Here is a 115,343-nt window from a genome sequence, read left to right as displayed (position 1 = left end):
ATCCAGAAAGCGGGACTTGATAAAGCCTGACTCGGTAACTGTAGTACGCGGATCAAAGGAAATAAAATCACCCACTTCAATTCCTAAATCCCGCGTTTCTTTCTCACTCGTTACCTTTTCGTCCAAACGGACTTCCATATTGTCCTGAGTACGTTCAACCGTCCCTGCATCCTTATAGACATGGCAGGATGTCTGGTGAACTAAGATTGTGCCGCTGATAGTCTTGCCACTGCTGGCCACATGAACCAGACAGTTTTCTCCTTCAATCATGTTCCAAGGGAAACCGCCAATTCGATCCAGCTTGAGGCGACCGTCTGGCTTGACCGCACGCACAATAGCTCCCAGAGTATCCACATGGGCCGTCACGACGCGATGTTGAGCATCATTTTCTCCCTTAACCACGACATGAACGCCGCCTTTATTGGTCCGAACAGGCTCATAGCCCAAGCCTTCTAGTGTCTTCACCAGATAGTCCGCAACCTCAGCCGTAAAGCCTGTTGGAGAAGGGATAGCCGTTAATTCTTGTAAATATTGAACAGTTTGATTCATCATAACTCCTTTAGATCATTTATACTGTCAATTATAGCATAAATCCGCTGTCAAATATCGTCCTGACTGACTCTTTTCTCCTGATTTTAGATTGCTTTAGCAAAGTCTTCGATGAAATTTGAAAATCTATACAAAAATACTCTTCTCCAAGCATGTATCAATCTTAGAGAAGAGTATTGCTTTATTTTAGTCTAAAATAGGGAGAAGACTGCTACTGCAAGGACAGCACCAATGATTGGACCGACAACTGGAATCCAAGCATAGCTCCAATCACCATTTCCTTTGTTTGGAATCGGAAGGAGGCTGTGCATGATGCGAGGTCCTAAGTCACGCGCAGGATTGAGGGCATAACCAGTCGTTCCACCAAGTGAAAGACCAATCCCGACAATGAGTGTTCCGACTGCAAAAGTGCCAAGGCCTGCTTGCAGCTTATAAAGTCCTAGAGCAAGGATAGTCAGTACAAGGACAAAAGTTCCAAGAATTTCACTAATCAGATTTGAGAAGGTATCTTTGATAGCTGGGCCAGTGCTGAATGTGCCAAGAATATTAGCTGGATTTTCTTCAGCCAGATAGTGAGGCTTGAACTGCAGGAAGACAAGGAACTGTCCAACCATAGCTCCTGCAAACTGAGCAAGGATATACGGAAGAACAGATGCCCAAGGTAAATCACCTTTGAGAGCTACTCCGATGGTTAGAGCAGGATTCAGATGGGCTGGGCCAAGATTGCCAGATACAAAAGCAGCGATGGCAACGGCAATCCCCCACCCCATGGTAATCACAATCCAACCAGAATTGTGGCTCTTAGTTTTGGGAAGAACCACGCCTGCAACGACGCCGTTTCCCAAAAGGAGCAAGAGCAGGGTTCCTAAAAATTCGCCAAATATTTCTTTCATCATCTATATTACTCCATTTAAAAGAGGGGGAGGCTAGACAGGAGAACTGGTCCGCCACCTCTTCTTCTATTTTCTATTTTTTCAATTCTGCTAAATCATTATTTGCAAGGGCAGCTTCTAGGTCATTGCGATAAGCCGCTTTTTCTTCTTCTGTCCAGTCGTAGAATCGACCCATTTCATCCAAAACTGGCTCTACAATCGCATCCAAACTATCACGCATAAAGAGCATGTGGTTTGTCCGGCGAAGAAGGAAGTCTACTGGGCTGAGTGCCAATTCATTGCGCATCGCATAGTGGAGTGACAAGGTATCCGCTAGGCTAAGTCCTGGTGCTTGTTCGATGCTGTGAGCGAGGGCAAAGACTTTAGGAGCATTTGAACCGTAAAGATTTGCAAGATAGAGGGCTTCTTTGCTGTCTAAGCCGCGTGAGACGCCAAGTTGAGCAAAAGCTTCGATTTCAGAATCTACATTTGCTGGATTGAGCTCTCCACCTGAAACAGGATAGGTCTTAGAGTTGATGAGCTTGAAGCTGCGGTCGAATTCGGCTTTGAGGATTTCAACGACACGCTCCATAGCACCTTCAGCCATCTTACGATAGTCCGTAATCTTACCACCAGCAAGGGTCAAGAGGCCGTTGTTATCACGATCCAAACTAGAGCCACGAGATACTGCAGATGGATCCAAATGTTTCTCAGATGTGCTGCTTTCGAGCTTAGTAACAGCCGCTTCCACATCCTCACGAGATTTTTCTTTAGCTAGATAGCTTTCAACAGTCGCAATCAGTGCATTGAAGCTTTCGTCGCTAATGGTACCGTTGTTTCCGCCGTTGTAGTCAGAAGCACTGTTTCCTGCGATGAGAGGACGCAAACCTGCCCAGCTGCTTTCGATATCGTCAATCGTGATATTTGCTTCTGGGAAGCGATTATTGACAATGCCCAAGAGGTAATCCACATCTTCTTGTGTTACTTTTGGATGCTCTAGGTCGCCAGTGTAGTCGGTGTCTGTCGTACCAAAGTAGGTTTTATTTTCACGCGGAAGGACAAAGACCATCCGGCCGTCTCCCAAGCCTGTATCAAAGTAGACTGGCTGAGAAACCTTGATCTTGCTAGAGTCAACAACCAAGTGAACACCCTTGGTTGGACGCATTTGTGAGTATTGCTCCCCATTATTTGAAAGATTGCGCACCTTGTCACTCCAAGGTCCAGTTGTGTTGATGACTAGGCGAGCCCTGATTTCAAAGACTTCATCAGTCAAGAGGTCACGCGCAACAACACCAGTAATCTTTCCAGCTTCATCAAAGAGGAAGCCTTCTGCCTTGACGTGGTTGGCAATGAGGGCACCGTCTTGGTTGGCGCGTTTGATATTTTCAATCACGAGACGCGCGTCGTTGTTGCGGAAGTCAAGATAGACACCGCCGCCGACCAGGCCTTCCTTCTTAAGTTCGGGTTCCCGTTCTAGCACTTCTTCCTTGCTCAAGACCTTGTTAGCAGCTGGTGTGTTGTTGACACCAGCCAAGAGGTCGTAGAGGTCCATAGCCACTTTGAGACGGAAGAGGCTGAAGGTAGCGCCGTCTTCTTCATAGACAGGAAGCAGCATAGGATCTGGTTTTGGAATGTGAGGGGCAATTTGCTGAACCACAGCACGCTCAGAAACTGTATCTGAGACCACCTCTACGTCGAATTGCTTGAGGTAACGAAGGCCTCCGTGGACCAGTTTGGTAGAACGGCTAGAAGTCCCTTCGGCAAAGTCCTGCATTTCAATCAGACCGGTCTCCAGGCCACTTGCAGCCGCTTGCAAGGCTACACCAGCTCCTGTAATCCCTCCACCAATAATCAAGAGATCCAAGGTGCGTTCCTGCATTTTTTTAATTGATAATTCTCGTGTTTTCTTTGAAAATTCCATAATTGTACACTTTCTAACTTAGTCATTTCATGCTTCTACTGACTTGATTATCAAAATATGAATCAGTATTAGTCGTCGATTTCTGCAAAGACTTGAGTTGCCTTAACGGCTTTTTTCCATCCTTTGTAGAGTTGTTCCTTACGGGATTCATTCATAGACGGCTCAAAGAGTTCTCCTGTTTCATTGAGAGTCCGGAGTTCGTCTAAGTCTTTCCAGTAGCCTACTGACAGTCCTGCCAAGAAGGCTGCACCGAGAGCAGTTGTTTCTAAGTTTTTAGCACGGGCAATATCGATTCCCAAAATGTCAGCCTGGAACTGCATGAGGAAGTTGTTCATAGCAGCACCGCCATCGACTTTGAGGACTTGAATAGCAGTCTTGGCATCCACCTGCATGGTGTCAATGATGTCGCGTACTTGGTAAGCGATGGATTGCAAAGTAGCCTTGATAAAGTCTTCCTTGCTGGTTCCGCGGGTCAAGCCAAAGACAGATCCACGTGCATTTTGATCCCAGTATGGAGCGCCCAGACCTGTAAAGGCAGGTACGACATAGACTTCGTCATTGTTGTGAGAATTGAGAGCATATTTTTCAGATTCTGGTGAATTTTCAACCATCCGAAGACCATCGCGTAGCCATTGAATGGCACTTCCGGCAATGAAGATAGAACCTTCTAAGGCATAGTAAACTTTGCCGTTAATTCCATAGCCAATGGTTGTCAAGAGATTGTTTTCAGACAGCTGCATCTCTTCACCAGTGTTCATGATGATGAAGGAACCAGTTCCGTAGGTATTTTTGACCATGCCAGGCTCGAAGGCTAACTGTCCAAAGAGAGCCGCCTGCTGGTCACCAGCCATACCAGAGATTGGAACTTCTCCGCCGTAGAAATGGAATGGAGCAGTTTTACCATAGATTTCTGAGTTAGAACGAACTTCAGGAAGCATGGCCTTTGGAATGTTGAGGATTTCCAAAATCTCTTCATCCCATTTAAGTTCCTTGATGTTATAGAGCATGGTACGGGCTGCATTTGAGTAGTCGGTCACGTGAGAAGCCCCGTCCGTCAATTTCCAAACCAGCCAGGTATCGATAGTACCAAAGAGCAATTCCCCCTTTTCAGCTCTTTCTTGCGCTCCCTCTACATGATCCAAAATCCAGCGAACCTTGGTAGCTGAGAAGTAAGCATCGATGATCAAACCAGTCTTTTCATGGAATTTTTCCACATAACCTTGGCTTTTTAGTTGTTCAGCCAGAGGTGCTGTCTGGCGTGATTGCCAAACGATAGCATTGTAGATAGGAAGACCAGTATTCTTATCCCAGACAACAGTTGTTTCACGCTGGTTGGTAATCCCGATGGCTTCGATTTGACTTGGTTTCACACCACTTTCGATAAAGGCTCCCGCGATTACTGACTGAACAGAGTTCCAAATTTCATTAGCATTGTGCTCAACCCAACCGGCTTGAGGGAAAATCTGAGTGAACTCTTTTTGGCTAGAGCTGACCTTTTCTCCTTTTTTGTTAAAGATGATGGCACGGGAACTAGTAGTTCCTTGGTCAATGGCCATGATGTATTTTTCTTGTGACATGTACTGTCCTCCTGGTAAAAATCTTGAGGAGATTTCCTCTTTACAGTAACTAGTATATAAAATAAAGCGCTTTCTTGTTCATCAACTTTTTTTAAATTTTAAAAAAATCTGAGGAGATTGTGCGAAAATCACAAAGAAACCTGGATTTCTCCAAGTTTCTCAATGAAATATCATGTTCCGAATTTTTGCTAAATCTTCCAAATCCAGGTCATTTTTTAAATAATAGATGGGAGCCTGCTGGGTTTGATGGATAGGATTGTTGGTGATGATGAGGTCATAATTTCTGGTAAGGTCGTAGGATTCAATCGTAATAAAGCGATTGTACTCTAAATACCGTCTTAAAATGGCTGTCATTCTAGAAACAACGATAAAGCTATCCGTCAAGTCCATGCCTATCTTGATGACTTGACCGTCATTTTCAGCAATGTACTCCATCAGCTGGAGCCATTCCCACAACACCTTTTTATCCAGAGATGTTCCCTGCTGAAAAATAGGCAGTTTGCTAAAAATAGTGTCTGCCACTTGTCGGTAATCGTATTCGCTCCATAAATATGGGTGGCGAAGTTCCAGATCATATTTGTATTTATCCTGCAAGAGATAGCCTCGGAAAAGAAAGACGCGAGCGCAGAGCTGACTGAGTTCGTAGGTTACCTGGTCTTCAATATAGTCACCTAGCAAGTCCTGGCCCTTCATCTCTTGAATCAGTTGCGTAGTCAGACTGGCAATTTCACCGCCAAAGCCCAGTATATACTCCATGGTGTGCAGGGGCAGAATCCGATGGGAAAGCAGAAATGAAAAGAAAATCATCATTTCGCCATCTTCGAGACTCAGGGTGATGTGCTGTCCGGCAAAGAAATCATTTGTCCTGCGATGCAAGCGCTGGTAGAAGATATTTTCAAAATAGCCCTGCATTTTCTGCTCAATGTTTTGGAATTGACAGGCATTGACGCGCAGGCGCTGTTGGGTGATATGTGCCCAAAGGGCCAAGTCCAATCGCTGACCTTGAGAGAGCTGGGCTCCACAGAGTTCTTCTAAGACGGCAATTTCCTGCCTTCTTTCTGATTTTTGAAGTTCTTTTTCCCAATCTTGACTAGACCAAACCTTGCGAAAGAGGCAGAAATAAAAATAGCGGATCTGGTGCTCAGGTCCTTTCAAGCGGCCATTTTGGATAGATAGTTCAAACTCTGATAAAATCTGATTTAGACCAGATATATGACGGCCGAGTGTTGCTTCACTGACCATCAGCTCTTGGGCTAATTGATGGGCCAAAAACTGCTGATGGTAGAGCAGGTAGTCTAAAATCTGGTATTTGACAGCATTGTCCAAAAAGAGTCTGCGAATGTCCCGTCCTTTGGTATCTGGACCGACCGACAGACTAAGCGTTTCGTCCTGAAGCTGGATGGATAAGGCTACATGATGGTCACTAGCCTTGTCGTTTACCAGGCTAATGTATTTGGTCAAGGTTGCTTTCGAGAAGCCTGTTTCAGACATAACGTCCTTCAAACTGGATGTAGAATGCTGCTGTAAATAAGACAGGACAATAAACTGACCTGCTTCACTCTTTTCCATTAAGTCTGCTAGATACATTCGAAAACCCTTTCAATTTGCTAATCTTAGCTTAACACAAAAAGAAAAAAAGACGAAGTAATCTGCTTCATCTACTACATCCTTTTAAGTATGAACGAAAAAAAGAAACCTGAACCAGCATAATAACAGCTAAACCATCAATCAACATGTGAGCGAGGATACAAGGAGAGAGGCTCCGTACTACTCCCATCTGGAAAAAAACAAAGGATAACTTGCCCTATTAAAAGATCATCAAGGAGGGCAATCAATGCATACCAGATAGCGACTGATTATTTTGAAATAAATTTTGTCATTTTTCCTCCCTTACATACTTCTTTCTTGCAATGATGATGGCTAAATTGACAATAAGCAATTTACTGATTACAGATAGCCATATATCTTCATTCACTAAAATCTGAGACAAGGAATTGATCCAAGCATGAGTCATGACACAAATCCATAAGTTTTGTGTTTTATGATATAAAGCCGATAAGATAAAACAGTTGGTTAGTAGACCTACTAGAAAAGGGAGTAACTGAATGACACCTAAAGAACCTTCAATGTAGAAGTAAAAAAGATGCCAGCTAGACCATGCTAAAAAGGTAATAAGAGTAGCTGATAGATAGGGGATTTTTTCCTGCAAGGTCGGCTGAAAGAAATAACGCCAACCAATTTCCTCAACCCCACCAAAAAGAAGAGCCTTGAAAAAGAGCGCCACTGGTAAGAGCAACGATTGAGTATTTATCTTACCACCTAAGATAAATGGAAAAAAGTCTAGAACTAAGAAAATTAGGACCAAACAATAATTAGCTAGACTATCTTTGACTTGAAAAAAATCTTTTAAAAGTTTTTTGAAACTAGATTGATGATAGCCAATACTGGCAAGACTGCCCCAAAAAGCAGATGATAAGCCACCTAAAACAATAGCAATTATTCCAATTGTTGACGTAAAATCAACTTTCATTCTTCCTGCCCTTAAAAACCAAACTAGGAGACTCACTAGCAATAGTTGAGCAAAGGTACCTAGCAAATAAATAGACAGTGCTTGCTTTCTATTCATATCATAATTCCTTTAAAGGTTTCATCATCCATAGTGTTCAGAACCTTCAATATTTCGGTATTGGAATTCTAAATCCGAAATCAATTTTTCTCCATACTCCAATAATTGAGCTTTAGTGAGAGCATTTACATTCTTGTCAGAAAAAGCAAGCTTTGCCTGCAAGTCAACTCGACAAGTTCCCACAAGACTCGCTTGGATATAGGCTGCATAGTCATGGCTAGCAGATGCCCAGCCCATTAGTTGAAAGTCCATTTCAAAGCGAATGAACACTTCCCTACCATTCTGCTGCAGGTCTACAATAGTAAGACCTTCGCTATCATGAATTTCAGATGAATCAATCATATCGAGCTTTTCTCTATTAAGATAGTTCAAATTCTCAGATAAGGCTTTGAAGACGGACAATTCCTCTACTTTATGACCAATAAATTCCCATAAAATAATTTCTAAATCTTTTATTCGTAAGTACTGCTCTTTAATCATGATGCCTCTTAGTCCTTGCTAATAAGATGATGACACCTAGTAAAATAAGAATTCCAATTACAAAAACAGCTATTTCTAATTCTTTTAATTCTTCAATGTAGGGTATGATATAGATGCTTGATTCCACAAGTAGAAAACCGATAAGAATAAGGGCAATCAAAAAATATGTCTGTTTTTTATCCATTTTTATGTCCCTCCCTTAACTAGAGTTTACATAAAACTTAACTAGCTCGAAATTCTATTTCCCCTCTACCCACTTATCATTGTCCATGATGAAGGGCTTGGCCAGTCTTTCCCCTGTGTAATCTTTATATTTTGTCTGCAAGTATTTGTAGACATCTTCCTTGGTCGCAAACTTGATAGCCTGGTATGGCTCTTCAAAGGTCAGCTTTTCGACAAACAGATAACCGTCTTTATCTGGAACCAAGACGCCGACATGCCCTACAAAGAGAGAATCGCCGTCAAGATTGTCGTGAACTATAACAGAAAGCATCCGAGCCTTTTCATTAAACTTGAACTGTTTGAAGTATTCCTCCATCTTCTTAGCGTGGACTTTTACATCTTGAGTCGCTTCAGTCTTGACTCTTGAGAATAGAATATTAAATTCTTCCTTATCCTTGGCATCAAAGAGCTTGCCCTTGTCAATCGAATCATTATCGATGAACAAGAGTTCATCATCTTTTTCTATTTGAGGGATGTCGATGCTATTTTTCAGCAAAGTGTAGGTATTGATCCGACAATTTGTCCCGATAAAATCGCCCTTCTTTGCCTGCCAGAGAGGATTGATTTTTTCTACGTCATATTCGGTTTTGGTAAATTTAGTGAAATTCCCCCTTAGTCCAGTCGAGCCGACAAGACTGTTGTAGTCATTGACTAGATTGACAAAGCTATCGACACTGTCTTTGTTCAAGTTAGCAGTCAACAAATTCTTAACTTCTTCGACACTTTTTTGACTATTTAGATTTGAATAAGTCGCCTTCCATGGGTATTTTTCTGAGCTAGTCTGACCAACTGTCTGATTCTCTTGACTGCCGTTTGATTGCTTTTGCGTCTTCCCACATGCAGCTAAGCCAAGAATTGCCAAAGTGCAGGCACTCATCAACATAATCTTTTTTACTTTCTTCATTCTTTCGTCCTTTTTACATCTTTCCTATATTCGTCTTCAAATAATTCCTCTTGTTATTATATCAAGAAATACTAAAAAACAGAAAGAAAAGATCTATCTTGGATAGAAACTCCCTTAAGACATAAAAAATGACTGCAGTTGATAAAACTGCAGTCACTTTGATTTATGAATTGATGAGCAAGGTAGAGTAGCTAACTCCAAATGCCAACTTAAAGAAAGGAATCGCTATAAACTGGTAAGTCTACTTAATCTTGTGCTTGTTCATCTTTTCTTCAAAAATAGCTGTCATGATAGCGCGCAATTCCTCACGCTCCTTTTCAGGAAGTTCCCCTGCTTGCTTAGCCACAGCGTAAAGTTCTGGGTATTGCTTGGCAACTCGCTCAACCGTCTTGGTCGTTGCATGCCCTCTCACAAGGAAAGGAATTCGCTTAAGCCATTCTTGTGGCACAAGGTCCAAAATCTTTTTAGCAGCTTCCTTATCGCTAATGACAGCTGTACTAAGCCCCTCTTTGATTTGCTCCTGCTCTTTTTCGGTAAAATCTTTTAATTCCATTCTGAACTCCTCTTTTCTAATAAGTTACTTGCTCTTCTTGAACAGACTGCTCTTAGATTGGGTTTTTGAAATTTGAGTAACCCTGACAAGTCTTTCAGTCAAATTTCCAAAAATTAATTTTCTTCAGTTTGCAAATCTTCCACAAAGATTACAAAGCCTTTTGGTAAGATAAGAAGTTGCCCCTCCGATACTTGGCAATGACTTGTTAAAGTTGCCGAATCACTGTCTAACAGGTAATTCTCCTTGGATTGGTTAAAAATTGCTCGGATCTTTTGTCCATCGTAATTCCATTCCAGAGACAGCACATCTGGCTGGATTTCTTTCAGGCTATAGGTTCCATGTTGGATAATATCTGAAAAGTCCTTGCGAAGCTGAATCAATTTCTTCATGAAATTAAGCATGTCATTGCTATCGGAAACACGTTCCCAAGGCATAACGCGACGACAATCTGGGTCTGGTCCTCCGTCTAATTCTAACTCGGTTCCATAGTAGAAACACGGTGTCCCCTTTTGTAAAAAGAGGAAAGCAAGGGCAGACTTAACCAGTTGAACATCTCCCTTGGCAGTAGCCAAAATGCGCTCCGTATCATGCGAATCCAGAAGATTAAACATAACCTCTGAAATCTGCTGTCTATAATACATGGACTGACCGTTGATTTCATTGATGAATTGAGACGTCTTTTTAACCCCACGCAAGAAATAATCCTTGATACTATCAGAGAGAGGATAGTTCATGACCGCGTGGAATTCATCGCCATTTAGCCAAGGCTGAGAAGTGTGCCAGACTTCCCCAAGAATATAAAGATCAGGCTTTTTAGCCAAGACAGCCTTACGGAAATCTCGCCAAAATTGATGGTCGACTTCATTAGCTACATCCAGGCGCCATGCATCGATATCAAACTCTTCAATCCAATAGGTCGCAACGCTCAACAGATAGTCTCTCACTTGAGGATTGGCCGTGTTGAGCTTGGGCATATAGCTGGCAAAGGCAAAAGTATGGTAAGGGAGCTTTCTTGGATTTCCAAGCTTATCCTTGGTCACGGGGAATTCTTGAACATGGAACCAGTCTTTGTAAACAGAATCTTCCCCATGTTTGAGAACATCCTGCCACTGTGGAGATTGGTCTCCGATATGGTTGAAAACAGCGTCCAGCATGATTTTCATGTCTCTCTTATGGGCCTGATCTACCAATTTACGGAAAGTTTCCTTGTCTCCAAAATGACGATCAATTTTGAAATAATCCGTCGTATTGTACTTGTGATTGCTTGGGGATTCAAAGATAGGACAGATATAGAGTCCTGTAATCCCTAAGTCCTGCAAATAATCCAGATGATCAATAATCCCTTGTAAATCGCCACCAAAGAAATCTTCACTTTTAGGCGTGATTGACGAGTCCCAAGCTAGAGATCCTTCTGGCGAAAGAGCAGGATTGCCGTTGGCAAAGCGTTCTGGGAAAATCTGATACCAGACCGTCTTTGAAACCCAGTCAGGAACATGGCAAGCATCAATCTCATGGATATAAGGAAGCTTAAAGCCGTTTCCTTCGTAATGAAGGTTTTCTAGCGTATTTTCAACACACCCCTTATCGCCATACAAGATAGTCTGGCCTTGCTTATCCTTAATCTCAAAGAGATACTGGAGTCGCGCATATCCGACTGAAACCTCTACCTGCCAATAATCAAACAAAGCATCGGAGGTGACTTTGACCATTTCCTTGCCGTCCTCATAATGATCCTCCATAAAGATAAAAGGATCTCCATAGTGCAAGGTGATACTTTCGATATCTCCCCTTTTCGTCCGAATGCGAATATGCATTTGCTTATCTTTATAAAGATAAGCATACTCCGACTCTGGTCTGTGGTAAATAGCTGACAATTCCATATTTTCTCTCCTAGATTTCTCTTTATAAATTCATTGCGATTTTATGCAAACGATTTCAAAACGTAGCCCTAGTATATCACTTTAAAAAAATGATTGCAAGGTATTGTTTGGGTACATAGTAAAAAGCCTTGAGGTCAAGGCTTTTACTAATTTTAGATTTTTTAAGAAGCTTACTCTATACTTACATGAACCATATTACGCAAGAAATGTATGCGACAGTTATCATCTCTATCCTAGAGTGAAGTCCATAGTTAAGTAGATATTTTACATATGAAACATTAGAAAAACAATACCTATTGTATTGGCCAGAATATGTGACAAGGTTGTAATCAAACAATTTTTAGTCTTTTTATAAATAATGGAATAGATGATACTATCAACAAAAATCATCAAAACATCATAGCTAACAAGTTCAAAACTTCCACTAGCAATATGAGCTACCGCAAACAATAAAGACGACACAATAGCACAAAGCCAGAATGGAAGAATTGTCATTGACTTGCCAAGAAAGAAACCTCGCCATGCGATTTCTTCTCCTAAAGCCGCAATTATTACTTGAACCATAAGGAGTGGTATTTTATCGAAAGATAACATAGAATCCGTTCTTCCAACAATATGACTGGTGAATGCACCCTTAAATACCAAATCGCCAATAATCAACGTTGCTACAGCGGTTCCTATCGGGAGTAAAACCAAAATAATTACCCCTTGTTTTTTCAGATCATCAAAAAATGATTTAAAGCGCAAACCTGATTCTATATGTGATTTTTTATCAAAATGTTCAAGAACAAAGAAAAAGAGAATACCAATCAGTACGGTGAGACCTGATAAAGAAAGTTCAGGTATTATCTTTGTCAAAGACAATACTGCCATTAGAAACAAACCAATGATTGTAGTATATACAGACTTTTTATCTATTTTAGCAAAATCAGGCATAAATATTTCTCCTTAACGTTAGTAGGGCGACATGGTTATTCTTTTGTTGAATAATATAAATCCAATTCTCGAATCGGAATCAATATTAACAAATCTTACTTTATAACAATTTTTTGTATCTTGAATTATCAAATTAAGTGCACAATTCAAGACTAAAAAAACTTTCTCCAAAAGGTTTCTAGGGTTTCACGAGCAAAGTTGCACACTCAGCAATTCGCTGTTGTCCATGAGAGGAATATCTCTTCTACTTCGCTGATGAATCAGCTCGTACAAGCAGTGATGCTGCCTAAACATGAAACGAGTGAACACTAAGTATGTCAACTGAACCTGTCTGTATGTGGAAACATATCTATAAACCTTTTAACGATAGCAAAAGGTTATCGTTAAAAGGTATTACCTTGACAAATTGGGATTTACTTAAATGAAATCCACTCTGCCTTTGATAGGCAGGTTATGTGTTCTGTGCGAAGAACACCTTCCAATGCACATGTAACGTTCTCTTTTGTATGATGATAAAGGAAACCACATTTTTCCTGAACTCTATTTGACTTTGTATTGCCGTCAAAATAACCGCACCACATTTTCTCCAAATTCAGGTCATCAAATCCATGTCTCATCATCTCACGAACTGCTTCTGGTATAAGACCCTGACCCCAATACGAAACTCCTATCCAGTAACCAATCTCCACCTCAGTATCAGGAATACCTATATTACTTGCAGAGCCAATCATCAATCCTATGCTACCCACTGGCTGCATTGTTTCTTTTAAAACTATAGCGTATGTCTCAGGTGCGGAAAAATAACTTTTTATAATCTCCCTACTGTTTTCAACACTGGTATGTACAGGCCAACCTGCAATCAGACCAACCTCTGGATTACTGGCATATTGGAATAAATCATTGACATCTCTTTCTTCCCATGGGCGAAGAATCAACCTTTCTGTTTCTAAAATCATTTTTTTCTCCTTAAATTCCAAATGTTTAAAAATTTGCTAAAAATGATTGATTTTTACGATTTTACTCCTTGTATCAACGCTACTGCCTCAACATGTGCAGATAGCAAGTTCCTCTACTATAGAACGAAAACATAAGGTGTAACATAATCGTAACCCTCATACGGTATCCTCGTCATTAAGCTACTCCTAGAGCTATAGCCTCATTACGGAGATGTTAGAAATCTGCCACAGTCGGTTACCAACACTCAACCATAATCGTCATAGTTTCTCTGTTTACATCTGAGTCCATAAGTTATTTCCCATTATGACCACAAATCATTATCAAATTTCTTACTTTTTAAATAAACTTGCTCAAAATTAACTCTAAAAAAGGCTAAGGTAATCAATTGTCGTGATAAATACTCTACATCTCCTAAATCATCAGGTGACACATTAACCTTATTGCCGTGAGCTATATCGTTCCTAATTTTAACAAGTTGCTGAATTCTTTTACTATCTATTTTAAGTAAGGTTGATTTTGTAGAACTACCATCATCCAAATTATTTGTAATACTGCTTAGCGCTAGAACTATGCGTCTGTGATTTATTCTCTCAAGGCTATTATTTAATGTTGAGTTTAGCTCTCCAGCCAATTCATTAAGGGTTTCTTGATCGAAAAACGTATTATCAAAATTCGACAAAAACAATTTCTCTAAGAAGTCCTTTGTTAATGCTTTTCTTGACTCACTAGAAGACCCTGTAAAAATTTTAGTATTATCAAGTCGCAATTTTGCTACACGTTCAATAGGCTTAAAGTACATAAAGAACTGTTCTTCACTGTGATTTCTATAGTCATGTAATGCTCCAGTAGAACACATCTTCATCAATGATAAGATTTCATCCCTGCGCTTTCTATTTGCCTTGTGATTCAATTTACGATCTATGGTAGAAAGTCTTTCAAGCCATTCAGATACTGAAGGATTTTCTAATTGTTTTTCATTTAAATTTTCGTCAATTTCCTCGAAACTATAATTAAAAGTTGAAAGAGGTAAAGTAGTAAAAAATGATAATAGAATCAGAGATTCATTAATATTTTGTTTCTGGTCAGAAGTAATCTTTAAATAGTGACTATCATTACTGTTCACATACTTTATCTTACATTTCCAAAACGATATCACTGCTCCATTTGGTAATTGCAACCTAGTACTCCAAACATCATTAAGATCATCATAAAAATCATTGAAATCAATAGTTACAGCATATATCATTATTTTATTCACCTTTTCAGTATTCGTTTTTCACTCAACATCATAACATAAGAATGCAAAAAATGCTACAATCAAAGCTTTTCATTATCCCTTTCGTTACAAAGTTTTTACAATTTCACCATCAATCCTACACACTCGACGGTTCGCTGTTCCCGTAGCGTTTCGTCGTAAACTCCTTACTCTACGACAGCTATCGCATAGACGGAACATCTACTTCTACTTCGCTGATAAATCAGCTCGTACAAGCAGTGCTACCGCCTCAACATGATGCGTCTGCGGAAAGAGGTCAACTGGCTGTACTTTCTTCAGTTCGTAGCCCAGTTCTTGATAGAGTTTGATGTCACGCGCCATGGTGGCAGGATTGCAGGAGATATAGACAATCCGCTGGGGCTCCATGCTGACACTAGAAGTGATAAAGCTCTCTGTCAAGCCCTTGCGCGGCGGATCGACCAGGATGACATCCGCCTTGATTCCCTGATCCAGCCAAGTTTGGATAGCTTGTTCTGCAGGGGCGCAAATATAACTAGCATTGGTGATGCCGTTGAGCTCTGCGTTTCGCTGACTATTTTCCACGGCCTCAGGAATGACCTCGACTCCATAGACCTGCTGGACTCGGTCAGCCAGCGACAGGCCAATAGTGCCAATACCCGAGTAGGCATCCAGCACAATATTCTCTTTTTTAAAATCAGCAAAGTCAAAGGCCGTCTGATAAAGCTTCTCCGCCATCTCAGTATTGACTTGGTAAAAGGCTGGTGCAGCAATCTGGAACTGCTTGCCCAGCATGCTGTCAGTGATAAAGTCTTGGCCATATAGTGTCCGAAATTCCCGACCGAAAATGGCATTGCCCTGCTGGTCGTTGATATTTTGCATGATGGACTTGATAGCTGGGAAAGCCTCTGTCAAACGTTCAACCAGCTGCTCTACTCGGAAGATCTTAGGCCGACTGGTCACCAAAATCACCATAATTTCACCCGAATAATGGCCACGGCGAACTACGAGGTTCCGGATCAGGCCAGTACCTTCCTTTTCATCGTAAGGCTTGAGATCAAAGCGGCGCAGCAAGTCGCGTACAAAAACGATGACTTGGTCGATAACTGGATCCTGAATATAAAAGTCCTCAATCGGCAGGAGGTCATGAGAATTTTTACGGAAAAAGCCCGTTTCTAGCTGGCCATTGACACGACGAACTGGCACCTGTGCTTTATTACGGTAGGCCAGTGGCTGATCCATGCCCAGTGTTTCCAGCACTTCCACGTCCGAAATGCCAGCAATTTTATAGAGACAGTCCTGCACCTGCTTGCCCTTGAAAGCTAACTGAGCTGGGTAGGCCAAGTGCCCTAAATCAGCAATTCCAGTCCGCAAATAGGCCAAATCGACATGCTCATTGCGCTGGTCAGACTTTTTCACAAATTCCTCAACTCGTCCAAAGCCGATTTTTTTATTGACCTTGAGGACGCGCATGCGAATCACTTCACTCGGCAGGGCATTTTCAATGAAAAAGACGCGGCCGTCTACCTTGGCTACACCCGCTCCCTCATGACTCAGATCTACAATTTCTACTTCAATAATATCGTTCTTTTTTAACATTTCTTTACTTTCTAATCAATCTTGCGCTCAACTGCAATGATACTAAAGCAGGGAATCACAGGATTTTCTACTGTTTATTTCTTTCTTCCTATTGGAAAAGATGTTCACATTTCTGCTCTGCTATTTTCCAAAAAGAAAGGGAAGAGACAAAATCTGCCACTTCCCATTATATCATAAGAGCCCTATCTTAAGCCCATTTGTTTCAATCTTTCTTTATAGGCTTCAAAATCAATCAAGAGTCCTTGACCACCATACATATCATAGGTGTCCGTCCAATCGCCTAGTTCTGGTATAGTGAGGCGCTCTATCCCATTACGTGAATCAAGCACCAAGGATAAGCCTTGTGACCAAATAAAACTCTGAGGTACATTGGTTGAGGTTAAGGCAAAAACTTTTCCTAATGCTTCAGAGCCTGTAAAAAGCTTGGTAGGGTCTTTTATCTGCTGCATGATAGCAGTCAAGACTTCTTGCTGGCGGCGTGTCCGTCCAAAGTCACCCTCATCATCCTTACGAAAACGGGCATAGTTTAAGAGCGTTCGACCATCCATGTGCTGACGACCAACTTTGATGGTTTGAGTAGGAACGACTCCATCTTTCATGTTCAAATCATCTGGGACTTCCACTTCTGTGACTTTTTCACCATCAATGGTCGAAAACTTGGCATCCATAAATACACCATTTGGAAAGAGGGTGTCAATTGCAGTCGCAAAGGTGTTAAAGTCCACTAGAGCATAGTATTTAATGTCAATATCGAAGTTATCCTTCAAAGCTTGGCGCACTGCTTCAGCTCCACGATGATTGTCTTGTTCACCAAAAGTATAGGCGGAGTTCAATTTTTGATCATAATAATCATCATCCGTCGGCTCCGTGTAGGAATTGCTGACGCCGTCAATATGAATCAAGGTATCACGCATAAAGCTGACCAACTTCATTTTATGGTCTTTATTGCCAACGTTTAAAACCATAATTGAATCGGTCCGAGTCTCTGTTGAATTTTCTCCAATTCGACCGTCTGTCCCTAAAACAAGAATGTTGATTCCATCTCGAGCATCATGCCCATCAAAGTACTCAACATCAGCTGCTTTAAGATTTCCTGGTCTCGCTGTATTTAAGCCTTTGAAGAACATAAAGAGCATGCCAGAAACAACCAGAAGTACAAAAATCAGGAGCCACATCAGCACGCGCTTAGGACGAATTTTTTTGTAGGTTCTCGGAGTTTTCTGAGTTGATTTTTTCGTTTCTTGCTTTAAAGAATTGCGGGAATTCTTTTGACTTCTGCTAAGAGAACCTTTACCCGAGTATTTGGGTAACAAACCGGATGAGTCCGTCTTCGAATCCTCTGGAGAAGCCTGCACGGTCTGCTTGGTAGACGGCTTTTGCGCAACATCTGACCGTCCTTTCGACTTTTGGCGGAGGTAATTATACTCCTCTTTTTCATGTTCGTTAAGATAGTAATAGTTTGTATGGAGATAATCCAGCCTTAACTGCTCGTGTCGACTCAGATTTTCTGTTTCTCTCATCTCTGCTCCAATCTATAATCCTGAATCAGAAAAACGGGATAACTGCCTAGAATTTTAAAGGTGATACCAAGTGTAGCAAGCTCTTGGTAAGCGAAATCCACTAATTCTTTCCGTCCATTATCAATATCTATAATAAAGAAATATTCCCCTAGGGCTGTTTTAAGAGGGCGGCTTTCAATCTTTGTCAGGTCAATGCCACGCCAGGCAAAGGTTGATAAGGCCTTATACAATGCACCGGGCAGATTATCTGGTAAAGTCAGAGCCAAACTCTGCTTTTCCTCTTGCTTTAGAAGCTTAAGAGCAGGGGTGGTTTGTCCCAAAATCCAGAAACGAGTGAAATTTTCCTCCATTTCCTGAATATCTTGAGCCACCACTTGCAGACCATACTCAACTGCCGCAGTCCGCGGTGCGATAGCGGCAAAAGGTTGGTCAGGATGCTCTGCCACAAAGCGAGCCGCATAGGCTGTACTAGCTGTAATTTCAATCGCTGCTTCTGGATAATGCTGGCGAATATAGCCTTGCCCCTGAGCAAGCGCTTGAGGATGGGAAAAAACTTTCTCAATGGGCTTGTCCAAACTGGTCGCCAATAACTGCTGCTTAATAGGCTGAACAATCTCTGCTACCGCTTGAATCTCCGCCTGATGGAAAAGATAATCCAAGGTCTCATGGACACTTCCTTCAATCGAATTTTCCACGGGAACAACAGAATAATCCACCTCTTTCCCTTCATAGGCCTTCATCACTTCTGTGATGTTTTGATAGGGCACCAAGTCTGCTTGGGGAAAGGCTTCTTGAGCAACATGGTGGGAAAAAGATCCCTTGGGTCCTAAAAAAGCTACTTTCATTGAATTTCCTCAATAATTTCTTGTGGCGTTTTTCCTACCACGTCAATTGTCTGTGTCGCGACCGCCTCATAGAGAGCCTGCCGTTGTTCAAAAATCTCCTGCAAATCTGCCTTGCTCTTGGTCAGATACAAGGGGCGTTGATTTTCCTGATCTTGCTCAATCCGATGAAAGAGGGTCTCAAAGTCAGCTTTCAGATAAATATTTTGGGGATTTTTGGCTAATAAGTCACGGTTTTGGGGACTCAAGACAACACCGCCTCCCGTAGAAAGCACGACGTCCTGCTGGATACACTCAGCCAAAACTTCAGCTTCAATTTTCCGAAAGGCTGACTCTCCGTATTGAGCAAAATACTCTTGGATGGACATGCCGATCTTTTGGACAATCAGCTCGTCCATATCCAGAAAATCTGTTGACAAGGCTCTCGCAATCGTTGATTTTCCCGCTCCCATAAAGCCAAGTAAAATCTTAGCCATTCACCAAGCCCTCCAAGTCTGAAAAGAAGCTAGGATAGCTGGTATTGATAGCCTCTGCCCGCTCCAGCTCCACCTGACCATCCGAAACTAATAGAGCCGCAATCGCTGCCATCATTCCAATACGATGATCACCGAATGTATTGATGATTGCGCCATGAAGAGGCGTTTTTCCATCGATAATCATGCCATCTGCTGTAGGGGTAACGGCTGCTCCCATGCTATTTAAAGCATCTGCTACAACCTGAATCCGATCGGTTTCTTTGACTTTTAACTCCTCGGCATCTCGGATCACCGTTCTGCCCTCAGCTTGGGTGGCTAAAAGGGCAATAATCGGAAGCTCGTCTATCAAGCGCGGAATAATTTCTCCGCCAATCTCCGTTCCTTTCAGCTCAGAAGTCTCAACGGTAATCGTAGCGGATTTAGCCACCTCATCTATATTCGAAAGGGTCATCTTACCGCCCATTGCCTTGATAACATCAAGAATCCCTGTCCGAGTCTCATTGATTCCCACATTTTCAAGGACAATTTTAGAATGGGGCAGAATCAAGCCTGCAACCAGCCAGAAGGCTGCACTGGAAATATCACCAGGCACTCTCACTTCTTGCCCAGTAAAGGTCTGACCACCCTGCACACGGATTTCTTTATCCTTGACCTCAATTTGACCACCAAATTGAACAATCATGTCTTCTGTATGGTTACGGGTAATTTCCTTTTCAATAATGACTGACTCGCCTTGAGCCTGTAAAGCCGCAAAAATCAAGGCTGATTTGACTTGAGCGGAAGCCACTGGTAGCTGGTAATGGATAGGCTTTAAATCTTTTCGGCCATGAATGTGTAGTGGCGGTAAATCTCGTTCTGTCCGACCCCAAATATCCACACCCATTTGACTAAGAGGCAGGGTTAGCCGATCCATCGGACGTTTGGACAAACTATCATCCCCAAACATCTCTGCTGCAAAATCCTGACCTGCCAAGACACCTGAGATCAAGCGGATGGAGGTTCCTGAATTGCCCATGTCTAATTTATTGTGCGGCGCCTTGAGACCATCAAACCCAACACCGTGGATCTTGACAGTCTTTCCATCATCCTCTATCTTGACGCCTAAATCGCGAAAGACCTGCATCGTAGAAAGGACATCCTCACCTCTCAAAATATCGTGAACCACTGTAAGGCCCTTGGCCAAGCTCCCGAACATAATCGAACGGTGACTGATTGATTTGTCGCCTGGCACACGGATGCGACCATTCAGGCCTTTGGCCTCTGTTCTTAACTTCATAGATGCCCCTTTCAATTGCTATTAACTTCTATTTTATCATAAAAATAGCAATTTTCTAAAAAATTCTTGTATTCAATCCGACTTCTTCCTTCTTTCTACTTTTCTACATCATAAAAGAGGCTGCGACAATCGTCTCTCAGCCTCCCTTTATTCCTTGTCAAAACCACGAGAGTGCCAGATTCCTTCTCTAGTCATTCTCTGATTTAGCCATTATTTGTGTCCTAAATGCTTATCAATCTCATCCATAATTCGCCCCATCACATAGCTAATCTGCAGATTGCGACCAATCAAGATAGCCCAGAAAATAGCCATCAGATAGTCTTCAGACATGATTGCTTCATTAAAAAAGTACGTTTCTAAGGCTGTAAAAGCCGCCATTACAATAAATTGTCGTCTATTCATTCTTCCATTATAGCATGAAAAATCATAAAAATCTAAATTCAATCATCTTGAACAGTGATTTTTTCCGCTAGAAAATCAAAGCCCTCTGGTATCAATCTTTCTTCCTGCTTTTCAGCTACTTCTGCTTTATTGCTGCGACTTCTAGCTGAAAATTCTGCCCGAATCTGAGTCCAGTCCTCGAGAGAAATGGCCAGAATATCTGGTGAAAAGCCAGCAGCATTGCTCAGCAGATTTCCAAACATGGTATTGAGATTTTCTCTTTTCATGGTCTGCTCAGCGTTGAAATGAGACTCAAAAGCTAAAATAGCATGGTTTTCATTGGCTGCAACTGGCTGCGAACCAATAAGCAGCGCCTTGTCCGCTCCTGCCAGACTCTCGATGATTTCACCCCAAGCATTTTGCAGCTTGGTTAAATTGCTGCGAGCCAATTCAGGATTCTCCACCGCCTCTTCCAAGATGGCATTAACCTTATTGCGGTCTACGCGATAGGTCTTGGCTTTTTGAGGTCGTGCCTCTGTTTTCTTAGCTGCTGGAGCTGGCTGACTGCCGACATTGGCCAATTGCTGCTTGAGCTCTTGGATTTCCTGCTTGAGATTAGACAGTTCTTCTGCCAAGTTGTCAGGAATCTGGTCCAAACCTGTTTTTTCCTTGGCCAGTCGAATGGTCATCATTTCTGTATAAATCTTAGGTTGCAGGCTGTTCTTGATATCTGATAAACTCTTGGTCGCCATCTCAATCATGGCAAAGAGAGCATCCTGCGATGTCTTGAGATTTTCCAGAAAGAGCTCACTGGCATGAGTATTCTCCCCGCCAGTTTTAACAATGAGCAAATCACGAAGATATTGCAAGAGGTCCGTCACGAAGCGGGCCATATTTTTGCCACTGTCAAAAATCAGATTGAGATTATCCAAGGCTGCAACAGCATCATGAGCAATCAAGGCAGCTACATAGGCATCCAAAGCTCCCAAGCTGATAGAGCCTGTAATTTCTTCGGCAATGTCAGTAGTCAAACGATTTTCTTGAGTTAAGCTAAGAGCCTGATCAAGGATAGACAAGGCATCCCGCATACCGCCCTCGGCTCGACGGGCAATAATCTGCACACCTTCCTGCTCAAAGTCAATCCCTTCCTGTTCCAAAATCCACTCGATATGACCAATAATATCCTGAGTCTTGATAGACTTAAACTCAAAACGCTGGACGCGTGAAAGAATGGTCGCTGGAATCTTATGCAGCTCTGTCGTTGCTAGGATAAAAACCACGTTCTCTGTCGGTTCTTCCAAGGTCTTGAGCAAGGCGTTAAAAGCTCCAGTCGAGAGCATATGCACCTCGTCAATGATATAGACCTTATGCTTAGCTAGACTGGGTGCATAGGTAGACTTGTCCCGAATATCACGAATCTCATCGACACCATTATTAGAAGCCGCGTCAATTTCGATGACGTCTTCAAGACTCCCCTCAGTAATAGCCTGGCAGATATAGCAGTCATTGCAGGGCTCACCGTCCTTTTGATTCGGACAGTTCATTGCCTTAGCAAAAATCTTGGCAACACTGGTTTTTCCTGTTCCACGCGGGCCAGAAAAGAGATAGGCATGGCTGATTTTCCCTTGCTCCACAGCCTGCCGCAAAGTGGTGGCCACTACTTGTTGCCCAACCAGCTGACCAAAGGTCTGACTGCGGTACTTTCGATATAAAGCTTGATACATTAGGCTTTTTCTCCAAACATTTCAAAATTCCAAGTCGTCTTTTCAAGCAAAATCCGGACAAACTTTTCCAGATATTCCTGATCTACCTTATCATAATCACCCGTCAAGGCCGAGTCCAAATCTAGCACTCCCAAAAGGTGGCCATCTTTTACCATGGGCACCACAATCTCGCTCTTAGCACGGCTATCACAAGAGATATAGTTGGCATACTGGGTCACATCATCTACGATAATCGTCTGCTCTTTCTCAGCAGATTCCCCACAGACACCCTTGCCTAGCTCAATATGGACACAGGAAACACTGCCCTGAAAAGGCCCCAGAATCAGCTCACTCCCATCAAAAAGATAGAAACCAGTAAAAACCGAATGAGGCAGGGCTTGATTAAGCAGGGCACTAGCATTAGAAAGATTGGCCAAAGCATTGGTCTCGCCATCCAGCAAAGCTTCTAGCTGAGCCAGTAACAGTTGATAATTTGAAATTTTTTCCCTTTTATTCATACTCTCTATTATATCAAAAAGCCTGTCCTACAGAAGAAAAAATAAAATTTTTTTAGCTTCTTTTCTAGTCTGAGCTTCAAGTTGAAAAACATTTTCTTATTCTGACCGCCACAAAGGATAGTCCTAAGCTTCATCTTTCCTGCTCAAAATATAAGAGGCTGAGATTATCCATCCCAGCCCCTGATGCTATAGAGACGCAAGTCATGCTCAACTCATCTTTTTACAGCCACCCCATAAAGCGGATAAGGTACATATTTAGTCGTACCTGACGCGAATAGTAGTAATTTCCACCATTGATATAAAGCTTGGGTCCGTAAAAAATAGAAAGTATATTATAGTATGAATAGGTTTTTCCAGTCACATTGCCAAGACTCGGAGCAACCACTTCTTTTGAGTATTTTTTTGCAAGCTCGAGCGTATTCTCGCCGCCATTTTGCGCAACATAGTCGATATAAGCCTGGCCAAAATTATAGGCCTGAACCGCCGTCCAAACATCTACCTTTTTCTCACTGGCCAACTCTAGATTGTCCGATAAAGTCTGAATACCTTGCCGAACACTTTCTTTATTGTCTGTAATCGAATTGATTTCGCCTGTTGCACTCTCACTAGACTGCATGAGGTCGTTGTTTCTTCCCTTGGTTTCCGTGTAGATCATGGCTAGGACTAGCTCTTCATTAGCCGCTGTGTCCTGCTCGTCCAGCACTTCTCTAACCAAGCTTTGATAGGTCATAACCTGCTTAACATCACGATGGACTTGATAGCCTTTTATCGCGATGGCAGCCAGAATGATGAGCAAAATCAATCTTCTGATAAATTTAAACATTATTTACTTTGTATATCCTCGATATTTTTGATGAGAATAGAATAAGTCCCGTTGTCGTTCTGGATAAATTCCACGGATTCAGCATCCTGATAGACATTATTGGGAACGATCAGCTCTATTCCATTAGAGAGGGATAATTTTTGATTTTCGAACTTCTTCTTCTGGCGACTGCTGTCAATCTCATCAAACTTGATTGGCTCTGGCACAGTTTCCTTGACCTGATCGATAAAGGTAAGTCGGGCTGTCAGATTGCTGTCAAACAGCTCGTCTGCCAGCTTTTCAGGAGATAATTCATCATTTTCTTCCAGATTTTTGAAAATGCTGGATTTGACCTTAGATTGAAACTGGAAGTCATCTGTATTAAAGCTTTCAGCAATCTTTTGAGCTGTTTTTTCCAGAGTTTTGATAGATTTTTTTGGTGAAATCTTGGGGTTGACCTGCAAGAGATTGTCCGAAAGATAGTTGAGAAAGGCACCATTATACTTGATGCGCTTTTCAATCAGATGGTACTTGCGAGACTGGAGATTGATGACCAAAGCCTCGTCCGCCCCCGTACCAAAGCCAGGCAGATTGTTCTGCGTCAGCTTGATAGGATTGCCTACCTCGCCACCCAAGTGGGTCAAGGTTTCCCGCAGCGCAATACGCAGAAAAGCAAAATGCTCCACGCCTTCCTTGTCAAACTGGACGAAAATCAGATCGTTGGTTTTCTGGTTTTCACTGACCGAAAACTCTTCCTGCCAAAGTTTGGCCACCGTCACGGATGTTTCCAATAAGTCGTCCGAAAGCTGAGCCAAAAAGACATTATCAGGTTCGAAAATGCCTGTTTTAGCCTCGTCTGAATAGACACGCTCGATTTTCTTACGCAAGTATTCCTCAATCTTTGGAGTAATGTTGAGAAACTTATCCGACAGCAGCAGTTCGGTATCAGCTGGACTGAATTGATGAATGATGGCCTTTTTTACGTAAATGTCCATCTTAGTTCAAACCTTCGTAGAGCGGAAAAGCATCCGTCAGTTCACGAACTTCAGCCCGAACTTGATTGAGTACCGCTTCGTTTTCAGCATTTTCCAGAGCCTTGATAATAAGCTCAGCTACCTTGATACTTTCTGTTACACCGAAGCCTCGAGCTGCAATGGCTGCTGTACCGATACGAATGCCGCTGGTTTTAAATGGTGACAAAGTCTCGTAAGGGATGGAGTTTTTATTAAGGGTAATATTGACTTCATCCAAGAGATTTTGAGCAACTTTCCCATTTTCTACAACCTTAGTAACATCGACTAAGAAAAGGTGATTTTCAGTACCATCAGAAATCACGCGGAACTTATCATGCTGACGGAAGACTTGCGCCATGGCTTGGGCATTGTCCAAAATCTGCTGGGCATAAACCTTGAAAGCTGGATCCAGCACTTCTTTAAAGGCCACTGCTTTGGCTGCAATGACGTGTTCCAATGGTCCACCCTGAATACCTGGGAAGATAGCTGAATTGATTTTCTTAGCTAAGTCTTCATCATTTGTCAAGATCAAGCCACCACGAGGTCCGCGCAAGGTCTTGTGGGTCGTCGTGGTTGTGATATCCGCATAAGGCACAGGGCTTGGATGGAGACCTGCAGCAACCAAACCAGCTATGTGAGCCATATCGACCATCAGCTTGGCATCGACCGCATCAGCGATTTCACGGAATTTTGAAAAGTCGATGATATGAGAATAGGCTGAAGCCCCCGCCACAATCAGCTTAGGCTGAACTTCTTTGGCTTGCTTGAGGATAGCATCAAAGTCCAGTAATTCTGTTTCTGGATCAACGCTATAGGATACAAAATTGTAGGTTTGACCAGAGAAGCTGACTGGAGCACCGTGAGTCAAGTGACCGCCCGCAGACAAATCCATGCCCATCACTGTGTCGCCTGGCTCAATCAAAGCCATATAAGCTGCACAATTGGCCTGACTGCCTGAGTGAGGTTGAACATTGGCGAATTTGGCACCAAAAATTTCCTTAGCGCGCTCAATGGCCAAGCTCTCCACGACATCCACTACGTCTGTTCCACCATAATAACGGCGACCTGGGTAGCCCTCAGCGTATTTATTGGTCAAAATAGAACCTTGAGCTGCCATAACAGCTTTAGAAACGACATTTTCTGAAGCAATCAACTCGATATTATGTTGCTGGCGCTCTTCCTCATTGGCAATGGCATCCCAGAGTTCTTTGTCAAATGCTTTGTAGTCTTCTTGGTCAAAAATCATAAAGTGTCTCCTTTTTTTGAGAAAATAGGGCGCTAGGCTCCTAATAGTTAAAATGTTATATCATTTACTTGGGCGAGAATGTCCTCTCGGGTAATGGCTCCTTGGCGTAGAATAAGTGCCTTTTCTCCAGACAAGTCCAGAATAGTTGAATCCTGACCTGTCAGAGCAGTATCATCTTCTACTCCCGAGACTCGCTCTTGGAAATCCAGCATGATCTGCTGGAAATCAGTGCCACTGGCTTTTCCAGAAAGATTGGCGGATGGACCAATCAAGGGTCCATACTTGCGAATCAAGTCTAGCGTAACCGGATGCTTAGGAATCCGAAAGCCCACAGTTTCCATACCTGAGTTTATCCAAGCAGGAACTCGGTCATTAGCTTGGAGGATAATAGTCAGTGGTCCAGGTAGAAAGGCTTGATAGAGTTTTTTTAGATAACTGGGCTGGTTCTTAGAAAAGGCATAAATCTCTTCCAAGCTAGCCACATTGAGATTGAGAGCCTTGTCACGCGGTCTTCTTTTTAATTCGTAGACTCGTTCAACCGCCTCTTGATTTAAAGCCTGGGCAAAGAGGCCATAAACAGTTTCTGTCGGCAAGACAACCGCTCCGCCTGCTGCCAGAGTCTTTTCTATCTTATCCATTGTCAACCACCACCATTCTATCTTTGCCAAATTGATCCTTCAGGACTCGGATTCGTTTTTGCGGGAAAGATTTTTTGAATAACTCCGCAACACCGTCTCCTTGCTTGTAACCAATTTCCAGATAAATTTTTCCTTTTTCTGTCAGATAGTCTCCTGCCTGCTCGGCCATTTTCCGATAGACGGCATAGCCATCCTCCTCAGCAAAGAGGGCCATGTGAGGCTCTGAGGTCAAAACATTAAGTCCAACTTCATCCTTATCCGCTTCTGAAATGTACGGCGGGTTAGAGACGATGATGTCAAAGCTCCCAATGATTGCTTCAAAGCAATCGGATTTGACAAAAGTAGGATTGAGGCCGCAGGACTGAGCGTTTTCCGCCGCCAAGGCAAGAGCATCGTCCGAGAGATCAGAAGCAGTAATCTGCCAGTCTGGGCGACTGCTTGCCAGTGCCAGAGCGATGGCCCCACTACCCGTTCCGATATCCAAGACAGACAGAGAACCTTCGAGATTTTCTGATAAAATCAGCTCCACCAGTTCCTCTGTCTCAGGCCTTGGAATCAGAACTCGCTCGTCCACCTTGAGAGTCAAACCGTGAAAGTCACTGCTCCCAATGATATACTGGGCTGGCTTATGAGCGAGCAGCTGTTCATGAATTGCTTTCAGCTGGTCACGATCTTCCTGACTAACCTCTGCCTGAAGCTTGAGAACAAAATCAGTAAAGGAAAGCTCATTGAGAGCTCGATAAACGAAAGACAGGCTTTCCGCTTCTTCTCCCGCTACTACCAGTTCCTGCTCTAACTCAGCCAAATATTGAGCTAAGGTCATTATTTATTCAGCTCTTCTAGTTTTTGCGTTTGGTCATAGAGAACCAAGGCGTCGACGACTTCATCCAGTTTGCCAGCTAAAATCGTATCAAGCTTTTGCAAAGTCAAACCAATACGGTGGTCTGTGACACGATTTTGTGGGAAGTTATAGGTACGGATCCGCTCTGAACGGTCACCAGTACCAATCGTTGACTTACGTTCAGCGTCTTGCTCATCCTGAGCAATCTGCGCAAAGTGATCAGCCACACGCGCACGGATAATCTTCATGGCCTTTTCACGGTTCTTCTGTTGGGTCCGTTCTTCCTGCATCTCCACCTTGATATTGGTTGGCAAGTGAACAATACGAACGGCTGTCGCAACCTTGTTGACGTTCTGTCCACCAGCACCTGATGCGTGGTAGATGTCGACACGAAGGTCTTTTGGATCAATATCGTATTCTACTTCTTCGATTTCTGGCATAACCAAGACAGTTGCTGTTGAGGTATGAACACGGCCTTGACTTTCTGTTACTGGAACCCGTTGCACACGGTGGGCTCCAGACTCATACTTGAGTTTAGAGTAAACGGATTGCCCTGAAACCATGGCCACTACTTCTTTGAAACCACCGACACCGTTCATAGAAGCTTCCATGACTTCAAAGCGCCAGCCTTGGGCTTCCGCATACTTCTGATACATCGTCAGCAAATCTCCAGCGAAAAGCGCTGCTTCGTCTCCACCAGCGGCTCCACGGATTTCAAGGATAATGTTCTTATCATCGTTTGGATCCTTTGGAAGAAGCAATATTTTCAGCTTTTCTTCGTATGCTTCTTTCTCAGCCTTGGCATCTTTGAGTTCTTGCTTGGCCATTTCTTCCAAGTCAGCATCTCCGCCAGACTCCTTAATCATCTCTTCAGCATCAACGATGTTTTGAAGGACTTGTTTGTACTCACGGTAGGCTGTTACCGTATCACGAGTGGAAGCTTCTTCTTTTGAAAGCTCCATGAAACGCTTGGTGTCTGAGACCACATCTGGGTCACTGAGTAATTCTCCAAGCTCTTCATAGCGGTCTTCCACTGCCTGTAACTGGTCATAAATATTCATCTTTGTAATCTATCTCCTTGATTTTCTAATTCATTCTACTTAATGGGTGGATTGAAATAATGCTTGCGGCAAACAGAAATATAGGTCTCATGTCCGCCGATTTTGATCTGTTCGCCATCATAGACAGGTTTCCCATTATCCGTCCGCAAAACCATGGTTGCTTTTTTAGAGCAATATTGGCAAATTGTTTTGATTTCGTCAATCTTATCAGCCAGGAGCAAGAGATGCTTGGAGCCTTCAAAGAGTTCATTGCGAAAGTCATTTTTTAGACCAAAAGCCATGACTGGAACATCTAGCTCATCCACCACCCTAGCCAAATCATAGACATGATGACGTTTCAAAAACTGAGCCTCATCAATCAAAACACAGTAAGGCTTTTCAGGCAGACTTTGAATATAGCCAAAAATATCTGTCTGGTCCTCGATTGCCATCGCAGCACGCTTCATGCCGATGCGGCTGGAAACAACGCCAAAGCCATCACGTGTATCGACAGCTGATGTCATGATTACTACCCTTTTGCCCTGCTCTTCGTAGTTGTGGGCCACTTTCAAAATTTCAATGGTCTTGCCCGAATTCATTGTGCCATATTTATAATATAACTGAGCCATTTTATTCTTACATTCTCTCTAAGTATTGTCTTTCTAGGACTTTCAGCACTGTCCATAAGCTCTGCTGGAAAGACCGACCGTACTTCCTATTATTTTACCACAATTCACTATTCTTTAAAACCTAATTTGTGATAAAATAAGATTAGCAAAAGAAAAGGAGAAATCATATGCCATTTGTCAGAATTGATTTATTTGAAGGCCGCAGCTTAGAACAAAAGAAAGCTTTGGCTAAGGAAGTCACCGAAGCCGTTGTCAGAAATACAGGCGCACCTCAGTCTGCTGTCCATGTCATCATCAACGACATGCCAGAAGGCACTTACTTCCCTCAAGGTGAAATGCGAACAAAATAAAATCAAAAGGAGAGTGGGACAGAAATCGGTAATTCGTTAGAATTCGATTTCGTCGTCCCACCTCCGCACAGTTGAGTAGGGCTGTAAAAGCTGATGAAATCAGCGTAGTAGAGCCCACTCAACCACTGCGTCTTGCTCGACAATCCAAAGACAATTGAGAGGCTAGGATTTTTGTCCTAGCCTCTTTTGATTTTATGATGAAAATACTCAGCATCGCTTCTTTTGGATATAATTCAATCGCAGTTGGTAGAGGATTGCACTCACAACCAAACTCGCAATCAGTCCAATCCAATACCCATAAGGTCCCAAGTCCGTAGCCTGATCTAAAAACAAGCCCAGAGGCAAGGAAACGCCCCAATAAGCTAGCAAGCCTAAGTAAAATGGTGCTTGAGTGTCCTTATAACCTCGCAAAATTCCCTGCAAAGGAGCGGCAATCGTATCAGCCAATTGGAAAAAGAGGCTAAAGGTCAGAAAGATTGAGGTCAGACGTATGAAATCTGAATCAGAACCATAGAGACTGGCAACCTTGTCTCGGAAAATATAGAGAAAAATCAAAGTAAAGACCGCAAATCCAGATGCTACAATTCTACCCAAAGTACAATATTTTTTCACATCGTCAAGTCTTTCAGCCCCCAGCTCATAAGAGACGATAATGGCCATAGCTGTAGAGATACTCATAGGAAAAGCGTACATTAGGTTTGAAAAATTCATGGCAGCCTGATGGCTAGCAATAATCAAAGAAGAAAATTTTGACATCACTAGTCCGACGATTGAAAAGATGACAACTTCGGCAAAGACTGTCCCTCCTATTGGCAAGCCTAAGCGAAAACCTTCAGCCAAACCAGCTTTGTTCAAGGGACGAATTTTCCAGAGTTGGTATTGGCGGACTTTAGGATGTTTGATGGCCAATAATAGTGATATGATTAATAAAACCCAATAAGCCAAAGAAGTGCCTAGTCCCGCACCAGCTCCGCCCATTTCCGGAAAACCAAAAGCTCCATAAATCAACACATAATTAAAGCTAGCATTCAAAGGTAGGAGCAAGAGCATCAGATACATAGAAAGTCGAGTCAGCCCTAGAGCATCCAAGAGAGAGCGAATAACGCTAAAGAGCAAGAAGGGAATGATACCAATGGACAAGTACCAAAGATAATGCTGGGCCACATCTTTTACCAAAGGGTCTAAGCCTAGACGCTGCAAAACCAAAGGGGCACCCAAAAATACCAGCGCAAATAAAATCAGCGATAAAGCCAAAGAAAGGTAGATGAACTGATAAAAATCTGATGCAATTTTTTCATCTTTCCCCTGTCCCAAATGATGACCGATGATCGGAACCAACGCAGACATAATCCCTGTTAGAAAAGAGAAAAATGAACCCCACAGACTGGTCGCCATAGAGACACCTGCCAGATGCAAGGTATCGTATTGGCCCGTCATGGTCGTGTCAACAAAGGAAGCCGAGAAATTTGCCAGCTGATAAATCAGGATGGGAAGAAAAATTGAGACAAACAAGCTTAGGCGTTGTTTCAAATGATAAGTCTGATACATGTTGAAGTCCTTTTTTTAATCTTCTTTAACTATACTACTACAAGCCAACTGAATAGTCAAAAGAGGCTGGGACAAAAGTCCTAGCCTCTCAATTGTCTTTGGATTGTCGAGCAAGACGCAGTGGTTGAGTGGGCTCTACTACGCTGATTTCATCAGCTTTTACAGCCCTACTCAACTGTGCGGAGGTGGGACGACGAAATCGAATTTTAACGAATTACCGATTTCTGTCCCACTCTCTTTCTCATTTATTTTTGCGATTTAAGATCGCGTTTAGGACAATGGCAATCAGACTGGCCATGACAATTCCGTTTGAGAAGAACATCTGAAGGCTGGTCGGTAAGCTGTTGAAAAGGCTGCTACCATTGAGTCCGACACCTGCTGAAATAGAAATCGCTGCAATGAGGAAATTATGCTCACTGTGCTCAAAGTCAACACGCGCTAAGATTTGCATCCCCTGAACGGACACAAAACCAAACATAACTAGCATGGCACCACCAAGAACTGGACTTGGGATAATCTGTGCCAAGGCTCCGAATTTTGGCAAAAGGCCGAGGAGAATCAGGAAGCCAGCCGCATAGTAAATCGGCAACCGCGTCTTGATACCAGATAATTTGACCAAGCCAACATTCTGAGAAAATCCTGTGTAAGGGAAGGTATTGAAGACACCACCCAGCAGGACCGCAAGCCCTTCTGCTCGATATCCATTTCGCAGGCGGGTGCTATCAATTTTATCTTTCGTAATGTCAGAAAGTGCCAAGTACACCCCTGTTGACTCCACTAGAGAAACCGTTGCGATGATACACATCATTACGATAGAAGAAAATTCAAACTTTGGTGCTCCGAAATAGAAAGGGGTTGGCACATGGACCAGCGGAGCCTGTGCGACCGGCGTCAAATCCACCAAGCCCATGGCTCCAGCAATGCCCGTACCGACAATCAAACCAATCAAAATAGAGATGGATTTGATAAAACCTTTGGTAAAAATGTTAATCAAAAGAATAATCAGCACCGTCACAGCTGCTAGAATCAGACTTTGGGCGGTCGGCTTATCTACATTATTTCCCATATTGCCAATGGCCACTGGAATCAAGGTCAACCCAATGGTCGTAATGACCGAACCAGTCACAACAGATGGAAACAGATTAGCGATTTTTGAGAAAATCCCAGCGATCAGAACCACATAAATCCCTGATGCAATCAAGGCACCAAACATGGCACCACTACCATGGCTCTGCCCAATAATAATCAAGGGAGCAACGGACTGGAAAGCCACACCCAGCACGACTGGCAGACCGATACCAAAATATTTATTTAGCTGGAGTTGCAAGAGAGTGGCAACACCACACATAAATATATCAGTCGAAATCAGATAGGTCAGCTGCTCGGCCGAGTATCCTAAAGCCCCAGCAATCATAATCGGTACCAGAATGGAGCCTGAATACATAGCCAACAAATGCTGCAAACCTAAAATGGCTGCCTGTGAATGTTTTTCTTCATTATAGTTCATCTTATAGATCTGCCTCTCTAAATACAACTTTTCCATTTTCAAATCGGTCAATTCGAGCCAAAGAAAGAACTGTTTGTCCTTGCGCTTCTAGCAAGCTGCGACCATCTTGGAAAGATTTCTCAATCACGATTCCAACAGCTGCTACCTCAGCGCCAGCTTCTTCAATGATTTTAATCAGGCCCTTGGCTGCTTGGCCATTTGCCAAAAAATCATCAACGACCAAAACCTTATCACTTGACTCCAAAAACTTGCCAACGATGGAGACCGTCGAAGTGACCTGCTTGGTAAAGGAATATACTTCTGCCGTTAAAATTCCTTCAGTCATGGTGATGTTCTTAGACTTTTTAGCAAAAATCATTGGAACACCCAAGGCTTCTGCTGTGTAGACAGCTGGTACAATCCCTGAAGCCTCAATCGTCACAACTTTTGTAATGCCTGCATTCCTGAAATGCTCAGCAAATACTTGTCCGATTTCTTTCATAAGCGAAAAATCAACCTGATGAGTCAGGAAAGAGTCAACTTTGAGAATATTTTCTCCCAAAACGTTGCCGTCTTGCAGAATTCTCTCTTCTAATTTTTTCATGTATCTCCTCTTAACATATCTTGGTTCAATGATGAAAGGACCTGCCACGATAAGCAAGTCCTTTCTTTTAATGACAAATAGCCTGACACTAAAAGTACCAGAAAGTCATTAGACTCACTTATTGTTAGATGTTTGGCATCTTGTAGAGACCTTGCCCCAATCATTAGCAAGATAAATAAGTTATTCTATTTAATTAATGAGCATCGCCATTCCAGATGGAGTTTTTGACGATGACATAGTCCACACGAGTCAGGCTATGCAAGTCACGACCACCAGCATAGGAAATGGAACTCTGCAAATCTTGCTCCATTTCAGTTAATGTATCTTGCAAGTGGCCCTTAGCTGGCAGCAAAATCTTCTTGCCTTCGACATTTTTATAAGCACCTTTTTGATACTCGGATGCAGAACCATAGTATTCTTTAAACTTATCACCATCTACCTCGATGGTTTCACCTGGGCTTTCAATGTGGCCGGCAAAGAGCGAACCAATCATGACCATGCTGGCTCCGAAGCGGATCGATTTAGCAATATCACCATGCGTTCGAATCCCTCCGTCCGCAATAATAGGCTTGCGGGCAACCTTTGAACACCAACGAAGAGCAGACAATTGCCAGCCGCCTGTACCAAATCCAGTCTTGACTTTGGTAATGCAAACCTTACCTGGGCCAATGCCGACTTTAGTCGCATCTGCACCAGCATTTTCCAACTCCCGCACAGCTTCTGGAGTTCCGACATTTCCAGCAATGACAAAGGTCTCTGGTAATTCTTTCTTGATGTGCTGAATCATTTGAATTACGCTGTCTGAGTGCCCGTGTGCAATATCAATGGTAATGTATTCAGGTGCATCATCTTTGAGGCTGCTAACGAAGTCATACTCATAGTCTTTCACACCGACAGAGATCGATGCAATCAGGCCTTGCTCATGCATTCGTTTGACGAATGGTTTGCGACCCTCCTCGTCGAAACGGTGCATAATGTAAAAATAGCCTCCTCGAGCAAGCTCTTCAGCGACAGATTCGTCAATAATCGTCTGCATATTGGACGGAACGACTGGCATCCGAAACCTATGTTTACCGAATTTCACGCTGGTATCAGCCTCTGAGCGACTTTTCACAATACATTTCGCTGGAATTAGTTGAATATCTTCATAGTCAAAAACCTGAAAATCATTGAGCATGGAAAACTCCTTATCAATACTTAAAAATGACCTACCTATGCTCTTCAGCATCGCTACATCTATCCAGACGTTTCCAGAAAAAGTATATCACAAGGTACAGGTTTTGTAAAATATTTCAGATATATTATTGATAATGTTCGGAAATTAAGAAAAACACGGTCGCCCGTGTTTTATTCTTTCTTATCTTTTTCTGAGTTGGAGTCTTCTGCTCCTCCATCAACTGCCTTTTTAAACTCTGAAAACATTTTTCCAATAGACTGCCCTAGCTCTGGCAGACGTTTTGGCCCAAAAATCAGTAAGGCACCTAGGACGATAACGATAAGCCCTGGTAGTCCGATGTCTTTTAAAATTCCCATTACGATGTTCTCCTTTTTTCAATCATTTTACTCAGTAGGATACTGACTTCATACAGCAAAATCAGTGGCACTGTCATTGACAAGTCACTGATGAAATCAGCCGGCGTCAAAACAACTGCTAATACCAATAAAACGAAATAGGCATAGCGTCTATATTTTATCAAAAATTGCGGTTTGAGCAAACCGATTGATGTCAGAAAGGCCACAATGACAGGCAATTCAAACAAACAAGCAATCGGAATGGTCGTGTGAAACAGAAAGGACAGATAGTTCTGCGCTGTCATCTGGACGGCAAACAAACCATCTCCTAAAGAAAGCAAAACTTGCAAAATAGCGGGGCTGACAAAGTAAAAACCAAAGGCCAAGCCCAAGACAAAACTGAAAAATGTAGCTGGTATGTAAGCAAAAATTGCCTTTGCCTCACTATTTCTCATAGCAGGGCGGATAAATTCCCAAAGCTGATAGACCATAAAAGGCAGGGTCAATGAGAAAGCCACAAGGCTAGCCAAGCTAATATAAATCCAAAGGATGTCGTCTGGTCCCAATACAATCAGCTTCTGCTCAAAGGAAGCGGTCAGCCATTTGTAAATATCCGCTGCAAAAAGTAGACTGAGCAGAAAAATCAAACCGAACCAGATTAAGACAGCAAGGAAGCGCCATCTAAATTCCGCCAAGTGCTCAACAATCGTCTGTTCCTTACTTGGCATCTGCTCGCTCCTTTTGCCGATTCTTAAATGTCACATAAAGAACAACTACAAGAAAGATGGCTTGACTTAGTACTACTTCTAGGCTCGGATAAATTCCCAGCCAATCAATGGTTGGAAGATGAGACAGCAAGTGACTAGGAAAAATAGCTGTTAATTGCAGGGCATGAATGCTGACACCTAACATCTTAAAGGCCAAGGCATAAATCAGCCAGGTCAGACCAAAGAAAATCCGATGAGGGCGAATCAAACTGCTGGCCTTGGTCATTAGAATTGCAAGCAAGACTAAAACCAAGATAGCAAGTCCCAGTCCTAAAAAGAAATCTAGAGCAGTAATGCGCGGTAAAATTCCTGCGTAGAACAAGATGGTCTCCGCCCCCTCACGGAAAACAGCGAGAAAGCTCAGGGCAAACATGGAAATAAAACTACCACTAGCTGTCACTGCCTGCATCTGACTTTCCATGAAGTCATTCCATTTCTTGACAGAGGACTTACTGTGGAGCCAAATGCCGACCAAAATCATCATGATAACCGCAAAAATCCCTACTGCTCCCTCAATGATTTCACGATTGGAGCCAGAGGCGACGGCTGGAAAAAGAGTTTGCAGCAAAATAGCAATGGCCGCACTGGCTAGTACGCCCAAGCCAGCACCAGTATAAACCCATTTGAGACCTTTTTTCATCTTGGAGGCCTTGAGCGTCGTGACAAGTGCCATCACAATCAAGAGAGCCTCAACGCCCTCGCGCAACAAAATCAGCATGGCATCAAAGAAAGTATATGATCCGCTGGTGTCAATCTGTTCTAGCTCACTAATCAAGGACTCTAGCTGGTCTTGATAGTCCTTATCTTTGCCTTTCACCATGATGACAGGCGACTGGCTTTCTACTTTGGTATAGAGGGAAGGATTTTTAGTGCTGACATCCCCTTCAACGCTTGGCCAAATCGTAATAAATTTCTTCATCGCAGCCTTGCCCTGCTTCTCGTCCCCCTTCTGGAAAGCAAGCAGAGCTTTTTTTAGCAGGCCAATACCATCTGCCAGTGTAAGATTCTCACTGCTAGCTGTCGCTTCTTCTCCCTTGACAAAGCTATCAATCGCTGCTCTCAGGTCATCATAGGAAGTTTGAATAGCTTCAAAATCCGTTGGCTCTGTTTCAATGGCACTCCGTAAAAATGAAATGGCCGTTTCCACCTTGCCATAATGAGCCGTGCTATGATCCCGCACCACTCCTTCATTGGCGGTCCAAGTCGAATTCATTTTTTTATAGGCTTCACGAATCTTTTCAAGATCCTTGCTCTCAATCGCTGCCTGAAGAGCTTGAAATTTTGATTCTAATTTATTGACCAGCTTGTTTTTTTCCGCCTCAAGATCAACGGGATTCTGCTCCTTTTCAAAAGCTAAAAGAGCAGCTGAAACCTTGGTCAGCTTGTCCTCTGTCACATCGCCTGAGATAGCCAATGCCTTGCTGACCTCTTTCCCTGCAGCTGAGTCATGGTTGCTTAAAGCCGCAAATTCTGTCTGGATTTCCTCCAGCAATTCTTTGGCACTAGCTTGGTCGCCTTTTTGAACGGCTGTGCTGGCATCCGTAATCTTGATAAAGAGACTGCTATAAGAATCCTCAGCCGATACAGGCTGAGCTAGGAGTACGAGCGCCAAAAGTAAAAACAGGATCTTATTCAAATAATTTCTGACCAAGATATTCTCCTTCTTTGACACCACCGAAGCAAGCAAACAAGCCACTGCCCACATGGGTGATATATTCATTCATCTTATCCTGTGCTCCAAGATTGGTCTGCACCTTGATAAAGCTGTCGGGATCCTTTTGGAAAGAGATAAAAAGGAGACCTGTATCAAATTGACCGGTTGTTTCATCAATCCCATCCGAATAAGAATAGGAACGACGATAGAGAGGCTTGTCGACTTCTTTGGCCAGCCGTACATGTGCATCAACTGGAAGCAAGTCCAAGTCTACCTCGTCAAATTCATTCTTCTTGCCAAAGGGCGCTCCGCTCTCCTTATAACGGCCAAAGGTATTTTCTTGCTCTTGCAGATTGGTCCGATCCCAAGTCTCAAGAAACATCTGAATCCGACGGACAGCCATGTAGGAGCCACCCTTCATCCAGTCCTTGCTATCACACCAAACCACCTTATCAAAATCTTTCTCCTTGGTGACATTGGCCGTGCCGTCTTTAAAACCAAATAGATTGCGGGGAGTAGACATACGATCGCCAATGGCAGCAAAGCCAGCCTGGCTCCATTTCATGGTGACAGCATTTCGCGCTTTACGAACTAGATTACGAACGGCATGAAAAGCCACCTGCTCATCATCCGCACAAGCTTGAATGACAATATCCCCACCAGTATATTTCTCTTTTAGTTGTTCCTTAGGGAAAGGAGGCAAGTCGCGGAATTCCTTAGGCTTTTTATCCTCCAAGCCCATTTTTTTCAGAAAAGAAGCGGAGACGCCAAAGGTTAAGGTCAGTCGGTAAGGGTTGAGTCCGACCGTTTCTCCAGTATCCGTAGGTGGCAAGAGGACATTAGAACCATCTTTTTTGACTAGCTCTCCATTGACCAACTTTTCACTGTAAGCGGTCCAGTCCTTGAACATCTGGATAATGGTCTCTTTATCCGTCGTATGCAAGTCCAGGATGACAAAATAGATATTCTTTTGCATGGCTGTTGTGATGCCAGCTTGATGCTCACCGTAAAAACTGATTTCTTCATCACCGTCAGACAATTTTTTGTCTTCCTTCGCTTGATTAGCGAAAAAAGCAGATGCACTGGAGACACCAAGTGCTAAGCCTGCGCCTCCAATCCCTGCTTTTTTAAGAAATTCCCGACGATCCATTTTTTTATTAAACCATTTTTCGTCCTTGGTCATCTTCTTACTTCCCATCTAGGATGATACCCATTTGTGAGAGAGGCTCGCCTAGTTTTGTGACAGCTTCTCCTAGCTCTTTAGTATCTTCCTTGCTCAATTCGGTATACAGTTTATAATTCTTAGAATCCGTCATGTGCTTGTCTAACAAACTATTAACATTCTTGAACTCAGTTTCTATACTTTTTACCAGTTTTTCATCTTTCTTTTCAATCAAAGGTTTAAAGAGTTCGAAAATCTTTTCTGCCCCTTGGATATTGGCACGGAAGTCATACAAATCCGTATGTGAAAAGATTTCTTCCTCACCAGTAATCTTGCTGGTCGCCACTTCGTTAAGGAGGTCAACTGCACCAGTCAGCATAATGTCTGGTGTGACCTCAACCGTCGCGATTTTAGCCTTTAATTCTTTGATGTCATTGACCAACTGGTCTGCATATTTTTCCGTACCAGCCGTTGTATTGCTTTCCCACAGAATTTTTTCAATCCGGTGGAAGCCTGACCAGCCTTCTTCAGTCTTGTTTTCATCCACATAGTCAGCTAAGCGGAAGTCAATTTTCACATCAGACTCTCCGAAGCTTTCGGCAATCGGCTCTGAACGCTCGTAGCTCATGCGAATTAGCGGATACATTTTCTTGGCTTCGTCAAGCTTGCCTTCTTTGAGCGTATCTCTGAATTTCTCCGTATCCGTCAATAATTGATCAATTTCTTTCTGTACAAAGGCTTTATACTCTGCTGTTGCCTTATCCAAAGCTTTCTGGTCAGAGGACGATAGACTTGTTTTAGCTTCCGAACTGCTGGCACTTGTATTCGATTTTTGATTAGCAGCACAGCCAGTCAGTAAAATAGCTGTTGACAATAAGACAATTCCAAGTTTTTTCATCTTGACTCCTTTATTTTCCCTAAAAGGGGCGAATTCATATAAATTATAACAATTTATTTCTCATATTTCAATAAATTGTCAGATAATTATAATAAAACTCTTCTTTCTGAGTCAAGAAACAAGTATTTTAAAGCAAAATATCTTTAATTTTGCCAATTTCTGACTTCTTGACGACTACATAAATCGTATCTCCTAAGTAGAGACGACTGGCTCCATTAACGGTCTGAGTCTTACCCTTATGGATATTCATCGTGATTAAAACGCCATGCGGTAGCTCCAATTCATGCACCTGCCGACCTGCGATTTTTTCTGAAACAGGAATTTCAATCAAGGTTGTCTCTCCGTCATCTTCAATCCGATCTGGCAGCATTTTTTCAAGCATGGCTTCATAGACAGGAGCTCCCTTTAGCAGATCCATAGCAATATAAGCCATCAGTGTAACCAAGCCCAGTGGCATGAGGTTTCGAATATCTCCCACCATCTCCGTCACGAGAATCATAGCTGTCAGCGGAGCTTTGGAAATGGCGCCAAAATACCCACTCATTCCCAAGATGATAAAAATTGGAAATTGTTCCTGCGTGATAAAGCCAGCCTCCACACAAAGTGCTCCAATTGCTGCGCCTAGTAAAGAACCTAAAGCCAGAATGGGCAGGAAAATACCACCAGGAAGGCCGCTGCCATAACTAATCATGCTCCATACAAAACGGAGTAAGAAGAAGAGAAGCAAGGTTCCAACTGTGTAATGTGCACTCGTCAAAGACAGAATCAGCTGGTTTCCACCGCCCAGCAAATGAGGCAGAAAATAGCCAATCGGAACGATTAAAACAAAGGCAAAAATCGGATAGTAAGCTTTTGGTATTCTAAAAAATTTTCCTAGGGCTTCATAAACCAAATGAATATTAAGAACTGCTTTTTCGTAGAGAAAGCCAGCCAAGCCTAAAAACAGGCCCATCAAGATATAAATCCAGTACTGATTCAGCCCCATGAAAGGAATATTATCCGGCATATCCAAAACGGGGGTCAGGCCGAATATAGACAGGGAAATAAAATTCGCCACCAAACTTGCAGCCAAGGTTGAAACCCAAAAGAAGCGGGAGAAATGATGGTACACTTCCTCAACAACAAAAAGCAAACCTGCAATTGGCGCATTAAAAGCTGCAGCCAAGCCCGCAGCTGCACCGCTGGCAATTAAGGTCCGTTCCTCTACTGGACTCAAGTTCAGCCACTTAGATATGCCTTTGCCACTCATCGCTCCTAGCTGAATACTCGGTCCCTCACGTCCCAGCATCAAGCCACTGGAAATCGCTAAAATACCAACTAAGAATTTTTTCCAGAGAATGCTCCACCAAGAAAGTGACATCAAGCCTTTCAACTCGGCCTCAACTTGTGGAATCCCTGAACCCTTTATATCCTTTTCCGTAGCTACCAATCTAGCATTTACAAAGACAATGAAAGCATACAAGAAAAGCAAGGCTACTAGCCAAAACCACTCGCTCCTGCCCCTCACATAAGCCGCCTGAATCAGGTGAAAACTTTTCTCAATCAAAAAACGAAATGCACCCACTACTAGTCCAGCAAAAATACCCACCAGAATCCCCCTAGATACTTGGGAAATGATGGAGCTGGACATAAAATTAAATTCTTTTCTCGTATCAGAAATCTGTTCTTTTTGTTTGATCATAATCTCTCTCCAAAAGATCTTATAGCAACATTTTAGCACAAAATATGGGCCAGAAACAAGGCGATAGCCATGAACATTTTACTTTTGAATGTAAAACTTTTAACATCAACTCCCTCAGAGTTAAAAAAATGCCAAAAATGCAGTTTAAACATCAAAAAACGACCTTGAAGGTCGTTTCGTGTTTAGATTGACAAATCTTCCTGATCAATCTTGTGAGCTGTTCGATAAGCTTGGTAGAAAATGAAGACAGCTACAGCAGTCATAGCAGGAACGATAACTGGGATATCCGTTTCAATAGAAGTCAATGGAGAGTTCCAGAAGAAGTGGAGAACAAAAGCTGATAAGAAGTAAAATAGACCAGCTTTAAAGTAGACCTTTTGAGTCTTAGCAAATCGGAACATCAGAGCTAATCCGATAGTGGTCAAAGCAGTGTAAAGCCAGTGAGAAGCTACCCCTCCTGTGATACGGCCTAAAATACCAGAGATCGTGAAGGAAAATCCTTCAGGTAGGTCGGAAAGGATATAAGAAAAGTCCTCACTAATCTGAAAACCTATGCCAGCTGTAATTCCCAATAGTAAAAAGCCTTTAAGTTTTTTGACTGGCACTAGATAGACAGCGAAAGCAACTGCCAAAAGCTTGAGCGGCTCTTCAACCAGTGGAGCTGCGAGGGCATTCTCCAGATAACTGATCACAGTATTTGGAAAGCTCGTGCTGACCCACTCGTGGATATAAGTATTGGCTAAGCCAGACGTCCATCCAGAAATGAATAGCCCACCTAGCAGAGCAATCCCAAGGCTAAATGCAGGCGTCTGCCATTTTTTACCCAAGCCGCGAATCAAAAGTAGAGCTGGAATGATATAAATCAGGGCCAAAAGGGCTGACAGTCCGACAATTCCATAACCAGTACCTGACATACTGCCAGTAGTATAAGCTTGCGTCTCGTATTCCAAGCCAATCGCGCTCAGAAGGAGAAAAATGAAAAGAACAATGTTTTTCTTCATAAGTAACTTTCTAAAATTTTATTTTCATCCTAGTATAACAAAAAAATCTAAAATAGAACTAATTTTAAGACTCATTAGAATGATTATTAATTATTGTACTAGTCGATAAACTTATAATATATATGCCTTGTTCTGTATTGTATTGACAATTCAACTTGATAAAACAAGCAACAAAAAAGTCCCTCATCGGGACTTTCATTGATTATTTTTCAGCTGTTAGTGCAGCCATAGTGATGTAGTTGTATGGTTTGTTAAAGTGTGGCAAGAAGAAGAGATCTGTCAAGGCCAACTTGTCAATTGTTACATGCTCTTGGATAGCAAGTGAGAACATATGGATTCCCATGCTAATTGCAGAGTCACGAGACACCATTTGTGCACCAAGGATTTCGCGGCTGTCTTTATCAAAGACAATCTTGATGGCAACTTCGTGGTTGTCGTGTTTGATAAATTCTGGTTTTTGAAGATCGTTAAAGCCAGTTTCAGTTGCGTTATAGCCAGCAGCTTTGGCTTTTTCAAGTGTCAAACCAGTTGAAACCATGTGAAGACCGTAGATAGAGATACCGTTTGATCCTTGCACACCGATTCCTTCTAGTTCATGACCACAAGCGTTGTAAGCACCCACGATACCAGTACGAACAGCGTTAGATGCAAGGGCAATGTAGCTTGTGTCTTTACGTGCATTGTCATAAACAGTCGCACAGTCACCAACAGCGTAGACACCTGGAATAGAAGTTTCTTGTTTCTTGTCTACAAGGAAGGCACCGTTGCGGAAGAGTTCAATCTTACCATCCGCAAGAGCTGTGTTTGGACGGAAACCAACAGCAAGAACAACCATGTCCACATCAAATGTTTCTTTGTCTGTTACCAAGCGTTCAACTTTACCATCACCTTGGATTGCTTTAACTGTTTGACCAAGAGCCAAGCGGATGTTGTGGTCTTCCAAGTTCTTCGCCATCATTTGAGTGAAGTCTTTGTCGTAGTAGCCGTTCAAGACAGTATCTACGATGTCAACAAGTACCACTTCTTTTCCAAGACGTTCGAAGGCTTCAGCAAGTTCTACACCGATGTAACCACCACCAACAACGGCAATGCGCTCAAGGTGTTTGCTCTTGTCCTCAAGTTTTTCAATAACTTCTTCAGCATTTTGGTACAATTTAACAAATTGGACGTTTTCAAGAGTCGCTTTAAATTCGCGGTTCCCCTTAACGATTTCAACGCCTTCAATTGGAGGCAAGATTGGAGTTGAACCAGTTGCAAAGATCAATTTATCATAAGACTCTTTGTGTTCTTTGCCTCCCACTTCTGCAGTCACAACTTTATTGTCGTAGTCAATTGAAAGAACTGGTGAGTTCATGTAAACTTTAGCGCCTTTAGCTTCCAATTTTTCTTTATCAGAATAGAAGAGTCCTTCTGGACCATCGATTTGTTCCCCAATCCAAAGTGCCATTCCACAACCAAGGAATGAAATATTTGAGTTTTGGTCAAATACAACAATTTCATTTTCATGACCAAAGTTGTCCAACATCGTATTAATACAAGCTGTACCAGCGTGGTTAGCACCAACTACAATGATTTTACTCATAGAATAATCCACCTTTAAATTTAATTTACCAAACTAGTATACCATGTATCTGTTAGCGTTTACAAGATATATGCTCAGAATTTTTTTAAATTTGGCAATTAACTTTTATTTTAAACAAAAAATTTCAATCTTTCTGAAAATATTATATATTTACAATTGTGAAAACGGTATCTTTCTGTTATACTAATAGAGAAGATTAAGAAATTTAATAGGGAAGGTTGTGATAAAAGTGGATCTTATTTCTAGATCCATCCATTTAATGGGATCGACTATCACTATTTCGATTCTCCATGAAAATGCCGACAGTCTTTTAGACCAGGTATTTTCTCTCCTAAGATTGTATGAAAAGCGCTTTAGTGCAAATGATGACAGCTCTGAGCTCATGCAAATCAATCACGCTGCCGGTAAACATTCCGTTTGTGTCCATCCTGATTTGTTTGAGTTGATTGAGTTGGGAAAAAAACATAGTCTCGCTCCGGACAGTCATCTCAATATTACCTTGGGACCCTTGATTCAAACTTGGCGAATTGGCTTTGCAGATGCAAAAGTTCCCAGTCCAAAAGAAATCAAGCAAGCGCTGTCACTTACTGACCCTGAGTGTATCGAGTTAGATGCAATTGCCTCCAGTGTTTTTCTGACAATGGAAGGCATGAAAATCGACTTAGGCGCCCTTGCAAAAGGTTATATTGCAGATAAAATCGCTGCTTTCTTACGGAGTCAAGGCGTTGCTTCTGCCCTCATCAATCTTGGTGGAAATATCTTAACCATCGGTCTAAATGAAAAAAATAATCGTTGCTGGCGGATTGGCATTCAAAATCCAATCTTGCCACGTGGAAACAACCTAGCTCTTCTGTCAGTTCAGAATCAGTCTGTCGTGACTTCAGGAATATATGAAAGAAAACTGCAGGTAGATGGCAGGGTTTATCATCATATTTTTGACCGTACCACAGGCTACCCAATTGACAATCAACTAGCTAGTCTCACGATTGTTTCATCAAAGTCCGTCGATGGTGAAATATGGACGACCCGTTTATTCGGGGAGAGCCCTACTTCCATCTTAGAGAAAGTCGAACAAGAAAATGGAATCGAAGCCTTCGTTATTACAGAAAATCATCAAATTTTTTATTCATCTGGTCTCAGCCCAGAAATCTTATCCTAAATCCAGAAAGGAACCTACTATGTTAAAATTTATCGGTCTAGTTGGTACAAACTCAAAGAAATCAACCAACCGCCAACTCCTTCAGTACATGCAAAAGCATTTCGCTGATAAAGCAGAAATCGAGTTGATTGAAATCAAAGATATTCCTATTTTCAACAAACCGTCTGATATGCAAGTTCCAGAGATCGTTAAAGAAATCGCTGCGAAAATCGAAGCTGCTGATGGTGTTATCATCGGAACGCCTGAATATGACCACTCTATTCCTGCTGTACTTATGAGTGCCTTGGCTTGGTTGTCTTACGGTATCTATCCATTACTTGGTAAACCAGTGATGATTACAGGAGCCTCTTATGGAACTTTGGGTTCATCTCGCGCCCAACTACAACTCCGTCAAATTTTGGATTCGCCAGAACTCAAGGCTTCTGTTATGCCAGGTTCTGAATTCCTACTTTCTCACTCACTTCAAGCCTTTGATAAAAATGGAGACCTGATTGACCTCGAAACCATTCAAAAATTAGACGCTCTTTTTGATGACTTCCGTCTGTTTGTTAAAATTACAGAAAAATTATCAAGTGCCCAAGCACTTCTTCATCAAGAAGCTGAAAACTTTGACTGGGAAAAATTGTAAGAACTAGAAGGGAAAGAATCAAATGAAATTTGTTGGACTTGTCGGCTCAAATGCAGACCAATCATACAACCGTAAATTACTAGAATTCATCAGAAAACAATTTAAACTGAAATTTGAATTGGAAGTTTTGGAAATTGATGAAGTTCCACTCTTTAATCAAGATGAAAAATGGGACGAATCCTTCCAGCTGCGCCTTTTGTACAACCGCATCACGCGCGCTGACGGTGTCATCATTGCCACTCCTGAGCACAACCACACCATTACAGCAGCTCTCAAGAGCGTCCTCGAATGGCTCTCTTATGAGGTTCACCCATTTGAAAGCAAGCCTGTCATGATTGTAGGAGCTTCCTACTACGACCAAGGAACCTCTCGTGCCCAAGTACATTTGCGTAAGATCTTGGATGCTCCAGGTGTCAATGCTTATACTTTACCAGGAAATGAATTCCTTCTTGGTAAAGCGAAAGAAGCTTTTGATAATGAAGGCAATATCACAAACGAAGGAACCGTTAAATTCCTTGAATCTTGCTTAGATAACTTTGTTAAATATGTTGAGGTAGTCTCAAAATTGAAAAAACCTAAACCAATTGCTCCTGAAGACTTAGATGTCACGAACCCAATCGCAACAACCATCACAGAAGTTGACCCTGACGATCCAGAATGGGTAGAAAAAGCTGCAAAAGCTGTTGGTGCTGTTTCTGGCGATACCTATGTCAAGCTTGACCATGGTATCCTGACTGTTAACCAAATCGACATGTTCTTAAAGGCTATGCCGTTTGAATTGACTTACGCAGATGATAACAACCAGTTCCTTTACTATAACAACGCTCATCAAGATCCGGACACTATGTTTGCCAAACGTGTACCATCCCAATCTGGTGGCCGTCTCTCAACTCTACACAACTCTCTTCCTGCTGCTCGCATGAAGAACGTGGAATGGGTAGTTGGTGTTCTTCGTAATGGTGATCAAGAGTACGTTCGTACAATCGTGCCTGGCTCACCAGCAGGTGTTATCAATACCCACAACTACCAAGCAATGTACTATCCTGATGGATCTTACGCTGGTATCAACGAAATCGTCTTCAACTTCCAACCTTGGCTAGATTGGTACCTAAAAACAACTGGTCAACGCTTGGTTGGAGGAAGCGGTCCTTTTGCTCCTGCAGCTGCAGCCGCCGACGCCACTTCTGGTGCTTCAGATACTGGCGGTGGTCACGGCGGTGGAGATGCCGATGCAACATCTGGCGCTAGTGCCTAATCAGAACAAAATGAAAAGAATGGATTTTTACATCCATTCTTTTTTATTTTATTTCATTTCCTTGAAGGCCTTTTCTGCTTCTTCGTTGCTGATTGCTCCAAATTGAATCTTCCCAATTTTTCCTTGGCTATCAATGAGGATTTCGGTTGGAATACTGCGAACCTGATAGGCTTGGAAGATTGCACCAGACGTGTCAAATAGGACGGGCACATCCTTATATCCTTGTTCTTGATACCATTTTGGGAAGTCCTCAACAGACTTCTCTCCTTGGAGGCCCGGTGCTACAATAGACAATATTTCAAAATCACGGTCTTTTTTACCAGCTAACTCGACCAATTCTGGCATGCTTCGCTTACAAGGTCCGCACCAAGAAGCCCAGAACTTCAGATAGACTTTTTTCCCACGGTAATCAGAAAGCTTGACAGTTTTTCCATCCATTGACTGGAGAGTGAAGTCCGGTGCCTCCTGACCAACTGCAACCTGCGATTGGACACTTGTATTGGACTGGCTTTGACTATCCATCCCCTTTTCGTCAGATGAACAAGCTGATAGTGTCAGAAAAGCTATCGAAGCAACAACTAGCGAAAGAATTTTTTTCATCTTTTTCTCCTTTTATCCAAAAATTCCTGATAAAGCATTTAACTGCCCGAGCATGAGAAGGATTCCCATAAAAATGATTAAGGCTCCTCCAATTTTTTTCATTAGCCCCATATAGGGTTTGATTTTTGAAAAATACCGCATAACGAAGCTAGAAGCTAGAGCTAAGATGAGAAATGGCAAAGCCATTCCCAAAGTATAAACCAGTGTTAGGAGCGCTCCTTGGATAGCTCCATTTCCTCCAGAGGCAGCTAGAGCCAGAACCGAACTAAGGACAGGTCCAATGCAAGGTGTCCAACCAAAACTGAAACTAATACCAAGCAAAAAGGCTGAAAGAAAATCATTCCGACGACTGTCTTTCTTAAATTCCACATTTTTCTGGAATTGTAACTGCCTGATATTAATCAGCTCCATCTGGTGAATTCCGAGCAAAATGATGATGATCCCCATCAGATAACGGAATTTCTCATCGTAAATCACTCTGCCTAAGAATCCTGCACCAAAGCCTAGTAGAAAGAAAACTAAAGAAATTCCAGCAATGAAACACAAGGTCTTGATCAGACCAGTCCAAGCGATCTTTCTGCCTAAAAACTTGACTTCTCTAGGCTCTTCTTCATCCAGCAATATCCCTATGTAGACTGGTAATAAGGGAAAGATACAGGGTGAGAAAAACGAGAGAATTCCAGCCAAAAAGACCGAAACAAAAAATAAACCAGACTCCATCCCAACCTCCTTTAAGATGTGTTTTCAATATTATTATAACAAACGATTTAAATTTTTCCACATTTTGCTACACTATCCTCATTTTTGTATCATTTATCGGAGAAGCCATCTGTAAAAGGCCTATTTCATTCCTAAACAGCAAAAAAGCCGGAAATTTTCCGGCTGGAGTACTGAAGGATAGCGAACTTAATCATCTGAATCTAGTGGCAAATAAAGACTAATCTGGGTGAATGTATCAGCTTCAGACTGGATTTCCATATGATAGTCGTCTCCGAACTGCAATCTCAAGCGTTGATCGACATTTTTCAGACCAACCCCACCTAAGCGAGGGAGAGTCTGATCCTCTGAATTTTGGAGATCAAAACCGCGGCCGTTATCATAGATAGACAGTATCAGCTGCCCCTCTTCTGCTTTCGACGTCACCCGAATCATGCCCTGTCTGTCAATTTCCTTGATTCCATGGTAGATGGCATTTTCAACCAAGGGCTGGAGTACCAGCTTGGGCAATTTATAATCAGCTAGAGATTCATCCTCTTCAATCTCATATTGGAGCTTATCACCATAGCGCTGCTTCTGGATAAAGAGATACTGACGAACGTGATCGATCTCATCTTTGAGGGCAATCTGTTCGTGTCCTTGATTAAGCGCCAAGCGGAAATACTGAGCGAGTGATTTTGTTACCTCAACAACACGCTTGCTGTCGTTAAACTCAGCCATCCAGACAATGGTATCCAAGGTATTATAAAGGAAATGGGGATTGATTTGAGCAGAGAGAGCTCGGAGCTCATAGCGGCGGACATTTTGTTCTTCTGTCTTGACAGCTTCCATTAGTCGTTCGATTTGATCCAGCATTTTATTGAACTGCTGAGCCAAGTCAACCAACTCTGGAGACCCCTTTGCTTCCGCCCGAAGGTTTGATTCGCCTGCGCCAATCTTTAGAATGACAGCCTGCAGATTCTGCAGAGGCTTAATCCACAAACGCAGAACAAACCAAATACCAGTCAAGCACATCAGGAGTGCTAAAATGCCCATTCCCACAAAAGAATAAAGCATCTGTGACTGAAGCATCTGTAATTGCTCTAATGAAGTAACGCCAATTAAGGTCCAGTCGCTATCCGCAATATCAATCTGGTAGACAAAAGCCTGCTTCTGGTCTGCGTAACCATCCTTGACCGAGATATAGGGCTGCATAGCTTTCATTTCCTGACTGGAGGAATAAACACTCTTCTTGGGATGATAGACAAATTCATGCTGGCTATTAACAATAAAGCTAAAACCCTTCTTTCCTAGCTGAAGCCGATCCAAATAGGCTTTGAGACTATTGTAGCCGATATCCAGACGCAAAACACCGAGATTCTGCCCTGCTTCATCCACTACTTCCTGAGTGACAGAAACAACCCACTTCTCCTTTTCTGATGATAGAGATTCCTTGCGAGCAGGTGTCAAGACAGGCATGGCTCTGGTATGGACAGCTTCCTGGTACCACTTTTCATTCATCATATCAGAAGATGTCTGCATACTGATTTGAGAATCTGTCGAGACCACGCGCCCGTCCTTGGTAACCAATACTGCCGACACCAAATCCGGATCTGTTTCAATGATGGTTTTCATCAAAGCCTGAACTGACGTTTCGCTGCTTTCTTGATTCTGAGCAAACTTACGAATCGTTTCTTCCTTGCTCAGTGTGGAGGTAGTTTGTTTTAATTTCTGCAAATAGGAAGCAATAAACTGCCCGCTTTGCTCCATGCTATTGCGCGTCGTCCGCTCTGTCAGCTGCCGAATAGTCTGCGAGCTAGTCTGATAGTAAAGACTTCCAACAACCCCCAAGAGTAAAAGAACCAGAAGAAAGATATAAACAATCAACTGGATAAGAAGCGGATAGCGTTTCATTTCTCCTCTCCTTTTTTAAACTGCCGAGGTGTCAGCCCAACCACCTGCTTGAAGCGCTGAGAAAAATAGTTCATATCTTCAAAACCTACCTGCTCTGCTATTTCATAAATCTTCAAATCTGTGGTTAAGAGTAAGAGTTTAGCTTTTTTTATCCGTTCTTGAATCAAATAATCTTGAAAAGGCAAGCCTAATTCTTTTTTGATAAGAACACTTAGGTAGGACGGACTAAATCCCAATTGGAAAGCCAAACTTTTCAAGCTTAATTCTGAATCAGCTAGACGCGCGTGAATAGCCTCTTCCAACTCAGAGTGCTGTCCTTGATCGACCAAGTTTTGAATCTGAGCTCTTTTACGTTCCTTATCAAGTTTAGTCTGTACCTTGGCCAACATCTCCTCAACATCATCCTTGGAAAATGGCTTGAGAAGATAGTCATCTGCACCTAACTTAATGGCCGTCCGAGCATAGTCAAAGTCATCATAGCCTGTCAGGAAAACGATATGGCACTTAGGAGCCTGGTCCCTGACTAGCTTGGCCAGTTCAAGGCCATTCATCTGTGGCATATTGATATCGGTTAGCAGGATGTCAGCAGGATTTTCCTGAAATTTCTGCCAAGCTTCTATTCCATTTTCAGCCTGGGCAATGACCTGCATACCAAACTGTTCATAGTCTACCAAGGACGCAATTCCCTGTCTTACCAGATATTCATCCTCTACAATCATGATTGAATACACAAGATTCAACTCCTTATTTTTACTGGATTTATTATAGCAAATTTTCAATCAAAATGCTCTTAAACATAATCCAACAGATAGCCGTAGCCCTTCTCCTCCATCTCAGCTTTTGGAATGAACTTGATTGACAAACTATTAATACAATAGCGCAAGCCTCCCTTATCCTTAGGACCGTCTGTGAAAACATGGCCCAGATGGGAATTTCCAACCCGACTACGAACTTCTGTTCGAGTCATATTGAAGCTCTTGTCTTCTTTGTAAGTCGCAACATCTGGACTGATAGGACGTGTGAAACTGGGCCAACCGCAGCCTGAATCAAACTTATCCTTTGATGAAAAGAGAGGCTCGCCTGTCACCACATCCACGTAGATACCAGCATCAAACTTATCCCAATAGCGGTTAGAAAAAGCCCGCTCTGTGTCATTCTTTTGTGTAACTGCGTATTCTTCTGGCGAGAGCTTAGCCTTAATCTCTTCATCGCTAGGCTTAGGATAGCGGCTAGCTTCGATAACAGGGTATGCAGCTTGATTGACATCGATATGGCAATATCCATTAGGATTCTTTTTTAGGTAATCCTGATGGTAATCTTCTGCTTTGATAAAGTTTTTTAGAGGTTCTTTTTCGACAGCTAAAGGCTTATCATATTTCTTAGCAACCTCATCAAAGACCTGATTTATAGTCTCAAGATCAGCTTCGTCCGTATAGTAAACTCCTGTCCGATACTGGGTACCCTGATCATTTCCCTGCTTGTTTTTAGAAGTTGGATCAATGATGCGGAAATAGTGAAGTAAGATTTCTTTGAGAGATATTTTTTTAACGTTATAAGTAATTTTTACCGTCTCAGCGTGACCAGTTTGGGAGACCAATTCATATTTGGTCGTGTCGCTCCTACCATTTGCATAGCCAGACTCAGCATCAATGACACCTGGCACGCGAGAAAAGTACTCCTCTACTCCCCAGAAACATCCACCAGCCAGATAAATCTCCCGCTTGTCCTCTTCCTTGACATCTTCTTTCTTCTGTTTAGTCACTTCTGTCTTGCTCATAGAGGCTTTCTTGATTTGCTCAATATTGGCCTGAGATGGGTTAATAGACATGGAGCCCTTGATTAAGAAAAATAGACCAAAACAGGCAAGCAAGCCAAACAAAACCAGAAGAATCTTCCATTTGCCTTCCATGTTCATTGCTCCTTTCTACTTGATTTCCTTTAGTGTTTTCTCAATATCTTCCTTACTCATGTAGCCCACATGAGTTTTAGCAAGTGAGCCATCACTATTGATAAAGAGAGCAGATGGATACGAGCGAATACCGTATTCTTTCAGTAATTCTCCCTTGGTATCCATGAGAACTGGCATGTTCTTGTAATCCAAAGACTTGTACCATTCCTTGAAATCATCAGCAGACTTTTCTCCGTTAAAAGTCGGAGATACTACCGACAGGACAACATAATCTTTTCCTGACTGCTCCTTAGCCAAATCATTGGTATCTCCAAGGGTGGATAGACAGATAGAGCACCAAGAAGCCCAAAATTTTAGATAGACTTTCTTGCCTTTGAAATCAGACAGCTTGTAGGTCTTGCCGTCTACTCCTTGCAGACTAAAGTCCTTAGCCATTTTTGTAGCTTGATTAGAATTTGCCTTACTAGTCATGGAACTTTTATCATTTTTAGAAGCTTCCGAATTCATTTGCTGATTTGAGCAAGCTCCCAATAAGCCGACACAAAGCAGACTGGCAGTCAAAATCGATAGTTTCTTCATCGTTTTCTTTCCTTTCAAAATGAGGAGAAAGCCGACAAAACTGACGACTTCCACCCTTATTGATAATTTTATTTATCAGATGACATTTCGGATGAATCTTTCATGTCATCCTTCATGCTTGAATCGCTTGATTTCATATCATCTTTCATGTCAGACTTACTGTCGGACGTCATAGAAGAATCCTTCATATCCTCCTTTTTCATCTTATCGTCTGACATGCTAGAGTTTTTCATATCCTCCTTCTTCATGTCGTCTTTTTTCATATCATCTTTCTTCATCATGCTGCTGTCATCCATCTTTTTCATGTCTGAATTTGACTTTTGACTGGAGCAGGCAGCCAAGGCAAAAATACTAAGAGTAGCCATTGTAAGGGTAGCGATTTTTTTCATGATATTTCTCCTTTAATTATATAATATTTATCCAAATAATGACGCTAAAGCGTTTAGATTTCCGAGCATAAGCAGAATTCCCATGAGGATGATGAGTGCCCCGCCGATTTTCTTAAGCGTTCCCATATAAGGTTTGAGTTTGGCAAAGCGCTGTAATACCCAGCCAGAAGCCAAAGCCATGGCTAGAAAAGGAAGGGCTAATCCTATTGTATAAACCAACATAAGTAAGCCTCCCTGAAGAGCGCCGTTACCGCCAGAAGCTGCAATTGCTAAGACAGAGCTCAGAACAGGTCCCACACAGGGTGTCCAACCAAAACTAAAGGTGATACCCAAGAGAAAGGCGTTTAGAAAATCACTTCTTTTACTATTCTTTTTAAGTTGGATGCTCTTTTGCTTTTGCAGCTGCTGGATATTGATGATTCCCATCTGGTGGATTCCTAGTAGAATGACAATCCCGCCCAGAACATAACGAAACCAAGGGGCATAGAGGACTTGTCCTAGAGCGCCAGCTCCATAGCCCAAAACTAAGAATACAGTTGATAAGCCAGCTATGAAACATAGAGTCTTAGCCAATCCATACCAGGAAATCTCTTTTCCCATAAACCGAACCGTTTTCGGCTGATCCGAATCCAGCAGAATTCCTACATAAACCGGCATAAGCGGTAAAATACAGGGCGAGAAAAAGGAAAGAATCCCTGCTAGAAAAACAGAAATAAAGAACAAAAAACTTGTTGCCATTTTAAAAACCTCTCGATCAATTTTCTGACTCTAGTATAAAATAAAAATCCCCCTAAAAATAGGGAGATCGATTTGAAAAAACTTGAATTTGATTTTATCTTTGCTAAATCAAGAGTTAAAAATATTTATCACTTATTGTGGATTTATGTTAAGTTGAGAGCAAATGTAAAAGTGCTTCCTAGGCCACACTGGCTTTCGACCGTTATTTCCCCACCCAGCTGATGAGCCAACTCACGTGCAATAGCAAGACCCAGACCATGCCCGCCTGTCTTCATATTACGAGATGTTTCCACACGATAAAGGCGTTTGAAAATCTTATCCAAATCCTCAGGAGCAATACCCTGTCCTTCATCTTTCACACTTATTGTCAAGATTTGCTCAGTTAATTGAGCCACGACCTCAATTTTAGTTCCAGGGTCTGAATACTTAAAGGCATTATTTAGCAAGTTGACCAAGATACGGGAAAGTTTATCGTAATGGCTCTTAATTTTCGCTGACTCAGGAGACACTTGAATGTAGATGTCTCGCTCCTCCTGCTCAATCAATAGTTGAAATTCACTCATAGCCTCAATCAATAGCTGATCTATAAAGACTATTTCGGCTTCTCCATCTGATTCTATTCGAGGCTGGGCATTAAGAGTCAAAACATCCAATTCTTCCACCAATTTATTCAAGCGCTCTGTCTGACGGCTAATCGTGGTCAAGTAATGAATCTGCTCCTCTTCTTCGATGACTCCATCTAAAATCCCCTCCACAGTCGCCTGAATAGAGGTAATGGGAGTTTTAATATCGTGAGAAAGCTGGGCAATCATCATTCCCTTTTCTCGTTCACTTTCATCAAGCGACTCAAACGTTTCTTGCAAATTATGCGACATATCGTTAAAAGCCTGACCCAACTCTTGAAATTCGATAGGACCCTTGGCTTCAATCTCTGTACTAAAATCCTTGTCAGCTATATTCTGAGCCTGTTTTTTCAGATGCCGAAGGGAAGAAAATACTGGCGATAAAAGAAAGAGACTGACTGCCGCTCCTATGAAACTAGCAATCAAGGTCATTCCAACTAGGAAATCAATCTCGCTTTTTACAATCAACATTCGCTGGACTGCCCAGAAAACGAGTAAAATCGTTAGTAGGCTAGAAATCAGATACCCCACCAGAATGTAACTTTTTAATTTCATTTTATACCTCGTGCTCCTTCCATTTTATACCCCAGACCCCAGACAGTTTTGACGGCAGGAGTGTCTGAACTGGCATACTTGGTCAATTCCTGTCTCAGAGCATGTATATGAACATTAAGGGTATTGGTATCATCTACGAAATCTTCCTGCCACACCTTCTCGTAAAGCTCCGTCTTTGAAAAAACTCTCTCAGGATTACTAGCTAAAATCCAGAGCAATTCAAAGGATTTCACTGTTAGTTCCAAAAAATGCTCTCCGATGCGAGCCTCATGAACCGCATGATTCATCACCAAATCACCGAGCTCAATTTGTTCGATCTCGCCTCCACGATGAAGTCGGCGCAAAATATTATTGACTCTTAGCACCAGCTCACGCGGACTAAAAGGTTTGGCTATAAAATCATCTGCTCCTAAGCTCAAACCGTAAATTTTGTCTTGATCGCTAGTCTTAGCCGTTGTAAAAAGAAAAGGCTGATCAGGTGCTATATACTGAACCTCACGGATAAAGTCATAACCGTCCATATTCGGCATCATGATGTCCGTGATGATCAAGTCAACAGATTTCTTTCGGAAAAGATCTAACCCCTCCACGCCATCTCGAGCCACTAAAACATGGTAGCCATCCTGCATAAGATAGCGCTTTTGAATATCTAGAATATCCATCTCATCATCAACGAGTAAAATTGTCTTTCCCATTTGCCAATCTCCTGATAAAAACAGTGTTATACTGGCTTTAGTATAACACTATTTTTAGTAATTTTTAAATGATTTGAACCTTAATCTTTTTGTTTTTCTTTCAAACCTAGAAGGCTAAGAATTCCTGCCAAAACTAGTCCTAAGAAACCAATGGTAGCTGTAGCTGTTTGAGCTTCACCAGTTTTTGGTAACGTAGGCTTATCATTCTTTTTCATCGTATCTGCCATCGGCTTAGAAGTTGGGTGTTCCCCCTTCACATCAGTCATGCGATGATCTACTTCCTTCGTACCCTCAGCTGTACTCATAGAATCTGTTGCAGAAGGCTTCTTATTCATCTGACCTTCTTGAGATGGTGTTGTAGAAGGCTTCTTATTCATCTGACCTTCTTGAGATGGTGTTGTAGAAGGTTTCATATTCATTTGACCTTCTTGAGATGGTATTGTAGCCATTTCTTTTCCACGAAGCTGAATCGTTACTTGACGAGTCGCGATAAGATTTGTCAAATCTGGTTTTCCATCTTTAGCACCATAGACCTTGACAGTAGCTTGGTAACTGCGAGTGCCATTAGCACGAAGTTGGTCGAGAAGGGCTTGCCCGTCTTTACCGGTAGTATTGCCGTTCAAATCCACTTCGTAGAAGTATTGACCTTTCGCCAAGCCTTCAAGTGGCAAGAGGGCTGGATTTTTAGCTGTGCCGTTGTCTGACCAAGGAGCCTTGTCAGAAGATTTGAGCAAGAGACGCGTCAACATACCATCTCCACCGAAAGCTTCATACGGAATGACTTGATTAACACCTGCCAAGAATGGACCGGGAACGTTCGCTTTTTCTAAATAGCTGGCTGGGACGTCAATATGGTCTTTAATATTTTTGGTGACTGAGTCTTTGACTGCTTCTTTTGAAACAAGGCCGTTCAAGTTAACAGTTACATTTTTTGTAGCTACGAGATTGGTCAAATCTGCTTTTCCATCTTTAGCACCATAGACTTTAACAGTAGCTTGGTAAGCATATGTGCCATTAGCGCGAAGTTGGTCGAGAAGGGCTTGTCCATCTTTACCTGTAGTATTGCCATTCAAATCTACTTCGTAGAAGTATTGACCTTTAGCTAAGCCTTCAAGTGGTAAGAGGGCTGGATTTTTAGCTGTTCCATTGTCTGACCAAGGTGCCTTATCAGAAGATTTGAGCAAGAGGCGCGTCAACATGCCGTCTCCACCGAAAGCTTCATACGGGATGACTTGATTAACACCGGCCAAGAATGGACCGGGAACGTTCGCTTTTTCTAAGTAGCTAGCTGGGACATCAATATGGTCTTTGATATTTTTAGTGACTGAGTCTTTGACTGCTTCTTTTGAAATAAGGCCATTCAAGTTAACAGTTACATTTTTTGTAGCTACGAGATTGGTCAAATCTGCTTTTCCATCTTTAGCACCATAGACTTTAACAGTCGCTTGGTAATCATATGTACCATTAGCGCGAAGTTGGTCGAGAAGGGCTTGTCCATCTTTACCTGTAGTATTGCCGTTCAAATCCACTTCGTAGAAGTATTGACCCTTCGCTAAGCCTTCAAGTGGCAAGAGGGCTGGATTGTTAGCTGTTCCATTATCTGACCAAGGTGCCTTATCAGAAGATTTGAGCAAGAGACGCGTCAACATACCATCTCCACCGAAAGCTTCATACGGGATGACTTGGTTGACACCCGCCAAGAATGGACCGAGAACGTTCGCTTTTTCTAAATAGCTGGCTGGAACGTCTACTGAGTCCTTAGTATTTTCTTCAACTCCTTTTTTAACTTCATCTTGAGTCGTTACTGATTGAGAAATAGCCGCTTCACGAGCTTGGTTTGAAACTACATCAAGAGTTGCCACTGGCTTAGTTTCTTCTTTCTGATCGGTAACTTCTGTAATATTCTGTTCTTCTTTGGTTTTTGTTACTTCTTCCTTTGGAGTTAGGCTAGACTTGTCTAAAGAAATAGTTTCATCAGCTACTTCCTTTGAAGCTGACTGATTTTCAGGAAGAGTTGAATCCACTCCTTCTTTTAAAACTGTCTCTGGCAACTCATTCTTTTCTAGTGATGATGAATCTGTTTGAAGAACTTCAGTCGGAGTCGTAGTGAGAACATCTGCATGTACAGTGTTTGGTTGACCAACTAGCAAAAAGAAACCACTGGCAACTACGACGGAAGCCACACCCACGCTTAAACGACGGATTGACCAGCGAGCATACTTTTGATTTAGGTTGAATTTCATAAGATTCTCCTTTAGGTTTGTTTTTTTATGAATCTAGTATAATCTCCTAAGATTAAATGGAGATAAGAAATAGTTAAAATTTCTCTTAAATCTATCTTATAAAATGCTTATATTGTCTTATTGTTCATAAGAAACAACTTGAGTTTCTTCACCAAACATTCCCAGTCTTAAACTTAAATCACCTACTACAATTGACAATGAGTCAAAAAAATCCACCACACTGTGGTGAATTTTCTTCTTATGCTTCAAATTCAAATGCTTCACTTTTTTGCTTGTTTGGCAAAAGGAGTGAGAGCAAGATTCCAACCAGCGCCGGCAGCAACCAAGGCAGAGAAGCTTGAGCAAATGGCAGAGCATTAACCAGATTGAGAATGGCAGTTAGCTTGAATTGTCGTCCCAAAATGCTAGCAAAAGCAATCAGCGTCACTACTGCGATGGTCAACTGCATACCTGGTTTAGAAAGTGGCAAAAAGCGATTAACCATGACAATCATCACAATCGTAATGGTAATAGGATAAAGAATTTCCAGAGCTGGAACTGAATACTGAATAATAGCATTCAAACCAAGATTTGCAATAGCAAAACCAACTAGCGTAAAAATGGTCGCATACACCTTATAAGATACTTTCGGGAAAGTATTATGGAAAAATTCGCCAGTTGAGACGATAAGTCCAGCTGTTGTTGTAAAACAGGTCACCGTTACCATAATCGCTAGGAAAATTTGAGCCATCGGCCCAAAGATAGCCTGAGTTGCAGAAGACAAAACAGAAGCCCCTACATTTGCTCCTTTCGGCAAATTCGCTAGATTAAGTGGGAAGTGATTTCCAAGAAAGGCAAGACCAATATAAAGAACGCTAAAGCCTAGCGCCACAAGGATACCCACGATCCAAATGGTAGAAATGTATTCTTTTTTATTCTTGAAACCGAGCTGGTTGAGTGTCGTCACGGCAACCACACTAAAGGCAACTGAAGCCAAAGCATCCAGAGTATTGTAGCCCTGAAGAAAGCCTGCTCCGAAAGCTGAAGCAGCATATTCCCCTGTTGCTCCTTGAGGAGCAGTGGAACCATATTTGGCAGCGCCTAATACAACTAAAACTACAATCAATAAGGCAAAGATTGGAGTTAAATAACGACCAATACTATCAAGGATTTTCGATGGATTAAGTGCAATCAGATAGGCAAAGGCAAAATAAACCAGCGTAAACCCAAAAAGCCAAATGGCATGAGAACCTGCAGGCAACATGGGCTCAATCCCGACAGAAAATGCAGTGGTCGCCGTCCGAGGAATGGCAAAGAAGGGACCAATTGCAAGATAAAGGGCTACCAAGTAAACTACCGCAAACCAAGGGGCAATCTTTTTCGAGATTTCATCAATATAGCCCTTGGGATTTAAAGTACCTATAATCAAGGTTAGAATAGCAATACCGACGCCCGATAGGACAAAGCCCCCAATAGCTGGCCAGAAATTTTGACCAGATTCCAAACCCAATTGAGGTGGAAAAATCAGGTTACCGGCTCCGAAAAACATTCCAAATAAAAGCAAACCGGTCAAGGATCCTTTTTTTATCATCGTCATCTCCAGTCTTTTTAAGATTTTTCCATTATACCGATAAACACCACTCATTGCAAGGATTTTGAAATAAAAATCGCCTTTTCTCAACCTTAAGAAAATCGCGAAATATAATTCGATTTATTACGAATTATTCTTATTTGTTTTCGATTTATATCATATACGTAATTCCTTTTTTATGAGATGGACTTATGCTATACTAGTTATAAGTTCAATTGCGAGGTTTTAATATGTTACTTCATCTAATCTGGCTCATTCCTGCTGCTATCTTTACTTTTTTAGTCTATCGGGAACCTAGAAGTTTATTCAATGCTTATCTCCTGACCTTCACTCTTATAATGATGGGCATTGTTTTAGCTGGGCTTACGATTGTTAGTCTTGAGCGATTTATTGGTTATACACCAGCTATGATTAGCTTTTATATCCTGCTTTTAGCAATTCCTATTAGTATTTTCGCTTCTACTGCTTATTTGATTTTTAATGGTCGCCAAATGCTACAGCTAGAGGGACTCAGACTAGCCAATCTACTATCGCTTCTCTACGGCCTAGCGATCGTGGGACTTGCTTTACTGCATTTTCTCGCTCCTCGGTCATTTCTTGCAACTTTGATTTCCCTCGCTGATTTGCTACTATTTTACGGAACCTTTCTCTATCTTTCCTATATCATCTATGCATTCTTTTTAAATATTTTTCCAGTCAAGAAAGAGCCTCAGACTATTATTATCCTCGGTGCAGGATTGTTTGGAGACAAGGTGCCTCCCCTGCTGGCTCAGCGCTTGGATAAAGGGATAGCCATCTATGAGAAATTTAATCGGAAGCCAGTCATCATTGTCTCTGGCGGGCAGGGAGACGACGAGTGGATTTCCGAAGCAGAGGCTATGGCAGGTTATTTGATGGAAAAAGGAGTTCCAGCTGACAGCATTTTCCTCGAAAATAAATCTCGCACTACGCTTGAAAATCTCATATTCAGTAAAGAGCTCATGCTCGCACAAGGACTGGAGCAAGATCGAGTTGTCCTAGTCACAAATTCTTTCCACGCGCTACGTGCTGGCATCTATATGAAACAAGTTGGTCTCAAAGGTCGCAGCATTGGTTCTCGAACAGCCTTCTATTTTCTTCCTTCTGCATGGATCCGAGAAACCGCTGGTTTGATCCGTATCTACTGGAAATGGCATGCGTTTATCATCGGAATTCTACTGCTTCCCTTCCTTTTCTCCTTATTCCACACATATTTTTCATTGTAAAAAGTCCTAGAAAAAGGTATAATGATGGTAAGAAAAAAATGGAGGTTCGTCTAAGATGAAATTTACCATTGATAAAAGTTTAGCAGAACTGGGCATCACAAGCGTCGTCCTTGGTATTGCCAGAAACGTTGATCCCCAAGCACCTTTATCAGAAGCCTTTCTCCAAAAGCAGAAGAAAGCAGAAAATTGGGCCTTGAGCTGCAATCTAGCAGAAATCACTGACCATCCGACTATCCAAGGCTACTGTAATTTGCTACAGAAAGTTGGGCGCAGTGTTAAAAAGAACCCGCCAACAGTACCAGCTTTGATCCGCAATATCCAACACCGCGGCTCCATTCCAAGGATCAACAGCATCATTGATATTTATAATGTAGAATCCTTGCATTCTCTTCTAGCTATCGGTGGGCATGACCTTGATAAAATCGGTGATGAGATTGAGTTTACAGTCAGTCAGAAGGATGATATTTTCCTCCCCATCTTATCCAAGGAAAAGCACGTGGCTCCGACCGACTATGTCTATCGAGATGAAAAAGGCATCCTTGCTTGGCTTGATGTCCGTGACAGCGACCTTTATAAATTTGATGATGGCACCAAAAATGCCATTTTCATTATCCAAGGAAATGCCCATACGTCCGTTCAAATGCGACTAGAAGCCCTTGAACGCATTCAACAGGATTTAACAGCAGTCATGCCAAATCTCGAATTCGAAACCCATGTCGTTCAAGTAGAAGATCTTTAAGCACCTTTTCACTCGACAAGCTTTTGAAGCAAAACTCCATCAATTATAAATCAAAAAGGAAACTCAGCTGAGTTTCCTCTTTTATATGTCTAGGCTTCTTTCTTATCCGAAAATTGGCTCATATACAAGTCATGATAGAAGCCCTTGTCAGCCAGCAGCGACTCGTGATTGCCCTGCTCGATGATTTGTCCATCCTTGAGCACCAAAATCTTGTCCGCTTCTTGGATAGTGGACAAGCGGTGAGCAATAACAAAGCTCGTCCGCCCCTGCATCAGAGTTTTCATGGCCTTCTGAATCAACAGTTCCAAACGAGTATCCACTGAGGATGTCGCCTCATCCAAAATCAGAATCTTAGGATCGGCCAAGAGAGCCCGTGCGATCGTCAGAAGTTGTTTTTGACCCAGCGAAATATTGCTAGACTCCTGATTCATTTCCATATTGTAGCCACCCGGCAAGGTACGAATAAAGTGATCCACATTGGCTGATTTGGCTGCTTCCACAATCTCCTCATCGGTAGCATCAAGGTTACCAAAGCGGAGATTTTCCTTGATAGTCCCTTCATAAAGCCAAGCGTCCTGCAGAACCATACCAAATTGCTTGCGGTAGTCTTGACGGGACAGCTGACGAATATCGTGGCCGTCCACGCTGATAGAGCCCTTGGTCACATCGTAGAAACGCATGAGTAGGTTGATCAAGGTCGTCTTACCAGCTCCAGTCGGCCCAACAATAGCCACCATTTCACCTGGCTGGACTTCCAGATTAAAGTTGCGAATCAGCGGCTTGTCTGCCACATATTGGAAATCCACATCTTTGAAGCTGACTTGACCAGTCAAGTCCTTGTCTAGCTGGACGGTATTATCCATGACTTCATCTGGCTCATCCAAAATTTGGAAAATCCGATCCAGCGAAGACTTGGCACTCTGGAGCTGTCCTGCCAGCTGGGTGAGGTTTTGAATAGGCTGATTGACCTGCCAGACGTACTGGACAAAGGCCTGCATATTCCCGATGGTCAGCTGACCAGCAATAACCTGTAAACCACCAACCAGAGCCACAATGAGATAAGTCAAATCTGAAATCCCATTGAGGACGGGCATCATGAGCCCCGAGATAAAGCTAGCTTTAAAGCCGACTTCCTGTAGATTTTGAGTAATGGCTCGAAAATCCTCAGCCGAGGTCTCTTCCCGACCGTAAAGTTTGAGCACATTGAAGCCTGACAGATTTTCTTGAACAAAGCCATTCATAGCACCCAAAACATCTGCCTGTTGCTTAAAATAGGGCTGAGATTTTTTAAGAATAAATCTAGCTCCCAAATAAGTCAGAGGAATGCTGACGATAACGATCAAGGCCAGCTGGATATTCAGATAAAGAACCATTCCGATGACCAAAATCAGGGTCATAACGGCATTGACCACCTGCAAAAAGCTTTGTTGGAGAGCATTTGAAACAGTCTCCACATCGCTGGTGAAGCGCCCAATCAGATCACCGAACTGGTGCTTGTCAAAGTAGGAAACAGGAATTCGATTGATTTTATGACTGAGCTCATTGCGCATATCGCGAACGGTGCTCTGCACAGCATTGGTCATAAAATAGTTAGAGAAATAAGCACTAATCTCATAGATGAGGGCACGAATAAAGTAAAGCAGCATAATCCAAGCCACATAGCTGCTATTGATGGCTGCACCGGGTACTCCCTTGGCCATATCCAGCAGATTTTGTGTCAGCTCTGTGATAGCAAGCCCTAGGACAAAAGGCTCTAGGACACTCATGACCACACTGACAATCTTGAGGAAGACTGCAAGAAGCACGGCAGCTTTATAGACTTTTAGATAGCCCCATAAACGGACAAAACTATTTTCTTTCATCTCTTCCTCCTATTCTTCTGTTAATGATTGGCTGTTGAGCTGGGAATTGGCAATTTCACGATAGATGGCATTATTTTCCATCAGCTCCTCGTGCCGGCCTCGACCCACGATCTCACCCTTGTCTAAGACAATGATTTGATCCGCATCCATAATAGTTCCGACCCGCTGAGCCACGATAAGAACCGTTGCATTCTGCGTCACTTCCTTGAGTCGGCGGCGCAAAGTCGCATCTGTCTTGTAGTCCAGGGCCGAGAAGGAATCATCAAAGATATAAATATCTGGCTCCTTAACAACCGCACGCGCAATAGACAGACGTTGCTTTTGACCACCAGAAAGATTGCTGCCACCTTCAGCCAAATGCGTCTCGAAGCGCTCTTCTCTGCTCTCGATAAAATCCCGAGCTTGAGCCACATCTGCTGCTTGATTGAGCTCCTCAGAGCTAGCATCTTCCTTACCATAGCGGATATTTTCAGCGATCGTCCCGGTAAATAGCAGAGCTTTCTGCGGAATAAAGCCAATCTTCTGACGGAGGGCCTTTAGATTATAGGCGCGGACATCCACACCATCCACCAAAATCTTGCCCAAGGTCACATCATAGAAACGCGGAATCAACTGAACCAAGGAAGACTTCCCAGAGCCTGTTGAGCCGATAAAGGCGATCGTTTCCCCCGGCTTGGCCTTGAAGGAAATATTATGTAGGACAGGATTTTCCGTCTCACCTGGATAGGCAAAGGTTACATTGTCAAATTCCAGATAGCCACGAGTCGCAGTTTCCGTGATCCCATTCTCATTTGGATCGATGGAAATCGGCATATCCATGACTTCCTTCAGCCGCTCGCTAGAAACCGCCGTCCGTGGATACATAGTAAAGAGACTGGACAGGAGCAGGAAGGACAGAAGGGCATGAAAACTGTACTCGATAAAGGCAACCAAATCCCCGATTTTCAGCTCGCCGCTGCCCAATGGCTTAAGAGCAAACCAGACAATGGCCACAATCATAGCAATGATAATCTGCACAAAGAGAGGCTCCGTCAAACCCGTCAGCTTAAATAGACGGTTGGAATTCTCCGCATAGATTTCATTCTCATTAGCAAAGCGCTCTTCCTGAAATTCCTCACGGGCAAAGGCTCGAATGACCCGCAGACCGGTCAGATTTTCCCGAGCATACTGGTTGATCTTGTCCAGCGTCTTCTGCTGCTTTTCAGACAGGGGTCGCGTCTTGACTGCCACATACCAGACTACGATTGCCAAAAAAGGCACTGAAATCGCCACAATCCAAGCCATGGACGGACTGGTCAGGAAAATCATAAGGATGGACGACAGCATCATGATAGGCGTGATAGCTCCCATCTTGAGCGTTTGCTCAGCAAACTGCATAAGGACAAAGGCATCACTGGTAATCCGCGTCACTAGCGAAGAAACGCCAATCTGCTCGTACTCATGATGGGAATACTCCTGCAGCTTGTCATAGAGATCATTCCGCATATCCCGCACCGTGCTGGTCGTTAGTTTCCCAGCGGCATAGGAAAGGACGATCCGCCCCAAAATCCCAAGGATAATAACCAGCAGCATGATAAAGCCCCAGAAATACAGGCGTTCCTGATCGCCCTGGTTAATTCCTTCGTCAATCATGCGCGCCAAAACCGTTGGCAGCCCTAGATTGACCACTACAAAAAAGATGGCCGACACAAAATCTAGCACCAACCACTTGGGGTAGCGTTTCAAATAAGACCAAATGTAAAGCATAATCCCTCCATTTTCTATAACAATAAAAAAGCACTGAAGAGTACTTTTAGACAGAAAAGAGCGCGCAAATGCACGCCTTATTAAAAATATTATAGCAGAAATATGAAAGAGCGTAAAGACTTGTCAGGATATCTTTTCTTCGATTTTGTATTATATTTTAAGAATACATTATTTAATACAAATTGTTACAACTTGAATAATTACAAAAAAACCAAGTCGAAAGACTCGGTTTTTTTAAAATTGGATACTATATTACTTAAGAGTAACTGAAGCTCCAGCTTCTTCCAATTTAGCTTTGATTTCTTCAGCTTCTGCAGTTGGAACGCCTTCTTTGATGACACCTGGTGCACCATCAACAAGTTCTTTAGCTTCTTTAAGTCCAAGACCTGTGATTTCACGTACAACTTTGATAACGCCAACTTTTTTGTCACCAGCAGCTGTCAATTCAACGTCAAATGAATCTTTAGCAGCACCAGCGTCAGCAGCACCAGCTGCAGCAACAGCTACAGGAGCAGCTGCAGTTACACCAAATTCTTCTTCGATAGCTTTTACAAGGTCGTTCAATTCAAGGATTGAAGCTTCTTTAATTTCAGCAATAATGTTTTCAATGTTCAATGCCATTGTTATTTCCTCCAAATAAGTTTTTATTTTTATAATAATATTTTGTAGCTAGGCTACGCTGCGTAGCTTAAGATTAAGCTGCGTCTTCTTTGTTGTCTGCAACTGCTTTGACAGCAAGTGCAACGTTGCGAACTGGCGCTTGAAGTACAGAAAGGAGCATAGAAAGAAGTCCTTCGCGGTTTGGAAGAGTTGCAAGTGCAAGAATCTCTTCTTTTGATGCGACAGCGCCTTCAATAGCACCACCTTTGATTTCAAGTGCTTCTGCATTCTTAGCAAAATCGTTCAAGATTTTCGCTGGTGCGATAACATCTTCGTTAGAAAATGCTACTGCAGATGGTCCAACAAATACTGATGCAAGATCTTCAAGACCAGCTTTTTCAGCTGCACGACGTAAGATTGAGTTTTTAATTACTTTGTACTCAACTTCGCTTCCACGAAGCTCACGACGAAGAACAGTATCTTGCTCAACTGTCAAACCACGAGCGTCCACAACAACGATTGATGCAGCAGCTTTCATTTTCTCAGCTACTACGTCAACTAATTCTGCTTTTTTAGCAATAATTGCTTCACTCATTTAGTGTTTCACCTCCGTAATTATTTTGCTTGGGGAATTTTCTAAAAGAAAAACGCGCCCAAACCTAGACACGAAAGTACAATACGCTTCTTTTATATGATACGTTTTGTCCTCGGTAGGATTTTTATGAGTCGAGCTCCCCTACTGTCTTAGGCAGTTTTTTCAAACCATTGATAATTATAGCAAAAGAAAAAAAAGATTGCAAGCTTTTTGTGCAATCTTTTTACTTTTTTTATGCATTTTTAGGAAAAGTCTTGTCAAGCAAGGCTTTACTAGCATCGTCAGTAGGCACCCAACCATCAGTGAAAACTCGGTCTTTTATCCAAAGACGATTATAGAAAAAGGCCCAAAACAAGTTGTAGGCAGTTCCTACAGGTCTCAAGAAATCATCTGGGATAAGAAGTGTTGCAATCACAGCAAATACAAACAGTGATCCAAGCATGATCCCAAAGTATTTCCAGTCTTTACGAAAAAGAGGAACGAAAAAGTTAAATAGCAAGGTTGTAATAGAGTACATAGGTGACAAAGTTTTAACATTGCTACCATCTGGTGCTTGAATAGTAAGTTTATTCATCAAGATCTCCTTAAATATAAAAATATTAATAAAGTTTAACAAAATTTTATATGTTTGTCAATTTAGGCAGATCTAGACGGAAATCAGAGCGTCACCTCTTCAAAAAAATGTAGCCCCAAGGCTACATTTTAATCTACATAATGTTCTTCTTTTTTATTGAACCAAGCATATGGCAGACCGATTAGAAGACCACCACCAATCAGGTTTCCTACGAAGGTCACAGCCCAGTGCCGCAGGATATTTCCAATACCAAAATTTGCCACCTGTGACGCAGCTGAGCTAAATTTGACGATAGCAAAAGAAGCAAAGTTAGCTGCCAAGTGTTCATTAGTTAAGAATACAAACATATAAATGGCTGAAATAACCAAGAAAAGCTTAGCTGTACTATCTTTCACCAAGACGAAGGAAAGAATCGCAATATTAACGAAGACATTGGCGAGTATTCCCTCAAGTAAAATAAGTTCATTGGAACGGGCAAGCTTCATCTGCACAACACCAGCAATGAAACTTTCCTTGCTCAGTCCTGCATAAGCCGCCGAATTAGCAAAAAGCCAACCAGCAATCAAAGCCCCGATCAAGTTAAAGAAAGTACAATAGAACAAAATAATCAATGCTTTTTTCCAGTCAATCTTCTTCAGGAAAGTGCCCGCCGTCAGAAACATCATGTTGGAAGTCACCAGCTCAGCATTCAGAAAGACGATATAGGCCAATCCCCAAGCAAAGATAAAAGGGAAGAGAAAGCGACCCGTTCCTGGGACAATCTTATTTGTCAGGTCTGCCGCAATAGCTCCTGCTCCTGTACTGAAAGTCAGAAAGGCCCCCGCAAAGATAGAGCGGACAGCATACTTCCCTTTGCTTGTGTCGAACAAGCCTTCTTTCTTACGACAAGCTGCTTCTATTTTTGGAATAAATGTCGATTCAACCATAATAATTCTCCTCTAAGTTAAACTATGTACAGTATATCACAAACTTCTATTTTTCGAAAGCGTTTTCTGTAAGTTTTTTCCTAAATTTGAAATTGAATTTGGAAAACTACATTTTAAGTTCTTAGTTCGCCTGCTAGCTGCCTTATATCTTCTGGCCGAGTTCGACAGCAACCGCCAAAAAGCTGAACGCCCTGTTTCTTCCAAAGATGGCTGTAATCAGTTAAACAGAGCTGCTGCTCAGGATTGTCCTGCCAAGTATTCGTCACCCCATTATAGACCTCTCCAGAATTTGGATAGGCTAGTAAGGGCTTATCGCACACCTGTTTTAACTTTTCTAATAAAGGAGCAATCAAATGTGGAGCTGTGCAGTTAAAACCGACAGCCAATACTTGTGGACTCGACTGAGCCAAGCGCCCAACTTCTTCTATTAAGGTTCCATCCGAAATTGCTGATGCTGTTTGAGCGGTAAAAGATAAATAGGCTTCCACCTGAGGAAATTCTTCCGATAATAAATGAACAAGCGCCTCGGTTTCTGCTCCATTAGGAATTGTTTCAAGTGCCAATAAATCACAGCCCGCTCCCAGCAAGGCTTGTATCCGCGGACGATGAAAGTCTTTAAATTCCTCCTCACTCAAGTGATAGGCTCCTGTATACTCCGATCCATCAGCCAGGTAAGCAGCATATGGTCCAACCGATCCAGCTATCAGAGGATAAGAGCGCTGCTTCTGCTCATCTAGCGATAATCCCTGCCAGACATTTTTAACAGCTGCCTGTGCCAAAAAGACTGTCTCTTTGAAGAGTTCATGAGCCTTATCTAAACTCAATCCTTCTTTGATAAAAGCTGAAACGCTGGCTTGATAACTGGAAGTGGTGATGATGTCACTGCCCGCCCGAACATAGTCCTCATGCAGGTCTTTGATAATCTGAGGATTCTCAAGCAAGTACTTGGCTGACCAAAGCCGACCAGAAACATCATAACCCTGCCTCTCCAGCTCTGTCCCCAAAGCACCATCTAGAATTATTATGTCTTGCTTTTCAAGTAAATCTTTAAACGCTCCCATTCTTGCTCCTCAAGCTTTTTCTAAAATAACAGCTTAGTCAGTTTTGCTAAAGATAAATAAGTCTGCTTATTTGAAATGATCGTCTGCTTCATTAGTAAAACGCAAAAAAGAGATTATTACAATCTCTTTTTTCTTATCTAGTTATGTGATGCCCATGCTTGGTCTGTTTCCAGAACATCTTGAGTCGTGTATTGTCCACGGTAAGGATTGTAAACCATATTAGATGCTCCTGTCTGATAGCTAGGTGAATCAAACTGAGTCAGATTGTATGCTTCAATCAGATAGTTCAATTTTGCATAGTAATGACTATCCGTTGCATATACACCTGTCAAGGCAGCTGTCGCATCTTGATAAGTTGGGGCATTGCTCTTCCAAGCTCCCGCAAAATGACTTTGTCTTAAGATGTAGACATAATCCTGAAGTGACTCAGCGTAACTTGAGTAAGAGCGGAATTGATCATTGATCGCGTAAGTATTGCCCTGACCATCTTCTTCCAAGGTCTCCATCGTCGCTGACTGACCAGCATAAGCACCTTTAATCCCGAACAGATTATAGTGAGGATAGCCTGATAGACCAGACTGGCCAGAACCACTCTCTAAAATAGCTTGTGCAATCATCACAGAAGCATACAGATCATTATCCTGGGCCAACTGGCGAGCTGGCTCACTAATTTGTGAAATGAAATATTCTGTTTGGTTCAATGGTTGCTGAACAGCATCATTTGCACTTGCTGGCTTGATTTGCTTTGATAAAGCAAGACCAAAGACAACGGTTGAGGCCATCACTGCCAAAGCTGTCAAAAGTCTTTTTCTTTCTTTTGAAATTCTCTTCTTCACAGTCTTTCTCCTAAATACAATATTTATTCTACTATTGTAACATACTAAAAGCAAAATAACATTAGCAATAAATTACAAGTATATGACATTTTTTAGATCTTCCACAAATATAAGTTTCACAAGCCACGATTGTTCCATTCAAAACTTCCTCGTTTGGCTTGCATAATGAGCCTTATCACTAAGATATACAGACTGAACTGAAAATGAAAATAACCTGACTCCAACCCATACGGAATCAGGCTATGATCTTAAACCCTGAAAGTTCAACTATCGTTCCGATACAATCTAACATCTAGATCTTACCCAAAATAGCATCCCATGCTTGATCAAGACCAGTTTTATCAACTGAAGAAAAGATAATAAAATCATCAGTTTTGTCAAAGTCCAGCTTTTTCTTAATGGCACTCTCATGCTTGTTCCACTTACCACGTGGAATTTTATCAGCCTTGGTAGCTACAACAATAACTGGAATTTCATAGTATTTGAGGAATTCATACATCTGCACATCATCCGCACTAGGATCATGGCGTAAGTCTACTAGGCTCACGACCGCTCGCAGATTGTCCCGACTGGTCAAGTATTCCTCAATCATTTTGCCCCATTTAGCGCGCTCCGTTTTTGAAACCTTGGCATAGCCGTAACCAGGAACGTCCACAAAACGGAGCTTATCATCGATATTGAAAAAGTTCAACAGTTGCGTTTTACCAGGCTTGCCAGAAGTCCGTGCTAGATTTTTGCGATTGAGTAGAGTATTGATAAAACTAGATTTACCAACATTGGAGCGACCCGCCAAGGCGATTTCTGGGATATCATCCTGCGGGTAATGCGATTTATTGGCTGCGCTCAGTAAAATCTCAGCATTATGTGTATTGATTTCCATAAGCTTCCCCTAGGCAGTTTCTAAGATTGGCTTGTCTGTGCCGTCCACTGCTTCCTTCGTGATACGAACCAGCTTAACATTTTCCTGACTTGGCACTTCAAACATGACATCCATCATGGTTTCTTCAATAATTGAACGAAGTCCACGCGCACCTGTCTTGCGTTCGATAGCTTTTCTAGCTATGGCCTGCAAAGCTTCCTCGTCAAATTCAAGCTCAACATCATCATAAGAAAGCAAGGTTTGATATTGCTTCACTAGCGCATTTCTCGGTTCACTCAAAATGCGAACCAAGTCATCAACGGTTAGCTGCTCCAGGGCTGCAAAAACTGGTAAACGACCAATCAACTCAGGAATAATTCCAAATTTTTGAATATCGTCCGCAACAATAGCTTGCATATAAGACGCACCCTCGTCAATTGCCTTATTATTTTGACCGAAACCGATAATCTTCTCACCAAGACGTTGCTTGACAATCTCTTCAATACCGTCAAAAGCACCACCAACGATAAAGAGAATGTTCTTGGTATCAACCTGAATCATTTCTTGCTGTGGATGCTTCCGACCACCCTGAGGAGGGACGCTGGCAACCGTTCCTTCGATAATCTTCAGCAAGGCTTGCTGAACACCTTCACCTGAGACATCACGAGTGATAGAAACATTTTCGCTCTTCTTAGCAATCTTGTCGATTTCATCTACATAAATAATACCACGTTCTGCTCGTTCAATATTGAAGTCAGCTGCCTGTAAAAGCTTGAGCAAGATATTTTCTACATCTTCACCAACATAGCCAGCCTCAGTCAAAGCAGTAGCATCTGCGATCGCAAAAGGAACATTGAGGCTACGCGCCAAGGTCTGAGCCAGGAATGTTTTCCCAGATCCAGTTGGACCAATCATGAGGATGTTGGATTTTTGTAGCTCCACATCATCCTCTTCGCGACTGTCATGAAAATTAATTCGCTTATAGTGATTGTAAACGGCAACTGCCAAAGCCCGCTTGGCCCGATCTTGACCAATCACATAGTGGTTCAAAATATTGAGCAATTCTTGCGGTTTTGGTACTTCAGAAAGATCAGCTAAAACTTCCTCAGCTAATTCTTCTCGAATAATTTCCTGCGCCAACTCGACACATTCATTACAGATAAAGGCATTGTTGCCCGCAATAATCTTTTGGACTTCGTCCTGATTCTTTCCACAGAAAGAACAATATACCATCATCTCATTATTACGATTTGTAGGCATTTTTTACTCCCATTCTAAATTTCTAATTCAATTTTTATTTACATTTTAAAAGAGGGTCATATAAAAAGCATGGATGGAATTAACAAGATTCGTAAAAGCATTTAACAAAAATAAAATAGCCAATCCATAACGTTTTTTACGAAAAGTCTGAAGCGAACAGATCAGACAAATTGCACATAAAAAGGCCGTAAAAAAACCAAAAACACTTCTTTCCATTCCTATGAACCCTTTCTTTTGAGGATTTTTACGGTGAAATCATACTCATTTTTTTCATCTTTTGGACAAAAACGACTGCTTACTTCCTCGAACTGTGTCAAATCAAAGTCTGTTGGGAAATAAGTATCGCCTTCCAAGCTAGCATGGATTTCTGTCTTAATCACCTCATCCAATTCATGCTCAAATAAAGAAAAGATTTGGCCGCCACCGATAATATAGAGATTCTTCTCTTGCTCTTGGTACCATTTCAACACCGCTGAAAGATCATGAAATACCAAAACACGCTCATCTTCAATCTGATAATCCCTATCGCGTGTCAAAATCAGAGTTTTTCTATTTGGCAGCACGCGCCGATGCATGCCATCAAAAGTCACCCGTCCCATTAAAATTGCATGTCCAGTCGTGATTTCTTTGAAATGCTTCAACTCTGCTGGTAAATGCCATGGCAAGCTTTGGTCTTTGCCAATCAAACCATTTTGATCTTGTGCCCAAATCGCCGCAATCTTTTTCGTCATTTCTCTATCCTTCACATTGATATTTCTATTCTATCAAAATTTATTAAAAAAGACTTGTTTGGACTATCACTTCTATCTATTTATTTTTGTCAGCCAATCCAGATAAAAAATCGATAACCAAAAAGATTATCGACTATTCATTTGCTAGGCAAATTACTCTTTCTTCATCTTTTTGACAAAGACAAATCCTACAACAGCAGCTACAAAGCCAAACAAGGAAACGTTCAAGAGGGTTGAGTCTGTCTTCTTAGGCTCAGCAGTGGCGGCCTCTTTTTTATCCGCTAAGGGATCAATATCGCACCCCTCTCTTTTGACTGACTTACCTTCAGTTGAAGCATCAGCATTGCTTTGCTCGGTCCCTTTGTTTTTAGGGCCTTTTCCATGACAAAGCAAATCAATCGTATAGGATTTCTTTCCCTGATTTGCCCCATCCGAACCTTGGTCTACAAGCTGTAGAAAGTCATCTTCTTCCACTGAAGAATCCGCAATTTGCTCAAGTTGGGACTCTGCCTGCTGGACTTCATCCGCACCTACAACAGCCATCGGTGTCACAGAAACCGATAGGCCAAGTAAAAATGAACAAATGCTCAGACTAAAGAGTTTTCTCCTGCTTCTATGTGTTAAAAAATTTGCTTCCATATCAATACCTCCGAGATATGCACTAGCGAAACACATATATCTATTGTCATTATAGCACTTACAAAATATATTTCAATCATTTGCTCTTGAAAATTAAAAAACCTACTGACTGTCATTCAGTAGGAAAAATACAATCAAATCGCCAAATCAAACTTGAGCTGAGGTTTAACGGGATTATAGTCCAGCAATTCAAAATCTTCTGCTTTGATATCAAAGAAATTGGTTCCATCCGGCACATTTAAAATGAGTCGAGGTTGGCAGTTGCTAGGTTCCCGACGCAACAACTCCTCCGCCTGCTCGAACTGATTGTCATAGATGTGCAAGTTATTGATAAAGTAAAAGAACTTGCCGACTTTCCAACCAAAATGCTTGGCAATCATCATCTGCAGAGCCACATACTGCATAGCATTGATGTGGTGAGCAACTAGCATATCATTTGAGCGCTGGGTCAGAGTCGCATCCAGATAAATCTCCCCATCCACACGACGAACGTCAAACATGGTTTGAAAAGCACATGGAAGCAGACCGTCTGTTTCTTCAAACGCTTCATAATCCCAGAGAGAGATGATATTGCGACGATTCCAAGGATTGGCTTCCAGCTGTTGGAGAATTTTATGGATAATATTGTGCTTCTTGACAACAGCACCATAGCGCTGGCCAATCGTACCCGTATCGCCAACTTCCCAATCATTCCAGTAGTGAACATTGTACTTGTCATTGAGCAGGTCCAAGCTATTAGACTGGTCTTGATAGATCCAGAGCACTTCCTTGATGGCAGACTTGATGGCAATAGGGCGCAGCGTTGTGATTGGGAACTCGCCCTTGCTCAAATCGTATTCTGCAAATGAACCTGTGATATATTTAGAATTAGCCACATTTCCATCTTTGTAACGCGGACGAGCATTTTCAGAGAAAACGCCTTGCTCCATAATTTTTTTAATATTCTCTTTGAAAATCGTATCTGCTAGCGTCATGATTTCTCCTTCGTTCAGTGAGCTTTTTTTAGTATAGCAAATTTTCCATAAAAATTCTCCTGCCAAGTTTAGCAGGAGAAAACTTTATTTGACCCATTCATCTGGATGATTGAGCTTATTCGCATCTTTTTCTGATAATCTCAAGGTAATATCTGACACAGCAGGAATATTTGAAAGAGTGACATAGGGGTAGTTTTTGTAGGTCGTGAATTTAACGCCACTTTCTCCCTTTCTCCCACTAATATCGTATATATAATTAACCTCTGCATCATCAGGTAAATCAACCCAGGCATCTTCATTATCTTCCTCAGATTCGACCTTATCCAGAATGTCTGCAAATTCATCCAAGGTTTTGGTGTTTCTTGTCTGATAAATCTGCTGATTCTGACTATTCAATATGGTCAGAAAACCTTCTGTCTTTGATTTGCAAGCGGATAAGATCAAAAGAAAAATGGGAAATAATATTAGAAAATATGCAACTTTTCTCTTCATTTTTAGCCCTCCTTATAGCTATGCTAAGAGAGGAAGTAGTTAGAACTATTGAAGTACCAGCGAAGCTGCTCCAATTACGCCAGCATCATTTCCAAGTGTAGCCAGCGCCAATTTAGTTGAAGTGCGTACTTGTGGGAAAGTATTTTCTTCATAAACTTTACGAACACCCTCAAGTAGGAATTCTCCTGCAGCTGACACTCCACCACCAATAACGATTGTTGATGGATTAAGTATTGAACCGATATTGGCACAAGCAATTCCCAAATAACGTGAGAAGTTACGGTAAACAATCAAAGCAAGGTCGTCGCCTTCTTTTGCCAAATCAAATACAGTTTTAGCAGTTACTTCTTCTCCGTTATCAATCAAGCGTTTCAAAGTTGCGTCGCCTTCATATTCATCAGCGTAACGACGAGTCAAGTTGACAATTCCAGTTGCAGAAGCTACTGTTTCAAGGCAGCCTTTCTTACCACAAGTACATGCGATTGGTTGATCGAAATCAACAGTGATATGGCCCAGCTCACCTGCCGCACCTGCCACACCATGGAGCAGTTTGCCTTCAGCAACGATGCCGCCACCAACACCTGTACCAAGTGTCATAAAGACAACATCTGGTTGGTTTTCACCAGCACCCATCCAACGCTCACCAAGCGCAGCTACGTTGGCATCATTATCAATGAAGAATGGAATGCCTGTCGCTTTTTCGATTTTCTCTTTTACCGGCTGGAGGGTCTTCCAGTTTAGGTTGTAGGCACCGATAACAGTACCTTTCTCACGGTCAACCACACCCGGTGATCCCATGCCAATTCCGACAAAGTCCTCAGCTGATAGATTTAGGAGCTCCAAACGATGCTGAATAGACTCAATCATATCGTCTACAATATGGCTTCCCTCATCCAAAATATTAGTTTTAATAGACCATTTTTCTTGGATTTCACCCTCTTGCGTTAAAATTGCAAATTTGATAGATGTACCACCAAGGTCAATCCCAATAATTTTTTTTGACATGATATTCTCCTCTGTATTCGTTCTCCCTCTTATTATAGCAGATTTTTTTAACGGTGAAAAGGTTTGCACGGTATTTTTTGCTTTTAGTTTGTGCTTATTTCACTCAAAATAAAAATCGGCATCTCTTGAGATACCGACAAGTCTATTGAAGCACACAAATCATCCTAGCTGCTAACTTCAAATGGATCATATTATTTAAATCATATTTATCTAATGCTCACTCTGCCAGTGCGGTAATCAAGGACAATTCCTGACTGGACATTTGGGACAAAAACATTGAATTCCAAACTTCCATCGCTGGACTTAGCTTCTAAATGCGAACCAGAGGGCACCAGATCATTTTCCGAAGCATAGATCAACGTGACACGATAGCGAACTCGCTTATTCTGATCCAAGGCACGACGAATCAGAGTTTCGTAGTAGTTCTGCCCCGTCGAGTTGTCTTTATTGGCCTGATTGGCCCAAGCTGTCTGGACTGCGATATTGACTGGATTGCTAGTGGAAGCATCAAAGCCCTTTAAGCCACCGATTAGAGAGTAAGCCAAAAGATGCCCGCGATCCACTGCATGGTTGTATTCACCTGATAGATATTTGACTTGGTGCCAACCAGCAGGAACCCAAGAAGTGGAACCATTTCCCGTTTCTTCCCTTGATTTATATTGGCGGGTCGATTTGGTAAGCAAGGCATTGGCAACTGTAGGAACCGTCTGCCCTTGAACAATCTTCGTTTTATTATCTGCATAAGGCGCACTCGACACTTTGGCATTTAAGTTCGTTTGATTCCCATTGATGATGAAAGCTCCAGCTCCATTCCACTCGATTTTTCCACCAAGTTGAGAACGTACTGAGTCAGTGAGAACACTCTCAGCCAGTCTTTGATCTGGTGTACTGGTATCCCTATTTTGACTAATAGCTGACAATGTATTTACCGCTGGTGACTGATTGCCATTTCCAAAAAAGTAGGCTCCCAGTGATAAAGTCAAAGCAACCAGAAGCCCAGCTATAGTCTGAGTAGATTTAGTGCTCTTTTTTTGTAATTTCTTTTTTGACATCTTTTCTTTTCCATCTAAAAGGACTGCGCAAAATTCTGCACAGTCGGTAAATTTTCGGAATCTTAGCAGATCAATGACCAGTGAACTTAGAAACAAGTTCATTCCAAGTATCTAGCGATAAGATAGACCAAGGATTTTCTGCATTTCCAATCACGCCATATCCGATAACCAGACCAAGACAAAAAATGATAAAAGCGACTACCAGCACCAAGGCAATGATGCCTAGTTGTCTAGCCAAATATTTCCAATTTTCACTCATCATCTTCTTCCTTTACGCGTTTGACCTTGGCACCAAGAGCTGCCAATTTTTCGTGAAATTTATAATAGCCACGGTCCAAATGGACTAACTTGCTAACCTTTGTTTCCCCTTCAGCAATCAAGCCCATCAAAATCAAGGTCGCACTAGCCCGGAGATCTGTCGACATGACTTCTGCTCCTTGCAAGCTGCTACCACCCCAAATCCGAGCGGTATCCCGCATAATATCAGAGTGAAGACCCATCCGTCGCATCTCTTCTAAGTGCTGGAAGCGGTTTTCAAAGACCGTCTCAACCATGACAGACTCTCCTTGTGCTATCGCCATCAAGGCAGTAAACTGAGCCTGCATATCGGTTGGGAAACCTGGATAAGGCAAGGTTTTGACAGAAACAGCTTTTAACTTTGAAACATCTGAGCGGACGCGAATTCCTTCGTCTTCTTCCGTCACTTCTACACCCATTTCTTGCATCTTTGACAGAAGAGGACGGTTATGCTCCCAAATCGCATCCTCAATCAGCAAATCACCACCCGTCATAGCAGCAGCAACCATAAATGTACCAGCTTCGATACGGTCTTGCACGACATTATGCTCAGCTCCATGCAGTTTTTCAACACCGATGATTGTTATATTCTCCGTTCCTGCCCCTCTGACTTTAGCGCCCATTTTATTTAATAGTAAGGCCAAGTCGACAATTTCAGGTTCTCGAGCAGCATTTTCGATAACAGTGGTACCTTGAGCTAAAGTTGCCGCCATCATAATATTCTGTGTCGCGCCAACACTTGGGAAGTCCATGTAGATATGGGCTCCCATCAAGCGGTCTGCCTTGGCTTCGATGTATCCTGCAGTCTGCGTAATCTGAGCACCCATTGCTTCCAAGCCCTTCAAATGAAGGTCGATAGGTCGGCTACCAATCGTACAACCGCCCGGCATGGACACTTTAGCATGCCCATTACGAGCAAGAATGGGACCCAATACAACAATCGAAGCCCGCATCTTGCTGACATACTTATAAGGAGCCTCTTCTGTCAATGGTTTAGTCGCATCTACAACTACAGTATTTTTATCTTGGTCAAAGTCTACCTGCGTATTCAAGCCGCGAACAACATTGTTCATCGTAAAAACATCCGAAAGGACTGGCACATTCTTGAGTATTGTTTTTCCCTCGCTGGCTAAAACAGTTGCTGCTAACAGTGGCAACACCGCATTTTTAGCTCCTTCAATCTTAACTCTGCCAACCAGACGGTTATTTCCACCCTGAATAATAATTTTTTCCATACTAACTAGTTACTCCAAATCTTAAAAATTCATCCTTACTATCATACCATAAAATCAAGATTCTGACCTTATAAAGTTCCATTAAAGATTGCCCGACTCATATCATAAATACCGATAAAAAATAGGCTAGCCATGTAGCCCAAGGCAATACTTAGCAATAAAATCAAAAAACGAATTTTGATGGCATTATCAGCATTTACTTTTAAAAATTTTTCCCAACTGACCACTGTCGCCAAAAGATGAAAAGACATAAAGATAAAGATCAGATGACTGCATAATCGAAACATTAATTCTATCATAGACTTTATTATACCATAAGAAGAGCGATTTCTAGCGGAAAGGAGTATGGGACAATAAAAAAGAATGGAAACTCCATTCTTTTTTCATTACATTCTTGTTCCAACGTTAATACGGTTGATGGCACGCTGGAGGGCGATTTTAGCACGTCGCTCTTGGTCAATCAAATGCTTGTCTTGGGCTTCTTCGATCTCTTTCTCAGCACGTAGCTTAGCTCGCTCGGCACGGCTGATATCAATATCACGCTCACGCTCAGCTGAGTCCGCGATAATGGTAATCACATTATCAGCGATTTCTATGATGCCACCGTTGACCGCAATCCAGTCAATATGCTTATCATCATCGATTCTGCGTACCTTGACTTGATCCACTTCCAAAACAGCAATTGTATTGATATGGCGAGGCAAAATCCCCATTTCTCCGTCAATCGTTTTTACGGAAACAAATGCAGCACGGTGGTCATAAATCAGACCATCCGGTGTAACGATTTGTACTGTCATTTGAGCCATCATTCACCTCTTAGAATCCCATTTTTTCCGCTTTAGCAATGACATCCTCAATTGAACCGACACCACGGAAGGCATCTTCTGGTAACTTATCGTACTTGCCTTCGAGGATTTCTTTAAAGCCACGAACTGTCTCAGCTACAGGCACATAAGATCCCGGCTGACCAGTAAATTGCTCCGCAACGTTGAAGTTTTGAGACAGGAAGAATTGAATCCGACGCGCACGCGCAACCAAAGTCTTTTCTTCATCTGACAACTCATCCATACCTAGAATAGCAATGATATCCTGCAATTCATGATAACGTTGCAATACGCGTTTCACCTCGGCAGCCACTGCATAGTGCTCTTCACCAACAATCTCAGGAGAAAGAGCTCGAGAGCTTGAAGCGAGCGGATCCACGGCTGGATAAATCCCCAATTGAACCAATTTACGTTCCAAGTTGGTTGTAGAGTCCAAGTGGGCGAAAGCCGTTGCTGGAGCTGGGTCAGTATAGTCATCGGCTGGCACATAGATGGCCTGAATAGAAGTTACAGAACCCTTCTTAGTCGATGTGATACGCTCTTGCAATTGCCCCATTTCTGTCGCAAGTGTTGGTTGGTAACCAACGGCTGACGGCATCCGACCTAAAAGGGCAGAAACTTCAGAACCTGCCTGCGTGAAACGGAAGATGTTGTCAATGAAGAGCAAGACATCTTGACCTTCCACATCACGGAAGTATTCTGCAATCGTCAGACCAGTCAAAGCAACCCGCATCCGAGCACCTGGTGGTTCATTCATCTGACCGAAGACCATGGCTGTTTTCTCGATAACGCCAGACTCCTTCATTTCCCAATAAAGGTCATTCCCTTCACGGGTACGTTCCCCAACACCGGTAAACACGGAAATACCACCATGCTCTTGGGCAATGTTGTGGATCAATTCCTGAATCAGGACGGTCTTACCAACTCCGGCACCACCGAAGAGTCCGACTTTACCACCTTTCAGATAAGGTGCTAACAGGTCGATAACCTTGATACCTGTCTCTAAGATCTCTGATGAAGTAGATAACTCATCAAAGGTTGGAGCTTTCTTATGGATTGGCTGACGCTCTGCATCATCCGCAAAAGGAGCATCCAAGTCAATGGTATCTCCCAAAACGTTAAAGACGCGACCAAGTGTTTCTTTGCCGACTGGCACAGAAATTGGACGGCCAGTATCTAGCACTTCCATGCCACGAGTCAACCCATCCGTTGATTCCATAGCGATGGTCCGAACCACTCCATCACCAAGCTCAAGAGCTACTTCAAGGACGATTTTTGATTTTTTTTCGTCATTTTTATAGACTACAAGTGCATTATTGATCTCAGGTAGCTTGTCGCCAGCTGCAAACGCTACATCTACAACCGGTCCGATAACCTGAGTAATTTTGCCTGAGCTCATTCTTTTCTCCTCTTTATACTATTTATTTTCTGTGACACTATTCCAGTGCACTTGCACCCGCCACAATTTCAGTAATTTCCTGCGTGATAGCTGCTTGTCTAGCACGGTTATACTGAATGGTCAAATCATTGATAACTTTTTTAGCGTTATCCGTTGCTGTCTGCATGGCTGTCATACCAGCAGCATTTTCAGCAGTTTTTGCGTCAATAATCGCTCCATAAATCATACTTTCAGCAAACTGAGGCAAGAGCTGATCTAAAATCGCGTTTCGGCTGGATTCTAATTCTAGATTGAGGATATAGTTCTCATCCGCTTCACTAGGATCCAAGTCGACGATTGGCAACATTTGCTCTACCCGCATCTGACTGGTCAAACTGTTGACATGGTGGTTATAACACACATAAAGTTCATCAAAAAGCTCATTCTGATACATTTCAATGGTCTTGGAAATGATTTTCCGAACTTCATCAAAACTCGGATGATTAGCCAAGCCGCGCAATTCATAAATCGGCTGAATGCCTCGTGCGCGGAAGAAATCCGCTCCCATTCCTCCGATCGAAATAATGACATAGTCATCCTTTTCGTGGTATTCAGAAATCAATTCCATCATGGATTTGAGGATGGTTGCGTTGTAGCCACCGACCAAACCACGATCAGACGTAATGACGATATAAGCCGTTTTCTGAACTGGTCTGCTCTTTAGCAGTGGATGGTGGCTAACATTTTCTTCCTCATGACCATGCAAAAGGTCGGTCAAGAGTTTTCGAACCTTAGAAGCATAAACCTGAAAGTTCTTTGCTGCTTCTTCGGACTTTCCCAACTTAGATGCAGAAACCATCTGCATCGCATTAGTGATTTGACTGGTGTTTTTTGTGGATGCAATTTTATTTTTGATATCATTTAATGAAACTGCCATCTGACACCTCTATTCTTATTTGAAGTTAGACTGATTGATAAATTCAGTAATAGCGGCGTCCAGCACTTCTTCGCTCGGCAAATCTTTTGTCTGGCGAATGGTTTCATAAATGTCTTCATGATGAGCATCAAAGTAAGCAAAAAGCTCTGCTTCAAACCGAAGAATCTCATCTACTGGTACTGTATCAAGGAAGCCGTGAGTCAGCGCATAGAGGATCACAACTTGCTTTTCAACTGGCAGTGGCTCATGAACTGGCTGTTTCAATACTTCTACTGTACGGCGTCCACGGTTCAACTTAGCCTGAGTTGCTGCATCGAGGTCACTACCAAATTTGGTAAAGGCTTCCAGCTCACGATATGAAGCAAGGTCAATACGCAGAGTTCCTGCAACCTTCTTCATGGCCTTGATTTGTGCAGATCCACCTACCCGAGATACAGAAGAACCAGCGTCAATAGCTGGACGAATCCCTGCATTAAAGAGACCATCTCCAAGGAAGATTTGTCCATCTGTAATTGAAATTACGTTGGTTGCAATATAGGCTGAAATATCTCCTGCCTGCGTTTCGATGAATGGCAATGCAGTAATTGATCCACCACCCAGCTCATCAGAAACTTTAGCTGAACGTTCAAGCAGACGGCTGTGAAGGTAGAAGACATCCCCTGGGAAGGCTTCACGACCTGGCGGACGGCGAAGCAAGAGAGAAAGTTCACGATAAGCTACCGCTTGTTTTGACAAATCATCATAAACGATGAGGACGTGCTTGCCATTGTACATAAATTCTTCAGCCATTGCTACACCAGCATAAGGCGCCAAGAAAAGCAAAGGTGAAGGTTGAGAAGCTGACGCTGTTACCACAATAGTATAATCCAAAGCTCCATACTGGCGAAGAGTTTCCACCTGTGTACGGACAGTAGATTCCTTTTGACCAATGGCAACATAGATACAGATCATATCCTGCCCTTTTTGGTTGAGGATCGCATCGATGGCAATACTAGTTTTACCAGTCTGACGGTCACCAATAATCAACTCACGTTGACCACGACCAATCGGTACAAGGGCATCAATAGCTTTCAAACCTGTTTGCAATGGTTCTGATACAGACTTCCGTTGCATAACTCCTGGAGCTGGTGCTTCTACAGGGCGTGTTTTAGTTGTAGCAAGCTCACCCAAGCCGTCAACAGGACGACCGAGCGGATCTACGACACGACCAATCAAAGCATCTCCGACAGGAACTTCCATGATTTTACCCGTGCGACGAATCGTATCGCCCTCACGAATATCTGTAAAATCACCCAAGATAATGATTCCGACATCGGTTGACTCCAAGTTTTGGGCCATACCATAAGAACCATTTTCAAAAATCAAGAGCTCGCCACTCATGGCATTATCAAGACCGTGGGCACGAGCGATTCCATCACCAATATAAGTGACGACCCCAGTTTCTGTGACGTCAAAATTTGGCTGGAAATTTTCAATTTGTTGCTTAATTAAAGCGCTGATTTCTTGTGCGTTAATCGCCAAAATTCACACCACTTTCTATTTCAAATTTTCTTTTACGAGTTGTAATTGACGTTTTATACTTGCATCAATTGTCTTATTATTGGCTGAAATGACGAAGCCACCAATCAGGCTAGCATCTAATTCCTGCTTGAGCGAGCGAACCTTGAGGCCCATTTTTTGCTCAATCATTGGTTTCAATCTTTCTTTTTGACTTTCTGTCAATGCTTGAACAGATTTAACCGTCACTTCAAATTCATTGCTTTGTTTCTCAATCTGATGCTGAATTTCTACCAACATATCGTAGAATAAATCTGCTCGATGATTGAGAATAACGACTTCGATAAAGTTATCAATCAGCTGTGAATCTGAGTTTTGAAAAAGTCGAAGAGCCTTCTCCTTTTCTCCCTCATCAACGCCAATATGTGATAAAAAGTCAGCAAGATTTGTTTCTTCAAACACAGCCTTAATTTGGCTTAGTTTTTCAAAAACATCTTGTTGCTGACCTTTTTCAAATACTAATTGAACAAAAGGCAAGGTATATTTTTCAATTACCGCATAGTGCTTTTTGTCCATTAAGCATCTCCTAATTTATCAATATAACGATCAATAAGCTCACTGTGTGCTTTTGTATCAAGCTGCTGGCTCAAGATCTTACTTGCAAGACTTACTGTTAGGTCAGCCACATCGTCTTTAATGCTATTCAAGGCTTCTGCCTTACTTTGAGCAATTTCCTGATTGGCTTTTGCTTTCAAACGTCCAGCTTCTTCAGCTGCATCCGCTAAAATTCCAGCCTTATTTTTTTCAGCTGTTTCCTTAGCATGTTCGATAATCGTCGTTGCTTCCTGACGACTTCCTGCTAATTCATTCTCACGTTTTTGCGCAAGTTCCTCAGCCTTTTTGCGGGCTGACTCAGCCCCGTCAATATCATCCGTAATCTTTTTAGAACGTTCTTCTAAGATACTGGTAATATTGCCCCAGGCAAACTTCTTTACTAAAAAAATTAATAAAAGGAAGGAACCAGCGATGAGAATAAAGTCACCAATAATGGCACCGATAGTTACGTGCATTCCTTTTCTTCCTTTCTACTTACTATTCTTCACCGTTTATTTTCTTGCCGATATACATCGAAGACAGCATGGTAAAGACATAGGCCTGGATACATGAAATAAATATCGAGAAGGCTGTCCATAACATACTACCTAGGAAAGCAGCTGGATACCAATAAAATGCTTGATGTGACAAGGTAAGCAACAAGCCAGCCAGGACTTCCCCTGCAAAGATATTTCCGAAAATCCGCAGAGCTAAGGAGGCAAAATTGGTAAATTCTTCCAAGATATTCATTGGAGTCATAAATCCAGGTGTTGCAAAAGCTTTTAAGTAATCTTTAAAACCACGACGACGGATTCCTTCCACATGACTAATCAATGTAATGATAAAGGACAAGGCTAGGTCATAGCCCAAATTTGCCGTCGGTGAGGTCCAGAGACTGTAGCCATTGGTGGTTTGAATTTTAGCCATCAAACCGATATTATTGGCAACTGCAATAAAAAGAAACAAGGCAAACATAAACAAAGAATAATCTTTGATGTAGTGTTCCCCAATATTTTCTTTAGTAAAGCCAATGACAAAATCATAGACGTACTCAAGTAAATTTTGCTTTCCTTTTGGTCGGATGGACATTTTTCTACTTCCCCAGTAGATAAAGCCAAAGACCATCAAAACGGTCACAAGTGACATAGCAAGTAGGGTCAAATCAAAGGAAATTGGGCCTAGCTGAATAGTCGGATTAAGACTCTCTTCCAAGGTTTGACACCCCCTTTTCTAAAATAGAAAAAACTATTTGATAATGAAAGACATAACCAAAGTAACGAAGAAAGTACCTTCAACAAAAGCGACACCCATGATGAGCAAGCTTCTTAATTGATCAACCATTTCTGGCTGACGTGAAGCTGCTTTAAACAGATTGCTCATAATCAAACCTTCAGCTAATGAGACGCCAAAACAGGCAATACAAAGTCCTAAAAATGTTAAATTCATGATGAATTCTCCTTTTATATTTTTTAAATGTACCCCATTAGTTTACTCCTAATAAAGTTAATAGTCAATTATTTTGTGATATTGTAAGCGTTTTTCGCACTTTTCTTTTAAATTTAAAATAAAACTTGAATAAAGGTGCTTTTCAAACATTTATCCTATAAAAATCCAAGCAAAAATGAGATTGGGACAGAAATCGGTAATTCGTTAGAATTCGATTTCGTCGTCCCACCTCCGCACAGTTGAGTAGGGCTGTAAAAGCTGATGAAATAAGCGTAATAGAGCCCACTCAACCACTGCGTCTTGCTCGACAATCCAAAGACAATTAAGAGACTAGGACTTTTGTCCCAGCCTCATATCTGTTCCATTTGAGGTAAAAAAATCGTGAAGCGCATCCACCTATTCTCAACTGCTTCAAAGCGATAAGCGAGATGGTGCTTTTCTAAAATCTGCTGCACGATGAAGAGCCCCAGCCCCGTACCACCATCCTTGCGATTGCGACTGTAGTCTGGTCGATAAAATGGCTGGAAAATCTGCTGGATCTGTGAGTCATCCAGCACTCGCTCAGCTTCATTTTCTACAATTAATACCCCATCTTCTAAACGAACTAGGATTTCTCCACCTTCTACTGTATAATGGAAGGCATTATCAATCAGATTTTTAATAGCTTTCAGTAAATAGGTCTTATTTCCTCGAACTTTTGTTTCTGAAAGTTGGACATTAAATTGATAATGCTTGAGGTCAGCCAGAACCTTGTATGTACTGATATTTGCTTCAAGCAGCTCTTTGAGTGAGAAGATTTCTCGCTCTGTCTCCATGGTCATTTCTAGCTTTGAAATGGCTAGGATAGACTGGACTAAGCCTGATTGCTCTTCCAATATTTCGCGGCACTTCTGTAGGTATTTGTCCCGATCTTTAAAATCACCCACTCCATAAATCATCCCGTCAATCATTCCCATCATGCTAGTGATGGGGGTCTTGAGTTCGTGGGAAGTCATTCGAAGAAATTCTGCCTTTTCGCGCTCGCTTTCTGCGACTTTCTCATTTTCTAATCGCAGAGCTTCCATACTTGCTAGGAGGTTGGCATATAAGTGATTGATATCCTGAGCCAGATCAGCAATCTCGTCATGCCCTTTCACCTGACAGGAAACATCTGGAAGCAGACTCGTCATTTGCCGAGTGCTAGAAGAGATATCCTTAATCCGCTGACTGGAGGTCCGACTATAGAGATAGGCAGCAAGCCCTCCCAGACTCAGCGACAAAAATAGTACAAAGGGATAAAGATTAAGCAAGATCCGACTGGCATCCGAAACGGGCTGCAGAGAATATTCCCCTCGCAGGACTACTTCTTTGCCGTCTGATGTCCGAAAACTTTCTGACAGAGTCTTGCTTTCATAATTACTATTGGCGATGGTCGGAACAATTGTCAGCTGGAGAGAGCTTTCTCCATTCGTTTCAAGTGCTGGGTAAAGAATCGTATTGTCTTTCGCCAGCAAGGTGAACCAGATCTGATTGCTTTTTTTGCTATAATTGCTCAAGAGCTCACTGATTTCTTGGCTGGACTTTCCCTTGACCTGCTTGGCTACCTGAGCAAACTCACGCTGGGCTTCTCCTCCCTTGACCTGCTGGTAGTAAACCGGCATGGCAAAATATAGAGTGGATAGAACGATCGTCACAACGACAAAGATAATGAAAGTCGTCAAGAGGAAGTTCTTTTTGACAATCTTCACGTGTCTTCTCCTCCAAGCTGATAGCCCATGCCTGTGATGGTTTTCAGAGGAATACCTGGGATTTTCTTACGAATATTCTTGATATGATTGTCCAACACCCGGCTATCTAGCTCGCTGTAGCCCCAAATGGTATTCATGAGCTGATCGCGGGTCACTAAGTGATCCTTTCTCTTGGCCAGAGCCTGCAAGATCTCATACTCTTTCTTGGTCAGAGGCATCTTTTCTTCCTGCCAGTAAACGGTACAATCATCGATAGAGACGGTCAAATCACCAACAGTAATCTCTGACGCAACCGTATTTCGTCTCAGAATATTCTCAATCCGTTTAACTAAGATTAACGGTGAGAAAGGCTTGGTCACATAGTCACTGATGAGGTGGTTAAAGCTGACCAACTGAGTGTACTCATCATCTAGTGCCGTCAGGATCATGACCGGAATCTGAGAAGTCTTGCGAATTTCCTTGAGGACATCCAGTCCACTCATGGTTGGCAACATCATATCCAAAATAACTAAGTCAAAAGACTCTGCTTCAAATTGAAGCAAAGCCTCGCCTCCATCAAAGACTGGTGTAACTGCATAGTTACTTTCTTTTAAAAATTCACAAATGACTTGATTGATCGTAGTATCGTCTTCCACTACTAAAATCTTGTGCATATATGCTTGATTCTCCTTTATTTATTCAAATCGCAGGGCTTCAATTGGATCCAGCTTGGATGCTTTTACGGCTGGCAAGAGCCCAAATACTACTCCTATTATACAACAAAAGAGCAAACTTACAAAGACAGAAAAGAGGGATAAAATATAAGGATAGGCCAAAGACTGGGTAATAGCAAAACCAGAGGCGATACCTGCTACCACACCAATAATTCCTCCCATCAGCGTCAGGATGACAGCTTCGATCAGGAACTGCTTGAGAATGATCTTTCTCCGAGCTCCCAGAGCCTTTTTAATCCCGATTTCACGTGTCCGCTCTGTCACTGAGACCAGCATGATATTCATAACCCCAATACCTCCGACTAAAAGGGAGATGCTGGCAATACCCGCTAGCAAGACAAAGTTAGACTGGTTGAGGTTATCCAATTGACGTTCAAATTCTTGCAGATTCAGCACACCAAACATATAGTCTGACTGAGGCATCTGCTGATTGAGATAATCACTGACCTTCTTGGCCACCTTCTTCAAATCATCGGCTTTGTGGGTCTGGACAGTGACTTCTGGACTGACATTGATGGTATCAAAAATCCGATGCCATTGCTGCAGAGGAATATAGGCCACCTTTTCCGAACCAGAGGTTAAGCCACTCTGCTCAGTCGACTCAAAAACGCCGATAACTTTAAAAGGATTGCCCTTGACTTCTACATACTTACCGATACCGTCTCCCTTAGGAAAGAGGGTATCATAAAGAGACTTTTCTAGATAGGTTACTTGTTCTTGATTTTTGAAGGCTTCAGAGTCAAAGCCTTCCCCTTCCAACAGCCGTTGCTGCTTGATATCAGCTACCGACTGGGAAACTGCCTGAACCTTGCTAGATGACTTTTGACTGAGATAGTAAATCTTTTCGTCCGCCCCATAGGTCATCAAAGCATTTTTAACTCCAGGAATTTCCTTGATTTTGGACAAGACATCCTCTCCCATGAAAGGAATGTAGGAAGGCTTCTGAGCTTGGGATTTTTCTGGAATAGAGGGATCGATGGCGCTTTTCTTGTCGTAGACGACTTTGATGGTATTATTGCTACCACCGATCAGCTGACGCTTGGTATTTTCTGTATTTCCTTCAATGATGGAAAAGATAGCAATAATAGCGCCAATCCCGATGATAATTCCTAGCATGGTCAGCATAGAGCGCATTTTATGGGACAGGATGGAGTTTAGAGCTACAAATATATCTTCCATATAGCCCCCTTCTATCCTAATGCCCGAGTCTCTATATTACCGTCCCGCAAGACAACCGTTTGCTTGCAAAGCTGAGCCACTTCTGGCTCGTGGGTAATGATGACAATGGTCTTACCTTGTTCGTTAAATTGCTTGAACAGCTCCATGATCTGAACACTGGTCTTGGTATCCAGTGCTCCAGTCGGCTCGTCTCCCAGAATAAAGCTGGGATTGGTTACCAAGGCACGCGCAATGGCTACCCGTTGTTTTTGACCGCCGGACAGCTCCATAGGCTTGAAGTCACTTCTTTCTTCCAGACCGACAAGTCGCAGCATTTCCAAGGCGCGCTCGCGTCTCTCTTTTTTAGGAACTTTCATGTAAGTCAGAGGCAGTTCAACATTCTGACAGGCTGTCAGCTTGGGCATGAGGTTGAAATTCTGGAAAACAAAGCCAATTTTCTGATTACGCAAATCAGATAGTTGGTTGTCGGACAGGTCAGAGACGTCAGTTCCTTCGATATGATAAGAACCTGCGCTAGCCTTGTCCAAACATCCGATAATGTTCATCAAAGTGGACTTACCTGATCCAGACGGCCCCATAATCGCTAGAAAATCCCCCTCTTTCACATGCAAATCAATTCCTTTCAAAATCGGAAATTCCTGACTGCCTTGTTGATAAGATTTGTGGATGTTCTTAAGCTTTAACATTCTGTCCTACCTCCATTCCGTCTTTCATGCCTTCTCTAGGCGTCGAAATGGTATCCTTCATAGTCAGACCTTCTGTAATCTCTACCAAACGGTCAGAGACTTTCTTGGTCTTGACTTCCTTCATTTTCACCTTTTTACCCTCTACCTTCCAGATATAGGTCTTACCATTTTTACTGAAAGTATAGGCCTTGTTGACGACTACCTTGCCTGCCTCAGGTGCATTTTCTACGACATTGACATAAGAATGAGAGCCTACAAGTGGCATTTCACTGCCTTGGTCCAGCTCGACAGTATAAGGGAACTTGCCTTGGTTGGGATTTTCCTGTTGTTTATTTCCACCATTGCTATTTCCAGTATTTGCAGTTGTCAAGGTGCCGACTTGCGTCACGGTACCACTCCAGCGTTTCTTAGGATCCTTACGATCCACAACATCTACTCTCTGACCAACGCTCAGCTTCTCACGGTCAAATTCACTAACGCTACCTTTGATCAAAGTTTTGGACTTGTCCATGATTTCGATAAAGGTTTCTTCTTCCTTTTTAGCCTTGGACTGAGTTGGTAAGTCTTCGTTCATAGAGGTAATAGTTCCCGCTGTATCAGCTGTCACAGTATCATATTTCATGCGGTCTGATTCCGTCTGAGCTGTCACCTGAGCCTTCTCAGCCTCAATCTGGGCTGTCGTTACTTCATTGTCAGCAGTCTTAGCGTCACTTAGCGCTTGAGCAACTTCATCTTCAGCAGATTTTATCTGATCCAACAGAGACTCATCCTTACTAGAATTGTATTTATTCTTAAGAGTATTGAGATTAGCTAGCTTTCGGTTATACGTTTCCCATTTGATAGATGCGCTAGTTTGAGCGGCCGTAATGCTATTGGCCTTAGCTTGAGCATCATACTGAGCAGACTGGGCTGTCAATTCCTGAGAGGTCACATAGGAAAAAAGGGGCTGACCTTGTGTAACAGTATCGCCATTTTTGACGAATACTTCCTTAACTTCACCTTTAGATGGGTCAATTTTGACCTTACTACTATTGTTAGCAACTACTTCTCCAGATAAAACTAGGCTTGTTTTTTTACTGTTATTAACAGCATCTTGGACCGTCAGTGAATCAATCTTATTATCGACCATTTTCATGGCTTGTTGTTGATTAACTTGATGAAGAAGTACATAGCCTCCCAGCCCTGCACAAGCAAGAATGACCGTGCTTCCCAATAGAATGGTTTTACGATTCATTTTTTTTATTTGAAACATATTGCCTCCAACCTACAAGTTCTAACTTTTATTTATCAGTTGATTCAGATTCATCTGTTGGTAATTCTTCTCCATCCGCTGGGATTTGAATCACGTTTCCGTCCGGCATGGTATACTCTGTCACTTCCTTGCCGTCTACTGTTTTCGTTTTTTGATCAACAGCATCTTTCTTAAAATCTACTTTTTTCCCATCACTAATTTCTTTATTGTCAGCAGTCTTAGAGCCACATGCAGCTAGGAAGAAGACAGACATTCCGATAAGAGTTACAAGCATAGCGAATTTTTTTACGTTCATTTGATTTCTCCTTTGTTTTAGAAAACAGGAATTTTGAGCTTTCCTGATCGTATTTGTTTTTTTGAACAATTCCATTCTATCAAAGTGGTCTATCCCCTTCCTACCCGCCATCTATTTTTTATCTATTTTTTGATAAAATTTGGGATTCTCCTCTAGATACAGGACTTTTCCTATCCAAACAGCTTCTTAAGTCGTTTTATGGTATAATAGATTGATTTTAAAAGAATGAGGTGGAAACATGACTCAAACAGTTTATTTTGGAACATACACCCGACGAGTTTCCAAAGGAATTTACAAGGCAGATTTTGACACTGAAAAGGGAGAACTCTCAAACTTAGAATTAGTAGCTGAAGAGCCAAGCCCAACTTACCTAGCTTTTGACCAAGCTGGGCATCTATACACCGTTGGTGCCAAAGACGGACAAGGTGGGATTGCGGCCTATGACCAAAAGAGACAACTTCTCAATCATGTGGTTGAAGAAGGCGCTCCGCTTTGCTATGTTGCTGTAGATGAGGAGAGAGGCCTCGTTTACGGAGCCAACTACCACAAGGGGCAAGTGCTGGTCTACAAGCAGCAAGAAGATGGCAGTCTAAAACTGGCTGATTCAGATACTCATGTCGGGCAAGGACCTCACGCCAATCAAGCCTCTGCCCATGTCCACTATGCTGACTTGGCTCCCGATCAATATCTGATTACTTGTGACCTCGGAACAGATCAAGTCACTACCTACGATGTGACGAAAGACGGACAACTGAACAAACTGGGCACCTACACATGTGCTGCTGGAGCTGGGGCACGCCACCTTGTCTTTCATAACCATTATAAAATTGCTTACCTTATCTGCGAATTAAACTCTACTATCGAAGTATTGATTTATGATGGTGTTGGTCAGTTTGAACACCTACAGACCATCTCAACTCTCCCAGCAGGATTTGAAGATTTTAACGGCACTGCAGCCATCCGCCTCTCTGCTGATGGAAAATTCCTCTATGGCTCTAACCGCGGCCATGACTCAATAGCTGTTTATCAAATTCTAGCTGATGGAAGTCTACAGCTCGTTGAAATCACGCCAACAAAGGGTAAAAATCCACGCGATTTCAATATCACACCTGACCAAAACTACCTTATCGCTGTCCACCAAGATTCGGACAATGCAACTGTCTTTAAACGCAATCCTGAAACAGGCCGATTAACAGAAATTTCTCATGATTTCTATGTGCCAGAAGCTGTCTGCGTGACTTTCCAATAATCAAAAAAATTATCAAAGGAGCATTCAAGATGAATCCAGTAGAATTGTTTAACCAAGTAAAAGAATTGATCTAAAAGAAAGATTTTGATGCAGCTAAGAAGTTTGTCGAAGAACACAAAAATGAGCTAGGCGAATACTTAGATAAGGCAAAAGATTTAGTAGCAAATTCAAAAGGCCTCAACGACGTCATCAACAAAGTTAAGTCTATTTTCTAGAATCTTAATTAAAAAAAGCTGTTGGATAAAATTCCAACAGCTTTTATATTTGATCGAGCCTTATTAGTCTATTTCCGATTCATAAAATCATGTAATTCTTCCAGTCGTTCCCTTGTCAAGGGTTGAGCAAGAAAAATATCTTTATTGACATCTTTATTCTTATTAAAATCATGTAAAGCAACCTTTTTATAAACTATCTTATTGGCAAGAGGGAGTTGACCATTTACATAGGTCGTGATTTCTATATCGCTTTCACTAAAAAATGCTCCATAGTAATCTTCTCGAACCACTACTGTCTGCCCTTTTTCCTCAAGATAGGAATAATGGGTCACTGGAACATAAACCGTAAAAAATATCCCAAGAATAGGAGAAAATGCCACTAACAATGCTCCTAGAGCAAGAGCGGGATAAAGAACCCACCTATATCTTTTTACCAATAAATAGAAAGCGAGAAACAAAAAGGGAAAAGCAAACCATGAGCTGAACCGAGGATACCAGAATATACTGGTAATTATAAGAAATAATAGAACTGCCAAAAGCGCCAGAGAGCATGATTTGCGTTTATAAGCCAAAAAGAGGCCTATAAATAAAACGGTAAGAGCTAGCCACTCTCTGTTTAGGATATACAAAATGAAATAAAACACCCCAGAAGTCTCCCCTTATTTATTAAAAATCCCTTGAGTTAGCCTCAAGGGATTTGCTTCATTCCATTAGAATGAATTATTTTTTCAAGTTGTAGAATGATTTCAATCCACGGTATTCAGCAACTTCACCAAGTTGATCTTCGATACGAAGCAATTGGTTGTATTTAGCAATACGGTCTGTACGTGAAAGTGAACCAGTTTTGATTTGTCCTGCGTTAGTTGCAACTGCGATGTCAGCGATTGTTGAATCTTCAGTTTCACCTGAACGGTGTGATACAACAGCAGTGTAACCAGCTTCTTTCGCCATTTCAATAGCGTCGAATGTTTCAGTAAGAGTACCGATTTGGTTAACTTTGATAAGGATTGAGTTAGCTGCGCCTTCTGCAATACCTTTTTCAAGGTAAGAAGTGTTTGTTACGAAGAAGTCGTCACCAACCAATTGAACTTTACCACCAAGACGTTCAGTAAGAGCTTTCCAACCATCCCAGTCGTTTTCGTCCATACCATCTTCGATAGTGATGATTGGGTATTTGTTTACCAATTCTTCAAGGTAGTCGATTTGTTCTGCAGCAGTACGTACAGCAGCTCCTTCACCTTCGAATTTAGTGTAGTCGTATACTTTACGTTCTTTATCGTAGAATTCTGATGAAGCGCAGTCAAATCCGATAAATACGTCTTTACCAGGAACATATCCAGCAGCTTCGATAGCAGCAATGATAGTTTCTACGCCATCTTCAGTTCCTTCGAAACGAGGAGCAAATCCACCTTCGTCACCAACAGCAGTTTCCAAACCACGAGATTTAAGGATTTTCTTAAGAGCGTGGAAGATTTCAGCACCCCAACGAAGAGCTTCTTTGAATGATGGTGCACCAGCAGGTACGATCATGAATTCTTGGAAAGCGATTGGAGCGTCTGAGTGAGAACCACCATTGATGATGTTCATCATTGGAGTTGGAAGAACTTTAGTGTTGAATCCACCAAGGTAGCTGTAAAGTGGGATTTCAAGGTAGTCAGCAGCAGCACGAGCTACAGCGATAGACACACCAAGGATTGCGTTCGCACCCAATTTACCTTTGTTTGGAGTACCGTCCAAAGCGATCATTGCACGGTCGATAGCTTGTTGGTCACGTACATCGTAACCGATAATAGCTTCAGCGATAACGTTGTTCACGTTGTCAACTGCTTTTTGTGTACCAAGACCGCCGTAACGAGATTTGTCACCATCACGAAGTTCAACTGCTTCGTGTTCACCAGTAGAAGCTCCTGAAGGAACCATACCACGTCCGAAAGCACCTGATTCAGTATAAACTTCTACTTCAAGTGTTGGGTTACCGCGTGAGTCGAGGACTTCGCGAGCGTAAACATCAGTAATAATTGACATTTTGACTCTCCTTATTGTTTAAAATTATTTACTAGTCTATGATACCTCAAAAGCGCTTTTTTTTCAAGGAAAAACAGCAGCTTTGCTTGAAAAATCACAATTTTTGAAATGCAATCGGTTACATCCTATCTTTTTCTTAATGGTTTGAAAATCAGAAATCCTTTATTTATGATATACTAGAAACATGACAGATCTAAATAACATTATCATGGAAAAATCTCAGGGAAATGCTAAGCTCAATCCTGATGAACAGCGCAAATTTCTGGAAACTTTTGAAGAGCGGGTGATTGCTTATTGCTCTATTTCAGATGCAAATTCCTCGCTTCTAAAGCAGCATTTTAAAGAAATAGTTGAGAACATCACTGAAAGCTACCATCCCGTCACAGTCAAAATATCGCCTGAAGTCATATCCAGCCAGCAGGTTTTCTACCTAAAAACCGCCAAAGACTTAGGCTGCGAGGCCACCATTGTCTCCGCCTTTTGCCAATCCTCTCCTTTTGGTTTGGTGATTCATAGCGATCATCCTGTGACCGTGGAAGAAAAGGACTTGAGCAAGCAATTTACCGACATTCTCCACCCAGCAGAAAGTAAACCATCTCCTCACAAGAAAACTTCCCTTTGGAAAAAAATGTTTCATAAATGACAAATTTAGAGAAATTATTTACCTTTTTCGAGGCGGAAAATCAGCGTGACTGGGACATTTATCAAACTTTTTTAGACGAGCATGTCGTCTGGGAGCTGCATGGAGAATCCCCAGAAATTATTCAGGGAAAAGAAGCCTACCTCCACAGGATACAGGAGGCCTATCAGAACAGTTCTGAACAGTTTTGTTGCCAATACTATCACAGCAATGCCGAGCAAAGTCGGATTCTAACAGTTTTGGTCAATGACCACGGAGACCTTTCCTGCGATCTATTTGAATTTGCAAACGGCTTAATCGTCAAAGAAATCGAATATTTACTGAAAAAGAGGCTGGGACAAAAGTCCTAGCCTCTTAATTGTCTTTGGATTGTCGAGCAAGACGCAGTGGTTGAGCGGGCTCTACTACGCTGATTTCATCAGCTTTTACAGCCCTGCTCAACTGTGCGGAGGTGGGACGACGAAATCGAATTCTAACGAATTACCGATTTCTGTCCCACTCTCTTTTTTTGATGGCTAATAGGTTGCCAATATTGCGAGCTGTACGAACCAGATTTTCCCTCGCTTGAGCTAAGGTTACGTCCAAATCCACCACTTGCGAGATAATGGGAAAAGCTGCATGGATATTCTCCCTAGGAAATGGAGGCAAATCATCAGCCAAACTGCCACAGATCGCAAGAACGGGAATCTCTTTTGGCGTCCTCCTTGCGATTCCAACTGGGGCCTTTCCCGCCAAAGACTGCTTATCCATGCGCCCCTCACCGACAACAACCAAGTCCGCTTCTTTAACCCTGCGGTCAAAATCCAACAAATCCAGACAGGTATCAATTCCTGACACGACTTTCCCCTTGGCAAATGTGACCAGCCCTGCTGCCATGCCTCCTCCTGCGCCAGCACCAGCTTGGGTTAAAATCTGCGGATTGGCCAGTTCATAGAACTTCCTCATTTCCTGATCGACAGATGAAAGAAGCCATTCAGACAGGCCTTTCTGTCTTCCAAAGACCTGAGTCGCTCCCTGCTGTCCACATAAAGGGTTGGAAACATCTGTCAAAATTTCGATTTCTATATCATCCAAGCAAATTGAAACACGGTCCGCAGAAATTCGGGCAACTCTCCCTAGAGAAGAGCCGACAGGCCGCAGTCGATGATTATTTTGATCAAAAAATTCATAGCCCAGACCTGCTGCCATACCGATTCCACCATCATTCGTTGCCGAGCCTCCAACACCGACCAGAATCTTCCTGACTCCATTTTCAGCCAGGTGAAGAATCAGCTCCCCCAGACCTCTGGTTTCCAAGCTTAAAGGACTGCGTTTTTCTTTAGGAATTAAAGCCAGTCCCACTAAATCTGCCATTTCAAAGAGAGCGAGCTGGTCTTGTCTTGCATATTTCATTTCGACTGGCTGGCCGAAAGGTCCAGTCACCCAATGGCGAAACTCTTTTAGCTTCATAGCCGAAATCAAGGCAGATACAGTCCCTTCGCCGCCATCTCCAATAGGCAGCAAGTCAAAAGTCGCCTCTGGCAAGGCTTGGGAAAAACCTTCTTTCAAGGCTTCTGCTACCTGAACGGCAGACAAACTTTCCTTAAAAGAATCTGGTGCTAACAAGATATGCATCGTGCCTCCTATTTTTCCTTCCTATCTAAAATATCCATTACTTGATAGAGATCATAAACATTGATTTGATAGGGCGCTTGCTCTCTTACAATTGGCTTGGCATTAAAAGCAATTCCAATACCTGCCGTTTGAATCATAGGCAAATCATTGGCCCCATCCCCCATAGCAATGGTTTGATTTAATTCCAAATTGTTTTCTTGAGCCCATTCTTTCAGCATCTGAACTTTAGTATCTTTGCTAACAATCTCTCCCAACACATGACCTGTCAGCAAGCCATTCTTGATTTCTAAGCGATTGGCCTTTACATAGTCAATTCCTAGCTCTTCAGCCAGTCTATCCACCGTTTCATGAAAACCACCTGACACCAAGCCAACCTTGTAGCCCCGCGCATGCAGCTCATCTACTAATTTTTTAGCGCCAGGTGTGAAATGAATCTTATCAGCTATTTGAGAAAAGATAGTTTCCGTAAGTCCCGCTAAAATTGAAACCCTTTCCCGTAAGGCGGCCTCGAAATCCAATTCTCCGCGCATAGCTCGCTCAGTGATAGCAGCGACTTGCTGCCCAACTCCAGCTTCCTCGCCTAGCAAATCAATGCCCTCTTCCATAATAAGAGTGCTATCTACATCCATAACCAATAAACCTTTGACCTGACTCATCTACTCACCTCATATTTTCTGTGATTTGTTGTATTATACAGGATTTTTAAGTGCAAAACAAGCTAGATTGCAAAGAAAAAAGTTCCCGAAGGAACTTTCTTAGAAGCGAATATTTTCGCGTGTTTTTTCATATGAGTTGATGAAACGAGCTGAAACTCCGGGCTCAACAATATCCAAGGCTTTTGAAATAATTTCCAAAGATTTTGCATAGTCAAATTCAACTTCAAAGGCATGAAGGGATTCATTGAAGGCTGCCTGCACATTATCATCGAAGGAACGATAACGGTTAGAGTATTGTAGCAACTGCTCTGTTAAGGTAGAATTTCGAACGATTCGATATGTCTCTTCTTCCAATTCATTCATTGTATTTGCCAGAATCTCTAACCAGCGGTTAACAGATTCGATATTCACACGAGTTGCCTCCAACTCTCTTGCCAGCTCCTCAATATAGTCGCTTGCTCCAAAGAAAATTGTTAAGAAGGACTCTGGAATACCCGGTAAATTACGTTTTTCCATAAATCGCTTAATCGTATGCAATTTATTAGCGTAAATCGTAACCTTTTGACGGGCATTGACATCGTCTTTTTCGATCTTTTCTAGTTGCTCACCAAGTTCAATCTGTTCATCTTCGATTTCTTTCAATCGGTCTTGAATAGCTTCTAACTCTTCTCTAACCAATGAGAAAGGTTTCTTCATTTCAGCTGTATCTTCAAGTGAAGAGTGAACGACTGCTTCTTGAGCAGATAATTCCGATTTCAAATCTTTGATATGATTTATTTCAGGTTCTGGTAGCAAGAAGGAATGTGATAAACGTTCCATTTCGCTTTGAAGCTGTTGGTTATTCTCTTTAGTGTGTTCTAAATAGTCAGGAAGGTAGTTCACCAACTTCTCAACGACTTTATGAGCCTCAATCTCTCGAGTAAAGATGGCATACAGGGCATCGATTTCCTCTTGAATTTGTTCATTCTCATACAAGGCATTATCCAACTCCAACGCCGCAAGATTTTCTTCATTTCGCTTCAAACTAGCACGAAGTTGTTGGAAACGAGCCTCTAAGTCAGTCTCAATAAAATGATAATTGGTTTCCAATAATTTACGGTAGCCAGACTCCAAATCTTCTAATTGATCTGGTAATTTTTCAGTCAAGTCTTCTACAATTGCTGGAACTTTTTCGACGATCTGTGTCAGTGCCAAGATGCGATCTTCTGTTTTGTCTAAGATTTCTGCCGCTTCCACAGGATCCCCTGAAGAATTGAGAGTAACAAATTGAGAGAAATCAGACTCAATATTTTCCATTTGCTTCTGAATTTCTGCAAGAGCTCGTCCATAAGCATCAGGATTGCTAGCCACAGTATGCTGCAAATTTTCAAATAGATCTAGGGCATGTAAAACTCGTCCGCTATTTTTAGATTCTTGTTTTTTAAGATCTTCTAAAGCTTGACGAATTGCATGAATATCTTCACTAATTAAATCAATTTGGCTTTCAATGTTTTCGATCGCATGCTTGGCTTTGAGGAAACGGAAAGAATTATTGTAGCCCTCTGCCTCAAAGAGATTGTTCTCAATATCAGCAAATGAATTTAAAGAGAGATCTACCCATTTTTGATTCCATTCACGGAAAGTCACTTGACTTTGCCCAATCAAATGTAAATTTTTAACTTCTTCCACTTCATCATTCACGGGAAGATTGTAAAGCTCCTCTTTTTTCTCCTCCAAACTTCGAAGCTTCGCTTCATTTCGTTTTCTCATATAGATAGCAGTAAAATAGCCTAAAATTAATAGTGCTGCTACTACAATAATGAGAATAATCAGTCCATTAGACATATAAAACTCCTTCATTCTTTTACTAAAAAGCAAACATATTGATTATATCACAAATTCAATTGTAATGGTTGTTTTTTCTAACTTTTTAGACATCAAGTGTGCTATATACTGCATTTTTTTCGATAAAGTCACGACGAGGCTCTACACGATCTCCCATCAGCATATCGAAAATCTTATCAGCTTCCGCAGCATCATCAACAGAAACTCGCGCCATTAAACGGTGTTCTGGGTTCATGGTCGTTTCCCACAACTGATGGTCATCCATTTCTCCCAAACCTTTGTAGCGCTGAATCGTCGGCTTAGAGCGACCTTCACTATAGCGCTCGAGAGCAGCTTGCAGTTTTTCTTCTTGATTTGCACCTGGCTGGATGTATTCTTTTACCTCGCTGCCGACCTTGACACCATAGATTGGTGGTTGGGCGATGTAGACATATCCTGCTTCCAGAACCGGCTTCATGTAGCGGTAAATCAAAGTCAGGAGCAAAGTCCGAATGTGAGCTCCATCCACGTCCGCATCGGTCATGATGACTAATTTATGATAGCGAGCCTTGCTAACATCAAAGTCAGCTCCAAAACCAGTTCCCATCGCAGTAAAGAGACTGCGGATTTCTTCATTAGCCAGAATCTTATCCATGCTGGCTTTTTCAACGTTGAGAATTTTACCGCGAATCGGCAAAATAGCCTGAAATTCACGGTTACGCCCAGACTTAGCTGAACCACCCGCTGAGTCCCCCTCCACGATGAAGAGTTCTGTTTCCTGTGGGTTGTTGGACGAGCAATCAGCCAATTTCCCTGGCAGATTGGAAATTTCTAAACCAGACTTCTTGCGGGTTACTTCCCGAGCTCGCTTAGCAGCAATTCTAGCCTTAGAAGCCAAAATTCCCTTTTCAACGATTTTTCGAGCCACCGCAGGATTTTCCAAAAGGAAATCAGAGAAGGCTTCACTGAAGAGGCGATTGGTAATCTTGACGACTTCGCTATTGCCCAGCTTGGTCTTGGTCTGACCTTCAAACTGAGGGTTGGGATGCTTAACAGAGATAACTGCTGTCAGTCCCTCACGCACATCTTCCCCAGTCAGATTGTCCTCATTTTCTTTGAGAAGCTTATTTTTCTTGGCATAGTCATTGATGACCCGTGTCAAGGCGGTCCGGAAGCCTTGCTCATGCGTTCCACCCTCGTGGGTGTGGATATTATTGGCAAAGCTCATGACTGTTTCATGGTAGCCGGTCGTGTACTGCATAGCAACTTCAACCGTAATGTCGTCCATTTCGCCGTCAGTGTAAATCGGTGTATCAAAGATAACATCCTTGTTTTCATTGATGTATTGGACATAGCTGGCAATCCCGCCCTCATAGTGGTAATCCTTGGCCTGCTCCATTCCATCTCGCTTATCTGTGATGGAAATTCTGAGGCCACGATTGAGGAAGGCCAGTTCTTGCACCCGTTTATTAAGCTTCTCAAAGTCAAATTCTACTGTTTCAGTGAAAATCTCTGGATCTGGTGTAAAGTGAACAGTCGTACCTGTACGATCTGTCTCGCCAATGACTTCTAAGTCCGCGACTACATGACCTCGACGGTATTCTTGGTAATGAATCTGGCCGTTTTTATAAACGCGGACATCCAGCTGAGTGGACAGGGCATTTACAACGGAAGATCCCACACCGTGAAGACCTCCTGAAACCTTGTAGCCGCCACCACCGAATTTTCCTCCTGCGTGAAGGACAGTAAAGACGGTTTCTACAGCCGGACGGCCTGTTTTCTCCTGAATATCAACGGGAATTCCTCGACCATCGTCAACAACTGTAATCGAATTATCTTTTTCAATAAAAACTTGAATGTGAGTGGCAAAGCCAGCTAAGGCCTCATCAATCGAGTTGTCAACAATTTCCCATACTAAGTGGTGCAGACCCTCCTTGGAGGTCGAACCGATATACATACCAGGGCGCATCCGAACGGCTTCTAAGCCCTCCAAGACCTGAATCTGACTGGCGTCATATTCTTGCGCTTGTATGTCTTGTTGCTTTTCTTCTGTCATGTTATTCCTTTTCTAGTTCAATATCTACAAATTCTTCAAGATTTTTCATATTATCAAAGAGATAGCAGCTAAATCCTGCCGCCTGACCAGCTTCGATATCAATCGGTCGATCTCCGATAACCAGACCAGACTCAATCTGGTATTTATCTTTTAAATACAGCATAGACTCAGGGTCTGGCTTGCGTTTAAAACCATTAGTAGCTGTCACTACTTCTGTAAAATAAGCACTGATCTTCGTCTTCTGCAAAATCTCTAACACCTGATCATCTCGGTGAGAAATCAAAAAATTTCTACCACCCTGCTGGATAATTTGTGCTAATAATTCTGAAGCTCCCTCAAACAAGATCGGATGTTCTAATTCCTTGGCCTCATTCGCCTTATAAGCCTTTAAAAATTCCTTATTTCCAGGGGCAAACTGGCGGACTGCATAATCTGTTGAGACCTTGAGAGCCTTATAAACTTCATCATGACTCCCAGTCAGACCAAAGTCCTGCAAGGTATGGACAAAAGCTGCGGTTGAAGTCTCATAATTATCCAAGAGAGTCCCACCCAAATCCCAGATGTAATCTTGATAATTCATACCCTTTATTATATCATATTTTTTGAAAAAAAGGGCTTTTATTTATGATGAAATAGCATATTTTCATAGATTTTTCATCCAACTTAGACAGAAAAAATTCACTCGAAAATCGAGTGAATTTTTTACTTCTCAAAAACATCTTTAAAAAGCATAGAACTTGCTAATTGATCCGCATCTCCGCCTAGCTGGTGAACCAACTCATAGGCAAAAGGTAGGGCTGTAGATGGGCCACGGCTGGTGATTAACTTTCCATCTACGACAACGGTCTGCTTCTGATAGCTACCGTTCTCAATGTTGGCTTCCACTCCATCATAGCAAGTGAAGTTCTTGTCATTCAGGAGCCCTGCGCGGTCAAGGGCAATCGGAGCCGCACAGATAGCTGCGACAAATTTACCTTCTGCTTGAAATTCCTGTAGAACTTCCATCAGGCGGTCATCATCTCGCAGATTTGTTGATCCTGGCATACCGCCTGGAAGAACGACCATATCATAAGCAGATAGATTCCCATTCCAGACTTGATCGACTTTGACAGTAATCTGATGAGAACCTGTCACAGCCTCCTCAAAACCAATCATATCACAGATAAAGCCTGCACGACGCAAGACATCGACAACGGTGAGGGCTTCAATTTCTTCAAAGCCATTGGCTAACATGAGAGCTACTTTTTTCATGTACAACACCTTTCTAGGATACAAGGTATCCACTTCTTATTTTATTTTTCTAAGTACAATTTTTTTACGAACAGGCGGAGTCACTGCATGCTTCTCCTCTTCTAGGCTATTTTGATAAGAGACAGACAGTAGGAGACCGATTCCGATGAGATTGCTGACGATGGAGGAGCCACCTTGGGAAATGAAAGGAAGCGGAATCCCTGTCAAAGGCAAAATCCCTGTCACAGCACCAATATTTTCAAAAATATGAAAGAGCAGCATCATAATGAGACCAGTAGAAATATAGGTGTAGAACTGATTGTTGGACTTAATAGTAATCTGAAGCATACGATGAATCAAAAACAGATAAATAACAATCACCAAACTCGAACCAAGAAAACCAAAATCCTCTGCAATCACGGTGAAAATCATATCACTTTCACGGACAGGTACTAGCAGATTTGAGACATTAAATCCTTGACCTAATAAACCTCCACTTCCGATAGCAATCTGTCCCTGTGCCTGCTGATAGGTTACTGTCTGAGCATATTCAAAAGGATGGAGCCAGGCTGAGATCCGATTGATCTGGTAAGTCGGCATCCCTAACCCATGGAGAAAAGCACGGCCACCATTTGAAATAAAGATCAACATAAAGACAGTAAAAAGAAGGGATACTGTCAAGAAAACCGGTAGAATAATCTTCCACGAAACACCAGATAAGAGAACAATACCGCAGTAAATTGCAGCAAATACTAGGGCTGTTCCCAAATCACTCTGCAAGGCCAAAAGTAACAAAACCGGCAAGGTATATAATGCTAATTTTACAATCAAAAAGAGATCTAAAGCAATAGTCCGCTCATAGTTCTTATTTTGCTGCAGAAACTTCACTACAACTCGCGACAGCATCAAAATATATGAAATTTTCATAAATTCAGATGGCTGAAAGAGGGTAACACCGCGAATAGATACCCAGTTTTTCGCCCCTGTAGAAGCCACTAAGCTCTCACTATAAAATACAAGTGGAAGAACCATAAGTCCTAAGCCTAAAACATACAGAAAAGGCGTCATCTTCCAAAGAAACTTAGTGTTAAAAAACATAACGATAAAGCTAATCAGAAAGCCTAATAAAATCCAAACCACTTGCTGACCAACAATCTGCAAGACATTATTTGGATAATCATGACTAACCGCTATATAAATAGCCGTAACTCCGATTGATAGTAAGAGCAAGACAGGTAAAAGCAAGCTGTAATCAATCCGAGACTCAAATGTTCTTTGCTGTGAAGGCATAATTTTCCTTTCTTACAAAAAATATTGGATAATCAAGCTAGAAACTGCGACGCAGAACCAAGCAAAAGCTCCGGTTAATAAAGGACCCGCTCCAGCTTCCTTGAACTGTTTGAATGAAACCTTGGCTCCAATCCCGGCTAAGGCCATAGCCATCAGCCATTGGGACAACAGCTTCGTGTAAGGAACTAGATTTGATGGGAAAATTCCCAAACTACTCACTACAGAAGCCAAGACAAACCACAAAATAAACCAAGGAAAAATCTTCTTGAGGTCTACTTTTTGAGCTGACCGCTTATCTCGGACATATCGATAGCCTGCAAAGATGAGACAGGCGGGTACAATCATCAAGGCTCGGCTCAGTTTGACAATGGTTGCCAAATCTCCCGCCGCTTGACTGTAAGTATAACCTGCCGCAACGACTGACGAAGTATCATTGATGGCCGTCCCTGCCCAAGTTCCAAAATATCCATCGGACATCTGCATGAGATGACCCAAAAAAGGAAAGATAAAAACAGCTAAAATATTGAAAAAGAAGATGGTTGAAATGGAAAGAGCAATCTCCTCTTCTTCTGCTTCTAAAATGGGCGAAGCTGCTGCAATAGCTGAACCACCACAAATTGCCGTTCCAAAGCCAATCAAAATGGTTAAAACACGTCTCATATTGAAGAACTTTCCAGCGGCATAAGCCGCTAAAAAAGCAATCAAAATAGTCAAAATACTAATCTTTAAAGAGGAAAGACCCGTTGCAGAAACCTTGCCGATTGACATGGAAAAACCTAAAAAGATAATAGAATATTGAAGCAGTTTCTTTCCTGAATAGGTCAAACCCGGCTGAAAGGCATCTGGAAGTTTCCATAAATTACTGAGCAAAATTCCTAAAACGATGGCAAATACACTGGATCCAATCAGCGGAAACCAAGTCCCTAAACAAATGGAAACAGCCGCTATCGCAAATGATAGAGCAATTCCTGGTAGATTCTTTTTCACGTCATAACCTTCTTCCTATTCTTTTCATTATAGCAGATTTTTGGCATCAGTAGCCGAGAAAATTTGCAATCATTTAGAAAAACAGCCAGATAAAATTGACTGTTTTCAAGCAGTTTTAGTCGAAAAATTCTTTTAATTCCTTTAAAATATCCCGCTGCGACAGCATTTCTAGAGATGCCAGCTGATTTAGATTTTGCTGGATTTGCCGACCGTAGCGCTTGGTTGAAATACGCTTGTCTAGAAGAATAACCGCCGACTTCTGGTGTTCATTGCGACGGGTTCGCCCCATGGCCTGCTTCAATCGTAAAATAGCTGACGGCAACTGATAATCGTAAAAAGGATTTTTGCCTTCTGCCTTCAGATGATGATTGATTTTTTGCACAAAGAAATCTTTGGGATTATCAAAAGGAATCCGCGTGATGAGCTGAATGATTTGCTCTTGCTGAGCAAAATCTGCTCCTTCCCAGAAACTGCCTGCCCCCAGCAAGATAGGTGCCTCTCCCTTGTCAAAGCGACGCTTGATATTGGCTGGCTCGCCGTTCTTATACTGGGCCAAATGTGGCAAGGTCAGCTGGTCTGAAGTGGCCAGCAATAAATCCTTGGAGGTAAATAGAACCACTATAGGCAGATTCAGTGGAGCCAAGCTCTCCAAACTTGCGACAATCCTCTCAGCATATTCCTGCGTTGATAACTCCACCACATCTGGAAAATCTAGATCTAAGAAAAGTTTCTGCAGGGGCTTTTTTTGCTGAGGAAGTTTATAAAAATGATAATCCTCAAAACCTAGTAATTGAGGCAAATTCACCTTGGAACTAATCTCCAAAGTAGAGGAGACTAAGATAACCTTGACGGTATCAGGCAGGAAATCCTTAAATCTCATGAGTTCTGAGCGCCCAGCATGAAGCCTTGTCACCCGATGATCTGCAAATTGTTCTTCCGTTAGCCAATAGTATTGGTACTTGGTTGAAAACAATTCCCTGAGCTCTGGCAATAAGCTCTCATCCAGCTCAGACACATCCTGACGCAGCTTGGCTATCTTCTTGGAATCCAATTCACTGGTCTTACCCCTCTGCTTTTCGGCAGCATCTGCCAGTTCAAATTGGATGCTTTGCAAGAGGCGTTCTTGTAAAATCCGTTTTTCTGTCTGCAGAGCCTGACTGATAGTTTGCAATTGCTTGGTCAAATTGATACTGGCCTGCGAAAAACTTTCCAAGGCAAAAAACATTTTTTGAGCCTCGTCCACCACCAACATCCGATTGTCCAGCAAAGACTGGTCATCTTCTAGGCGCGTCAAAAGATAAGCATGATTGGTAATCACGACACGACTGCTAGCTGCCTTGACCTGCCCCAGTCGCCAAAAATCCTCTTCATAAAAGAGCGAATACTTACTTAATTTCCCATCATGGCGTATCTGGCTAAAGTAAGACTCGAAACGATAAGCCTGACCGATTTCATTTAAATCACCCGTCTCCGTCTCTGTCAGCCATACCAAGAGCTGCATTTTGCAACGATTAACAAGTCGATTATCGTCCAGTACCGATAGACTTTGATAAAAATGATCTAAGTTCAGATAATTTTCGGGACTTTTGAGATTATGAAAGGAGATATGAAAGACTTCCTCTAAGAGTCGGCCTTCCTTTTGCATCAGCTGATCCTGTAAAATCTTCGTCGGAACGGTCACCAAGACTCTTTCCCGACCATGAGCCAAAATAGGCAATAAATAACCAAAAGTCTTGCCAAGCCCTGTCTGGGCCTCCAAAAAGCTAGCCGCAGTCTGACTAAGCGCCTCACTAACATACTGCGCAAATCTCAGCTGCTCAGGACGCTCGTCCAGCCCCAGCAGATAAAGGTTGGTCAGAAAATCCTGCGAAAGTTTCTTTTCTGGCGGCAGAATTCTCGGCTTTTTCAAAAAGATGCCATGCGTCTCCTGCAAAGCCTGACCAGAATCATCTGGCATCGACTGAAAAATCTCTTCGATCGCTAGCCGTGACTCATAGATGAGACTATCGGAAAATTCCAGCACCTTCTCTAGTAAAGCCTTCGGCAGTCCAGCCATCTTATTCTGGATTTTTAGAAATAGCTGAGCTGTCGCCTGAGCATCTGCCAAAGCGGTATGAGCATTTTCCAGAGGAATCTCCAGAAGCTCGCATAGATTTCCTAAGGCATATTTATCAAAAGTCGGGTAGAAAACCTGAGCCAGTTCCACCGTATCCACTCTCGGAGTCAGCAGGTCAAAGCCTTCCCAAAAGAGAGCTTCCGCCAATAGATTGGCATCAAACTTGACATTATGGGCGACAAAAATCGCATCCTCAATCAGCTCGTAAACTTCACGGGCAACCTGTGAGAAATCCGGAGCTTGACGCAAGCGCTGATCATCCAATCCTGTCAGCTGTTTAATATGCTCATCCAGATCCTCATGCGGATTCACATCTGTTTCATACGTTTGGCAAATCACCCCGTTTTCAATGATGACAATGCCGATTTGAATAATTTTTGCATTGCTGTTCGCACTTGTAGCCTCCAAGTCGATGACAGCATATTTATAGTTCGATTGTGTCATACTGCTATGATTATATCACAAATGCCAGCCTGAGACATCTGAAAATAAGCTGAGCCTCAAAATAAATTTTGTGCAAAATTTCTGCTTTTTTGTTACACTCTTTATTGAGAAAACATACACAGAGGAAGCCCAATGAAAGTTCACAAAATTGTCAATCTCATCGCTTTTGAAAACACTTATATACTTGAAAATGACCGTCATGTCATCGTAGTTGACCCCGGCAGCGACTGGCGGAAGATCCAACGCAAGCTAGAAGAAATTGCTAAGCCCATCACAGCTATTTTGCTGACTCATACGCATTACGATCATATTATGAGTCTGGATAAGGTCCGAGATAACTTTGCCAATCCGCCCGTCTATGTAGCGGAGAGCGAAGCAAGCTGGCTCTATACTCCTACTGATAATCTTTCAGGTCTTGACCGCCATGCAGATTTGGAAGACGTCATTCTCAGACCTGCCGAACATTATTTCACCTATCACCAAGACTACCAACTAGACGACTTTCATTTCTATGCTGTTCAGACACCTGGTCATTCTATTGGAGGAGTTTCCATTATTTTCCTAGAAGAGCAAGTCGTCCTGACTGGTGATGCCCTCTTCCGTGAAACCATCGGTCGTACAGATCTACCGACTGGCAGCATGGACCAGCTCCTTACTGGTATCCGCGAAGAATTATTTGTCTTGCCCAAAGACTATCGTGTCTATCCCGGCCATGGAAATGACACAACGATTGGTCACGAAAAGAATTTCAATCCATTTTTCTAATAAACTAATAACGAGGCAGAAATCAAGACTGCCTCATTTTTTATCTAGTAAATGACTATTTCTACATCTGCAGATGAAATTAGAATGAAAAGTCAGGAAATTGCCTCTATGACTCCCATGTCTTTTCGCTTTTTGCTTATTATGATATACTTAGTCCATAGAAAACAAAGGATGGCCTTCATGATGGATAAAAGAAAAATTTGGTTAATTCTGCTGGCTATTTCAGCTATACTAACTCTCCTTGGATTAGGTTTTTCTGCTTATAATTTTTATGTTTTTGACAAGCCTTTTCTAAACAGTACCACAAAAGGCCTCCTGTCTGCATTCTTTTTTACCCTCATTATAATCAGCCTGGGCCTATCGAAAACAAAGCGATAGCAGTAATTTATATTTTTAATACAATAAAAAAACAAACACCACATGATGTTTGTTTTCAATCCGAACAGCCTTTGTAGGCTGTTTTTTTATTAAATCTTCAAGAAGCGTCTCATAGAAATGGATGAACCAAGTGAACCGATAAAGATTCCCAATACTGATACAGCCCCAATCATAGCAGGGACAAACAAGTGTGGCTCAATCATGGAAAGATTTTGCGCAACGAGATTTTTATTCATGGTTTGATAGGCCATATTATAACCAAAATAAACTAAGACCACTGGTAAAACTGAACCTAGCAAACCGATCCAAGCGCCTTCAAATAGGAAGGGACCGCGGATATAGCTATTTTTTGCACCCACTAAGCGCATAATCTGAATCTCACGACTCCGTGAAATAATAGTAATCCGAATGGTATTGGAAATCAGGAAGACTGCAATAAAGATGAGCAAGCCTGCCCCTACTAGTCCCCATACTCGGATAAAATCAGATAAGGCAAAGAGTTTTTGCGTATTAGCTCCACCATCCTGCACTTCCGAAACGCCTTCCAGCTTCTTGGCTTCTGCCGCAACAGAATCTACGTATTTATGCTCTGTCGTGTCGACAATGTAAGCATCATAAAGTGGGTTTGAATCCCCCTCGAAGACCTTCCACTCACTTCCCATTGTCTCTGTCAGCTTTTCATACTGTTCTTCTTTACTTGAATAAGTAACCTTTGAGACATAATCCATCGAAGTTAGGGCGTCATAAATCTTATGGTAATCATTATTTTTAACGGTCTGACCTTCTTTAACGATTGTTTTGCTGTTGTCAGCGATGTCTTTACGCATATAGACAACAATACGAACGTTGTTTGAAATATCAGACGCTAGCTTTGCGGTATTTAAAATAACAGAGGCAAAGATAGCGACTAAACTGAGAGTAATCGTAACTGAACTCACAGCTGCGACTGTCATCCAACCATTCCGCTTAAGGCTCTTAAGCGATTCAATCAAATGACGGAAAAACCTTCTAATCATCGTATCCGTATTCTCCTTCCGCCTCATCACGCACCACACGACCATTTTCGATAGCAATGACGCGGTGACGTAGGGTATTTACAATCTGACTATTGTGAGTTGCCATCAGGACTGTAGTTCCTTGCAGGTTAATGCGCTCCAGCAAATTCATGATTTCCCATGAATTATCTGGGTCCAAGTTACCAGTCGGCTCGTCAGCAATCAAGACCTGAGGATTGTTAACAATAGCACGCGCAATTGCAATCCGTTGCTGTTCTCCCCCTGATAACTCATTCGGGAAGGAGCGAACCTTATGCTTAAGGCCAACCAGATCCAAAACTTCCATGACGCGTTTCTTGATATTTCTACGACGCTCACCGATAACTTCCATAGCATAGGCAATATTCTCATAAACGGTCTTTTTAGGAAGTAATTTATAGTCTTGGAAAACCACTCCAACTCTACGACGTAGCATTGGAATATCCCGTTTCTTGATTTTTCCCAAGTTAAACCCTGCTACAGCAAGGTTTCCTTTATCGATTTTAATTTCACGATAGAGGAGTCGAATAAAGGTTGATTTACCTGCTCCTGATGGACCTACAATATAGGCAAATTCACCTGGTTCGATACGTATAGATACACCACGTAGAGCAGTTGTCCCGTTGTCATACTTTTTAACAACGTCTTTCATTTCAATCATTGACATGAATTAGTACAATTCCTTTCATCAGAGTTTTTATCTAGCGATTTCACTCTGTTTTTAGTTGAGTCTCCATTTCAAATAAGCATCAATAAATCCGTCTAAGTCTCCGTCCATGACCTTATCCACCTGAGCTACTTCATAGCTGGTTCGATGATCTTTGACCATGGTATAAGGAGTAAAGACATAAGAACGAATCTGACTGCCCCAAGAAATCTCTTTTTTATCTCCCTTGAGTGAGTCGACTTCTGCCGCTTTTTTCTCTTGTTCCAGCTGATAGAGCTTAGCCTGCAACATTTTCATAGCTCGGTCTCGGTTGCCATACTGGGTCCGGTCAACGGTAGACTGTACGACAATTCCTGTCGGAATATGGGTCAATCGCACACCAGTTGATACCTTATTGACGTTCTGTCCGCCGGCTCCGCCTGAACGGAAAGTATCCATCTTAATGTCATCATCACGGACTTCTACTTCAATAGTATTGTCCAACTCTGGCATAACCTCTACTGAAGTAAAGGAAGTATGACGACGTTTCGCCGAGTCAAATGGCGAAATCCGAACCAAGCGGTGAACGCCCATTTCTGACTTGAGTAGACCGTAAGCATGCGGCCCTTCAAAGGAAAGAGTCACTGACTTAATACCAGCCTCATCGCCAGCCTGATAGTCCAAGACTTCTACTTTGAAGCCCTTGGCATTGCCGTAGCGCGTGTACATCCGTAGCAACATATCGCCCCAATCCTGAGCCTCTGTTCCACCAGATCCTGGGTGAATTTCAAGAATAGCGTTGTTATTATCATAAGGCTCCGACAGCAAGAGAGTCATCTCATAGCTGGTCATCATTTTCTCAAGCTCGGTCAACTTTTCTTCCAGCTCTTCCTGAACCGAGTCGTCCTCAGCCAGAAAATCAAGCAAGATTTCCGATTCATCAAAAAGCTCGGTCATCTGATGAAAATTTTCATAGGTTTGCTTGAGTTCATTGAGCTCTTGAGATGTCTTTTGGGCTGCAATGTTGTCATCCCAAAAGTCGGGTTCTGTCATCTTATTTTCTAAGATGGCAATTTCTTCTTCCAGACCTTCTAAGTCAAAGAGACCCCCTGAAAGAAGCTAATTTTTCACGATTTGCGTCAATCTTTTGACGAATTTCTGAAATGTCCATAAATACCTCTTTTCATATATCGTTTTATTATAACACATTTTCAGACATTTGCCTAATCGGATAATGAAGCACCTTCATTTTATACAATTTTTAATGGATAGGCAAGAATGGGAGCGGCTTGTTACGGAATTGTTAAAAAAGTAATATAATGACATGGGGTTGGAAAAATTATTCTGGATTACAAGGTTTTAATAATCTATTAGGTATTCGAATAGAGGTAAGTCTCTCCATAAGACGCTTAAGCATTTCCAAGTTTTACAAAATATGCTAGACTAAAACCATGACAAGAATCGGATTTATGAGCGACCTCCATCTGGACTCCAATCAGTTTGGAGATTTTGAGCAGCAAACTCTCCGCCAGCTTTTAAAAGAGGAAGGGGTTGGCCACCTACACATCGCTGGAGATCTATCTAACGACCTGAACAAGATCAGTCTGCCTTTCATTGAAGACTTGAAGAAAGATTTTCCCATTTCTTTTAATCTTGGAAATCACGATATGCTGGGACTTTCTGAGCAAGAAATTTCAAACCATGATTTTCAGATCCAGCAGTTTGGTCAGACCATGCTCGTCAGCTTTTCTGGCTGGTATGACTACAGCTTTGTTCCAGAAAAAAGCAAGGAAGAGCATCTGAGAACTAAGACTAATTTCTGGTTTGACCGCAGATTGGAACGTCAACTCGACGACCCTAGCATTACAGCTCAGACGCTGCAAGAGTTGGAAAAACTGCTGATGACTTTAGATGGTCCCATTATTGTCGCTCTGCATTTTGTTCCCCATCAAGACTTTCTATACGACCATCCCTACTTCCAGCGCTTCAACGCCTTCCTAGGAAGCCAAGCTTTTCATCGGATCTTTGTCAAATACAAGGTGAAAGAGGTAGTTTTCGGCCATCTCCACCACCGCCACCAAAGCCGTATTATCGAAGGTGTCCGCTACCATATGCGTCCTCTAGGCTACATCCGCGAATGGAAACTGACTCGGAACTTTTTTAATGACTTTCCTCAGTATCAAATTCCCCAGATGCACCGTCTGCACAAGCGTTATAATGCTGTTAAAGATTTAGTCGAATTTCTAGACTATAAGAAAAAACACTTGGCAGATGAACTGCGAGATGCTGTAACGGTGATTGAAGTTCAGTAATGGAATGTTTGAATAGCAGCTCTCAGCTCATCTGAGAGCTGTTTTTTGCTGTCTAACTGCACATAGACTTCTAATAAACAAGAGCGAAAATTGGAAAAAGCAATGAAGTCTTGGTTGCTTTCCAATGGGAAATTCTGTGATTGAAGCCACAGTCTGAATTCATGCTGCAACAGTTTTTCCTTTAAAACAGCTTGATAGAGCACCTGGGCTAAGCGCCAGTCCTCATCATTTCCGAAACGGACCGAAACTCTTTTAAAAACTTGATAAATGACCTCTAAAACCTCTGGCATCCTACTGGAGGGAAAGTCCGGATGACAGACCACTTCCGTCAATAAGTCTGCTCCATGAGCGAAGGCATGAACCCAACCGTATTTCCTGGAGTAACCTCTTGTGTCTCTTTCTACTGACAAATAACTTAGCCCCTTATCTAGTAAATAGGTTCTTTCTTGTACTGATAAAGCCTGATAATACAAAGAGTTTGGATTACCATCACAGTTTAAGAGATTAGCGTAAAGCAAAGCCGTGAAGGAACGTGTTAAGGTGGCTTGACCATTTTTATCACTCTCGTAAAAAAGTTCTTGTCTTTTGACTGCTTCTTGAGCCAAGAAACGAAACTGTTCAACTGAAAACAAATCAGCCTGAAGTCCCCTTGCAAAGGACGAAAAGACCAACTCATCACGGATTGTCGCTTCTGGATGACCAATATGATCCAGCAACCATAAGATTTCTTCTTCACAATATAAAGGAGAAGCTTCTTCCAACTTCTTTCGTAAATTTTGATACATACTTTCACCGTCCTTTCGAGTTGAACTCTTTGAAGTTGATTATAACCCCTTGTACGCAAAAAAGCCATCCGCAGATGGCTTTTTGCTGTTAAATAGCATTCTTGTCCATACCCAATTTACGTTGGATGAACTTAACAATTTCAACAATGATAATCATTGAGAAACTGCCGATCAGGACAACAGCCCATTGAGTCACATCTAACTTGGTCACATGGAAAATCTTTTCCAACGGATCAATCACAATGGTTGAAACCAATAGAATGAAAGAAACCAGAATAGACCAGTTAAAGGTCTTAGACTTAAACGGTCCAACTGTAAAGATAGATTGGTAAACAGATTTCACATTGTAAGCATGGAAGAGCTGAATAAGGCCAAGAGTCGCAAAGGCCATGGTAAGGGCATCCGCATGGATCGCTTTTACATCACCAATATGTACAGGATTAGCAATAGCATAGCCATAAACTGCCAACACTAGAGCACCTTGCAGCAGTCCTTGATAGATGATGGAACTCATGACACCACCAGAGAAGAAGCTAGACTTACGGCCACGAGGCTTGTGAGTCATGACACCTGGCTCAGCAGGCTCAACTCCCAGAGCAATAGCTGGGAAAGTATCCGTTACCAAGTTGATCCAAAGCAGATGAACTGGTTGCAAGACATCCCAACCAAAGAGGGTTGCCAAGAAAATAGTCAGCACTTCAGCTGTATTAGCTGAAAGGAGATACTGGATGGTCTTTTGAATGTTTGAGAAGACCTTACGTCCTTCTTCAACTGCGACGATAATTGTCGCAAAGTTATCATCCGCCAGAATCATGTCAGAAGCTCCCTTAGAAACCTCTGTACCAGTGATTCCCATACCGATACCGATATCGGCTGTCTTCAGAGCTGGTGCGTCATTGACACCATCACCTGTCATGGCAACGACCTTACCTTGGTTTTGCCAAGCTTTGACAATCCGTACCTTATGCTCAGGTGAAACTCGGGCATAGACAGAGTATTGACCAACTACTTTTTCGAATTCTTCATCTGAAAGTTCGTTGAGCTCAGCACCTGTCAAGACATGATCTTCCGTATCTCCTGCTTCAATGATTCCCAAGCGCTTAGCGATAGCTTCAGCTGTATCCTGATGGTCACCGGTAATCATAATCGGACGAATACCAGCTTCCTTGGCTACACGAACAGCTTCTGCTGCTTCTGCACGTTCTGGGTCAATCATACCGATTAAACCAGTAAAGATTAAATCATTTTCTAGATTTTCAGAAGTTAGGTCAGCCGGAACTGCATCAATAATCTTGTATGCGCCAGCCAGCACACGCAGAGCTTGGTGAGCCATTTCAAAGTTATTAGACTTGATTAGCTGTGATGTAGCATCATCAATCGCTGCAATATCTCCAGCCTTATCACGGGAAACACAACGTTTCAAGAGTTGATCTGGCGCTCCCTTGACCGCCACGAGGAACTTCCCATCTGGCAATGGGTGAACAGTTGACATAAGCTTACGGTCTGAGTCAAATGGCAGCTCAGCCACACGAGGATATTTCTCTAAAAATCCTTTAACATCATAGCCCTTGTCCAAGGCATACTGGATGAAGGCTGTTTCTGTCGGATCACCAATTAGCTTGCCTTCTTGGTCAATCTTAGTATCATTGGCTAAGACAACCGAACGCAAGAGCGGCAGCTCCAAGCCAAGTTCAATATCTTGTCCAGCTTCATTCAAGACTCCGTCATAAAAGACTTTTTCGACCGTCATCTTATTCATGGTTAGGGTACCTGTCTTATCTGAAGCGATAATCTCAGTTGATCCCAAAGTCTCAACAGCTGGAAGCTTACGGACAATCGAATTCCGCTTAGCCAGAACCTGTGTTCCCAAAGCTAAAACGATAGTAACGATAGCTGGCAGACCTTCTGGAATCGCCGCAACCGCAAGAGCAACCGAAGTCATCAGTTCACCAAGCGGATCTTTTCCTTGAATGAAAACGCCGACTACAAAGGTCACCGCAGCAATTACCAAGATAGCATATGTCAGAACCTTAGACAGGCTATTGAGGTTTTGCTTGAGCGGTGTGTCCGTTTCATCTGCATCTTGCAACATGCCTGCGATATGGCCGACTTCAGTGTACATCCCAGTATTGACAACAACCCCTACTCCTCGACCGTAAGTGACATTGGAGTTTTGGAAGGCCATATTGACCCGGTCGCCGATACCAGCATCAGCAGCTACTGCAACAGTCAAATCTTTCTCAACTGGCACAGACTCACCTGTCAGAGCGGCTTCTTCGATTTTCAGGGAATTAGCTTCCAACAGTCGCATATCTGCTGGGACAACATCACCGGCTTCCAGTCGAACGATATCTCCAGGTACCAAGTCCTTAGAATCTACTTCTGTGACATGGCCATCACGCAGGACACGCGCAGCTGGACTGGACATAGATTTGAGAGCCGCAATGGCTTCTTCAGCCTTACCTTCTTGGTAGACACCAAAAATAGCATTGATGATGACCACGGCTAGGATAATGATAGCATCTGCAATATCCTCTCCACCTGACGTCACAACAGACAAGATAGCCGCTACCAACAAGATGATAATCATCAAATCCTTGAACTGCTCAATGAATTTCATCCAGAGAGTCTTTTGCTCTCCTTCTTCCAATTCATTGCGACCGTAGTCCGCCAAACGTTGCTGGGCTTGGCTGCTGGTCAACCCTTGTTCGGAAGCTTCCATTGCTTGCAAAACTTCCTCAGGACTTTGCGTATAAAAAGCTTGACGCTTTTGTTCTTTTGACAAAATGTCTCCTCCTTTTGATGGGCCT

At 42.3% G+C, this 115,343-nt stretch carries 112 protein-coding genes, 3 pseudogenes, 1 riboswitch and 1 other annotated feature (1 of these 117 cut by a window edge); of the genes and pseudogenes, 12 read left to right on the top strand and 103 right to left on the bottom strand.

Annotation, left to right across the window (positions count from 1 at the left end):
- From PAN94_RS06385 to PAN94_RS06240, 30 genes and pseudogenes are all read right to left on the bottom strand, one after another.
- Positions 1 to 549, bottom strand: the 5' portion of a protein-coding gene (locus PAN94_RS06385) for a M42 family metallopeptidase (protein WP_239192519.1). Its footprint begins 489 nt before the window's first position; only the first 549 of its 1,038 coding nucleotides appear in the window; its start codon is at positions 547 to 549; its stop codon lies off the left edge, out of view.
- Positions 550 to 740: 191 nt separating this feature from the next.
- The gene (locus PAN94_RS06380) at positions 741 to 1,445 is read right to left on the bottom strand and encodes an MIP/aquaporin family protein (protein WP_239192440.1); all 705 of its coding nucleotides are present in this window, start codon (positions 1,443 to 1,445) and stop codon (positions 741 to 743) included.
- A gap of 70 nt (positions 1,446 to 1,515) precedes the next feature.
- The gene (glpO, locus tag PAN94_RS06375; RefSeq protein ID WP_285875172.1) at positions 1,516 to 3,342 is read right to left on the bottom strand and encodes a type 1 glycerol-3-phosphate oxidase; all 1,827 of its coding nucleotides are present in this window, start codon (positions 3,340 to 3,342) and stop codon (positions 1,516 to 1,518) included.
- 68 nt (positions 3,343 to 3,410) lie between these two features.
- Positions 3,411 to 4,919 (bottom strand): glycerol kinase GlpK, encoded by a 1,509-nt coding sequence (gene glpK, locus PAN94_RS06370; RefSeq protein ID WP_285875171.1) that lies wholly within the window; start codon positions 4,917 to 4,919, stop codon positions 3,411 to 3,413.
- 159 nt (positions 4,920 to 5,078) lie between these two features.
- Positions 5,079 to 6,506: an AcpB/EbpR/MafR family transcriptional regulator gene (locus PAN94_RS06365; RefSeq protein ID WP_285875170.1), complete on the bottom strand. Its 1,428-nt coding sequence runs from the start codon at positions 6,504 to 6,506 to the stop codon at positions 5,079 to 5,081.
- A 179-nt stretch (positions 6,507 to 6,685) separates the two neighbouring features.
- Positions 6,686 to 6,799 (bottom strand): annotated as a pseudogene (locus PAN94_RS06360) (CPBP family intramembrane glutamate endopeptidase); the annotation flags it as partial.
- Positions 6,796 to 7,545 carry a CPBP family intramembrane glutamic endopeptidase gene (locus tag PAN94_RS06355; protein WP_285875169.1) on the bottom strand — a complete coding sequence of 250 codons (750 nt, stop codon included), beginning with the start codon at positions 7,543 to 7,545 and terminating at the stop codon, positions 6,796 to 6,798. The pseudogene PAN94_RS06360 and the gene PAN94_RS06355, both read right to left, overlap by 4 nt.
- A 24-nt stretch (positions 7,546 to 7,569) precedes the next feature.
- The gene (locus PAN94_RS06350) at positions 7,570 to 8,025 is read right to left on the bottom strand and encodes a hypothetical protein (RefSeq protein ID WP_285875168.1); all 456 of its coding nucleotides are present in this window, start codon (positions 8,023 to 8,025) and stop codon (positions 7,570 to 7,572) included.
- On the bottom strand, positions 8,018 to 8,209 hold the full coding sequence (locus PAN94_RS06345; protein ID WP_285875167.1) for a hypothetical protein: 192 nt from the start codon (positions 8,207 to 8,209) through the stop codon (positions 8,018 to 8,020). Before PAN94_RS06345 ends, PAN94_RS06350 begins: the two co-directional genes overlap by 8 nt.
- A 54-nt stretch (positions 8,210 to 8,263) precedes the next feature.
- On the bottom strand, positions 8,264 to 9,151 hold the full coding sequence (locus PAN94_RS06340; protein ID WP_285875166.1) for a DUF4300 family protein: 888 nt from the start codon (positions 9,149 to 9,151) through the stop codon (positions 8,264 to 8,266).
- A gap of 241 nt (positions 9,152 to 9,392) precedes the next feature.
- Complete coding sequence (locus PAN94_RS06335; RefSeq protein ID WP_015604760.1) at positions 9,393 to 9,704, bottom strand: hypothetical protein; 312 nt, start codon at positions 9,702 to 9,704, stop codon at positions 9,393 to 9,395.
- Between the two features lie 113 nt (positions 9,705 to 9,817).
- Entirely contained in the window at positions 9,818 to 11,584 is a 1,767-nt protein-coding gene (locus tag PAN94_RS06330) for a glycoside hydrolase family 13 protein (protein ID WP_285875165.1), read from the bottom strand.
- A gap of 264 nt (positions 11,585 to 11,848) precedes the next feature.
- Entirely contained in the window at positions 11,849 to 12,520 is a 672-nt protein-coding gene (locus PAN94_RS06325) for a CPBP family intramembrane glutamic endopeptidase (RefSeq protein ID WP_285875164.1), read from the bottom strand.
- A gap of 413 nt (positions 12,521 to 12,933) precedes the next feature.
- Complete coding sequence (locus tag PAN94_RS06320) at positions 12,934 to 13,476, bottom strand: GNAT family N-acetyltransferase (protein WP_285875163.1); 543 nt, start codon at positions 13,474 to 13,476, stop codon at positions 12,934 to 12,936.
- A 302-nt stretch (positions 13,477 to 13,778) separates the two neighbouring features.
- On the bottom strand, positions 13,779 to 14,723 hold the full coding sequence (locus PAN94_RS06315) for a HEPN domain-containing protein (RefSeq protein WP_285875162.1): 945 nt from the start codon (positions 14,721 to 14,723) through the stop codon (positions 13,779 to 13,781).
- Positions 14,724 to 14,939: 216 nt separating this feature from the next.
- Positions 14,940 to 16,310 carry a 23S rRNA (uracil(1939)-C(5))-methyltransferase RlmD gene (rlmD, locus tag PAN94_RS06310; RefSeq protein ID WP_285875161.1) on the bottom strand — a complete coding sequence of 457 codons (1,371 nt, stop codon included), beginning with the start codon at positions 16,308 to 16,310 and terminating at the stop codon, positions 14,940 to 14,942.
- A gap of 182 nt (positions 16,311 to 16,492) precedes the next feature.
- On the bottom strand, positions 16,493 to 17,830 hold the full coding sequence (locus PAN94_RS06305) for an LCP family protein (RefSeq protein WP_285875160.1): 1,338 nt from the start codon (positions 17,828 to 17,830) through the stop codon (positions 16,493 to 16,495).
- Complete coding sequence (pheA, locus tag PAN94_RS06300) at positions 17,827 to 18,675, bottom strand: prephenate dehydratase (protein WP_285875159.1); 849 nt, start codon at positions 18,673 to 18,675, stop codon at positions 17,827 to 17,829. Before pheA ends, PAN94_RS06305 begins: the two co-directional genes overlap by 4 nt.
- Positions 18,672 to 19,148, bottom strand: a complete 477-nt coding sequence (locus PAN94_RS06295) for a shikimate kinase (RefSeq protein WP_285875158.1) — start codon at positions 19,146 to 19,148, stop codon at positions 18,672 to 18,674. Before PAN94_RS06295 ends, pheA begins: the two co-directional genes overlap by 4 nt.
- Positions 19,141 to 20,424: a 3-phosphoshikimate 1-carboxyvinyltransferase gene (gene aroA / locus PAN94_RS06290; RefSeq protein ID WP_285875157.1), complete on the bottom strand. Its 1,284-nt coding sequence runs from the start codon at positions 20,422 to 20,424 to the stop codon at positions 19,141 to 19,143. The genes PAN94_RS06295 and aroA overlap by 8 nt, the downstream gene beginning before the upstream one ends.
- Positions 20,425 to 20,634: 210 nt before the next feature.
- Positions 20,635 to 20,826, bottom strand: coding sequence for a DUF3272 family protein (locus PAN94_RS06285; protein ID WP_285875156.1), 192 nt, complete (start codon positions 20,824 to 20,826; stop codon positions 20,635 to 20,637).
- 38 nt (positions 20,827 to 20,864) lie between these two features.
- A complete protein-coding gene (dnaX, locus tag PAN94_RS06280; RefSeq protein WP_285875155.1) occupies positions 20,865 to 22,529 on the bottom strand; it encodes a DNA polymerase III subunit gamma/tau in 1,665 nt (554 codons plus the stop codon).
- A complete protein-coding gene (gene msrC, locus PAN94_RS06275; RefSeq protein ID WP_285875154.1) occupies positions 22,529 to 23,026 on the bottom strand; it encodes a free L-methionine (R)-S-oxide reductase MsrC in 498 nt (165 codons plus the stop codon). Before msrC ends, dnaX begins: the two co-directional genes overlap by 1 nt.
- A 220-nt stretch (positions 23,027 to 23,246) precedes the next feature.
- Complete coding sequence (locus PAN94_RS06270; protein ID WP_125371729.1) at positions 23,247 to 23,849, bottom strand: lysozyme family protein; 603 nt, start codon at positions 23,847 to 23,849, stop codon at positions 23,247 to 23,249.
- Positions 23,849 to 24,823 (bottom strand): nucleoid-associated protein, encoded by a 975-nt coding sequence (locus tag PAN94_RS06265; RefSeq protein ID WP_285875152.1) that lies wholly within the window; start codon positions 24,821 to 24,823, stop codon positions 23,849 to 23,851. The genes PAN94_RS06270 and PAN94_RS06265 overlap by 1 nt, the downstream gene beginning before the upstream one ends.
- Before the next feature lies 1 nt (position 24,824).
- Positions 24,825 to 26,087 carry a serine hydroxymethyltransferase gene (gene glyA, locus PAN94_RS06260; protein ID WP_285875151.1) on the bottom strand — a complete coding sequence of 421 codons (1,263 nt, stop codon included), beginning with the start codon at positions 26,085 to 26,087 and terminating at the stop codon, positions 24,825 to 24,827.
- Between the two features lie 47 nt (positions 26,088 to 26,134).
- A complete protein-coding gene (locus PAN94_RS06255; protein ID WP_285875149.1) occupies positions 26,135 to 26,725 on the bottom strand; it encodes an L-threonylcarbamoyladenylate synthase in 591 nt (196 codons plus the stop codon).
- Positions 26,718 to 27,548: a peptide chain release factor N(5)-glutamine methyltransferase gene (gene prmC / locus PAN94_RS06250; protein WP_285875148.1), complete on the bottom strand. Its 831-nt coding sequence runs from the start codon at positions 27,546 to 27,548 to the stop codon at positions 26,718 to 26,720. The genes PAN94_RS06255 and prmC overlap by 8 nt, the downstream gene beginning before the upstream one ends.
- Positions 27,548 to 28,627 carry a peptide chain release factor 1 gene (gene prfA / locus PAN94_RS06245; RefSeq protein ID WP_285875147.1) on the bottom strand — a complete coding sequence of 360 codons (1,080 nt, stop codon included), beginning with the start codon at positions 28,625 to 28,627 and terminating at the stop codon, positions 27,548 to 27,550. Before prfA ends, prmC begins: the two co-directional genes overlap by 1 nt.
- A gap of 35 nt (positions 28,628 to 28,662) precedes the next feature.
- Positions 28,663 to 29,235 carry a thymidine kinase gene (locus PAN94_RS06240; RefSeq protein WP_285875146.1) on the bottom strand — a complete coding sequence of 191 codons (573 nt, stop codon included), beginning with the start codon at positions 29,233 to 29,235 and terminating at the stop codon, positions 28,663 to 28,665.
- A 161-nt stretch (positions 29,236 to 29,396) separates the two neighbouring features.
- Between PAN94_RS06240 and PAN94_RS06235 the strand changes: the two are divergent.
- A pseudogene (locus tag PAN94_RS06235) lies at positions 29,397 to 29,585 on the top strand (4-oxalocrotonate tautomerase); the annotation flags it as partial.
- 207 nt (positions 29,586 to 29,792) lie between these two features.
- Here the strand turns inward: PAN94_RS06235 and PAN94_RS06230 are convergent.
- From PAN94_RS06230 to nox, 12 genes are all read right to left on the bottom strand, one after another.
- The gene (locus PAN94_RS06230) at positions 29,793 to 31,133 is read right to left on the bottom strand and encodes an MATE family efflux transporter (RefSeq protein WP_285875145.1); all 1,341 of its coding nucleotides are present in this window, start codon (positions 31,131 to 31,133) and stop codon (positions 29,793 to 29,795) included.
- 241 nt (positions 31,134 to 31,374) lie between these two features.
- Positions 31,375 to 32,640, bottom strand: coding sequence for a nucleobase:cation symporter-2 family protein (locus tag PAN94_RS06225; protein ID WP_005592204.1), 1,266 nt, complete (start codon positions 32,638 to 32,640; stop codon positions 31,375 to 31,377).
- Position 32,641: 1 nt separating this feature from the next.
- Positions 32,642 to 33,223 (bottom strand): xanthine phosphoribosyltransferase, encoded by a 582-nt coding sequence (locus PAN94_RS06220; RefSeq protein WP_285875144.1) that lies wholly within the window; start codon positions 33,221 to 33,223, stop codon positions 32,642 to 32,644.
- A 101-nt stretch (positions 33,224 to 33,324) separates the two neighbouring features.
- Positions 33,325 to 33,422: riboswitch (purine riboswitch) on the bottom strand.
- On the bottom strand, positions 33,417 to 34,400 hold the full coding sequence (gene guaC / locus PAN94_RS06215; RefSeq protein ID WP_061423003.1) for a GMP reductase: 984 nt from the start codon (positions 34,398 to 34,400) through the stop codon (positions 33,417 to 33,419). Its footprint overlaps the riboswitch before it by 6 nt.
- Before the next feature lie 170 nt (positions 34,401 to 34,570).
- On the bottom strand, positions 34,571 to 34,756 hold the full coding sequence (locus PAN94_RS06210) for a twin-arginine translocase TatA/TatE family subunit (protein WP_061423004.1): 186 nt from the start codon (positions 34,754 to 34,756) through the stop codon (positions 34,571 to 34,573).
- Entirely contained in the window at positions 34,756 to 35,463 is a 708-nt protein-coding gene (gene tatC, locus PAN94_RS06205) for a twin-arginine translocase subunit TatC (protein WP_285875143.1), read from the bottom strand. The genes PAN94_RS06210 and tatC overlap by 1 nt, the downstream gene beginning before the upstream one ends.
- Complete coding sequence (locus tag PAN94_RS06200; RefSeq protein ID WP_285875142.1) at positions 35,453 to 37,153, bottom strand: FTR1 family iron permease; 1,701 nt, start codon at positions 37,151 to 37,153, stop codon at positions 35,453 to 35,455. The genes tatC and PAN94_RS06200 overlap by 11 nt, the downstream gene beginning before the upstream one ends.
- Positions 37,131 to 38,339: an iron uptake transporter deferrochelatase/peroxidase subunit gene (gene efeB, locus PAN94_RS06195; protein WP_285875141.1), complete on the bottom strand. Its 1,209-nt coding sequence runs from the start codon at positions 38,337 to 38,339 to the stop codon at positions 37,131 to 37,133. Before efeB ends, PAN94_RS06200 begins: the two co-directional genes overlap by 23 nt.
- 4 nt (positions 38,340 to 38,343) lie before the next feature.
- Positions 38,344 to 39,216, bottom strand: a complete 873-nt coding sequence (efeO, locus tag PAN94_RS06190) for an iron uptake system protein EfeO (protein ID WP_285875140.1) — start codon at positions 39,214 to 39,216, stop codon at positions 38,344 to 38,346.
- 127 nt (positions 39,217 to 39,343) lie between these two features.
- The gene (locus PAN94_RS06185; protein WP_285875139.1) at positions 39,344 to 40,897 is read right to left on the bottom strand and encodes a ClC family H(+)/Cl(-) exchange transporter; all 1,554 of its coding nucleotides are present in this window, start codon (positions 40,895 to 40,897) and stop codon (positions 39,344 to 39,346) included.
- Between the two features lie 182 nt (positions 40,898 to 41,079).
- A complete protein-coding gene (locus PAN94_RS06180; protein WP_285875138.1) occupies positions 41,080 to 41,898 on the bottom strand; it encodes a PrsW family intramembrane metalloprotease in 819 nt (272 codons plus the stop codon).
- Positions 41,899 to 42,100: 202 nt separating this feature from the next.
- On the bottom strand, positions 42,101 to 43,480 hold the full coding sequence (gene nox, locus PAN94_RS06175; protein ID WP_285875137.1) for a H2O-forming NADH oxidase: 1,380 nt from the start codon (positions 43,478 to 43,480) through the stop codon (positions 42,101 to 42,103).
- 229 nt (positions 43,481 to 43,709) lie between these two features.
- Here nox and PAN94_RS06170 point away from each other — a divergent pair, with 229 nt between their 5' ends.
- Genes PAN94_RS06170 through PAN94_RS06160 form a run of 3 tightly spaced genes read left to right on the top strand, consistent with a single transcriptional unit; the run spans position 43,710 to position 46,522 of the window.
- On the top strand, positions 43,710 to 44,639 hold the full coding sequence (locus PAN94_RS06170; RefSeq protein ID WP_353048970.1) for an FAD:protein FMN transferase: 930 nt from the start codon (positions 43,710 to 43,712) through the stop codon (positions 44,637 to 44,639).
- A gap of 19 nt (positions 44,640 to 44,658) precedes the next feature.
- Positions 44,659 to 45,267 (top strand): NADPH-dependent FMN reductase, encoded by a 609-nt coding sequence (locus PAN94_RS06165; RefSeq protein WP_005589803.1) that lies wholly within the window; start codon positions 44,659 to 44,661, stop codon positions 45,265 to 45,267.
- A gap of 22 nt (positions 45,268 to 45,289) precedes the next feature.
- A complete protein-coding gene (locus tag PAN94_RS06160) occupies positions 45,290 to 46,522 on the top strand; it encodes an NAD(P)H-dependent oxidoreductase (protein ID WP_005589802.1) in 1,233 nt (410 codons plus the stop codon).
- Positions 46,523 to 46,570: 48 nt separating this feature from the next.
- Here PAN94_RS06160 and sdbB read toward each other — a convergent pair whose 3' ends face one another.
- From sdbB to brnQ, 12 genes are all read right to left on the bottom strand, one after another.
- The gene (gene sdbB / locus PAN94_RS06155) at positions 46,571 to 47,122 is read right to left on the bottom strand and encodes a thiol-disulfide oxidoreductase-associated lipoprotein SdbB (RefSeq protein ID WP_005589801.1); all 552 of its coding nucleotides are present in this window, start codon (positions 47,120 to 47,122) and stop codon (positions 46,571 to 46,573) included.
- A 12-nt stretch (positions 47,123 to 47,134) separates the two neighbouring features.
- Entirely contained in the window at positions 47,135 to 47,842 is a 708-nt protein-coding gene (gene ccdA2 / locus PAN94_RS06150; protein ID WP_125390679.1) for a thiol-disulfide oxidoreductase-associated membrane protein CcdA2, read from the bottom strand.
- Positions 47,843 to 48,028: 186 nt separating this feature from the next.
- Positions 48,029 to 49,732: a cache domain-containing sensor histidine kinase gene (locus tag PAN94_RS06145; RefSeq protein ID WP_285875135.1), complete on the bottom strand. Its 1,704-nt coding sequence runs from the start codon at positions 49,730 to 49,732 to the stop codon at positions 48,029 to 48,031.
- Entirely contained in the window at positions 49,729 to 50,463 is a 735-nt protein-coding gene (locus PAN94_RS06140; RefSeq protein ID WP_285875134.1) for a response regulator transcription factor, read from the bottom strand. The genes PAN94_RS06145 and PAN94_RS06140 overlap by 4 nt, the downstream gene beginning before the upstream one ends.
- Before the next feature lie 59 nt (positions 50,464 to 50,522).
- Complete coding sequence (gene msrB, locus PAN94_RS06135; protein WP_285875133.1) at positions 50,523 to 51,641, bottom strand: peptide-methionine (R)-S-oxide reductase MsrB; 1,119 nt, start codon at positions 51,639 to 51,641, stop codon at positions 50,523 to 50,525.
- A gap of 15 nt (positions 51,642 to 51,656) precedes the next feature.
- Complete coding sequence (locus PAN94_RS06130; RefSeq protein ID WP_239192516.1) at positions 51,657 to 52,220, bottom strand: redoxin family protein; 564 nt, start codon at positions 52,218 to 52,220, stop codon at positions 51,657 to 51,659.
- 68 nt (positions 52,221 to 52,288) lie between these two features.
- Complete coding sequence (locus PAN94_RS06125; protein WP_285875132.1) at positions 52,289 to 52,609, bottom strand: hypothetical protein; 321 nt, start codon at positions 52,607 to 52,609, stop codon at positions 52,289 to 52,291.
- A 27-nt stretch (positions 52,610 to 52,636) separates the two neighbouring features.
- A complete protein-coding gene (ccdA2, locus tag PAN94_RS06120) occupies positions 52,637 to 53,347 on the bottom strand; it encodes a thiol-disulfide oxidoreductase-associated membrane protein CcdA2 (protein WP_285875131.1) in 711 nt (236 codons plus the stop codon).
- A gap of 143 nt (positions 53,348 to 53,490) precedes the next feature.
- Positions 53,491 to 54,525 carry a HAMP domain-containing sensor histidine kinase gene (locus PAN94_RS06115; RefSeq protein WP_285875130.1) on the bottom strand — a complete coding sequence of 345 codons (1,035 nt, stop codon included), beginning with the start codon at positions 54,523 to 54,525 and terminating at the stop codon, positions 53,491 to 53,493.
- On the bottom strand, positions 54,522 to 55,220 hold the full coding sequence (locus tag PAN94_RS06110) for a response regulator transcription factor (RefSeq protein WP_285875129.1): 699 nt from the start codon (positions 55,218 to 55,220) through the stop codon (positions 54,522 to 54,524). Before PAN94_RS06110 ends, PAN94_RS06115 begins: the two co-directional genes overlap by 4 nt.
- 80 nt (positions 55,221 to 55,300) lie before the next feature.
- Positions 55,301 to 57,463, bottom strand: a complete 2,163-nt coding sequence (locus PAN94_RS06105; RefSeq protein WP_285875128.1) for a PavB family fibronectin-binding SSURE repeat adhesin — start codon at positions 57,461 to 57,463, stop codon at positions 55,301 to 55,303.
- Between the two features lie 238 nt (positions 57,464 to 57,701).
- Positions 57,702 to 59,033: a branched-chain amino acid transport system II carrier protein gene (brnQ, locus tag PAN94_RS06100; RefSeq protein WP_125381694.1), complete on the bottom strand. Its 1,332-nt coding sequence runs from the start codon at positions 59,031 to 59,033 to the stop codon at positions 57,702 to 57,704.
- 230 nt (positions 59,034 to 59,263) lie between these two features.
- Between brnQ and PAN94_RS06095 the strand changes: the two genes are divergently transcribed.
- Positions 59,264 to 60,277, top strand: coding sequence for a YdcF family protein (locus tag PAN94_RS06095; RefSeq protein ID WP_285875126.1), 1,014 nt, complete (start codon positions 59,264 to 59,266; stop codon positions 60,275 to 60,277).
- Between the two features lie 55 nt (positions 60,278 to 60,332).
- The gene (locus PAN94_RS06090; RefSeq protein ID WP_125381692.1) at positions 60,333 to 61,016 is read left to right on the top strand and encodes a B3/B4 domain-containing protein; all 684 of its coding nucleotides are present in this window, start codon (positions 60,333 to 60,335) and stop codon (positions 61,014 to 61,016) included.
- An 89-nt stretch (positions 61,017 to 61,105) separates the two neighbouring features.
- Here PAN94_RS06090 and PAN94_RS06085 read toward each other — a convergent pair whose 3' ends face one another.
- The 33 genes from PAN94_RS06085 to PAN94_RS05925 form a co-directional block, all read right to left on the bottom strand.
- Positions 61,106 to 62,878 carry an ABC transporter ATP-binding protein gene (locus PAN94_RS06085; RefSeq protein WP_005589783.1) on the bottom strand — a complete coding sequence of 591 codons (1,773 nt, stop codon included), beginning with the start codon at positions 62,876 to 62,878 and terminating at the stop codon, positions 61,106 to 61,108.
- Between the two features lie 9 nt (positions 62,879 to 62,887).
- Positions 62,888 to 64,624, bottom strand: a complete 1,737-nt coding sequence (locus tag PAN94_RS06080; RefSeq protein WP_005589781.1) for an ABC transporter ATP-binding protein — start codon at positions 64,622 to 64,624, stop codon at positions 62,888 to 62,890.
- A gap of 252 nt (positions 64,625 to 64,876) precedes the next feature.
- Positions 64,877 to 65,245 carry a 50S ribosomal protein L7/L12 gene (gene rplL, locus PAN94_RS06075; protein WP_001196964.1) on the bottom strand — a complete coding sequence of 123 codons (369 nt, stop codon included), beginning with the start codon at positions 65,243 to 65,245 and terminating at the stop codon, positions 64,877 to 64,879.
- A gap of 73 nt (positions 65,246 to 65,318) precedes the next feature.
- Complete coding sequence (gene rplJ / locus PAN94_RS06070; RefSeq protein WP_001287273.1) at positions 65,319 to 65,819, bottom strand: 50S ribosomal protein L10; 501 nt, start codon at positions 65,817 to 65,819, stop codon at positions 65,319 to 65,321.
- Positions 65,820 to 65,856: 37 nt separating this feature from the next.
- Positions 65,857 to 65,991: a sequence feature (ribosomal protein L10 leader region), on the bottom strand.
- 60 nt (positions 65,992 to 66,051) lie between these two features.
- The gene (locus PAN94_RS06065) at positions 66,052 to 66,393 is read right to left on the bottom strand and encodes a hypothetical protein (protein WP_005589765.1); all 342 of its coding nucleotides are present in this window, start codon (positions 66,391 to 66,393) and stop codon (positions 66,052 to 66,054) included.
- A 128-nt stretch (positions 66,394 to 66,521) separates the two neighbouring features.
- On the bottom strand, positions 66,522 to 67,319 hold the full coding sequence (locus PAN94_RS06060; RefSeq protein WP_005589763.1) for a formate/nitrite transporter family protein: 798 nt from the start codon (positions 67,317 to 67,319) through the stop codon (positions 66,522 to 66,524).
- A gap of 113 nt (positions 67,320 to 67,432) precedes the next feature.
- Positions 67,433 to 68,380 (bottom strand): homocysteine S-methyltransferase, encoded by a 948-nt coding sequence (gene mmuM, locus PAN94_RS06055; protein ID WP_285875122.1) that lies wholly within the window; start codon positions 68,378 to 68,380, stop codon positions 67,433 to 67,435.
- 137 nt (positions 68,381 to 68,517) lie between these two features.
- The gene (locus PAN94_RS06050; protein WP_285875121.1) at positions 68,518 to 69,216 is read right to left on the bottom strand and encodes a glucosaminidase domain-containing protein; all 699 of its coding nucleotides are present in this window, start codon (positions 69,214 to 69,216) and stop codon (positions 68,518 to 68,520) included.
- Between the two features lie 292 nt (positions 69,217 to 69,508).
- Complete coding sequence (gene yihA, locus PAN94_RS06045) at positions 69,509 to 70,096, bottom strand: ribosome biogenesis GTP-binding protein YihA/YsxC (RefSeq protein WP_005589759.1); 588 nt, start codon at positions 70,094 to 70,096, stop codon at positions 69,509 to 69,511.
- 9 nt (positions 70,097 to 70,105) lie between these two features.
- Positions 70,106 to 71,335, bottom strand: a complete 1,230-nt coding sequence (clpX, locus tag PAN94_RS06040; RefSeq protein ID WP_005589758.1) for an ATP-dependent Clp protease ATP-binding subunit ClpX — start codon at positions 71,333 to 71,335, stop codon at positions 70,106 to 70,108.
- Between the two features lie 218 nt (positions 71,336 to 71,553).
- Positions 71,554 to 72,066, bottom strand: a complete 513-nt coding sequence (locus tag PAN94_RS06035; RefSeq protein WP_285875119.1) for a dihydrofolate reductase — start codon at positions 72,064 to 72,066, stop codon at positions 71,554 to 71,556.
- 153 nt (positions 72,067 to 72,219) lie between these two features.
- Positions 72,220 to 72,705, bottom strand: a complete 486-nt coding sequence (locus PAN94_RS06030) for a hypothetical protein (RefSeq protein WP_285875118.1) — start codon at positions 72,703 to 72,705, stop codon at positions 72,220 to 72,222.
- 134 nt (positions 72,706 to 72,839) lie between these two features.
- Positions 72,840 to 73,679 (bottom strand): thymidylate synthase, encoded by an 840-nt coding sequence (locus PAN94_RS06025; protein ID WP_148888071.1) that lies wholly within the window; start codon positions 73,677 to 73,679, stop codon positions 72,840 to 72,842.
- An 84-nt stretch (positions 73,680 to 73,763) separates the two neighbouring features.
- Positions 73,764 to 74,171 carry a hypothetical protein gene (locus tag PAN94_RS06020; protein WP_061423040.1) on the bottom strand — a complete coding sequence of 136 codons (408 nt, stop codon included), beginning with the start codon at positions 74,169 to 74,171 and terminating at the stop codon, positions 73,764 to 73,766.
- Between the two features lie 45 nt (positions 74,172 to 74,216).
- Entirely contained in the window at positions 74,217 to 75,176 is a 960-nt protein-coding gene (locus PAN94_RS06015) for an ROK family glucokinase (protein ID WP_285875116.1), read from the bottom strand.
- Positions 75,177 to 75,382: 206 nt separating this feature from the next.
- The gene (locus PAN94_RS06010; RefSeq protein WP_285875115.1) at positions 75,383 to 76,228 is read right to left on the bottom strand and encodes a DNA/RNA non-specific endonuclease; all 846 of its coding nucleotides are present in this window, start codon (positions 76,226 to 76,228) and stop codon (positions 75,383 to 75,385) included.
- Positions 76,229 to 76,298: 70 nt separating this feature from the next.
- Positions 76,299 to 76,487 (bottom strand): DNA-directed RNA polymerase subunit beta, encoded by a 189-nt coding sequence (locus PAN94_RS06005; RefSeq protein WP_125372245.1) that lies wholly within the window; start codon positions 76,485 to 76,487, stop codon positions 76,299 to 76,301.
- Positions 76,480 to 77,760 (bottom strand): UDP-N-acetylglucosamine 1-carboxyvinyltransferase, encoded by a 1,281-nt coding sequence (murA, locus tag PAN94_RS06000; RefSeq protein ID WP_285875113.1) that lies wholly within the window; start codon positions 77,758 to 77,760, stop codon positions 76,480 to 76,482. The genes PAN94_RS06005 and murA overlap by 8 nt, the downstream gene beginning before the upstream one ends.
- Positions 77,761 to 77,828: 68 nt before the next feature.
- A complete protein-coding gene (locus PAN94_RS05995; protein ID WP_285875112.1) occupies positions 77,829 to 78,059 on the bottom strand; it encodes a DUF1146 family protein in 231 nt (76 codons plus the stop codon).
- Positions 78,060 to 78,146: 87 nt separating this feature from the next.
- A complete protein-coding gene (locus PAN94_RS05990; protein ID WP_005589741.1) occupies positions 78,147 to 78,569 on the bottom strand; it encodes a F0F1 ATP synthase subunit epsilon in 423 nt (140 codons plus the stop codon).
- Between the two features lie 7 nt (positions 78,570 to 78,576).
- Positions 78,577 to 79,983 (bottom strand): F0F1 ATP synthase subunit beta, encoded by a 1,407-nt coding sequence (gene atpD, locus PAN94_RS05985; RefSeq protein ID WP_005589740.1) that lies wholly within the window; start codon positions 79,981 to 79,983, stop codon positions 78,577 to 78,579.
- A 37-nt stretch (positions 79,984 to 80,020) separates the two neighbouring features.
- Positions 80,021 to 80,899 (bottom strand): F0F1 ATP synthase subunit gamma, encoded by an 879-nt coding sequence (locus PAN94_RS05980; RefSeq protein ID WP_005589739.1) that lies wholly within the window; start codon positions 80,897 to 80,899, stop codon positions 80,021 to 80,023.
- Positions 80,900 to 80,914: 15 nt separating this feature from the next.
- Positions 80,915 to 82,420 carry a F0F1 ATP synthase subunit alpha gene (gene atpA / locus PAN94_RS05975; protein WP_048764195.1) on the bottom strand — a complete coding sequence of 502 codons (1,506 nt, stop codon included), beginning with the start codon at positions 82,418 to 82,420 and terminating at the stop codon, positions 80,915 to 80,917.
- Positions 82,421 to 82,435: 15 nt separating this feature from the next.
- Positions 82,436 to 82,972, bottom strand: coding sequence for a F0F1 ATP synthase subunit delta (locus PAN94_RS05970; protein WP_048764194.1), 537 nt, complete (start codon positions 82,970 to 82,972; stop codon positions 82,436 to 82,438).
- Complete coding sequence (gene atpF, locus PAN94_RS05965; RefSeq protein WP_005589735.1) at positions 82,972 to 83,466, bottom strand: F0F1 ATP synthase subunit B; 495 nt, start codon at positions 83,464 to 83,466, stop codon at positions 82,972 to 82,974. Before atpF ends, PAN94_RS05970 begins: the two co-directional genes overlap by 1 nt.
- A gap of 22 nt (positions 83,467 to 83,488) precedes the next feature.
- Positions 83,489 to 84,202, bottom strand: coding sequence for a F0F1 ATP synthase subunit A (gene atpB, locus PAN94_RS05960; protein WP_285875111.1), 714 nt, complete (start codon positions 84,200 to 84,202; stop codon positions 83,489 to 83,491).
- Positions 84,203 to 84,235: 33 nt separating this feature from the next.
- Entirely contained in the window at positions 84,236 to 84,436 is a 201-nt protein-coding gene (locus tag PAN94_RS05955; RefSeq protein WP_005589732.1) for a F0F1 ATP synthase subunit C, read from the bottom strand.
- Between the two features lie 350 nt (positions 84,437 to 84,786).
- A complete protein-coding gene (locus PAN94_RS05950; RefSeq protein WP_285875110.1) occupies positions 84,787 to 86,163 on the bottom strand; it encodes a sensor histidine kinase in 1,377 nt (458 codons plus the stop codon).
- Entirely contained in the window at positions 86,160 to 86,816 is a 657-nt protein-coding gene (locus tag PAN94_RS05945) for a response regulator transcription factor (RefSeq protein ID WP_045496783.1), read from the bottom strand. The genes PAN94_RS05950 and PAN94_RS05945 overlap by 4 nt, the downstream gene beginning before the upstream one ends.
- 21 nt (positions 86,817 to 86,837) lie before the next feature.
- Positions 86,838 to 88,055, bottom strand: a complete 1,218-nt coding sequence (locus PAN94_RS05940) for an ABC transporter permease (protein WP_048764025.1) — start codon at positions 88,053 to 88,055, stop codon at positions 86,838 to 86,840.
- An 11-nt stretch (positions 88,056 to 88,066) separates the two neighbouring features.
- Positions 88,067 to 88,741 carry an ABC transporter ATP-binding protein gene (locus PAN94_RS05935; protein WP_005589728.1) on the bottom strand — a complete coding sequence of 225 codons (675 nt, stop codon included), beginning with the start codon at positions 88,739 to 88,741 and terminating at the stop codon, positions 88,067 to 88,069.
- Positions 88,728 to 89,993 (bottom strand): efflux RND transporter periplasmic adaptor subunit, encoded by a 1,266-nt coding sequence (locus tag PAN94_RS05930; RefSeq protein ID WP_285875109.1) that lies wholly within the window; start codon positions 89,991 to 89,993, stop codon positions 88,728 to 88,730. The genes PAN94_RS05935 and PAN94_RS05930 overlap by 14 nt, the downstream gene beginning before the upstream one ends.
- Before the next feature lie 28 nt (positions 89,994 to 90,021).
- Positions 90,022 to 90,288 (bottom strand): hypothetical protein, encoded by a 267-nt coding sequence (locus PAN94_RS05925; protein WP_148888063.1) that lies wholly within the window; start codon positions 90,286 to 90,288, stop codon positions 90,022 to 90,024.
- A gap of 238 nt (positions 90,289 to 90,526) precedes the next feature.
- Here PAN94_RS05925 and PAN94_RS05920 point away from each other — a divergent pair, with 238 nt between their 5' ends.
- Positions 90,527 to 91,537 carry a lactonase family protein gene (locus tag PAN94_RS05920; RefSeq protein ID WP_285875108.1) on the top strand — a complete coding sequence of 337 codons (1,011 nt, stop codon included), beginning with the start codon at positions 90,527 to 90,529 and terminating at the stop codon, positions 91,535 to 91,537.
- 29 nt (positions 91,538 to 91,566) lie between these two features.
- A pseudogene (locus tag PAN94_RS05915) lies at positions 91,567 to 91,752 on the top strand (hypothetical protein).
- Positions 91,753 to 91,820: 68 nt separating this feature from the next.
- Here the strand turns inward: PAN94_RS05915 and PAN94_RS05910 are convergent.
- Positions 91,821 to 92,396 (bottom strand): hypothetical protein, encoded by a 576-nt coding sequence (locus tag PAN94_RS05910; RefSeq protein ID WP_285875107.1) that lies wholly within the window; start codon positions 92,394 to 92,396, stop codon positions 91,821 to 91,823.
- A gap of 76 nt (positions 92,397 to 92,472) precedes the next feature.
- Positions 92,473 to 93,777 carry a surface-displayed alpha-enolase gene (gene eno, locus PAN94_RS05905; protein ID WP_015604660.1) on the bottom strand — a complete coding sequence of 435 codons (1,305 nt, stop codon included), beginning with the start codon at positions 93,775 to 93,777 and terminating at the stop codon, positions 92,473 to 92,475.
- Positions 93,778 to 93,961: 184 nt separating this feature from the next.
- On the opposite strand from eno, the gene PAN94_RS05900 reads away from it, so the two are divergent.
- Together PAN94_RS05900 and PAN94_RS05895 are read left to right on the top strand one after the other, a co-directional pair.
- On the top strand, positions 93,962 to 94,420 hold the full coding sequence (locus PAN94_RS05900) for a DUF1694 domain-containing protein (protein ID WP_285875106.1): 459 nt from the start codon (positions 93,962 to 93,964) through the stop codon (positions 94,418 to 94,420).
- Positions 94,417 to 94,767, top strand: a complete 351-nt coding sequence (locus PAN94_RS05895; RefSeq protein WP_285875105.1) for a nuclear transport factor 2-like protein — start codon at positions 94,417 to 94,419, stop codon at positions 94,765 to 94,767. Before PAN94_RS05900 ends, PAN94_RS05895 begins: the two co-directional genes overlap by 4 nt.
- 130 nt (positions 94,768 to 94,897) lie before the next feature.
- Here PAN94_RS05895 and PAN94_RS05890 read toward each other — a convergent pair whose 3' ends face one another.
- From PAN94_RS05890 to PAN94_RS05850, 9 genes are all read right to left on the bottom strand, one after another.
- The gene (locus PAN94_RS05890) at positions 94,898 to 96,031 is read right to left on the bottom strand and encodes a glycerate kinase family protein (protein ID WP_285875104.1); all 1,134 of its coding nucleotides are present in this window, start codon (positions 96,029 to 96,031) and stop codon (positions 94,898 to 94,900) included.
- A gap of 8 nt (positions 96,032 to 96,039) precedes the next feature.
- A complete protein-coding gene (gene serB, locus PAN94_RS05885; RefSeq protein ID WP_285875103.1) occupies positions 96,040 to 96,687 on the bottom strand; it encodes a phosphoserine phosphatase SerB in 648 nt (215 codons plus the stop codon).
- A 99-nt stretch (positions 96,688 to 96,786) separates the two neighbouring features.
- On the bottom strand, positions 96,787 to 98,511 hold the full coding sequence (ezrA, locus tag PAN94_RS05880) for a septation ring formation regulator EzrA (protein ID WP_148888057.1): 1,725 nt from the start codon (positions 98,509 to 98,511) through the stop codon (positions 96,787 to 96,789).
- Positions 98,512 to 98,596: 85 nt separating this feature from the next.
- Complete coding sequence (gene gyrB, locus PAN94_RS05875) at positions 98,597 to 100,546, bottom strand: DNA topoisomerase (ATP-hydrolyzing) subunit B (RefSeq protein WP_285875102.1); 1,950 nt, start codon at positions 100,544 to 100,546, stop codon at positions 98,597 to 98,599.
- Between the two features lies 1 nt (position 100,547).
- Complete coding sequence (locus PAN94_RS05870) at positions 100,548 to 101,126, bottom strand: HAD-IA family hydrolase (protein ID WP_285875101.1); 579 nt, start codon at positions 101,124 to 101,126, stop codon at positions 100,548 to 100,550.
- A 122-nt stretch (positions 101,127 to 101,248) separates the two neighbouring features.
- Positions 101,249 to 101,797: a DJ-1 family glyoxalase III gene (locus PAN94_RS05865; RefSeq protein ID WP_285875100.1), complete on the bottom strand. Its 549-nt coding sequence runs from the start codon at positions 101,795 to 101,797 to the stop codon at positions 101,249 to 101,251.
- A gap of 36 nt (positions 101,798 to 101,833) precedes the next feature.
- Complete coding sequence (locus tag PAN94_RS05860; protein ID WP_285875099.1) at positions 101,834 to 103,066, bottom strand: FtsW/RodA/SpoVE family cell cycle protein; 1,233 nt, start codon at positions 103,064 to 103,066, stop codon at positions 101,834 to 101,836.
- A gap of 12 nt (positions 103,067 to 103,078) precedes the next feature.
- A complete protein-coding gene (locus tag PAN94_RS05855; protein WP_285875098.1) occupies positions 103,079 to 104,053 on the bottom strand; it encodes a YeiH family protein in 975 nt (324 codons plus the stop codon).
- Between the two features lie 115 nt (positions 104,054 to 104,168).
- Positions 104,169 to 106,613: a bifunctional DnaQ family exonuclease/ATP-dependent helicase gene (locus PAN94_RS05850; RefSeq protein ID WP_285875097.1), complete on the bottom strand. Its 2,445-nt coding sequence runs from the start codon at positions 106,611 to 106,613 to the stop codon at positions 104,169 to 104,171.
- Positions 106,614 to 106,745: 132 nt separating this feature from the next.
- On the opposite strand from PAN94_RS05850, the gene PAN94_RS05845 reads away from it, so the two are divergent.
- Complete coding sequence (locus tag PAN94_RS05845; protein WP_285875096.1) at positions 106,746 to 107,378, top strand: MBL fold metallo-hydrolase; 633 nt, start codon at positions 106,746 to 106,748, stop codon at positions 107,376 to 107,378.
- Between the two features lie 467 nt (positions 107,379 to 107,845).
- Here the strand turns inward: PAN94_RS05845 and ftsX are convergent, their stop codons facing one another.
- The 3 genes from ftsX to prfB form a co-directional block, all read right to left on the bottom strand.
- A complete protein-coding gene (ftsX, locus tag PAN94_RS05835; RefSeq protein WP_285875094.1) occupies positions 107,846 to 108,772 on the bottom strand; it encodes a permease-like cell division protein FtsX in 927 nt (308 codons plus the stop codon).
- Complete coding sequence (ftsE, locus tag PAN94_RS05830; protein WP_148876345.1) at positions 108,765 to 109,457, bottom strand: cell division ATP-binding protein FtsE; 693 nt, start codon at positions 109,455 to 109,457, stop codon at positions 108,765 to 108,767. The genes ftsX and ftsE overlap by 8 nt, the downstream gene beginning before the upstream one ends.
- Positions 109,458 to 109,511: 54 nt before the next feature.
- A protein-coding gene (gene prfB / locus PAN94_RS05825) for a peptide chain release factor 2 (protein WP_285875093.1) occupies positions 109,512 to 110,607 on the bottom strand; the annotation gives its coding sequence in 2 pieces (ribosomal slippage) (positions 109,512 to 110,534 and positions 110,536 to 110,607; 1,095 coding nt in all).
- Positions 110,608 to 110,887: 280 nt separating this feature from the next.
- Between prfB and PAN94_RS05820 the strand changes: the two genes are divergently transcribed.
- On the top strand, positions 110,888 to 111,748 hold the full coding sequence (locus PAN94_RS05820; protein WP_285875092.1) for a metallophosphoesterase: 861 nt from the start codon (positions 110,888 to 110,890) through the stop codon (positions 111,746 to 111,748).
- Here PAN94_RS05820 and PAN94_RS05815 read toward each other — a convergent pair.
- Both PAN94_RS05815 and PAN94_RS05810 read right to left on the bottom strand, forming a co-directional pair.
- The gene (locus PAN94_RS05815; protein ID WP_285875091.1) at positions 111,742 to 112,533 is read right to left on the bottom strand and encodes a DUF2785 domain-containing protein; all 792 of its coding nucleotides are present in this window, start codon (positions 112,531 to 112,533) and stop codon (positions 111,742 to 111,744) included. The genes PAN94_RS05820 and PAN94_RS05815 overlap by 7 nt on opposite strands.
- Positions 112,534 to 112,621: 88 nt before the next feature.
- Positions 112,622 to 115,318, bottom strand: a complete 2,697-nt coding sequence (locus PAN94_RS05810) for a cation-translocating P-type ATPase (protein ID WP_285875090.1) — start codon at positions 115,316 to 115,318, stop codon at positions 112,622 to 112,624.
- Between the last annotated feature and the right edge of the window lie 25 nt (positions 115,319 to 115,343).

This window comes from Streptococcus sp. SC1, assembly GCF_030272855.1.
GTDB lineage: Bacteria > Bacillota > Bacilli > Lactobacillales > Streptococcaceae > Streptococcus.
This window is presented reverse-complemented; position numbering and strand designations above follow the sequence as displayed.

Coding starts and splice junctions, on each gene's coding strand:
- PAN94_RS06220 (WP_285875144.1), bottom strand. CDS start 33,223: ATGAAAAAATTAGAAGAGAGAATTCTGCAAGACGGCAACGTTTTGGGA.
- PAN94_RS06180 (WP_285875138.1), bottom strand. CDS start 41,898: ATGAAGAAAAACATTGTTCTTTTCATTTTTCTCCTTCTGAGCGCGATT.
- sdbB (WP_005589801.1), bottom strand. CDS start 47,122: ATGAAAAAAATTCTTTCGCTAGTTGTTGCTTCGATAGCTTTTCTGACA.
- PAN94_RS05920 (WP_285875108.1), top strand. CDS start 90,527: ATGACTCAAACAGTTTATTTTGGAACATACACCCGACGAGTTTCCAAA.
- PAN94_RS05935 (WP_005589728.1), bottom strand. CDS start 88,741: ATGTTAAAGCTTAAGAACATCCACAAATCTTATCAACAAGGCAGTCAG.
- ftsE (WP_148876345.1), bottom strand. CDS start 109,457: ATGTCAATGATTGAAATGAAAGACGTTGTTAAAAAGTATGACAACGGG.
- PAN94_RS06035 (WP_285875119.1), bottom strand. CDS start 72,066: ATGACGAAAAAGATTGCGGCGATTTGGGCACAAGATCAAAATGGTTTG.
- PAN94_RS06105 (WP_285875128.1), bottom strand. CDS start 57,463: ATGAAATTCAACCTAAATCAAAAGTATGCTCGCTGGTCAATCCGTCGT.
- PAN94_RS06315 (WP_285875162.1), bottom strand. CDS start 14,723: ATGATATATGCTGTAACTATTGATTTCAATGATTTTTATGATGATCTT.
- msrC (WP_285875154.1), bottom strand. CDS start 23,026: ATGAATAAAAGGGAAAAAATTTCAAATTATCAACTGTTACTGGCTCAG.
- serB (WP_285875103.1), bottom strand. CDS start 96,687: ATGAGTCAGGTCAAAGGTTTATTGGTTATGGATGTAGATAGCACTCTT.
- PAN94_RS06240 (WP_285875146.1), bottom strand. CDS start 29,235: ATGGCTCAGTTATATTATAAATATGGCACAATGAATTCGGGCAAGACC.
- dnaX (WP_285875155.1), bottom strand. CDS start 22,529: ATGTATCAAGCTTTATATCGAAAGTACCGCAGTCAGACCTTTGGTCAG.
- rplL (WP_001196964.1), bottom strand. CDS start 65,245: ATGGCATTGAACATTGAAAACATTATTGCTGAAATTAAAGAAGCTTCA.
- eno (WP_015604660.1), bottom strand. CDS start 93,777: ATGTCAATTATTACTGATGTTTACGCTCGCGAAGTCCTCGACTCACGC.
- glpO (WP_285875172.1), bottom strand. CDS start 3,342: ATGGAATTTTCAAAGAAAACACGAGAATTATCAATTAAAAAAATGCAG.
- PAN94_RS05850 (WP_285875097.1), bottom strand. CDS start 106,613: ATGACACAATCGAACTATAAATATGCTGTCATCGACTTGGAGGCTACA.
- pheA (WP_285875159.1), bottom strand. CDS start 18,675: ATGAAAGTAGCTTTTTTAGGACCCAAGGGATCTTTTTCCCACCATGTT.
- nox (WP_285875137.1), bottom strand. CDS start 43,480: ATGAGTAAAATCATTGTAGTTGGTGCTAACCACGCTGGTACAGCTTGT.
- PAN94_RS05865 (WP_285875100.1), bottom strand. CDS start 101,797: ATGAAAAAAGTAGCTCTCATGTTAGCCAATGGCTTTGAAGAAATTGAA.
- PAN94_RS06380 (WP_239192440.1), bottom strand. CDS start 1,445: ATGATGAAAGAAATATTTGGCGAATTTTTAGGAACCCTGCTCTTGCTC.
- PAN94_RS06225 (WP_005592204.1), bottom strand. CDS start 32,640: ATGAACTATAATGAAGAAAAACATTCACAGGCAGCCATTTTAGGTTTG.
- PAN94_RS06365 (WP_285875170.1), bottom strand. CDS start 6,506: ATGTATCTAGCAGACTTAATGGAAAAGAGTGAAGCAGGTCAGTTTATT.
- PAN94_RS06145 (WP_285875135.1), bottom strand. CDS start 49,732: ATGAAACGCTATCCGCTTCTTATCCAGTTGATTGTTTATATCTTTCTT.
- PAN94_RS06125 (WP_285875132.1), bottom strand. CDS start 52,609: ATGAAAAAAATCGCTACCCTTACAATGGCTACTCTTAGTATTTTTGCC.
- efeO (WP_285875140.1), bottom strand. CDS start 39,216: ATGAAAAAACTTGGAATTGTCTTATTGTCAACAGCTATTTTACTGACT.
- PAN94_RS05925 (WP_148888063.1), bottom strand. CDS start 90,288: ATGAACGTAAAAAAATTCGCTATGCTTGTAACTCTTATCGGAATGTCT.
- PAN94_RS06285 (WP_285875156.1), bottom strand. CDS start 20,826: ATGAATAGACGACAATTTATTGTAATGGCGGCTTTTACAGCCTTAGAA.
- aroA (WP_285875157.1), bottom strand. CDS start 20,424: ATGAAGTTAAGAACAGAGGCCAAAGGCCTGAATGGTCGCATCCGTGTG.
- glpK (WP_285875171.1), bottom strand. CDS start 4,919: ATGTCACAAGAAAAATACATCATGGCCATTGACCAAGGAACTACTAGT.
- atpD (WP_005589740.1), bottom strand. CDS start 79,983: ATGAGCTCAGGCAAAATTACTCAGGTTATCGGACCGGTTGTAGATGTA.
- PAN94_RS06230 (WP_285875145.1), bottom strand. CDS start 31,133: ATGTATCAGACTTATCATTTGAAACAACGCCTAAGCTTGTTTGTCTCA.
- PAN94_RS06095 (WP_285875126.1), top strand. CDS start 59,264: ATGTTACTTCATCTAATCTGGCTCATTCCTGCTGCTATCTTTACTTTT.
- PAN94_RS06325 (WP_285875164.1), bottom strand. CDS start 12,520: ATGCCTGATTTTGCTAAAATAGATAAAAAGTCTGTATATACTACAATC.
- PAN94_RS06090 (WP_125381692.1), top strand. CDS start 60,333: ATGAAATTTACCATTGATAAAAGTTTAGCAGAACTGGGCATCACAAGC.
- PAN94_RS06060 (WP_005589763.1), bottom strand. CDS start 67,319: ATGGTTGAATCGACATTTATTCCAAAAATAGAAGCAGCTTGTCGTAAG.
- PAN94_RS06265 (WP_285875152.1), bottom strand. CDS start 24,823: ATGGACATTTACGTAAAAAAGGCCATCATTCATCAATTCAGTCCAGCT.
- PAN94_RS05995 (WP_285875112.1), bottom strand. CDS start 78,059: ATGATAGAATTAATGTTTCGATTATGCAGTCATCTGATCTTTATCTTT.
- PAN94_RS05815 (WP_285875091.1), bottom strand. CDS start 112,533: ATGTATCAAAATTTACGAAAGAAGTTGGAAGAAGCTTCTCCTTTATAT.
- gyrB (WP_285875102.1), bottom strand. CDS start 100,546: ATGACAGAAGAAAAGCAACAAGACATACAAGCGCAAGAATATGACGCC.
- rlmD (WP_285875161.1), bottom strand. CDS start 16,310: ATGTTAAAAAAGAACGATATTATTGAAGTAGAAATTGTAGATCTGAGT.
- efeB (WP_285875141.1), bottom strand. CDS start 38,339: ATGACCAAGGACGAAAAATGGTTTAATAAAAAAATGGATCGTCGGGAA.
- PAN94_RS06165 (WP_005589803.1), top strand. CDS start 44,659: ATGTTAAAATTTATCGGTCTAGTTGGTACAAACTCAAAGAAATCAACC.
- PAN94_RS06330 (WP_285875165.1), bottom strand. CDS start 11,584: ATGGAATTGTCAGCTATTTACCACAGACCAGAGTCGGAGTATGCTTAT.
- PAN94_RS05820 (WP_285875092.1), top strand. CDS start 110,888: ATGACAAGAATCGGATTTATGAGCGACCTCCATCTGGACTCCAATCAG.
- PAN94_RS06340 (WP_285875166.1), bottom strand. CDS start 9,151: ATGAAGAAAGTAAAAAAGATTATGTTGATGAGTGCCTGCACTTTGGCA.
- PAN94_RS05970 (WP_048764194.1), bottom strand. CDS start 82,972: ATGGACAAAAAGCACTATGCGGTAATTGAAAAATATACCTTGCCTTTT.
- PAN94_RS06270 (WP_125371729.1), bottom strand. CDS start 23,849: ATGTTTAAATTTATCAGAAGATTGATTTTGCTCATCATTCTGGCTGCC.
- PAN94_RS06355 (WP_285875169.1), bottom strand. CDS start 7,545: ATGAATAGAAAGCAAGCACTGTCTATTTATTTGCTAGGTACCTTTGCT.
- ezrA (WP_148888057.1), bottom strand. CDS start 98,511: ATGTCTAATGGACTGATTATTCTCATTATTGTAGTAGCAGCACTATTA.
- mmuM (WP_285875122.1), bottom strand. CDS start 68,380: ATGGGAGCGTTTAAAGATTTACTTGAAAAGCAAGACATAATAATTCTA.
- PAN94_RS06345 (WP_285875167.1), bottom strand. CDS start 8,209: ATGGATAAAAAACAGACATATTTTTTGATTGCCCTTATTCTTATCGGT.
- PAN94_RS06295 (WP_285875158.1), bottom strand. CDS start 19,148: ATGGCTAAGATTTTACTTGGCTTTATGGGAGCGGGAAAATCAACGATT.
- PAN94_RS05940 (WP_048764025.1), bottom strand. CDS start 88,055: ATGGAAGATATATTTGTAGCTCTAAACTCCATCCTGTCCCATAAAATG.
- prfA (WP_285875147.1), bottom strand. CDS start 28,627: ATGAATATTTATGACCAGTTACAGGCAGTGGAAGACCGCTATGAAGAG.
- PAN94_RS05955 (WP_005589732.1), bottom strand. CDS start 84,436: ATGAATTTAACATTTTTAGGACTTTGTATTGCCTGTTTTGGCGTCTCA.
- yihA (WP_005589759.1), bottom strand. CDS start 70,096: ATGGAAATCAATACACATAATGCTGAGATTTTACTGAGCGCAGCCAAT.
- ccdA2 (WP_285875131.1), bottom strand. CDS start 53,347: ATGGCAACAAGTTTTTTGTTCTTTATTTCTGTTTTTCTAGCAGGGATT.
- ccdA2 (WP_125390679.1), bottom strand. CDS start 47,842: ATGGAGTCTGGTTTATTTTTTGTTTCGGTCTTTTTGGCTGGAATTCTC.
- PAN94_RS06130 (WP_239192516.1), bottom strand. CDS start 52,220: ATGAAGAAACTATCGATTTTGACTGCCAGTCTGCTTTGTGTCGGCTTA.
- PAN94_RS06085 (WP_005589783.1), bottom strand. CDS start 62,878: ATGAAAGAAAATAGTTTTGTCCGTTTATGGGGCTATCTAAAAGTCTAT.
- PAN94_RS06185 (WP_285875139.1), bottom strand. CDS start 40,897: ATGATCAAACAAAAAGAACAGATTTCTGATACGAGAAAAGAATTTAAT.
- PAN94_RS06010 (WP_285875115.1), bottom strand. CDS start 76,228: ATGTCAAAAAAGAAATTACAAAAAAAGAGCACTAAATCTACTCAGACT.
- PAN94_RS05895 (WP_285875105.1), top strand. CDS start 94,417: ATGACAAATTTAGAGAAATTATTTACCTTTTTCGAGGCGGAAAATCAG.
- PAN94_RS06335 (WP_015604760.1), bottom strand. CDS start 9,704: ATGGAATTAAAAGATTTTACCGAAAAAGAGCAGGAGCAAATCAAAGAG.
- PAN94_RS05945 (WP_045496783.1), bottom strand. CDS start 86,816: ATGCACAAGATTTTAGTAGTGGAAGACGATACTACGATCAATCAAGTC.
- PAN94_RS05990 (WP_005589741.1), bottom strand. CDS start 78,569: ATGATGGCTCAAATGACAGTACAAATCGTTACACCGGATGGTCTGATT.
- PAN94_RS05930 (WP_285875109.1), bottom strand. CDS start 89,993: ATGTTTCAAATAAAAAAAATGAATCGTAAAACCATTCTATTGGGAAGC.
- glyA (WP_285875151.1), bottom strand. CDS start 26,087: ATGATTTTTGACCAAGAAGACTACAAAGCATTTGACAAAGAACTCTGG.
- PAN94_RS06160 (WP_005589802.1), top strand. CDS start 45,290: ATGAAATTTGTTGGACTTGTCGGCTCAAATGCAGACCAATCATACAAC.
- guaC (WP_061423003.1), bottom strand. CDS start 34,400: ATGCTCAATGATTTTCAGGTTTTTGACTATGAAGATATTCAACTAATT.
- PAN94_RS06030 (WP_285875118.1), bottom strand. CDS start 72,705: ATGGAAGCAAATTTTTTAACACATAGAAGCAGGAGAAAACTCTTTAGT.
- prmC (WP_285875148.1), bottom strand. CDS start 27,548: ATGACCTTAGCTCAATATTTGGCTGAGTTAGAGCAGGAACTGGTAGTA.
- PAN94_RS06020 (WP_061423040.1), bottom strand. CDS start 74,171: ATGAAGAGAAAAGTTGCATATTTTCTAATATTATTTCCCATTTTTCTT.
- PAN94_RS06065 (WP_005589765.1), bottom strand. CDS start 66,393: ATGAATAAACTTACTATTCAAGCACCAGATGGTAGCAATGTTAAAACT.
- rplJ (WP_001287273.1), bottom strand. CDS start 65,819: ATGAGTGAAGCAATTATTGCTAAAAAAGCAGAATTAGTTGACGTAGTA.
- msrB (WP_285875133.1), bottom strand. CDS start 51,641: ATGGAAGGCAAATGGAAGATTCTTCTGGTTTTGTTTGGCTTGCTTGCC.
- ftsX (WP_285875094.1), bottom strand. CDS start 108,772: ATGATTAGAAGGTTTTTCCGTCATTTGATTGAATCGCTTAAGAGCCTT.
- PAN94_RS05860 (WP_285875099.1), bottom strand. CDS start 103,066: ATGCCTTCACAGCAAAGAACATTTGAGTCTCGGATTGATTACAGCTTG.
- PAN94_RS06025 (WP_148888071.1), bottom strand. CDS start 73,679: ATGACGCTAGCAGATACGATTTTCAAAGAGAATATTAAAAAAATTATG.
- atpF (WP_005589735.1), bottom strand. CDS start 83,466: ATGCACGTAACTATCGGTGCCATTATTGGTGACTTTATTCTCATCGCT.
- PAN94_RS05870 (WP_285875101.1), bottom strand. CDS start 101,126: ATGAATTATCAAGATTACATCTGGGATTTGGGTGGGACTCTCTTGGAT.
- PAN94_RS06015 (WP_285875116.1), bottom strand. CDS start 75,176: ATGTCAAAAAAAATTATTGGGATTGACCTTGGTGGTACATCTATCAAA.
- clpX (WP_005589758.1), bottom strand. CDS start 71,335: ATGCCTACAAATCGTAATAATGAGATGATGGTATATTGTTCTTTCTGT.
- PAN94_RS06210 (WP_061423004.1), bottom strand. CDS start 34,756: ATGGGAATTTTAAAAGACATCGGACTACCAGGGCTTATCGTTATCGTC.
- PAN94_RS06320 (WP_285875163.1), bottom strand. CDS start 13,476: ATGATTTTAGAAACAGAAAGGTTGATTCTTCGCCCATGGGAAGAAAGA.
- PAN94_RS06115 (WP_285875130.1), bottom strand. CDS start 54,525: ATGAAATTAAAAAGTTACATTCTGGTGGGGTATCTGATTTCTAGCCTA.
- PAN94_RS05900 (WP_285875106.1), top strand. CDS start 93,962: ATGACAGATCTAAATAACATTATCATGGAAAAATCTCAGGGAAATGCT.
- PAN94_RS06080 (WP_005589781.1), bottom strand. CDS start 64,624: ATGCTTTACATTTGGTCTTATTTGAAACGCTACCCCAAGTGGTTGGTG.
- PAN94_RS05980 (WP_005589739.1), bottom strand. CDS start 80,899: ATGGCAGTTTCATTAAATGATATCAAAAATAAAATTGCATCCACAAAA.
- PAN94_RS05890 (WP_285875104.1), bottom strand. CDS start 96,031: ATGCATATCTTGTTAGCACCAGATTCTTTTAAGGAAAGTTTGTCTGCC.
- PAN94_RS06005 (WP_125372245.1), bottom strand. CDS start 76,487: ATGAGTGAAAATTGGAAATATTTGGCTAGACAACTAGGCATCATTGCC.
- PAN94_RS06110 (WP_285875129.1), bottom strand. CDS start 55,220: ATGGGAAAGACAATTTTACTCGTTGATGATGAGATGGATATTCTAGAT.
- PAN94_RS05845 (WP_285875096.1), top strand. CDS start 106,746: ATGAAAGTTCACAAAATTGTCAATCTCATCGCTTTTGAAAACACTTAT.
- tatC (WP_285875143.1), bottom strand. CDS start 35,463: ATGCCAAGTAAGGAACAGACGATTGTTGAGCACTTGGCGGAATTTAGA.
- murA (WP_285875113.1), bottom strand. CDS start 77,760: ATGGAAAAAATTATTATTCAGGGTGGAAATAACCGTCTGGTTGGCAGA.
- PAN94_RS06305 (WP_285875160.1), bottom strand. CDS start 17,830: ATGAGAGAAACAGAAAATCTGAGTCGACACGAGCAGTTAAGGCTGGAT.
- PAN94_RS06350 (WP_285875168.1), bottom strand. CDS start 8,025: ATGATTAAAGAGCAGTACTTACGAATAAAAGATTTAGAAATTATTTTA.
- brnQ (WP_125381694.1), bottom strand. CDS start 59,033: ATGATAAAAAAAGGATCCTTGACCGGTTTGCTTTTATTTGGAATGTTT.
- PAN94_RS06255 (WP_285875149.1), bottom strand. CDS start 26,725: ATGGATAAGATAGAAAAGACTCTGGCAGCAGGCGGAGCGGTTGTCTTG.